Annotated in this window: 71 protein-coding genes and 1 CRISPR repeat array; of the genes, 49 read left to right on the top strand and 22 right to left on the bottom strand. The window is 42.4% G+C overall.

The genetic code is table 11. The features are described from left to right. Positions 1 to 279 precede the first annotated feature (279 nt). The 7 genes from cas1f to AAEY93_RS11985 all read left to right on the top strand — a co-directional run bounded on the left by cas1f (position 280) and on the right by AAEY93_RS11985 (position 13,673). Positions 280 to 1,320 carry a type I-F CRISPR-associated endonuclease Cas1f gene (gene cas1f / locus AAEY93_RS12015; protein ID WP_351077147.1) on the top strand — a complete coding sequence of 347 codons (1,041 nt, stop codon included), beginning with the start codon at positions 280 to 282 and terminating at the stop codon, positions 1,318 to 1,320. Beyond that, a complete protein-coding gene (gene cas3f, locus AAEY93_RS12010; protein ID WP_351077144.1) occupies positions 1,317 to 4,652 on the top strand; it encodes a type I-F CRISPR-associated helicase Cas3f in 3,336 nt (1,111 codons plus the stop codon). The genes cas1f and cas3f overlap by 4 nt, the downstream gene beginning before the upstream one ends. Continuing rightward, positions 4,645 to 6,186, top strand: a complete 1,542-nt coding sequence (locus AAEY93_RS12005) for a type I-F CRISPR-associated protein Csy1 (RefSeq protein WP_351077141.1) — start codon at positions 4,645 to 4,647, stop codon at positions 6,184 to 6,186. The genes cas3f and AAEY93_RS12005 overlap by 8 nt, the downstream gene beginning before the upstream one ends. Continuing rightward, on the top strand, positions 6,183 to 7,244 hold the full coding sequence (gene csy2, locus AAEY93_RS12000; protein ID WP_351077138.1) for a type I-F CRISPR-associated protein Csy2: 1,062 nt from the start codon (positions 6,183 to 6,185) through the stop codon (positions 7,242 to 7,244). The genes AAEY93_RS12005 and csy2 overlap by 4 nt, the downstream gene beginning before the upstream one ends. A gap of 11 nt (positions 7,245 to 7,255) precedes the next feature. Further along, positions 7,256 to 8,272: a type I-F CRISPR-associated protein Csy3 gene (gene csy3 / locus AAEY93_RS11995; RefSeq protein ID WP_351077135.1), complete on the top strand. Its 1,017-nt coding sequence runs from the start codon at positions 7,256 to 7,258 to the stop codon at positions 8,270 to 8,272. A 9-nt stretch (positions 8,273 to 8,281) separates the two neighbouring features. Then, complete coding sequence (gene cas6f, locus AAEY93_RS11990) at positions 8,282 to 8,920, top strand: type I-F CRISPR-associated endoribonuclease Cas6/Csy4 (protein WP_351077132.1); 639 nt, start codon at positions 8,282 to 8,284, stop codon at positions 8,918 to 8,920. Positions 8,921 to 9,048: 128 nt separating this feature from the next. Then, positions 9,049 to 11,835: direct repeats of the CRISPR family, unit length 28 nt; unit sequence GTTCACTGCCACACAGGCAGCTTAGAAA. A 221-nt stretch (positions 11,836 to 12,056) separates the two neighbouring features. Then, positions 12,057 to 13,673, top strand: coding sequence for a M28 family metallopeptidase (locus tag AAEY93_RS11985; protein ID WP_502959556.1), 1,617 nt, complete (start codon positions 12,057 to 12,059; stop codon positions 13,671 to 13,673). Positions 13,674 to 14,035: 362 nt separating this feature from the next. On the opposite strand, the gene AAEY93_RS11980 is transcribed toward AAEY93_RS11985, so the two are convergent. Together AAEY93_RS11980 and AAEY93_RS11975 are read right to left on the bottom strand one after the other, a co-directional pair. After that, positions 14,036 to 14,323 carry a hypothetical protein gene (locus AAEY93_RS11980; protein ID WP_101032264.1) on the bottom strand — a complete coding sequence of 96 codons (288 nt, stop codon included), beginning with the start codon at positions 14,321 to 14,323 and terminating at the stop codon, positions 14,036 to 14,038. Between the two features lie 791 nt (positions 14,324 to 15,114). Then, on the bottom strand, positions 15,115 to 16,206 hold the full coding sequence (locus AAEY93_RS11975; RefSeq protein ID WP_351077125.1) for a peptidase C39 family protein: 1,092 nt from the start codon (positions 16,204 to 16,206) through the stop codon (positions 15,115 to 15,117). 74 nt (positions 16,207 to 16,280) lie between these two features. Here AAEY93_RS11975 and AAEY93_RS11970 point away from each other — a divergent pair, with 74 nt between their 5' ends. Continuing rightward, positions 16,281 to 17,732: a RimK family ATP-grasp domain-containing protein gene (locus AAEY93_RS11970; RefSeq protein WP_124011876.1), complete on the top strand. Its 1,452-nt coding sequence runs from the start codon at positions 16,281 to 16,283 to the stop codon at positions 17,730 to 17,732. A gap of 99 nt (positions 17,733 to 17,831) precedes the next feature. Here the strand turns inward: AAEY93_RS11970 and dgcS are convergent, their stop codons facing one another. Next, positions 17,832 to 18,713, bottom strand: coding sequence for a diguanylate cyclase DgcS (dgcS, locus tag AAEY93_RS11965; protein WP_351077121.1), 882 nt, complete (start codon positions 18,711 to 18,713; stop codon positions 17,832 to 17,834). Positions 18,714 to 18,874: 161 nt separating this feature from the next. Here dgcS and AAEY93_RS11960 point away from each other — a divergent pair, with 161 nt between their 5' ends. The 5 genes from AAEY93_RS11960 (at position 18,875) to AAEY93_RS11940 (ending at position 26,951) form a co-directional block, all read left to right on the top strand. Next, positions 18,875 to 20,827, top strand: a complete 1,953-nt coding sequence (locus AAEY93_RS11960) for a monovalent cation:proton antiporter family protein (protein ID WP_351077118.1) — start codon at positions 18,875 to 18,877, stop codon at positions 20,825 to 20,827. Between the two features lie 657 nt (positions 20,828 to 21,484). Further along, positions 21,485 to 22,609 carry a HupE/UreJ family protein gene (locus AAEY93_RS11955; RefSeq protein ID WP_351077115.1) on the top strand — a complete coding sequence of 375 codons (1,125 nt, stop codon included), beginning with the start codon at positions 21,485 to 21,487 and terminating at the stop codon, positions 22,607 to 22,609. Between the two features lie 146 nt (positions 22,610 to 22,755). Continuing rightward, positions 22,756 to 23,046: a hypothetical protein gene (locus AAEY93_RS11950; RefSeq protein WP_124011872.1), complete on the top strand. Its 291-nt coding sequence runs from the start codon at positions 22,756 to 22,758 to the stop codon at positions 23,044 to 23,046. A gap of 243 nt (positions 23,047 to 23,289) precedes the next feature. Next, on the top strand, positions 23,290 to 26,505 hold the full coding sequence (locus AAEY93_RS11945) for a DEAD/DEAH box helicase (RefSeq protein ID WP_351077110.1): 3,216 nt from the start codon (positions 23,290 to 23,292) through the stop codon (positions 26,503 to 26,505). A 59-nt stretch (positions 26,506 to 26,564) separates the two neighbouring features. Beyond that, positions 26,565 to 26,951: a hypothetical protein gene (locus tag AAEY93_RS11940; RefSeq protein ID WP_351077107.1), complete on the top strand. Its 387-nt coding sequence runs from the start codon at positions 26,565 to 26,567 to the stop codon at positions 26,949 to 26,951. Positions 26,952 to 26,963: 12 nt separating this feature from the next. On the opposite strand, the gene AAEY93_RS11935 is transcribed toward AAEY93_RS11940, so the two are convergent. Continuing rightward, a complete protein-coding gene (locus AAEY93_RS11935) occupies positions 26,964 to 27,977 on the bottom strand; it encodes an oxidoreductase (RefSeq protein ID WP_124011869.1) in 1,014 nt (337 codons plus the stop codon). A 9-nt stretch (positions 27,978 to 27,986) separates the two neighbouring features. Beyond that, on the bottom strand, positions 27,987 to 28,601 hold the full coding sequence (locus tag AAEY93_RS11930; protein ID WP_351077104.1) for a LysE family translocator: 615 nt from the start codon (positions 28,599 to 28,601) through the stop codon (positions 27,987 to 27,989). A 380-nt stretch (positions 28,602 to 28,981) separates the two neighbouring features. Here AAEY93_RS11930 and AAEY93_RS11925 point away from each other — a divergent pair, with 380 nt between their 5' ends. After that, positions 28,982 to 29,479: a tRNA-uridine aminocarboxypropyltransferase gene (locus AAEY93_RS11925; protein ID WP_164839504.1), complete on the top strand. Its 498-nt coding sequence runs from the start codon at positions 28,982 to 28,984 to the stop codon at positions 29,477 to 29,479. Positions 29,480 to 30,012: 533 nt separating this feature from the next. On the opposite strand, the gene AAEY93_RS11920 is transcribed toward AAEY93_RS11925, so the two are convergent. From AAEY93_RS11920 to AAEY93_RS11895, 6 genes are all read right to left on the bottom strand, one after another. Then, the gene (locus AAEY93_RS11920) at positions 30,013 to 30,738 is read right to left on the bottom strand and encodes a DUF6445 family protein (protein ID WP_124011866.1); all 726 of its coding nucleotides are present in this window, start codon (positions 30,736 to 30,738) and stop codon (positions 30,013 to 30,015) included. Between the two features lie 5 nt (positions 30,739 to 30,743). Further along, positions 30,744 to 32,237: a tryptophan halogenase family protein gene (locus tag AAEY93_RS11915; RefSeq protein ID WP_124011865.1), complete on the bottom strand. Its 1,494-nt coding sequence runs from the start codon at positions 32,235 to 32,237 to the stop codon at positions 30,744 to 30,746. Positions 32,238 to 32,279: 42 nt separating this feature from the next. Next, positions 32,280 to 33,353 carry a cupin-like domain-containing protein gene (locus tag AAEY93_RS11910; protein ID WP_233768551.1) on the bottom strand — a complete coding sequence of 358 codons (1,074 nt, stop codon included), beginning with the start codon at positions 33,351 to 33,353 and terminating at the stop codon, positions 32,280 to 32,282. Positions 33,354 to 33,359: 6 nt separating this feature from the next. Further along, complete coding sequence (locus AAEY93_RS11905; protein WP_351077098.1) at positions 33,360 to 34,082, bottom strand: SapC family protein; 723 nt, start codon at positions 34,080 to 34,082, stop codon at positions 33,360 to 33,362. 129 nt (positions 34,083 to 34,211) lie between these two features. Continuing rightward, positions 34,212 to 35,807 (bottom strand): tryptophan halogenase family protein, encoded by a 1,596-nt coding sequence (locus AAEY93_RS11900; protein WP_124011863.1) that lies wholly within the window; start codon positions 35,805 to 35,807, stop codon positions 34,212 to 34,214. A gap of 405 nt (positions 35,808 to 36,212) precedes the next feature. After that, positions 36,213 to 39,149: a TonB-dependent receptor gene (locus AAEY93_RS11895; RefSeq protein WP_124011862.1), complete on the bottom strand. Its 2,937-nt coding sequence runs from the start codon at positions 39,147 to 39,149 to the stop codon at positions 36,213 to 36,215. 514 nt (positions 39,150 to 39,663) lie between these two features. On the opposite strand from AAEY93_RS11895, the gene AAEY93_RS11890 reads away from it, so the two are divergent. Next, positions 39,664 to 39,816 carry a hypothetical protein gene (locus tag AAEY93_RS11890; RefSeq protein WP_164839503.1) on the top strand — a complete coding sequence of 51 codons (153 nt, stop codon included), beginning with the start codon at positions 39,664 to 39,666 and terminating at the stop codon, positions 39,814 to 39,816. A gap of 9 nt (positions 39,817 to 39,825) precedes the next feature. On the opposite strand, the gene AAEY93_RS11885 is transcribed toward AAEY93_RS11890, so the two are convergent. The 3 genes from AAEY93_RS11885 to AAEY93_RS11875 all read right to left on the bottom strand — a co-directional run bounded on the left by AAEY93_RS11885 (position 39,826) and on the right by AAEY93_RS11875 (position 43,917). Continuing rightward, entirely contained in the window at positions 39,826 to 40,842 is a 1,017-nt protein-coding gene (locus AAEY93_RS11885; protein ID WP_124011861.1) for a LacI family DNA-binding transcriptional regulator, read from the bottom strand. Between the two features lie 317 nt (positions 40,843 to 41,159). Further along, complete coding sequence (locus tag AAEY93_RS11880; RefSeq protein ID WP_351077092.1) at positions 41,160 to 42,488, bottom strand: glycoside-pentoside-hexuronide (GPH):cation symporter; 1,329 nt, start codon at positions 42,486 to 42,488, stop codon at positions 41,160 to 41,162. Between the two features lie 97 nt (positions 42,489 to 42,585). Further along, positions 42,586 to 43,917, bottom strand: coding sequence for a GH1 family beta-glucosidase (locus tag AAEY93_RS11875; protein ID WP_124011859.1), 1,332 nt, complete (start codon positions 43,915 to 43,917; stop codon positions 42,586 to 42,588). 352 nt (positions 43,918 to 44,269) lie between these two features. Between AAEY93_RS11875 and AAEY93_RS11870 the strand changes: the two genes are divergently transcribed. The 6 genes from AAEY93_RS11870 (at position 44,270) to AAEY93_RS11845 (ending at position 52,097) form a co-directional block, all read left to right on the top strand. Further along, positions 44,270 to 45,577, top strand: coding sequence for a sugar MFS transporter (locus tag AAEY93_RS11870; protein WP_124011858.1), 1,308 nt, complete (start codon positions 44,270 to 44,272; stop codon positions 45,575 to 45,577). A 10-nt stretch (positions 45,578 to 45,587) separates the two neighbouring features. Further along, positions 45,588 to 48,227, top strand: a complete 2,640-nt coding sequence (locus AAEY93_RS11865) for a glycoside hydrolase family 3 protein (protein WP_351077088.1) — start codon at positions 45,588 to 45,590, stop codon at positions 48,225 to 48,227. A gap of 372 nt (positions 48,228 to 48,599) precedes the next feature. Then, positions 48,600 to 49,400 (top strand): 3'(2'),5'-bisphosphate nucleotidase CysQ, encoded by an 801-nt coding sequence (gene cysQ, locus AAEY93_RS11860; protein WP_351077085.1) that lies wholly within the window; start codon positions 48,600 to 48,602, stop codon positions 49,398 to 49,400. A gap of 73 nt (positions 49,401 to 49,473) precedes the next feature. Beyond that, the gene (gene mak, locus AAEY93_RS11855; RefSeq protein WP_351077082.1) at positions 49,474 to 50,379 is read left to right on the top strand and encodes a fructokinase; all 906 of its coding nucleotides are present in this window, start codon (positions 49,474 to 49,476) and stop codon (positions 50,377 to 50,379) included. A 171-nt stretch (positions 50,380 to 50,550) separates the two neighbouring features. Beyond that, positions 50,551 to 51,303 (top strand): ElyC/SanA/YdcF family protein, encoded by a 753-nt coding sequence (locus tag AAEY93_RS11850; RefSeq protein ID WP_351077079.1) that lies wholly within the window; start codon positions 50,551 to 50,553, stop codon positions 51,301 to 51,303. Positions 51,304 to 51,416: 113 nt separating this feature from the next. Beyond that, positions 51,417 to 52,097 (top strand): DUF2982 domain-containing protein, encoded by a 681-nt coding sequence (locus AAEY93_RS11845; protein WP_101032239.1) that lies wholly within the window; start codon positions 51,417 to 51,419, stop codon positions 52,095 to 52,097. Between the two features lie 290 nt (positions 52,098 to 52,387). On the opposite strand, the gene AAEY93_RS11840 is transcribed toward AAEY93_RS11845, so the two are convergent. From AAEY93_RS11840 to galE, 3 genes are all read right to left on the bottom strand, one after another. Beyond that, on the bottom strand, positions 52,388 to 52,735 hold the full coding sequence (locus AAEY93_RS11840; RefSeq protein ID WP_101032238.1) for a bactofilin family protein: 348 nt from the start codon (positions 52,733 to 52,735) through the stop codon (positions 52,388 to 52,390). 111 nt (positions 52,736 to 52,846) lie between these two features. After that, entirely contained in the window at positions 52,847 to 53,332 is a 486-nt protein-coding gene (gene napF / locus AAEY93_RS11835) for a ferredoxin-type protein NapF (protein ID WP_101032237.1), read from the bottom strand. A 68-nt stretch (positions 53,333 to 53,400) separates the two neighbouring features. Further along, a complete protein-coding gene (galE, locus tag AAEY93_RS11830; protein WP_351077073.1) occupies positions 53,401 to 54,423 on the bottom strand; it encodes a UDP-glucose 4-epimerase GalE in 1,023 nt (340 codons plus the stop codon). Positions 54,424 to 54,734: 311 nt separating this feature from the next. Between galE and phhA the strand changes: the two genes are divergently transcribed. The 7 genes from phhA (at position 54,735) to ompW (ending at position 61,229) form a co-directional block, all read left to right on the top strand. Beyond that, positions 54,735 to 55,532, top strand: coding sequence for a phenylalanine 4-monooxygenase (gene phhA / locus AAEY93_RS11825; RefSeq protein WP_351077070.1), 798 nt, complete (start codon positions 54,735 to 54,737; stop codon positions 55,530 to 55,532). An 83-nt stretch (positions 55,533 to 55,615) separates the two neighbouring features. After that, positions 55,616 to 55,951 (top strand): 4a-hydroxytetrahydrobiopterin dehydratase, encoded by a 336-nt coding sequence (locus AAEY93_RS11820; RefSeq protein WP_101032234.1) that lies wholly within the window; start codon positions 55,616 to 55,618, stop codon positions 55,949 to 55,951. 169 nt (positions 55,952 to 56,120) lie between these two features. Then, positions 56,121 to 57,659: a transcriptional regulator TyrR gene (gene tyrR / locus AAEY93_RS11815; RefSeq protein ID WP_101032233.1), complete on the top strand. Its 1,539-nt coding sequence runs from the start codon at positions 56,121 to 56,123 to the stop codon at positions 57,657 to 57,659. Between the two features lie 237 nt (positions 57,660 to 57,896). After that, a complete protein-coding gene (locus AAEY93_RS11810) occupies positions 57,897 to 58,883 on the top strand; it encodes a fumarylacetoacetate hydrolase family protein (protein WP_101032232.1) in 987 nt (328 codons plus the stop codon). 90 nt (positions 58,884 to 58,973) lie between these two features. Beyond that, positions 58,974 to 59,624 carry a maleylacetoacetate isomerase gene (gene maiA, locus AAEY93_RS11805; protein WP_101032231.1) on the top strand — a complete coding sequence of 217 codons (651 nt, stop codon included), beginning with the start codon at positions 58,974 to 58,976 and terminating at the stop codon, positions 59,622 to 59,624. Continuing rightward, on the top strand, positions 59,611 to 60,270 hold the full coding sequence (locus tag AAEY93_RS11800) for a nucleotidyltransferase family protein (protein ID WP_335686466.1): 660 nt from the start codon (positions 59,611 to 59,613) through the stop codon (positions 60,268 to 60,270). Before maiA ends, AAEY93_RS11800 begins: the two co-directional genes overlap by 14 nt. Before the next feature lie 311 nt (positions 60,271 to 60,581). Further along, complete coding sequence (gene ompW, locus AAEY93_RS11795; RefSeq protein WP_335686465.1) at positions 60,582 to 61,229, top strand: outer membrane protein OmpW; 648 nt, start codon at positions 60,582 to 60,584, stop codon at positions 61,227 to 61,229. Positions 61,230 to 61,350: 121 nt separating this feature from the next. Here ompW and AAEY93_RS11790 read toward each other — a convergent pair whose 3' ends face one another. Continuing rightward, positions 61,351 to 62,106, bottom strand: coding sequence for an SDR family NAD(P)-dependent oxidoreductase (locus AAEY93_RS11790; RefSeq protein ID WP_101034702.1), 756 nt, complete (start codon positions 62,104 to 62,106; stop codon positions 61,351 to 61,353). Positions 62,107 to 62,551: 445 nt separating this feature from the next. Between AAEY93_RS11790 and metA the strand changes: the two genes are divergently transcribed. From metA to AAEY93_RS11720, 14 genes are all read left to right on the top strand, one after another. Further along, entirely contained in the window at positions 62,552 to 63,496 is a 945-nt protein-coding gene (metA, locus tag AAEY93_RS11785; RefSeq protein ID WP_101032228.1) for a homoserine O-acetyltransferase MetA, read from the top strand. A 469-nt stretch (positions 63,497 to 63,965) separates the two neighbouring features. Next, the gene (locus tag AAEY93_RS11780) at positions 63,966 to 65,156 is read left to right on the top strand and encodes a thiolase family protein (protein ID WP_124011846.1); all 1,191 of its coding nucleotides are present in this window, start codon (positions 63,966 to 63,968) and stop codon (positions 65,154 to 65,156) included. A gap of 181 nt (positions 65,157 to 65,337) precedes the next feature. Next, positions 65,338 to 66,831, top strand: coding sequence for a CoA-acylating methylmalonate-semialdehyde dehydrogenase (locus AAEY93_RS11775; protein WP_124011845.1), 1,494 nt, complete (start codon positions 65,338 to 65,340; stop codon positions 66,829 to 66,831). A gap of 211 nt (positions 66,832 to 67,042) precedes the next feature. Then, entirely contained in the window at positions 67,043 to 68,200 is a 1,158-nt protein-coding gene (locus AAEY93_RS11770) for an acyl-CoA dehydrogenase family protein (protein ID WP_124011844.1), read from the top strand. A 74-nt stretch (positions 68,201 to 68,274) separates the two neighbouring features. Next, the gene (locus AAEY93_RS11765) at positions 68,275 to 69,057 is read left to right on the top strand and encodes an enoyl-CoA hydratase (protein ID WP_351077059.1); all 783 of its coding nucleotides are present in this window, start codon (positions 68,275 to 68,277) and stop codon (positions 69,055 to 69,057) included. After that, positions 69,057 to 70,175, top strand: coding sequence for an enoyl-CoA hydratase/isomerase family protein (locus AAEY93_RS11760; RefSeq protein WP_351077056.1), 1,119 nt, complete (start codon positions 69,057 to 69,059; stop codon positions 70,173 to 70,175). The genes AAEY93_RS11765 and AAEY93_RS11760 overlap by 1 nt, the downstream gene beginning before the upstream one ends. A gap of 14 nt (positions 70,176 to 70,189) precedes the next feature. Next, positions 70,190 to 71,089 (top strand): 3-hydroxyisobutyrate dehydrogenase, encoded by a 900-nt coding sequence (mmsB, locus tag AAEY93_RS11755; protein ID WP_101032222.1) that lies wholly within the window; start codon positions 70,190 to 70,192, stop codon positions 71,087 to 71,089. 12 nt (positions 71,090 to 71,101) lie between these two features. Beyond that, positions 71,102 to 71,860 carry an SDR family oxidoreductase gene (locus AAEY93_RS11750; RefSeq protein WP_101032221.1) on the top strand — a complete coding sequence of 253 codons (759 nt, stop codon included), beginning with the start codon at positions 71,102 to 71,104 and terminating at the stop codon, positions 71,858 to 71,860. A gap of 135 nt (positions 71,861 to 71,995) precedes the next feature. Further along, on the top strand, positions 71,996 to 72,202 hold the full coding sequence (locus AAEY93_RS11745; RefSeq protein WP_101034701.1) for a hypothetical protein: 207 nt from the start codon (positions 71,996 to 71,998) through the stop codon (positions 72,200 to 72,202). An 8-nt stretch (positions 72,203 to 72,210) separates the two neighbouring features. Next, on the top strand, positions 72,211 to 73,146 hold the full coding sequence (locus AAEY93_RS11740; protein ID WP_206191816.1) for a DMT family transporter: 936 nt from the start codon (positions 72,211 to 72,213) through the stop codon (positions 73,144 to 73,146). 38 nt (positions 73,147 to 73,184) lie between these two features. Beyond that, positions 73,185 to 74,108: a M14 family metallopeptidase gene (locus AAEY93_RS11735; RefSeq protein ID WP_124011842.1), complete on the top strand. Its 924-nt coding sequence runs from the start codon at positions 73,185 to 73,187 to the stop codon at positions 74,106 to 74,108. 629 nt (positions 74,109 to 74,737) lie between these two features. Next, a complete protein-coding gene (locus AAEY93_RS11730) occupies positions 74,738 to 76,330 on the top strand; it encodes an ABC-F family ATPase (RefSeq protein WP_101032219.1) in 1,593 nt (530 codons plus the stop codon). A 159-nt stretch (positions 76,331 to 76,489) separates the two neighbouring features. Beyond that, positions 76,490 to 76,855 (top strand): hypothetical protein, encoded by a 366-nt coding sequence (locus tag AAEY93_RS11725; RefSeq protein ID WP_164839502.1) that lies wholly within the window; start codon positions 76,490 to 76,492, stop codon positions 76,853 to 76,855. A 27-nt stretch (positions 76,856 to 76,882) separates the two neighbouring features. Then, entirely contained in the window at positions 76,883 to 77,710 is an 828-nt protein-coding gene (locus AAEY93_RS11720) for an alpha/beta fold hydrolase (protein ID WP_124011841.1), read from the top strand. 219 nt (positions 77,711 to 77,929) lie between these two features. Here the strand turns inward: AAEY93_RS11720 and AAEY93_RS11715 are convergent, their stop codons facing one another. The 4 genes from AAEY93_RS11715 to AAEY93_RS11700 all read right to left on the bottom strand — a co-directional run bounded on the left by AAEY93_RS11715 (position 77,930) and on the right by AAEY93_RS11700 (position 80,807). Next, positions 77,930 to 78,472, bottom strand: coding sequence for a DUF1415 domain-containing protein (locus tag AAEY93_RS11715; protein ID WP_124011840.1), 543 nt, complete (start codon positions 78,470 to 78,472; stop codon positions 77,930 to 77,932). A gap of 29 nt (positions 78,473 to 78,501) precedes the next feature. Next, positions 78,502 to 79,107, bottom strand: coding sequence for a LysE family translocator (locus tag AAEY93_RS11710; RefSeq protein WP_101032215.1), 606 nt, complete (start codon positions 79,105 to 79,107; stop codon positions 78,502 to 78,504). A gap of 267 nt (positions 79,108 to 79,374) precedes the next feature. Beyond that, complete coding sequence (locus AAEY93_RS11705) at positions 79,375 to 80,193, bottom strand: DUF2797 domain-containing protein (protein ID WP_101032214.1); 819 nt, start codon at positions 80,191 to 80,193, stop codon at positions 79,375 to 79,377. Positions 80,194 to 80,300: 107 nt separating this feature from the next. Continuing rightward, entirely contained in the window at positions 80,301 to 80,807 is a 507-nt protein-coding gene (locus AAEY93_RS11700) for a glycine cleavage system transcriptional repressor (RefSeq protein WP_124011839.1), read from the bottom strand. 252 nt (positions 80,808 to 81,059) lie between these two features. On the opposite strand from AAEY93_RS11700, the gene AAEY93_RS11695 reads away from it, so the two are divergent. The 7 genes from AAEY93_RS11695 to AAEY93_RS11665 form a co-directional block, all read left to right on the top strand. Further along, the gene (locus AAEY93_RS11695) at positions 81,060 to 83,315 is read left to right on the top strand and encodes an ABC transporter permease subunit (protein ID WP_124011838.1); all 2,256 of its coding nucleotides are present in this window, start codon (positions 81,060 to 81,062) and stop codon (positions 83,313 to 83,315) included. Between the two features lie 58 nt (positions 83,316 to 83,373). Further along, positions 83,374 to 85,035 (top strand): phosphate ABC transporter permease PstA, encoded by a 1,662-nt coding sequence (pstA, locus tag AAEY93_RS11690; RefSeq protein WP_124011837.1) that lies wholly within the window; start codon positions 83,374 to 83,376, stop codon positions 85,033 to 85,035. A 27-nt stretch (positions 85,036 to 85,062) separates the two neighbouring features. Next, positions 85,063 to 85,881: a phosphate ABC transporter ATP-binding protein PstB gene (gene pstB / locus AAEY93_RS11685; RefSeq protein WP_101032210.1), complete on the top strand. Its 819-nt coding sequence runs from the start codon at positions 85,063 to 85,065 to the stop codon at positions 85,879 to 85,881. A 49-nt stretch (positions 85,882 to 85,930) separates the two neighbouring features. Further along, positions 85,931 to 86,635, top strand: a complete 705-nt coding sequence (phoU, locus tag AAEY93_RS11680) for a phosphate signaling complex protein PhoU (protein WP_101032209.1) — start codon at positions 85,931 to 85,933, stop codon at positions 86,633 to 86,635. 144 nt (positions 86,636 to 86,779) lie between these two features. Then, positions 86,780 to 87,367 carry a DUF502 domain-containing protein gene (locus tag AAEY93_RS11675; RefSeq protein WP_124011836.1) on the top strand — a complete coding sequence of 196 codons (588 nt, stop codon included), beginning with the start codon at positions 86,780 to 86,782 and terminating at the stop codon, positions 87,365 to 87,367. 247 nt (positions 87,368 to 87,614) lie between these two features. Continuing rightward, positions 87,615 to 87,971, top strand: a complete 357-nt coding sequence (locus AAEY93_RS11670) for a YajD family HNH nuclease (protein WP_101034699.1) — start codon at positions 87,615 to 87,617, stop codon at positions 87,969 to 87,971. A gap of 489 nt (positions 87,972 to 88,460) precedes the next feature. Next, positions 88,461 to 88,625, top strand: a 165-nt coding sequence (locus AAEY93_RS11665; RefSeq protein ID WP_351077150.1) for a transposase, incomplete at its 3' end; no start/stop codon positions are given.

Below are 88,625 nucleotides of genomic sequence, written 5' to 3'. Positions count from 1 at the left end.
CAGTATTGTATTTTATCGTTTTTTGACATGATTGTTTTCCTAGATTTAGTTAGGAAATAATCATGTCACATTTGAAGGTTATTGGTATGTGCGGTTAATTGAGCGCTTACGGTACTCGTAAATCGAGATGACATAAAACCATGGCTTTTCAGTGGCTAAGCATATTTAAAACAACTTACATCTATAAAATGTAAAGTCACTTTACCTGTGTATTTTAACAGTAATGTGCAACCACACGTGGTACGGTTAAAGTAAAGGAATACACACAGGGAGCTGGTAATGGATGATTTTTCACCTTCAGATTTAAAAACAATTCTGCACTCAAAACGCGCCAACATGTACTACTTAGAGTATTGCCGAGTGATGCAAAAAGATGGCCGAGTGTTGTATCTCACCGAGGCAAAAAACGAAAACCAGTATTACAATATTCCCATCGCTAACACCACGGTATTATTGCTCGGCAATGGCACCTCTATCACCCAAGCAGCGGTCAGAATGCTCGCTCAAGCAGGCGTATTAATTGGTTTTGCTGGCGGCGGTGGCACACCGTTATACATGGGCAATGATATTGAATGGATGACACCACAAAGTGAATACCGCCCCACTGAATATGTGCAAGGTTGGTTATCATTTTGGTTTGACGACCATAAACGCTTACAAGCCGCAAAATACCTACAAACAGCCCGTATTAAGTACTTACAGCAAGTTTGGTCAAAAGATAAAGAGCTAAATACTGAAGGTTTTGTGTTTAGCGCACCAACTATTCAAACCGCGCTAGAACGATTTACACAACGCACCAATACTGCACAAAAGTCAGCAGAACTATTATTAACCGAAGCCCAACTTACCAAAGTGCTTTATAAATTTGCCGCCAATAACACCGGAATGGCAGACTTTAGTCGCCAGCATCAAACGGCGAAAAATAATGTCGACAAAGCCAATGACTTTTTAAACCACGGTAATTATCTAGCCTACGGCTTAGCGGCCTGCACTTTGTGGGTGTTGGGGATCCCCCATGGTTTTGCGGTAATGCACGGAAAAACCAGACGCGGCGCGTTAGTGTTCGATGTCGCTGACTTAATTAAAGACGCCATTGTATTGCCATGGGCTTTTGTCTGCGCCAAAGAAAATGCCACCGAACAAGAGTTTCGTCAGCAAGTACTGCAAAAATTTACCGACCATAAAGCCTTAGACTACTTATTTGATACCGTTAAAAATCTCGCACTTATGTCATTTACTGAGCCAAGTGATGCACTAATCGAAAATATTGTAGTAGACAATAAACTCGAACAGTCGCCAGAAGAAGGCGATGCATCATGATGGTCACGTTTGTGAGTCAATGTGAAAAAAATGCCCTTAAAAAGACTCGCCGAGTACTCGATGCCTTCGCCGATCGCATCGGTGATAACACCTGGCAAACCCTCATTACCGAAGACGGCTTACTTACGGTTAAAAAAATGCTGCGTCAAACCGCGAGCCGAAGCACTGCCGTAAGTTGCCATTGGATCCGCTCACGCTCAAGAGTACAGCTACTTTGGGTTGTGGGTAATAAATTGAAATTTAATCAACAAGGTTTGGTGCCAGTAAATAGTACGAGAAAAGAATTACTAAAAGAAACATCTTTTTTTAATAGTATTGATCAAATTTCATTATTTTCAGCCATTGCAGGTTTGTTCCATGATGTAGGAAAAGCAAACGCACTGTTTCAAAATAAACTGAATCCAGAGCTAACAGGTAAGTTTTATGAGCCATACCGTCATGAATGGGTCTCGCTAAGAATATTTCAGGCATTTGTCGGAAATCAAACAGACACGCAATGGTTACAATCTTTAGTTGATACAGATAATGGTACAGAAAAAGATGTTTTAGAAAAACTTACATCACTAAGGGATGGAATTGATGAAAATATTCTGAATCCTTTTGTGTTATTTCCACCAATCGCTAAGTTAGTTGCATGGTTGATAGTGTCTCACCACAAATTACCCCAATTTCCTCAAGGCGGTGATAATCCACCGTCATTTGAAAATATCAATGAATGGTTGAATCAAAACTTTGAAGCTTGCTGGAATTCACCACAATGTTTAGTTGATGATTGGCAAAAAAAAGATATCGAACAAAACTGGATATTCCCATACGGTACACCATTTTCGAGTGCCCATTGGCAAACACAAATTAGCATTTTAGCAAAGAAAGCTTTGCGTTGTGAGGCTATGTTTCAAAAAAGTTGGTTTGAACAACACTTTACTGCACACATATCACGTTTGGCTTTGATGTTATCCGACCATTATTATTCATCTCAAACCGAAACAACATCTGAATGGCAAGATCGAAATTACAAGGCTTATGCTAATACGGACAAAAATTCGAACGGACAAACCTATTTAAAGCAAAAACTAGATGAACATAATATTGCGGTAGGGATAAATGCGTATGAATTCTCTAGGTCTTTGCCTCGTTTGAAAGATGATTTACCCACATTAAAAGTAAATAAAGCACTAACAGCAAAAGTTCCTAGTAATTTCCAAGCCGATTACGGATGGCAAGATACGGCCTATAACTTAGCCAAATCAATTAAAGATGAGACAAAGAAGTATGGTTTCTTTGGCGTTTGTCAATCATCAACAGGAAAAGGAAAAACGCTCGGAAATACACGAATCATGTACGGACTTGCAGATGAAGGAAACTGTCGGTTTAGTATAGCGCTAGGTCTAAGAACATTAACATTACAAACAGCGGACGCACTTAAAGATAAACTAAACCTTGGCAATGATGAGCTTGCTTTGCTTATTGGTTCACAAGCGGTGAAAGACTTACATCAACAATCAAAAGATCCTGAGATTAGTGTTCAACAAAATCAAGGTAGTGAATCTGCTGAATCATTATTAAAAGATGAAATAACGCTAATTGAAGATTTGCCTGAGTACATAGGTGAGTGCGCTAAATGGTTTAAACATGATCCTAAAATACTAAAGCTTATTCAAGCGCCTGTATTAGTTAGTACGATTGATTACTTAATGCCTGCTAATGAAGGTATTCGCGGTGGGCGTCAAATAGCCCCTATGCTTAGATTACTTACATCTGATTTAGTACTTGATGAACCTGATGATTTTGGTCTAGATGATTTACCTGCATTATGCCGTTTAGTTAATTGGGCTGGCATGCTCGGCAGCCGAGTTCTTTTATCAACGGCTACAATATCACCATCACTAGCCAGTGCATTATTCTCCGCTTATCAAGCAGGTCGAAAACACTATACACAAGTTAATGGTGAACTTGGTGAAACCACTAAAGTATGTTGCGCATGGTTTGATGAATTTAAAAAAACTGAATCAGTACTTATATCAAATACTGATTCTTATGAAAATGAGCATAGTAATTTTATTGAAAAACGTATTAAAAATTTAGGAAAAAATAATGCGGTATTAAGAAAAGGAAAAATCGTTACTGTCGTCAAAAATGATGAACAAAAACCCAGTGAAAACATAGCGTCAGTCATTCATACATCGATACAAACTTTACATAAGCAACACAGTATTACCGTGTTAGATAAAAAAGTATCCATCGGTTTAGTACGTATGGCAAACATTGATCCATTGGTGCATATTTCTAAAATATTGTTAGAAAAAAATGCGCCTGAAAATACGATTATTCATTACTGCGTTTATCATAGTCAGTTTCCATTTTTACAGCGTTCAAAAATTGAAAAACAGTTAGATTGTGCATTATCACGACATAGTGAAAAAGAGTGGTTACAACAATCTGGCATTACTGAACGGATAAAAGAATATAATGAAACACATCATATTTTTGTTGTTTTAGCTACGGCTGTGGCTGAAGTTGGTCGCGATCATGATTATGATTGGGCAGTAGTTGAACCAAGCTCTATGCGCTCAATTATACAATTAGCTGGGCGTGTTCAACGGCATCGCAAACAAGTTCCTACTACTGAAAATATTCATGTTTTATCTAAAAATTTTAAGGGTATAAAAGGGCTTGATATAAGATTTGAAAAGCCAGGTTTTGAAACTAAAAAATTAAGTTATTCATCTGCTGATTTATGTGATCTTTTTCCAATGAATGAATTTGATGAAATTAGTGCCATAGCCAGAATTAAAGCGCCAACGTCACTCACACTAACAAAAGAGGCTTCACCACGTTTTAAATCATTTAATGAATTAGAACATCTAGCACAAACGATTCGACTTAAAGGAAGTAAAAACGAAAGAAATTATGCGGCACAATGGTGGGATAACAACGTTACATGGTGTGGTGAGTTACAGCGTTTACAACCATTCAGGCAATCAACCCCAAATGATGAATATAACCAGATGTTTACACGTACCGGGAAAGTTATTTGGCAAAAAAGAATAATTAAAACATCACCGATTGAATATGAAAATACTTCAGACATAGCAACTGAAATAGAAAATATTAAGTTTGGCGTAGGTAATTATATTTGGGGGGATTTTGACCTAAAAGAAAGCGTTAAAATTTTAGCTGTGCGAACAGGTGAAAGTGAGAATTTGGTTTTAAAAAAATTTACGAACTTATCACTTCGCCAACTAAATGAAAATTCGACTGAGCAGTGGCAGTGCCACCCTTCGCTTGGTTTATACAAAATATTGAAAAAGGATGCTTATAAAAATGATTAATGAGGATATTAAAAAAGTTCAGTCCGCGATTGAAAATTATATTGATGCTGTTGATGAACAGAAAATACAAGATAGAAACTTAGACAAACTTGTCAGTTTATTTAAGGATTTTTTCACAAATGGCTGCTTACAAGCTAAATCTATTTTTAAGCAGAATACTGATGTAAAAAACGGAGTCACTGACTTAAAAAAGAAGAAATCTGTAAAGGGCTCTTCTAAGCAAGAAAATATTGAATTCTATCGTTCACTTTCAAATGAATTAATAAGCTTGTTTAAACAACAATCAGTGCTCGTAGAGCAAGTTAAGTTGTATGAGCAATTGAAGCTTAAAGCTAAAGAAATTAGTCATTGGAATAAATATGAACAATGGTTAGGTTGGGCATTAGATTTTGGTGCCGAAAGTTATTTAGCCACTCATATTGCGAAATTAACACATTCAAGTAGTAAGGGGACATCATGTGATGTGCGTTACCATAACTCTTGCAATAAATATAGTTCTCAATACGTATTAACTGCAGAAAAGCCAATTTTAGATACGGCTTACCCAGATAATAAATATTCATCCATTTCTCAAATGTATAACATTGAGGTAGCCGAGCATTATATTGGGGATTTACTACGTGATGGTGCAGATATCTACCTGAGATGCTTTACTCAAAATAAAGAGTTATTGTCGTTTTGGTGTAAAACGTTTTCAAAACTAATTAAGAATGAAAATAAACAAAGTTACTTCCTTTCTAAACAAACTTACTTTCCAGTAGAAGATCATCAATATCACTTACTCTTACCATTAACATCATCTTCTTTAGTACATGCAATACATTTGAAGCATAAAACAATATGGGATGGTAAAATGGAATTAGATACAGTTCAAAGAGTAGCTAAATCCCAGAGAGGCAATAAAAAATACTCAGAAATAAATACATGTGCGTATTTAAATAAAGCGTACATTAATGTTACAGGTTCTAATCACTCTAACGCTTCCTCATTAAATGGTAAGCGGGGGGGGAGGATTTCATTATTGCCAACTATGCCTCCGCAATGGCAATCAATTATTCCTTCTTATGTTAATAAAACCGATGTTTTTGATCGTTCGTTGAGTTTGGTTTTAAAAAATGAAATGAATGACTTAAAAAAATACTTAGTATTAATCAAAAATAAATCGCTCAGTATAAGTGAACCAAAACGCAATGCAGCAGTAATAAATAAACTACGCGCGATAGCGGGTAACTTCTTTAATTATATTGATCAGATTAATTCACATACAGGCATAAAAAATTGGACAGTTGAAACTAATTTACCTATTGAACAACAGCTTTTATTTGAATATTTCAGAGAAGATGATAAGGCAACCATCGAAAAACAGAATAAAAAATGGATGAAAACACTTAGTAAAAGTTACGGCCGATGGTTAAATAATCAACTTAAAGACAAAGGTAAATTGTCATTAACCCCCATTCACGAAGCGGTGTGGGCAGATGCATTTTTAATTGAGTTGAGAGAGTTTGTTGCTACACAGGAGGTGACATTATGAGCCAATATCTAGTACTCAGTCATATACAAATACAAAATGCTAACTCAATTGCAGGGTTAACGTGGGGATTCCCTGCTATCACTCAGTTTTTAGGTTTTACTCATGCTTTAAATAGAAAAATATCAAACCAGTATGATGGCGAATATGATGTGGAATTAACAGGTTGTGGAGTGATATCTCACACTGTTCAAAACAAAGTATATCAACCGAAACAATTTTCTGATTTTGAGTTTATACAAAGTAAAAACCCACCTGTTTTGGCTAAACATAAAAATGCTTCACCTCCAATTATTGAGGAGGGGAAAATGAATTTGACCGTTAGCTTGGTTATTGAAATCGATAAGTCAGTAACACTAACGACAGAAAAATTAAAAGAGTTTGAACAAAAAATTGAAGACTTGTGTTATCAAATGCGTATCGCTGGAGGAACGGTATTAAACGTTAATAAAATAAAGGTTTTAGCTGCGAGCACCGAAAAACAGCACATTGACATGGTAAGGAAAATAAAAAACTTAACCATGGCTGGTTTTGTTTTATTAGATCGTAGCGAATATCTGCAACAACATTACAAAACACTAGTAAGCCGCCATAAAGAAAATGGTAATGCAAACAACGATCCACAACTTTTAGATGCATGGTTAGACTTTTCTGCACTTAAATATCAAGCAATACCCAAATTAACTAAAGATCACACTACACCAGATAAAAATACTGATGCTGACTGGGAATATGTTGCTAAACCTAATTCTGGTTACTTGGTTCCTCTTATGACGGGCTATAAAGCGATCAGTGAACTTTATGCGTCCAAGGAAGTGGATAATACTCGTGACGAATTAACCTCATCAAGATTTGTTGAAGCAATCCATTCTGTTGGTGAATGGAAAAGTATGCACAACACTCAAAAAATTACTGACATTATTTGGCGTTATAGACATGACGGACAATGGTACTTGTGTGTACAAAAAAATAATATCGCGTCAGGTGATTTAGATATAAATGAAAGCGGAATAGAACAAATTCAAACACTCAATTTAAATGAAGCACTTAACCTCTTTTAAGGATAAATAATATGACTATTTTTACAAAAATGCCTGCAGTGATCGCTTTTGATCGTAAATTAGAGCCTTCTGATGCCTTAATGTATTCAGGGAACTGGGAAAGTATAGCGTCTGATAATTCGTGGCAAGAAATTGAACTTTTTGACCGCCGTAACAGGGCTGTTCATAGTAACTTTTCACAAGAAGTTCTTGATGATGAAAATGAATTACAAAAAATGATGGCAAAGCCTAACCTTGCTTGGGGAGATGATGCTGCATTGAGTCATGAACACGACACATTAAAATTAAGTTTTACTTTACGTGTTGTAAGCGGTTTAAGCCGCCCGTCTGCATGTAACGATGTAGACTTTGAAGCTGCATATAAAGAAAAAATACACGTCTATGTTCAATCTAATATGGGTAATCTGTCTAGTCGTTATGCATATAATATTGCGAATGGTCGTTTTTTATGGCGTAACCGTGTTGGTGCACAAGAGATAAAAATTGTAGTGAACCACACAAGCTTGAATGAACCATTAATATTTGATGCCTATGATTATTCATTAAAGAATACGACCTCAGAAAATGCTGAATTAGTCAAATTGACGGAATTGATTAAATCAGGGTTTGAAAGTGACACACCTGTTTTATTGTCTATTCAAGCATATTCAAAGCTTGGTAATGGACAGCGAATTTGGCCATCGCAAGAAATGATTTTGAAAAAAGATGAAAAAAGTCGTCATCTATTCTCATTAAAAGTTAACGGTAAGGATGTGGCTGCAATGCATTGTGAAAAAATTGGCAATGCATTGCGTACTATTGATGATTGGTACCCTAGTTTTAACGAAACACAAAATCCTATTGCTATCGAAGCCTATGGCTCGGTCACACAGCGAGGTGTTGCGTATCGTTCGACAAAAAACGACTTCAAAAATTTATTGTTAAAATGGTTAAATTCAGATGATAGTGAAACTCTCAAAAAAGACGAACAGGACTTTGTTGTCGCCATGTTAATTCGTGGAGGTGTGTTTGGTGAAGGCGAAAGCTAAGGAAAGAAAATGAAATATTATCTCGATATAACCTTATTGCCAGAAGCCGACATTACTCTTGGTTTTATTTGGCAAAAGGTTTACCAACAAGTACATATTGCCTTGGTTGATAACAAAGTGGGGGGAAATGAATCAGCTATCGCCGTAAGTTTTCCGCGTTATGGTGAGCACGCATTTCTGTTAGGCAACCAATTAAGGTTACTTGCCAATGAAGAGTCGCAATTAACTAAGCTAAATATTGCAAAGTGGTTAAACCGTTTGGAAGATTATGTTCATATAAAGTCGATTAAGCCAGTCCCTGCTGAAGTGACATATACGGCTTTTGTTAGGCAGCATGTAAAAGGCGAAGCTCGAATAGAAAAAGACATGTTGAGTAAGGCTAAGCGTTGGGCTGAAAAATCAGGACAACCAATTGACACTTGTTTAGCTGAGCTTGAAAAAAGTAAACCCAAAGCAGTTAACTCATTACCTTTTATTTGGTTAGAAAGCCAAGAAACTAAGCAGCGTAATTTATTGGATAGTCGTAAATTTCCACTGTTTATCAAAAAGGTAGGACTTTTAGCTCAGCAAACTGGCGTGTTGAATTGTTACGGTTTAAGTGAAAATCATAATAATGAAGAAAAACTGGTCAGTATCCCTCAGTTTTAACCTTTATTTTTGCTCTTTAAAAATTAGAAACTAAAACAATAAGTTACAACCAGCGGTAAAAATTAGGTAAAAGTTTATATTTTACCTTAACAGCCTGTTGTAACTTATTTTTTGCGTGATATTCTACTGTTCACTGCCACACAGGCAGCTTAGAAACCACATTAGAAAACAATTGTTCAAAAATATGTGTTCACTGCCACACAGGCAGCTTAGAAATTCTTAATAACACGCTAGTATCTACCAGAGGTGTTCACTGCCACACAGGCAGCTTAGAAAAACTATAGTCCCAATTTGACTAAAATTAACCAGTTCACTGCCACACAGGCAGCTTAGAAATTTTTACGATGACCAATATCAAGTCGTTAAACGTTCACTGCCACACAGGCAGCTTAGAAACGCATAAGGGTCTGTCGCATGTGACATAGTACGTTCACTGCCACACAGGCAGCTTAGAAAAAGAAGTGTCAGTTTTACACTGTGATTGAGAAGTTCACTGCCACACAGGCAGCTTAGAAAATCGCTGACACCTGGCACATCGTAAATATTGAGTTCACTGCCACACAGGCAGCTTAGAAAGATTAAATTATTTGGTGCAAATTTTAAAACTCGTTCACTGCCACACAGGCAGCTTAGAAAGACATTAATCATCCAGGTGGCACGTCGTACGGGTTCACTGCCACACAGGCAGCTTAGAAAATCAAAATAAGCTGGCCATACGTCGCGAGTTTGTTCACTGCCACACAGGCAGCTTAGAAAGGGTTAAACGTCACCGAGACAGGTTTTCATAAGTTCACTGCCACACAGGCAGCTTAGAAATCACCAAAACAGTTAGCAGATTGATTAAATGTGTTCACTGCCACACAGGCAGCTTAGAAAGTTTGAAATGTACCTTCCGCACCAGTCACCAGGTTCACTGCCACACAGGCAGCTTAGAAAATCCAGCGATAGGCACAATTCGATACGTAAATGTTCACTGCCACACAGGCAGCTTAGAAACTTGGGACTTTTACCCTGATATGTCGGCGTCCGTTCACTGCCACACAGGCAGCTTAGAAAAATCGAATTTTATTAAAGAAGTCGAGGCATTAGTTCACTGCCACACAGGCAGCTTAGAAAGCATTTTTAAAACTGCAAATTCCACAATCAACGTTCACTGCCACACAGGCAGCTTAGAAATGATTTAATTACCGCGTGTAAAATATCAATATGTTCACTGCCACACAGGCAGCTTAGAAAGGCGACAATTCCGGGTTCCATTCCGCATTTATGTTCACTGCCACACAGGCAGCTTAGAAAAACAGATGAAAACGGCGAAGTTAAATTGCCCGGTTCACTGCCACACAGGCAGCTTAGAAAACTACCGTTTAAAATCGACAGCAACGTGTCAAGTTCACTGCCACACAGGCAGCTTAGAAAAGCGGCGGCGATAGGTGCTGCAACGTTGGTGCGTTCACTGCCACACAGGCAGCTTAGAAAGACTGTCGAAAATAAAAATCCTGAAAATTCGGGTTCACTGCCACACAGGCAGCTTAGAAAAGTGACAAGCATTTGAATTTGCGACTTTGCATGTTCACTGCCACACAGGCAGCTTAGAAATCAAGCGACAAGTCAGGATGGTACTGCATTTAGTTCACTGCCACACAGGCAGCTTAGAAACATCTGATGAAAATGTGCCGTGTAGTCAATTTGTTCACTGCCACACAGGCAGCTTAGAAAGGGTTTGGCGTGATCTGTGATGGCTATTTGGTGTTCACTGCCACACAGGCAGCTTAGAAACATCACTTCGTTTAGAACGTGCTAAGGCTGTCGTTCACTGCCACACAGGCAGCTTAGAAAATTGATAATCATAAATCAATATTGATCCCTGAGTTCACTGCCACACAGGCAGCTTAGAAAATTTTACAACTGACCAAAGCCGCCAGTTTTTTGTTCACTGCCACACAGGCAGCTTAGAAAAGTTTGCATCTAGTGTAATAGCCATTAGCACTGTTCACTGCCACACAGGCAGCTTAGAAAGCTTCGACGGTCGCACCCGCAATTTTTGCAATGTTCACTGCCACACAGGCAGCTTAGAAATCAAGCGACAAGTCAGGATGGTACTGTGTTTAGTTCACTGCCACACAGGCAGCTTAGAAAAGCCCAAAGGCTTCCTCCATGTCAGCCACTGGGTTCACTGCCACACAGGCAGCTTAGAAAAAAAAAAGGCGACCGAAGCCGCCTACATGATAGTTCACTGCCACACAGGCAGCTTAGAAAAATGGCATGTAAACGTGCAACCATATCTTGTGGTTCACTGCCACACAGGCAGCTTAGAAAACTGGCGCACTAAAAAAACTAATTATTTCCGTGTTCACTGCCACACAGGCAGCTTAGAAAAAACAGCGCCATAAGCCCTGCATCGCGTTTATGTTCACTGCCACACAGGCAGCTTAGAAAATTCCAAAAACGCAAACCGATAGACCAGTTTAGTTCACTGCCACACAGGCAGCTTAGAAATGCGACTAACTGCCCTTAAAACCATGAAACGTGTTCACTGCCACACAGGCAGCTTAGAAATTCCCAAACTAATGCGGTATTCATAACTGTTTGTTCACTGCCACACAGGCAGCTTAGAAAGTCAATGACATTGGCATTATTGTAGGTAAAATGTTCACTGCCACACAGGCAGCTTAGAAATAACCCAGTGACTAAGTCCGGACCTACGCGGGTTCACTGCCACACAGGCAGCTTAGAAAATTCAAGGTGGTGGCTTGGGTACTGAGCCAAGGTTCACTGCCACACAGGCAGCTTAGAAAAACAAAGAAGCGCTTAACTGCTTTACCCAGTAGTTCACTGCCACACAGGCAGCTTAGAAAACAAGACCGAGTCTTGAACTTCACCGACTTGCGTTCACTGCCACACAGGCAGCTTAGAAGTTTTGTGGTAAAGCCTTGGCCTTGCAGGTTGTGTCCACTGTCGCACAGGCAGCTTAATAGTGCGCGACAAGATAAAGCTCACAAACAGGTATGGGCTAGTTCGGTGAATCTTTATAGCCGCGAAGCGTCCTAGCAGGACGCAGTCCGCTCTAGCAGCGAAGCGATCCTAGCCGCGAAGCGTTCGCTTTTTATCACGCAGCGAGTGCTTTTTTGCTGCTACAATGATTTTTCTCAATACTCAACAGGGGACGTTGTCCGTGAATACTTTTCGTTTATTGGCCGTGTTTGGTGTTTTTTTGTTGCCAAGCGTGAATGCTGCGCCATTTCAATTTGATCAAAAAACCTATCGTCAAGATGTGCAAACCCTCGCCAGCGATAAATTTGAAGGTCGTGGGCCCTTGTCACATGGTGAGAAGTTGACGGTGGAGTATGTAGAGCATGCATACAAGGCCATGGGTCTTAAGCCGGGCTTTGGTGACAGTTACCGTCAAGCTGTGCCGATGGCAAAAATTACTGCTGACCAAACCATGCAGTTTAACATTGGCGATTTGGTTTTTAATAATGGCACTGATTTCACCGCGCGCACTGAGCAAGTTTTGCCTCAAGTTGCGTTAGATAATAGCGACGTGGTGTTTGTTGGTTACGGCATTAATGCCCCTGAATATCAGTGGAATGATTACGCTAACATTGATGTAAAAGGCAAAACCGTCATTGTGCTAGTGAATGATCCTGGTTTTGCTACGCAAGATCCTGACATTTTTAAAGGTAATGCCATGACCTATTATGGTCGTTGGACTTACAAATACGAAGAAGCGGCAAGGCAGGGGGCTAAAGCGGTATTTATTGTCCACGAAACTGCACCCGCCGCTTACGGTTGGAATGTGGTCGAAAACAGCAATACCAATACCAAGTTCACATTAGTCGATAATAATAAAAATCAATCACATATTGGCGTGATGGGTTGGGTTCAACATAATGTCGCCCAAAAAGTGTTTAACGCTGCGGGGCTTGATTTTGATAAGCTAAAACTGACTGCAGCCAACGCTGGATTTAAGTCTATTCCGCTCAAGCTTAACGCTAATTTAGCGGTAAAAAATACTATCGAATTAGCCACATCCTATAACGTAGCGGGGCTATTACCTGGCACCAGCCAAGCCGATGAATGGTTGGTGATGCATGCGCATTGGGATCACTTGGGTAAAACAGTTCAAGATGGCCAGACTCGCATTTATAACGGTGCGGTCGACAATGCCTCTGGTGTCGCAGGCGTGTTACAACTTGCTCGTCATTTTAAAGAGCAAAGCAAAGCGCCAAAACGATCTATTTTATTTGCTGCGTTTACCGCCGAAGAAACCGGTCTTATTGGCGCGCAATACTTTGCTGCCAATCCGCCGGTGCCAACTAAGCAATTAGTGGCGTTTTTAAACATTGATGGCATGAATGTCGATAAAGGCGTGGATTATATTTTGCGTTATGGCCAAGGCGTATCGCAGTTAGAAACCTATCTAGATAATGCTGCCAAAGCACAAGGTCGCACGGTTAAAGCCGATCCTCGGCCGCAAAATGGCTTGATGTTCCGTTCAGATCACTTCGCCTTAGCTCAGCAAGGTGTGCCTGGGTTGATGTTTATGAGTTTAGGCGATACCGATCCAGATTATATTGCCCATAAATACCATCAAGCTGCAGACGACTATGATGCCAATTGGGATCTGGGTGGGGTTGAGCAAGACTTAGCCTTAATAAGTGATATTATTGCACAGCTAGCCAATAACAATGACTGGCCAAAATGGCTCGAAGAGTCAGACTTTAAAAAACGTCGCGCTCAAGACGGTAAATAGTCGCAATATTATTTGATAAAAAGAGGAGGCGAAAGCCTCCTTTTTTGAGCCATTAAATCTATTATTTGAACAGTCCAAAGCGTCAGTTAATGATGCTATAGGACAATAAATTTAGCGCATTTTATCTCTTGTCTTTGGACTCCAAGGTGTTAGCTCTAAAGCGCTTTAAATGACGATTTGCATTAGCCAAAGCATGCCAATCTGGTCGTTACTAACGCGGTCAGTAACAGCAGGGGGAAATGTCGTTATTTTCTGTCAATATGGCGAAAATGAGGTTTTTTTGCTGTCAGATGAAGGGCGAAAAATACAGTTTACACTGCCCCCACTGATCAGCCCCCACTTATCCTGAATAATAACTCCCCCTATATGACATCCTCAGCTCTCGATTTGGTTTTTGCTTCTATAGCTGAACCACGTACGGTGATTTCTAATAAACGGTCTGTACCTTTACACCTTTTAGCTAATGGTAATAATTGAGATTTAAAATCATTATTATCAATTAAGTTTTCCATCGCACTTAACGAGATTTCATACTCACCACAGTTTTCATTTGAGCATAAATAATGCCGTTTGTTTTCATGGTCCGTTTTCATGTAATTTGAATCCGAATGACAAAGGTAACAACTGTCAGAAAATTGATTATTATTCACAAATTATCCTTAGGTATAACGTTGTAGTATTTGTGCTGTTTGCAAGGCACAAATCGCTTGTTGGACTTGACCGACGCCTAGTCTAAATTAATGGGTCTGCTTTATGGCTTATGCAATGGGAAACTGGCGTTTTTTGATGCTGGATCTGGGCTACAGAACAGATTTGGATCAATAGATATCGTGTAGTGGGTCGGTTTTTCATTGAAATTCCTTTTCATCATATATTGCTATCATACATCTTTGAGTCTAGCGGATCCAATGAGGGGTAAATTCTATTGAATTTTGGCTATACGCCACGGCTTAGTTTATCAGATTATTGAACTAAGCCCGATAAAGTCGACCACTTAAGTTATTGTTAACATTGTCATTAACTAATTATGTTATTGATTTAATTGTATTATTTTTTAATGTATTTGCATTTTATCTGTTGTGGCAAGTCAAAGCTATCTTAAATATTATCAATACATTCACGATTAGTTGGTTTGGATAATCTCGATAAATGGTATTTACCGCTCATTTTACAACATTTCATGCCCCCGTATGCTCTAAGACTTTCAGGCTTTATAATAAGATAAGCCAAAGCCGTCTAAATTTGCAGTCAAATGCTGGATTAATCCCCATGGCGACCTTTTCGCTATGATTGTGAATATGGCTTTGAAAAATGTAGCCGGGCGACTTATCGTGGCTAATTTTTTTATCAAGAGTAAAGAGGGAACAGGCGCTAGTTTCCTCTTGGTCTGGTGTGGGCGAAGTGCCATGCCGTTAGTGGCCGCAGGCTATAAATCACCGCGCTAGGATGCGGACTTAACCACTAAACACGACACTTGTTTCTGCTTGCCATACTGCATCACCTGCGCCAGCTCAGATTGACTAATCGGTACATAAGCCGCATTAATGGCGTCTTTTTGCGCTTCAACAAACGGGTCATGGATAAACATAAACTGCTCGTTATAGCCGCTCAATACCACCCAGTGGGGGCCTTTTTCACCATTGAATCGATAAGTACTTATCATTAATAACACCCCATAGCCGCTGTCTATCCAGTGGCGAAGTTGTGCCAGTGTCGGCGATGCGTCATGTATTTCAATGTCTTGCTCTGACAATTGCTGACAAAAGTCGTCATGCACAATGGTGATAACGGCTTTTTTATTACTGTCACGAACACTATCAATAAACGGCACCGACGTTGATTGGCTGTACATCTCAATCTGTAATCCGCGTTTAATGGCCGCTAAGGCTAAACCATGAACACTGCAACCGCCATGACCGCTGGTCATAAAAATAGTGGTGGCTTCGCGCCAGATGCTCAGCTCATCAACTCGACTTGGATTATATTGTGGCTTTACGGCACTCATGGCCATCATTAAACAAGCCGCGCCACAAGTAAATGGCGTGGTTTGTACGTACAAAGGAATTTTGATAACTTTGCTTGGCCCTGGTGGGTCTAAGCGTTTGTGCATGCGCACACCATCAGCTAAGCCGTCATAATAATGCACTAAGGTTTTTAGCACCTTATAGCCCATTTTCAGATAAAGATTTTTGGCCGCTATATTGTCGTTTCGCACTTCTAGGCGTAATGTAATGAAGCCTCGCTCGATGACAGTGTGTTCACATTGTGTGACCAGCTCAAAGGCAATGTTGCGGCCTCTAAACTCGGCAGTAACGGCAATAGAATAAAGTCGAGCTAGTCGCGTGCCACGATGAAACAACACGAGTGCATAGCCTGCAAGTGTGCCGTCTATGTCGGCCACTAATAAGCTGTCTAGTGGCGAATTAACAAAGCGTTTCATCTGCCGAGAACTGATTTTATCGCCGCTAAAAGCATTGTGTTCGATATGGTTAAGTTGAGGTAAATCGCTGGGGATAGCTTGACGAAGCAGCATGAGTCGGCTCGAGTTGGCAAACATGATAGTGGGTTAATTTTCGCGCTAAACCGCACAAGAGGCAATAGATATTTATGGCTCAGTTTTTAATTGTCACCGACGATGTTAATGATTGGCGTCCCTATTTACCCAGTGACAATATGGTCACGGTTCATGATTATTTAGAAATGGGGGCATTTTCAGATAAGAGTGCCATGCAAGTGATTAACTTGTGCCGCAGTTATGATTATTTAAGCACGGGCTATTACTGCTCGCTAATGGCTGAAGCTCGCGGTCACAGAGTGATCCCTAGGGTAATGACCATTAATGATTTATCTCAGGACCGTTTTTTTAGTTTACCGCAAGTCGGTTTAGATAAACTGTCAGATACGCTGAACGAAATCACCATGAAGCTGTATTTTGGTTATTGCGATAATCCGTCACTTGATAAGCTTGCCCGTAAAATTTTTGAACGTTTTACCGTTCCCGTATTACAAGTACGTTTATTAAAAATGGCGGGTAAATGGCAAGTGGATGCGATTGAGCCTGCTGCATTTCAAGATTTAACCGAGCCAGAACAAGATTTATTTGCTAAGTACCTCGAAGTGTTTTCACAAAAAGTGTGGCGTTTACCGAAACCGTCAAAGCGCTATCGTTATGAAATTGCCATGTTGGTGGATGAACATGAGAAAATGCCGCCATCAGATAAAGCGGCACTGAAACTCTTTACTAAGTCGGCTAATCGTATTGGTATGGATTTAGTCCAAATTAGTTCTCATGATCTCGCTCGGCTAAGCGAGTTTGATGGCTTATTTATCCGTTCAACCACTAATATCAGTAATTTTACATACCGGTTTGCTAAGGCGGCAGAGCAGCTGGGGCTAGTGGTAATGGACGATCCTGAATCCATTATGAAGTGTACTAATAAGGTGTTTTTAACTGAGCTATTAAACAAACATAAAGTGCCTGTACCCAAAAGTTTAATCTTTAAAGCATCAGATAAAAACTGGGCAGAAAATGTCATTAGCACCATAGGATTGCCTATTGTGCTTAAAGTACCCGATGGCGCATTTTCGCTCGGGGTGGTTAAAGTTAACGACCGTGAAACCTTGCTTGAACAAGCAGCGATAATCTTTGAGCACAGTGCGCTAATTTTAGCGCAAGCGTTTATGCCAACCGATTATGATTGGCGGATTGGGGTGTTAAATCGTCAACCTATTTACGCCTGTCGTTATTTTATGAGCCGCGGTCATTGGCAGATATATCAACATCACCAGAGTGGCCGTGTCAGCAGTGGTGATTTTGACTGTATCGATTTAAAAATGGTGCCGCAAAATATTGTCGATGCCGCAGTCAAAGCGTCTAATTTAATTGGTGCGGGATTGTATGGCGTCGATTTAAAAGAAATTGACGGTAAAGCTTATGTGATTGAAGTGAACGACAATCCCAGTATTGATCATGGGGTAGAGGATTTGTTTTTAGGTGATTTAGTTTACGATCGGGTGATGACGGAATTTTTAAGGCGTATTCAGCTTCGAGGGATGTAATTAAGATAAAGTGATCAACCAAGAAGCCCCTAAAGAAGGGCTTTTTTTTCGGCAATTAGTTGTCAGTATGGCGTGGGGATAAGGTAGCGCTAATTAGCGCTAATTAGCGCTAATTCGGAAGCAGTTTCTGCCAGCGGCTTTTGCGCAATACATTGCTTTATCGGCGCGCTCATATATATTTTCTGCATGTTGCTGCGGTAACGACTCCGCAATGCCTAAACTGCACTGAATGTTATATTCGGTGAGCTCAGAATGTCTCGGCATCATATCAATAATACGTTGGCATACTATTGCCGCCGCATTAACATCCCCTTGGGTAATAATTACAAATTCGTCACCGCCAATTCTAAAGGCTTGGTCAGTATTACGAATGGCTTGATTAATTAACGCAGCAAAACCCACTAATACGTAGTCACCCACTTTATGGCCATATGCATCGTTAAGTTGTTTAAATTTATCTAAATCTAATACAATTAATGACACTTTACCTTGTTGGCGATTAGCTCGTGCTAATGCGATGTCGATAGCTTGGCGATAATAATAACGATTACCTAGGTCTGTTAGTGCGTCAAACATGGCTTGATTAGACATGCTTTGATACTTCAACGCATTATTCAACGGTTGAATTAATATACTCTCTAGTTGTCCCAAGGTTTTCTTTTGCGACGAACTCAGTGGCGCAGACAATTGATACGCTATAGTAAAGGTATCTTGGTTATCGTTGATAGTACGTTTCAATTCAATACCGTAGTGACGTCCCCAAACAAATTTCTGTTTATCTAGGATCAACTGCAGTCCTTTAACCGGCAAATATTGTCCTAGGATCTTGCCAAAACAGGCAAAAACTGTCCGAGGATCTAAACTTCCATGTAGTTGTTGAATCACTTGAACAAGGTCTAACTCAGGCTCTATATTCAAGTAAGCGTCTGAACGGTACCAGTAATCATCAGGATATAATTCTGCTGCTATTGAAAAATCCATTGTATTTCTTCCAGTACGTTACAACTAATTACCGTATTGTTAGCAATAATCGTGCCTATGAAAATTTTTCTATAGTTATTAGTTGGTTGTTGTTTTATTGTAGGGCTAACAAAATGTTCAACCCCCTTTCGACAGTTTTTTGACGAGGAGCCAAAGCCAGAATGGAACACAGCATTTTTATCCATATTTTGTCGATGCTTGTGATTGCGATTGTGGCGATTGCATTGTTACGTCGACTGGGTTTACCCGCCATTTTAGCTTATTTGCTAACCGGAGTGGTCAGTGGTCCCAGTGGTTTTCATTGGTTTACTCAGTTACAAATGCAGTCCGTAGCAGAGTTAGGCGTAGTGCTACTCATGTTCACCCTTGGACTGGAGTTTTCTGTCCCCAGGTTGTGGGCGATGCGCCGAACGGTTTTTGGTTTGGGTAGCACCCAAATGCTGGTAACGGCTTTTGTTGCGGGCGGTATTGCCATGTTAGTTGGGCAAAACTTAGTGGCAGCGGTAGTCATTGGCTCTGCCATTGCCTTGTCGTCAACGGCCATTGTGTTGAAGTTGCTTAATGAACAAAACTGGTTAAGGCGCAGGCACGGTGAACTTTCAGTCAGTGTGTTGTTATTTCAAGACTTAGCTGTGGTGCCACTATTGATTTTAATGCCGTTATTAGCCAATGGCGGTACCCAAATGAGCTTCAATAGTATCGCATGGGGATTGCTCACCGGTATTTTGGCCTTTTTAGGCTTGATGTCATTCGGTAAATGGATATTGCCACGAATTTTTGACGAAGTGGCACGTTCACGCTCAAATGAGTTATTTGTGTTATCAACCTTAGTTGTGGCCTTGGTGACAGGTGCTTTTACGCAATGGCTTGGATTATCGATGGCATTAGGGGCGTTTATTGCAGGTATGTTACTTGGCGAAAGCCAATATCGACGCCAGTTAGAAGCCGACATTAGGCCATTTCGTGATTTATTAATGGGTTTATTTTTTATCTCTATCGGCATGCTGCTGGATTTCAATCTGGTGATGCAATATTGGTGGCAAGTGATATTGATTTTGGTCGGTGTGGTGTTGAGCAAAATATTGATTATCTATGGACTACTAAGGCTAGTGGGTGAAAATGTTAAAATTGCCCTTAGTACCGCCATTAGTTTAGGTCAAGTAGGTGAGTTTAGTTTTGTGCTACTGGCATTGGCGGTAAATTATCAATTGCTCGACACTGAAGTGAGCACTGTGTTAGTGGCCGTGGCGGTGATTTCTATGTCGATGGCACCTTGGCTGATCCGCCATAGCGTTGATATTGCCAAAAAGGTCAGCGGTAATAAGCAGCCATCTAAACAAGACCCGATAGAGATTGTATTGCCTCATTCTGATGAAAGTGATGTGGTACTGATTTTAGGTTATGGCCGCGTAGGACAAACGATTGCCCGCTTTTTGAAAACTGAAGCTGTGCCTTACATGGTGCTTGATTTAGATCCCACCCGGGTCTCTGAAGCCAGAGCGGCAGGTGAAAATATTCATTTTGGTGATGCCTGCAAAATGGCACTATTGAAAAAAATAGGCATACGACAAGCCAGTTTAGTGGTGGTGACATTTTGTGAGCCAAGGCAGTCTGAAGAGTGTTTAGCGGTGGCGCGTAAGCTTGCTCCCGATGTAAAAATATTGGTGCGCACTCGTGATGATGCAAACTTACATGAGCTTAAAGAAGCTGGTGCAACCCAAGTTATCCCAGAGTCACTTGAAGGAAGTTTGATGCTGGTTTCACAGGTGCTGTACAAATGTGGCGTACCATTACCGCGAATAATTAAACGCTTAGAATCTGAGCGTCGTAACCATTATCAATATTTACACGGTTTCTTTTCTGGCACAGAAACCGATTTCACCTTGGATTTACTCCATGCAGTGTCGCTGGCATCTGGAGCCAGTGCGGTCGGTAAAACCGTTGCCGATATTCCATGGCAAGCCTTGGATGTTGAACTTCGTGCCGTGCGGCGTAAAGGGGAGGAGATCGATCCTCCACCACCGGATTGGATAATAAGGCGTAACGATATTTTAATGCTGGTGGGTAAACCACGCAGTATCGAAAAAGCCGAAGAGTATTTGCTACAGGGATAGCTAACCTCATCTTGGGATAATCAGTGGTTATCAAACAATCCTTTGTCCTGCTAGCGGTCCTGCTAGCGGTCCTGCTAGCGGTCCTGCTAACTGTGTTGCATTGACTTGCTTGATTGACAGTAGACCCGCTATTGATGCAGCGACTCACTACCTGAATACGCCTTGTTAGCAAAACAAATAGCAAGTTTGATATTGCAGATTTGAATCAATTTATTGTTGTCGATTTACCCCATCACTTATAGCGAGTTGAGGTTAGTTATTCATTGGTTTTACCTGCAGTACGATAGAGATAAACACCATACTTCAATGTAATGGTGTTTTTTTATCATATTCATCGAGAACACCCGCTGTTCGACACTCAGTGGCGTATGAGTCGTTCACTTTGTTTAAGTGGCTCCAATGTGCTAGTTGCTGCGCCTAGTGATAGCACAAAACACCTGGCATTTGAGCAGACAACATAGTATCTAAAGGTTGATGTACAGCCCAAAAAATTACTTTACTTGGCCAAAATAAACTGGCAGGTAGCACGTCAAGTCAATAAGAGAATACGTTTAGAGCAGGCTAAGGCATTGTTGAGTCGCACTAAAAATGCTAAAAAGTGAGTTCCAGTCAGTCGCAATCTCTCTGTCAACAATGTAGCAAGTTAAGGATAAAGTAGTGAAGGTATTCACCCGATTTTTTTCTATGTTTAAAGGCTGTTTATTATTGTTATTGTTGCTGCTCAGTCATGGCTGTTTAGCCCATCAAATGAGCACCAGTTATTTGTCTGTCGACTTGGATAAGCAAGGGCAAATTAAGGGTGCTTGGCAAGTACGTTTGTTTGACATTAACCAAGTTGTCCCTATTGATGATAATCAAGATGGTGAACTTACTTTGGCAGAGTTACAAGCTCATCAGGTGGCGATAATTGATTATTTACAATCATCTTTAGCGATCAGTCGACAACAAGATTGCCCGCTTAGCTTTGACCCAATGGAACAAATTGTTCAGCACGCTAGCGAAGACTATCTGCTGGGATCATTTCAGGCTGAGTGCGATAGCCTTGGTGTGTTAACCATTAATTATCAAGCTTTTTTTAACATAGATACCGATCATAACGTTATCACCACCATTGGGGCGCCCGATCATCAATACGCTCGAGTGATCAGCAAGGATAACCCGATAATATTGATTAACTTAGGCGAAAGTCAGGCCAGTGATACCTTTGCTGAATATGTTTATCAAGGCGTTATTCATATCTGGAAAGGCACGGATCATGTTTTATTTTTACTGGCGTTATTGTTAACTTGCGTATTGGTCCGTGAACAGCGAGAATGGCATTCTATTGATAATCCAAAGCAAATATTTAAAGACACCGCATGGATTATCACTGCCTTTACCTTAGCCCATTCGGTCACATTGACGGCAACTGCACTGGGTATATTGAATTTTAGTAGCCATTGGGTTGAACTTGGCATTGCATTATCAGTGCTATTTGCGGCACTAAATAATGTTTGGCCAATAGTATTGCGCTTAGGGTGGATAACGTTTGTTTTTGGCTTATTGCACGGCATGGGGTTTGCTGGAGTATTAGGTGAACTTGGGCTGCCTGAAAATCAAAAACTATTGGCTATTTTAGCCTTTAATGTCGGCGTAGAAATAGGTCAGTTGGCCATTTTGGCTTTGGTGCTGCCCTTGTTAATCTTTGTTCGCCACACACTCTGGTATAGAAACTGGGGCATGCAGCTTGGATCGGTTGCGATCGGCATTATGGCCATACAATGGTCCGTTGAACGCTTTTAGGAGGCATGAATTTTTTATAGCCACCTTCAAACGGGAGCTACTATTTTAGCGTGATTGATCCAATGAGATTGTTGAACGTATTACGATGTACAAACAGAGGCGTCATAATGATTGTGATTACTTGGGTTATTTTATCATTGATAATAATGAGTTTTTTTGTATATAAATTGAATGTTATTACCCAAAATATTTGCCAATATATTCAACATCACTATCCTGAAGAGTATGCACATTGTGATCAAATGAGCAGCAAAATGGACCCAGTGCACAAGGACACTCAAATTCAGCTGATGGAGTCTTTTCATTCCGGTAACGTGTTGTTGCTGCAAGATCCCGCTTTGGAGCAGTTAAGACAACAATTATCTCGCTCAAAAATTTTGTTTGTACTCTCGCCTTTTCTATTAATGATAGTGATGACCATAGTCACCTATGGATGACACTCATCTGATAAGGGTAAACTTTTTTCTGTTTAATCTCGTATCAAAAGCACTTTTCAACCTTTGTTGTGCTTTGGCGAAGCCTTAGCTGCGCAATTGCAATAATATAATCAATTTGAGCAAGATTTATGTTCAATAGTTCAGCAAACCCTAGATATTGCGCGCTTTCTCCCATAGAATGACAAGTTAACTTTTTTATCAGCAGCCACGGTTTATTTTGCTGCGGTTTTATTAGGTATATTGATGTCGGCGAAACTGTTTAATCTCCCCATTAAGCTTTCATTAGAGATGATTGCGAAACTGTTTTCGGCCACGCAAATTCAAAAAGCTCAAAACTATTTGATCCAAGGCCGAGTGCTCGAAGTGACTGCTAGCAGTGATAACCATGACATTGAAGCTTATGTTGAAGGATCTGCTGCAGAACCGTATCGGCAAGAAATTACCCTTGTGAATGTTAATCACAAGATTGTGATGCGATCTCATTGTACTTGTCCTGTCAGAACCAACTGTAAACATGTTGCCGCGGCGATGCTGGCACTGGTTGATAAAAAACCGGTTGAAGAGCAACGTATTAACCAATGGCTGCGCCAACTTGACGAGCAAAAAACAGTTGCTGAGTTTGATGATGACGATCAAGAAGACAAAGACCGCATTATCTATGTGTTGTCCAGTGATCCTCACGGTATTTTTGTTGAATTTAAACGCAGTAAATTAAATAAAAAAGGTCAATATAATAAAGGCGGTAAGCTGGCTCTGACCGATATCCGTTATAGTATTCCGTGGTGGATTGATCCTGAAGATAAACAAATTATTAGCTTGTTGTTGTCGTCAAATAACCATGGTTCTAAAATTTACATCGAAGGCGAAATTTCATTTTTAGCGGTCACGAAAATGCTCGCTGCCGAAGTGTGTTTTTGGGAAGAAAATCGTACTCCATTGACGTGGGCTAAATCCATTACGCCAGAGTTTATTTGGTGCGAACTTGATAAAAAACACACCCAAATGCAAATGCGCATGCCTGGGTTGGATAACTGGGAATTTATTGCTACCGAGCCACCATTGTATGTTGAATTAGACTATCTGCGCTTAGGCAAAATAGACACTGATTTACCGATTAAAAAGTTGAGTTTGCTGCAACATATGCCGCCAGTTCCTCTTGCTCAAGTGGATGCCATTAGCCATAAAATGCTACAGCACTTTTCACCTAAAACGGTACCAGTGCCAAGTGAAATTGATTTTTGTGAGATTACTGAACCTCTGAATACTCGCTTAACCTTTACTCGTGAGTTTTTTAGCAGTAGTCAGATTATGCAACCGGTTATTCGGGTTGATCATTGTTACGGTGACATAATCTTTAATGCCTCAACTAAACCTGAACGTATTAGTCTAGTTAAAAAAAATCAGGTGCAATATCAAGTGCATCGGCATGTAGATCAAGAGTTAACCGCGCTGCAGTCATTAACTGATATCGGCTTGATTACCCTTGAACCTGATCCTGTGCTGGCCAGTTCACAGCAACCCTATTATGTCAGTGTTGGCTTACTACCTGAGTCAATCTTCGAATGGTCTGAGTTAACCAGTGATGGTTTTGATGCATTAAGTGCATTAGGCATGGAGATTCAGTTTGATGATGACTTTGACTTACAAATCACCGATGCGCAGTTAGATGTCGACTTAGTCGACGATGATGAGTCAGGGTGGTTTTCATTATCACTCAGCGCCGATATCGATGGTCAAAGTGTGCCGTTATTGGCCTTAGTGGCTCGTTGGTTGCAACAAAATGGTGAGCCAGCCGATGATGATGAATTAATTTTACCCGGCCCGAATGGCGGATTTATTAAAATTAAAGCCAAAACCATTAAGCCACTGATCAGCATTATCCAAGAACTATTTCATCGTCATTCTGGCGATGTTATCGCGATACCACGTAACCGTGCCCATATTTTGAATGATTTATCGGCCAGCGATGTACGGTTACTTAATGGCGAGCGAGTGCGCAATTTAGCCACTAAACTGGCAGAGTTTAAAGGGGTGATCCCGATTGCGTTACCCGATGGCTTAAATGCGACGTTACGTGATTATCAAAAGCAGGGTTATGATTGGTTGTGTTTTCTTAAAGAATATCAATTAGGTGGTATTTTGGCCGATGACATGGGCTTAGGCAAAACGGTTCAAGCTTTGGCTTTTTTACTTAAAGCTAAGCAAGAGGCCACCGAGCATCGCACCAGTTTAATTGTTTGTCCCACTAGCTTAGTCGGCAACTGGTTAAAAGAAGCCAATAAATTTGCTCCGTCGTTGAATGTGGTGGTGATCCACGGTAACAAACGCCAGCCATTATTAGATCACATTAGCGAGTTTGATGTGGTGGTAACTACGTATCCATTAATGCTGCGTGATGAATCCATTTACAGTGAATATGTGTTCGACCATATTATTTTGGACGAAGCACAACAGATTAAAAATGCTCAAGCCAAAGTCAGCCAAGTCATTAAAACCCTTAGAGGCCGCTTCCGTTTATGTTTGTCAGGCACGCCGCTTGAAAACCATTTAGGCGAATTGAAGTCATTGATGGATTTTTGTCTGCCAGGCTTATTAGGGCAGCACACCTACTTTAATAAACAGTTCCGTGGCCCGATTGAAAAGCAAGCCGATGTTGAGAAATCAGTGCTTCTGAGTAAACGTATTGCGCCGTTTATGCTGCGCCGTACAAAAAAAGAAGTGGTATCAGAATTACCCGAAAAAACCGTGATAATTCAAACCTTGGAACTGGAAAAAGACCAACGTAATTTGTACGAGTCTATCCGCTTAGTGATGGAGAAAAAGCTGCGTGAGTTGTTTGCCAAAAAAGGCGTATCAAGCAGTCATATTGAGTTTTTAGATGCTTTGCTGAAGTTACGTCAGGCCTGCTGCGATCCCCGTTTAGTTAAACTTGAACAAGCGCAACAAGTCAAAGATAACGCTAAAATGACGTGGTTAATACAAACCCTACCAGAAATGATTGAAGAGGGTCGTAAAATTCTTATCTTCAGTCAATTTACCGGCATGTTAGCGCTCATTGAAGATGAGTTAAAACGATTGTCCATTAGTTATAGCAAATTGACCGGCCAAACTCGTGATCGCCAAACCCAAATTGATGCGTTTCAAGAGGGTGATAACACGGTGTTTTTAATCAGTTTAAAAGCCGGCGGAACCGGGTTGAATTTAACCGCTGCCGATACCGTGATCCACTTCGATCCTTGGTGGAACCCCGCTGCTGAAAGACAAGCCACCGATCGCGCTCATCGTATTGGTCAGGTAAATCCGGTGTTTGTTTATAAACTGATTGCCCAAGGCACAGTGGAAGAAAAAATCCAGGAAATGCAGCAGCACAAACAAGGTTTAGCTGACAGTATTTTATCCGATGGCACTCAAGGTCCATGGCAAGGTAATGCCGACGATTTAATGGCTCTATTAAGCTAGTTTGCTGCTATTGAGTCTATGCTAATTGTATAAGTTTAAGGCTTGATGAGGTAACGCTATTGCCGCCAGTATACTTTAAGCGAGGCTCATCAGCGCCAAGACAACGGCGCTCAAATCACACAACACCTGCTCAGCATATGACGTATTTTGAGCAAGTGTTTGCCGAGCTTCGGCGTCACCCTGAAAAGATAGCCATTGTTAGGTACAATATTGCTCAGTTTCAAGCACAGCCATATCTGAAAAAAGGTCTGCACACGGCAATTGATCGTTTATTGTTGGTGTTTGAAGACGATAACGACATCGAACTCTTGTATCGCCAAGTGATGAGTGATGATAATATTGCGCTGCGAGTAAGACGCTACCCGCTGATTTTTAAGGGGATTATTAAAATTAATGCCGACAGTGTCGCCGGCAGTAATGTCGATGCTGATCTCATTAAAGATTAATCGTCTTTCGCGTTAACTCAAGGCTAATTCGGTCACCATCACCCGCGCGGCAAATTCACCGGGTCCGGCCAAAATAGCGCGACCAACGGCAACAAGATCAACTTGTTTTGTGGCGAGTATGGTCTCAATATAATCAACCGTTTCAATACCGCCTACGCCAATGACGGCAGCTGAGGTTTTGCCTTTAAGCGGCGCGGCATCGTCAACTAAAAAACCTTCGCCACGTTTATCTTTAGGCCGATTCCAACCACCAATTCCCGATGATACATTCAAAATTTCAACCCCAGCACCCACTAACCACTGAGCGACTTGACCCATATCCGTATGGGATAATCCACCTGGATAGCCATCTTGACCAGGGATCCGCGTCATCACAGCCAATCTTGGCGTGGCTTGTTTTATTGCGCGGACAATTTCTAGCAAAATTCGAGTTCGGTTTTCAAGGCTACCACCATATTGATCATCACGTTGATTGGTCAATGGCGATAACCACTGATTAATGCCGTAGCCATGGGCACAATGAATTTCGACTAAATCAAAACCCGCTTTATCGGCACGAATAGCGGCACTCACAAAGTCTTGCTGCCATTGTGCTATGTCATCGAGTGTCATTGCTCTTGGTGTCGGCAATACGCGGTCATAGGCTGGCACTGTAATGCCTGAAGGGCCCATCACATCTGAGCTAATTCCTGCACTGTCTTTACCGCCACAATGGGTAATTTGTAGACCTGTTGTCGCGCCTGCATGGTGTAACGCGCTAGCGATGATGCTAAGTCCCGCAATGCAGGCATCATCATGAGCGCCTAATTGATTCGATTCACTGCGACCAGCAAGATTGACGTGGCTGTATTCAACCATCACCAGCCCAGCACCCGATTGGGCTAGGTTTTGATAATGAGTTAGGGTTTGCTCGGTGGCCAAGCCATTATTGTCTGCGGTTTGCGATGCCATTGGTGGCACCACAACACGGTTTTTTAAGGTTAATCCATTGATTAACGTCAATGGGGCAAAGCGTAGCGCGGTCATTGCAACATCCTATATATTTATGGCTATCAATATGCCAGCAATCAACATAATACTGCCTGCAGTACGATTCATTATCGTTGCCGCCTTAGGGGAGGTAAATACCTGTTTTGCACTTGATGCCAAATAAGCATAAGTGAGATTAACTGAACCAAAAGAGAGGGCTGCAATGGTTAGTATGATAATGACATCGGTAAAGTCTACTTGGTTCATCGGCACAAAAGCAGGGAAAAAACTGACATAAAATATCAATGCTTTAGGGTTGCCTAAGGCGATTATAATACCGGTTAATAAATTTTTGGCCAGATTGACTTTCGGCGCGGCGGCTAATTGCACGCCGTTTGCTGTAGTGCGCAACATGCTGACCCCAAGCCAGCATAAATACAGCGCACTGGCGTATTTTATCAGCTCGAACGCTGGCCCCATAGCGTGAGCAATCGCCGATAAACCAAACAGTGCTAACAGGATATACAGAAAATCTCCGAGCAGCACCCCAAAGGTCATCGCAGCCCCATGTGTAAACCCATTTGAGAATGAGCGCGACACCACCGCAAAAACCGCCGGACCGGGGACCATCGCTAAAATGAGCATGGTGAAAAATAGCCCGATAACTTGCTGGAATATCATTAACTCACTTCAACTTGGGTTAAGGGATGGGATTATATCCTAAATTGTTGCTTTTAAGGTACTAAAGCTAAGGTCACAATGGAACCTTGTGCTGACGGTATACATCTAACGTTAAGATATAGGCTAAAAGCGAAGCAAAAGGCCTAGATGCTAGGACGCTGCGCGGCTAGAGGCTATAAAATCTTAGCAGCGAAGCTGTCACTAGAACCTAGCAAACCGAAGGTCGCTCTAGCCGCTATAGGCGCTCTATTCCTAGGGATCTATCCTGTCGACATGCTCAATACTGCCTTTCGAGGTCGTTTGGGTATCGTTATCGTTATCGTTTTTGCATGAGTGTGTTACATTTCTGGCTTAGATCATTGTGTGGATTAAGTATTGTTGTGAATATCATTTTGTTGACCCATCCTCGAGAAGTGTTGCGAGCCAATAATACTGGGCAGTTGGTAACAAAAGTGCTGGGCGAACGTGTTCGTGTGGTTGAGTGGCATCGTAAACAGCCAGATGCTGCATTATTGAGTGCGATAGAAGCCGGTAAAGTGGGCTTAGTGTTTCCAAGTGCTGACACATTGGCTAATGTTGAGGTACCTTCGCGGGTAGATCAGCCGTTACATCAACCGTCATATGAGTATTTAGTCATCATTGATGCAACATGGCAAGAAGCGCGCAAGATGTTTAATCAAAGCCCTTATTTAAAAGCACTCGCTAAAGTGTCCTTGGTGGGCACGTCCAAGTCGATATATCCGTTAAGACGCAATCAAATTGAAGGCGGATTATGTACTGCTGAATGTGTCATACATATACTGACTGAGTCGAAAAACCTAACTGAAGCACATCAGCTTAGTCAGTTATTGATGACATTTATTGGCGCTAATCCCTAATGGCACGAGCAACCCCTAAATCAATGGCAAATAAAATTCAGTGGTAAATCTTCGCAATATTGAGTGCCGTTTAACTTCGACATAATAAAAACGCTCACTAACAATAAAAATGGCGCTGGGTATATTTAGTCCTGTTGGCGCTAACGGTTAACTCGCATTAATCGCCTTTGCCCAGAGTTAGCCATTATCGCCTTCGCAAATGCAACTCAGAGTCAAAAATCAACTTGAGTCGATCCCGCCGCTCAGCCAACAATGTAACCGCGCCGTTTGCCACTTTATGTTCCAGCGTCCAAAATCCGGCTTTCAATATTTAGCTTTCAACATCCAGCTTTCAACATCCAGCTTTCAACGTCCAAAATGGTGATGGCGATTTATATCACGCTCATTTAAATGAAATTATTTTGCGAGATGATGCGTTAACCGCTCCACAAAACACCATAAAATGAGTCACAGCAAGTCAATACTACGCCGCCAGCGGGATAAAGAACTGTTTGATAACAGGACATTATTCCAAATATTATTCTGCGCTGAGGTTATGCAAACTGAATAAAAATATTGGCGGTGAGTCGCCCTGAACTGGGGTTAGCATCTATGTCGGTGAGTGGATTAACCAAGGTTGAATGAAGCAAATTGCCGGGGTAAATAACTAAGCGATTAGGGCGATATTCTATTTGATGATACAAGCGGTAATGCTCATCGCTGGCAACAAAGTAACTGGGTGTTGTTTGTGTTTTAGCATCTAGAAAAGGTTGCGCTTTGGTAAAATAATGGTCGATGTTTTCCGCGGTGATCCGCTCATAATCGGTCAAATTATGCTTAAAAAACCCCGTGTCGCCATGTGGGCCATCATTAAGATAATGTAAAATGGCGAAGTAATGCGGGCTTGGGGTGTCAAAATGGGGCAAGCATTGCAGCGGTGCTAGGGTTTGTGGCTGTGTATCGATGAGTGAATAGACGCACTGTTGCGGCTTTAAACGTAACTGAGTTGGAATGTGATAAACATCATAAATCAACTGAAACACCGCATTGATAACGTCGATGACATATTGCCTTGGCAACGATGTGCGTTGCCCTGGATAATACGAGCCTTGATCTTGATTAAATTGGCTATCGTTGATAGCAATATCAACCAGCTTGGAGATGTCTCCTGCAAAGTTATCAATCACTATCACCGGCGTTTGTTGTTGGCCAATAAAATGCACTTGTGGTGCAATATTATTGACCTCAACGATCGGCTTTGAGGCTTCAGATGCTGACATCCGCTCTAGCCTTGCATCGCCGTCGATTTACAGTAATGCTGCACAAAGTCATGATGGGCAGGTAAGGTATCGACTTTACGTTTCACCGTGGCTTTGATGCTGTTTAAAAAGCTAGCCAATTCCGCGTCTTCCATCATGTCGACAATCGGATGATATTCTTTAGGCTGTAAACCTTGGCCCATCATCACTTGGATCCACGAGCTCTCACCAAAGAGTTCGTTACCGTATTTGTAGACTTTACCAGACTGGCTAAACATGTCGATACGATGTTGTAATGAGGCTGGGATCGGCATGTTTTTGCAATAACGCCAAAAACGGCTGTCTTCACGGTCGGTCACTTTATAGTGCAGAATAATAAAGTCGCGAATGTTGTCGATTTCAATCTTGGTTTGTTGGTTAAATTCATCTACGTCAGCTTGAATAACCCCATGAGACGGAAACAGCTGCAATAAGCGCACTATGCTGCGTTGGATCATATGAATGCTGGTGGATTCTAACGGCTCTAAAAATCCGGCTGATAAGCCAACTGCAATACAGTTTTTATTCCAATGCTGACGACGAGTGCCGGTTTTGAATTTAATCACCCGAGGTTGATTGATAGGCTTACCTTCAATATTGTTGAGTAACAATTCGGTGGCATCGGCGTCAGAGATATATTTGCTGCAAAATACTAAGCCATTACCGGTACGAGTTTGCAACGGAATGCGCCACTGCCAGCCAGACTCTCGGGCAATGGAACGTGTGTAAGGGATCGGTTTTTGCACCGCCTCTGTTTGGACTGCAATCGCACTGTCGCACGGGAGCCAATGGCTCCAATCTTCAAAGCCAGTATTTAAGGTTTGCTCGATTAATAAGGCTTTAAAACCGGTGCAATCGATAAATAAATCACCTTCGATGAGCTCGCCATTTTCAAGTTGTAATGCGCGAATATTACCGCTGTCTTCATGCTGCAACACATCGGCAATTTTGCCTTCAATACGGGTCATGCCATGATGCTCTGCAAATTTTCGCAGAAACTTAGCGTAAAGGCTCGCATCCATATGGTAGGCATGGTTGTAATCTTGGTTTGGTAGCACCGCAAAACGGCCCTCACGAGCGGCTAAATGTTCAGTGCAATAGTCACCAATCTCGCTGACGATGTTTTTTTGTTGACCTTTAAGCCAAAAGTGTTGAAAACCACAGGCCCAGCAGTCTTTGCCTAAAAAACCAAATGAGTGCAAATAGTCTTTATTGACGTCATGCCAGTTTTCAAATTGAATCCCGAGTTTAAAGGTGGCGTTGGTGGCGGCCATCACATCTTGCTCTTTTAATCCCAGTAAGCGATGAAACACGTGCAGAGTGGGAATGGTGGCTTCGCCCACACCGACAGTGCCAATTTCATCGGATTCGACTAAGACAATATCAAGGTTTTTGCCCAATAGTTTGCTAAAGGCGGCCGCGGCCATCCAACCTGCTGTACCACCACCGGCTATGACCACTTTTTTAACTGATTTATTCATCTTGGGCATCCTGTTTAATGTCTTAGTCTCTTGCATTTAGCATTATCGTTTTAATTTGTTAATTAAGTCTGCGCGTAATTTACGGGCGTTTAGTTCATCTAATGGCTTGGTTAACATGCCTTTAGCATTGTCTGGAATGTGGCTGTCATCAACATCGTCATGATCGAAAATGTAATGCTCAAACAGTGCTTTCCATGCTTGGCGTTGTGCTTTCGGTAATGAGCGCAGGCTTAACATGCTGTGGAGCAGGGCATTGTTCGGTCGCCCTAAATGGCCCGGTGTGTCGCGCCACCAATGGGTAATGAGTACGTTAAAGTCTTCAACGCCACGGACATGGTGCCACCACATACTGGGGATAAACAGCACATCACCAGGACTCAGTTCAGCGGTAAAGGATGCCGCAAGTGCCTGCTTAAATTTTGGGAAACGCGCAAAGTCAGGGGCGGCAAAATCGACCATGCTGATGTCTTGTCCGCCAGGGGCGAACTCCATTGGCCCAACATATAAATTACTGATTTGCTCGGGCGGAAATAAGGTAAAGGTGCGTTTTCCGACAGCGTTACAAGCCAGGTTGAGGGGGAAGTCAAAATGCGCGGCAACTTTGGTTTGGTTGCCAAGCCAAATACTGGTTAATGCTTGTGTGGGCGATAAATCTAAACTGTTTTGTTCACCAAGCCCAGGCAAACATTGGTGAATGTCAGTTGAGCCCATGTAAATTCCAGCAGGTGCTTTACTCGCATTCTCTTGTTGTATGCGACTTAATAATTGGTTGAAATCAAGGCGGCCCGCTTGGTAATTAAAGCCATTAACTTGCTGATTATAAAACACTCGCCCATGTTGATCTTGGGGTAAATAATACGCGGTAACGGCTGATCCCTGATAAAATTGACGCAGATAATCCATCGCTTTATCAGCAGACTCAAGACCTGCTTGCACTAAAGGCCAGTGACGGCATAAGCCTTTAAACACCATAGGTGTATCTGCATGTTCAATATGAGCCAGTACGTTATCTAAGGTCCAATCGCTAACGCTGTCGACAGTTTGTATCGAGTCAGTTTGTTTAAGATCCGGTAGCGCTGGCTCAGATCGAGTTGGATCAGCGTTGGGCATCACCATAATCAATTAACCTTGGGCGTTTTTAAGGTTAAGAAGCTCGCGAACTTTACTGTGTGAAGCTAATGTCATGTAAATGGCTTGCAAGTAACCTTGCTGGTGTAATGTGCCCAGTGTTTCAGCTGATAATCCGGCTAGGGTATTTTCATTAATGGTATAAAAGCCAATCATTTGATGTTTTTGGCCATTATCTAATTCGATGTCTAAGGTGAAAGATTCGAGCAACTCATGTTGAATTAAGATATCGATAAAGCGATTACTGTCGATGATCCCGTGGTGAATAGCTTCAAGCATTTCACCCATTTCATCTAATAGTGGTGTGTTACCGCCATAGGGTAAAAACAACGCTTCACCTTCGGTTCGGCCAACTCTTGGGTGCTCTACATCGAGGTGAATAACGCGTTGCTGACGTTCAATGCCATCTTCTTGTACGGTTTGTTGGCCAATCAAAAACGGCTGGCGGCGAACGCCAAGGGGGATATACGATGCATTCCAACCAGCGTCAGATAAAAACAGATTCTCATCCTGCTGAAAACCAAACAATGCCACAGAGTAAAACTGGCCAGTTGCCGCGTCCTTATGGAAAAAAATAGGATAATGAGCTTGAACGCTGCGAAATTCTTGTGGAAAGGTCACGCTGTACCAAAGGTTGTCGCCTAATGCGGCAGAGCGGTTGGTGATAACCTTTAGATCTTTATGATCGATACTGTTAAGTAATACATGTTGGCTCATATTGATGTCCTATCTTATTCGTTCAAATACATTGTGTTGTTATGATTATTGTAGGTGATCTATAGTTCTAGTGGTTTTCAATGCTAACCGCTTTAATACTAGCAGCCCAGCTTGCTCAGCTAAAGTGTATTACAGTTTAGGAAACCCGTATTGGGCCACTTTTTCCAGTAAAGCGCGATTGCTGGGTAAGCTTTTACTTAATGCTTGAGTGCGTTGCTGGTTGTCGTTAAAAAGTTGCTGTGCCAGTTGTTGCATTGACGGTTTAACATGAGTGGGTAACTGAGTTTGAAAACCCATGCCATACAAGACATATTGAAAACTGGCGGCCGGAAATAAAGCTTCTTTATAACTAATATCATACTGGCTTGGTACTTGGTAGCGCCATAATTCAAGTTTGGCTTGTAAACTGTCGGGTATCGATTGGTTATCGCGATGGTCGCGCCAATAGCCATCAACTTCACGTTGGCTTATTACATAATGCAGTTTCAAAAAGTCGATGATTTGTTGCCAGTGTAATTGGTAGCGATCGTTCACCCTTGCTGCGATGGTATCCATCACTTGACGGTTGGGGGGTAATTGCTGCGCTAAGGTTGAGGCTGTCCATTCAATTAACGCCAATGCTGAGGCTTCTAATGGTTCAATAAACCCTGCTGCCATGCCAATGGCAATACAATTGTTTTGCCAACACTTGGCTCGATAACCGGGATTGAAGGATAATTTACGCGGTTGAAGTTTATCGATAGTGGCTGCGTCCCCCAAATAGGTAAACAGTGTTCTCTCGGCGTCAGCGTCATTGGTATGGCTTGATGAATACACATACCCCACGCCTTTGCGTGTAGGTAGGCCTATGTCCCAAATCCAACCGTTTTGTTGCGCGGTTGAATGAGTACAAGACGCTATAGGACTGCCATCTCCTGAATAAGGTACTTGTACCGCAAGGGCGGTGTCATTAAATAATACCGCTTTTTGGCATAAAAACGGCACGTGTAAATGCTCACCCAACAACAGTGACTTAGTGCCACTGCAGTCGATAAATAATTGACCACTAATCTCGCCATTTTCTAGGGTGACCAGTTTGGCGATATCACCATTATCATGGTTAACAATATGACTGACATGATCGCGAATATGGCTTATCCCAAGTTTTTGGGTGCAATGTTCGGTCAACAGTTGGCTGAATTTTCCGGCATTAAGATGGTAGCCATAATTATTTTGAAAATGATACTGCGCCGATGAAATGGATTTTGGCGCTAACCCCAGTTGAGTTAGAACCTCTTGACTACTGACGGCTTCGGCAAAGCTGACTTGGTCTGCATGGGACAACCAAAATGGACATAAGTCGAGCTCTTGATGGCCGTGGGGTAAGCTAAAGGGATGCAAGTAACTGTCTGATTGAGCTGGATTACCTACTTGGGCGTTATGGCTAGCAGGATCACGGCGCCAATGAATAAATCGTGAACCTTGTTTAAAGCTGGCGTCGCAACGACGAATAAACTCGTTTTCATCGATGCCAATTTTACTCAAGGTTGAACGCATCGAAGGCCAAGTGCCTTCACCAACACCGATTGTGGCGACGTCGGGAGATTCTATTAAGGTAATGTTGAGCTTGGGCGAGTGGGCTAGGACACCATTATCAACATTATGCTCAGCAGCCAGTAATCCAGCGGTTATCCAACCGGCTGTACCGCCTCCAACAATGACTATTTCGGTGATTGCGTTTTGCATAATCTCTACCTACGCCTTTGGCACTATCGTTATTAATATTGTTGTTATTATTATCGTTATTTGTGTTGCAGATTTTATGATGTTCAAGTCATATCATAAGTAGAATTCAATAAAATGTAACCACTTTCAAGTATTGGTTTTTCAATCTCTGCTCAAAAGCTTGTTGAGAGCTTAGGCTGAAATAAAAATAGTAACGTCCTTGTTACTTAAGGTGTTGCAATAAAAAGAGGTGACAAAGTCTGTGCACCTCAATGACCTAAAAATAAAACGTTTTAACATTTTCCGCCTAACGCCAAGGGTATTAGGCGGAATGTCTTTTAGCGCGATGCTCTTTAGCTAAATGTCCCTTAGCTAAATACGACTTAGCGCAATATCACTAAGCTCAATGTTACTAACGTTATGGGCTTAGAAAGTATAACGAGCGCCTAAGCTATAACGTGCGCCGGTTTCGGTTAGGTTTAACACTTGCTCGCCAGCACGTCCGTGAACACGGGTGTACTCTTCAGTAATGTTAAGTCCCTCGAAGAACACGGTTAAGCCTTCTACAGATTCGATGTCGTAGCTAACAGACAAATCGATTTGTGAGTAGGCTTCAGTGTACTTAGGGTTAGCCCCCGTATCTTGACTACGCGAGTTTAAGAACTCGTCACGCCAGTTGTACGCCACACGTGCTTGGAAACCATAGTTTTCGTACACTAGTACGGCGTTAGCGGTATCACTGATGCCGATGATTGCAGATTGATCTGCTAATGAGTAATTGTTGTATGCCTCGTCACTATCAACCAAGGTATAGTTAGCAATTACACCAAAACCAGTTTCACCAAAGAAGTGCTGTACTGCTAATTCCCAACCATCAATCACTGACTTACGTGAGCTGTTGGATGGGGTGTCGACGTTAAAGCTTAATAATTCATCATTATTAGCCGCACTGCCACTGATGGTTTGATTGGCAACATCTACGGCGGCATTATCAGCAAAGTTATTGAAAATATAGTCACGAACTTCGCCTGCTTCGGTTGTACCCGTTGCTGCTACTGCTGCTTTATATAAATCACCTGATGCAGGGTTATAAATGCCGTTAGTGCTTTTAACGATGCCATTGCTGATGAAGTTTTCAGTATCTTTGCGGAAATAACCCACAGACACATAGCTTGATGGGGCGTAATACCACTCTGCTGAGAAGTCGATATTTTGCGACTCTAACGGCAGTAATGTTGGATTACCCGCTGAAGCACCACCATTAGTACGGTTAGCGAGCGTGGCTAATACAGTACCACCTTGAATGTCAGTGTAATTAGGGCGACCAATCGTTTCGCTGTAAGCCGCACGTAGCATCACATCTTCTACCACTTCAATATTGAAGTTGAAACTTGGCAGAATGTAGTCGTAATCACCTGATTTAGTTTCAAATACTTGCTCACCAGTAGGTGTTAATGCAATTTCAGTTTCGGCAATCCAATCTGCGCCATCATAGCCCGCTACTGCAGCTGTTGAGGTAACGTCAGTTTGCTCATAACGTAAGCCAAAATGCACGTCATACGGCATGCCGGCAATTTCGTTATCGTAGTTGTACTGTAGGTAAACGGCTTGTGATTCTTCTTCCGTAAAACGGTCAGTTTCAGCCGCATAATTAGTTGATGGACAGAAGCCATTTCCACAGTCACCACTTACCGAAGAGGCATAATTTGCTGCCGCGAAGTCACGAACAGAATGAAAGTCCCACATGAAAATGGTATTTAAAATATCGAAGTTACCATCAGTAAGCGAGAAATCACCGCCTGTGGCATCAAATTTGTCTTGAATCGTATCTGCTGGGAACCAAGCGTCTTCAAAGTCACCCGCCGATCCCACGCCCCCCCAATCGTTACGTTGCACGTTAACGGATTTAGAGTGATTATTGACATTGGTCAACTCAATACCAAAGTCAATGCTACCCACGTCGTCAAAGATATATTCACCGTCAAACTGATATTGATCAATTTCAGACTTATTACGCTCGTTAGTGAACACCGAACCGGTAAGAAGCATATCTGCAGGGGTGACGGCATTACCACCACCAACTGCCAGGATAGGTAAATCACCACTAAAGTCAGTAGCTGCACTCGTACGCACAAAAGCTGCGGTACTTAAGCTGTTACTTGAACCGTAAAGATTATTAGGTTTATTTTCAGCCGTTGAGTTGTGCGCATCGAATGTCAGTTTTAAGCTATCTGTCGCTTGCCACTCAATGTTAAAACCTAATGATCCACTTTCGTTACGTACGCCATAATCGCCTGCTGCCATTGATAAGTCAGCAGGTGCGTCATAAGTTTCAGAATAAATGAGTGGTGATGCAATCGGGCCATCACTCCACACGTTTTCAGATGGTACAAAGTTAAACCAAGCTGATACGTCGTTAGATTGGGTGTCGATATCGTTACGCATGTAGGTGTAATCTAAACTCGCGACGATGGTATCAATGGGGCTGTACTGTAAGACTAACTGGCCATTAGTTCGAGTACGTTGCTGTTCTTCAAAACGATAAATGGTGGTTTGTGGTACTGAGTAAATGTCGTCATCACCAGGGCGATTAACTTGGGTGTCGTCTTTTGCAACGCCGCCCCATTCACTGTTGTCTGTCGTACCGGGAAAGCTGCGCCAGCCTGTACCGACTTGCGCTTGCTGGTTACCACTTTCACGTTCTTGATAACTGGCCGATAGCGAAATACCAAATTTATCATCAGCAAACGTGTTTGAGTATAAACCTGATAACTCAGGAGTAACTGAGCCATTATCTGTTGATTGATCATCAACCGCTTTTACACCAAATGAGGCTTTTAACCCCGGCGAACTAAATGGCTTGTGGGTTAAAATATTGATAGTTGAACCAATACCACCGGTTGAGTTTGACGCTAAGCTGGTTTTATAAACTTCAACACCGCTGATACTTTCTGATGCAATGTTAGCAAAGTCAAATGAACGCGAGCCAGTGGTAACAGGCATTTGACGACCATTGAGGGTGATCAAATTATAGTCAGGGCCAAAACCACGCACCGTGACTTTACTGCCTTCACCGTTTTCACGATCAATCGACACCCCAGTGATACGCTGTAACGATTCAGCTAAGTTGGTGTCAGGAAACTTACCAATATCTTCTGCAGAAATAGAGTCTACGACTCCATTTGAAGAACGTTTGACATCCATTGATTTAATTAAACTGCCACGAATACCTGTGACCTGTAACACTTCTATGTTTTCTTCACTGGCTTCATCAGCAGCATAGGCCGGTAGCATACTGCTAACACCAAGCACTAGCGATAAACTGGTAGCAAGCTTGGTTTTGGTAAATGTTGTTGTTTTCATCTAGGAAATCCCCATTGACTAGATTCTACTTCTCTCAATATTGCGGGTTAGGCGCAAGTCGTTTTTTTAATTCTCTATCCACGCGGTAATCATTATTTATAAATAGTTGTGTTATAAAACTGCTAATGTAAGCGCTTACATAAAACTAGTGCAAAACGTGACCGCCGTCAACAAAAACAAGTTTTAATTATTACATTTCGTTAACTTCTGTGTAAGGTTTTTTATTAATATTATTTTTAATTGTTGTTTGTAAACAGTTTAATTTTTATTAAAATACGCACGCAAAAATGTAAGCGCTTTCTTTTGTTAAGCGATTTGTGAATGAAATTAGTAATAAGTTATCTGATAAATCACAAGATCAGCAGCACATTTTGTAAACTACATTCTATCGAAGGGATGCTGGCACAGGGGTGGTGGTTAATCATGCTTGAAACAGATTGAGCTTATGATATCAATCTGTTTCATTATCAGAATAGCTTAGAGTGGCTCAAGTTTTTCAATTTATGGCGCATTAATGCAACGCAAAAGAAGAACGCTTGAGTCGCTACATGAGCAGATAGTAAATACGATTGGTAAGATGGCGGATCAACTTGAAAAGGTATCAGCAACATTGACATTAAGGGCATTACAACCCTTGATAGCAGCGCATATTGTCGACAGCTCTTGAAAATGAAAGTTAATTATCGTGGTTTGTTGAAATCGCTTTAGCCGAATCACGGATAAATAACTCAGGTTGAAACGAGCTCTCAACCGTGACGTCTTTATCGTTATACACTTGCTGTAATACCCAACGAGCAGCCATTTTACCCATTTCATGGATTGGGTTATTAACGGTCGATAGCTTAGGTGAGATGTATTGTGGAAATGGAATATTATCGTAGCCGATAAATGAAATATCGTCCGGTACGCGCAAACCTCGCTCTAAACACACCGATATTGCCCCAGAGGCCATTTGATCGCTAGCACATACCACCGCAGTGATGGGTTTATTGCGTGACAGTAAATATTCCATTGCATCACTACCGCCAAATTCGCGGAAGTTACCTTCAAAGCACAATTCTGGGTCGAATGGTACTTGGTATTCTTGCAGGGCTCGTTTATGCCCTTTAAGACGATCTCTGGCATCGAGTTTGTATAATGGCCCAGAAATATAGGCGACATCTTTATGCCCAAGCGACAGGATATATTGAGTCGCCATATAACCACCAAGTTCATTTTCTAAATAAACACAACGCTCTTTAATTGATTCAATATAGCGGTTAATAAAGACCACTGGCGTTGATGCTTTGCTTAGCTTAATCAGGTACTCATCAGATACGGCTTCAATGTCTAAAATCAACGCATCACAGCCGCGACTTAATAAAAACTCAACCGCTTCTTTTTCTTGTTTTTCATCACTGTGACCGGCGGCAATAATGACATGTTTATTGGCAGTGCGAAGGGCTGTTTCGATTTCTGTCATCATTGGGCCATAATAAGGGCCATCAAGTTGTGACACTAACACTCCGACACTATTGGAACAGTTTGAGGCTAATGATTGGGCAATAGTGTTTGGGCGATAGCCCAGCGCCGCCATTGCATCGAGTACTTTTTGCTTCGTTTTATCACTGACTTTGGTGTTGTCGTTCATCACTCTGGACACTGTCGCCAGAGACACACCTGCCATCACGGATACATCGTAAATTGTTGCCATATTATTGTATTTATACCAATCAAATTAAATATTTAGTCAGATCAGAGCCGCTCAAGCATTTAAATTCAAGGCACATTGATATAAAAATGGTTATGCCGTTTTACATCAATGCAACACAGAAATGGAATACTTAAGTGCCTCCCGTAGGGCGGGTTTTAGCGTGCTTTATGCTGCGCTGAACGCTTTCGCCAGAGCGCGAGTATGACGTCAATCGTTCTCCTTGCTGACAGCGCTTTGAGTTTCCGCTAATGAGCAAATATTTAATACGATTGGTATCCAGCCAGCTTGGATCACATGGTTCCAAGACTAACATGCTTTTATTTCGCTTCTCTATTTAATTCTAAGTGAATTTGGTCCACTTTTTGATTATCTAAGGTGTACCAACGCATGACAAAAGCCACCAGTAATGAACCAATAGCAGGGTAAATGGTGAATGATAATAATATCCCTTGTTGGGTATGCTCTGTTTGGATAACATCAGCCTGATAACCATAACCAGCCAGTAACCAACCCGCGGCAGCGCCACCAATAGCGACCCCAAGTTTGATAAAGAAAATCACCGATGAATAAATCATCCCAGTAATACGCACGCCGTTTTTATATTGACCGTAATCGACTACATCAGCCATTTTGGCCCAGAGTAACGGGGTAGCCATGTTGAAGGTAAACCCCCACACAATAAACATCGCAAAAGCTAACACCACTTGGTCACTTGCAACAAAGTAGCTGATGACACACATTGCTGCCGCGATCAGCTGCAAGGTGATGTAGGCTTTTACTTTACAAAAACGCTTCGCTAACGGCTCAGCCAAAATGCAGCCAAAAATGTTACCGACCATTCCAAGGGTAATAAACAGTGTGATGGAATCTGGCATATTTAAGAAATATTTAACGTAGTAAATCGCTAAACTGGTGCGCAATACCATTCCTGATAATAAGCATACTGCCGCTATGGCTAACACACGCCATTGGTCATTCTGGAGCATGTCAGTAAAGTCTTTTTTAAAGCTTGATTGCTGATCAACGGGCGGATGTAGGCGTTCTTTGGTGCCCCAAAAGCAGACCAAAAACATCGCTACCCCCAAAATACTCATGGCAGCTATGGTCAGTTGGTAGCCTTTTGCTTGATCGCCTTTACCTAAAAACTCCACCAATGGCAAGGTTAGGCCAGACACCAATAATCCGCCCAGCATCGCAAACACAAAACGATATGATTGCACTGATACCCGTTCTTTAGGGTCGGCAGTCAATACCCCGCCTAAGGCACAGTAAGGAATGTTAATGGCGGTATAAACCATCATTAATGCCGTGTAGGTCACGAAGGCATAAATCATTTTGCCATCTTCAGACAAATCTGGGGTGGTAAAGGCAAGTACGCTGATTATTCCAAAGGGCAGGGCAAACCATAATAGGTAGGGTCTAAATTTTCCCCAACGAGTATGGGTTCGGTCAGTTAATGCACCCATTAATGGATCGGTAATGGCATCAATTAAGCGAACGGCTAAAAACATGGTGCCAACAAATGCAGGTGAAATACCGAAAATATCGGTGTAGAAAAAGGTTAAAAATAGCATTACCGTTTGGAATACAATGTTACTGGCGGTGTCCCCAAGTCCGTAGGCTACTTTTTCTCTTATACTGATCATACATGCCTCAATTATTATTTTATATTTTAAAATGATGCAACTGTTTGAATAAGATTAAGTCATTTAGATAACGACTTAATCTCCATTTTATGTTTAGTTATTTTCTTGCGCTAATAAAGTCTCGATATGCGTGTGCACTGGTTTTTAAGGTGCGCTGTTGGTTAGCATAATCGACATAGACAATACCGAAGCGTTTTAAATAACCTTCTGCCCACTCAAAATTATCCATCAAACTCCAAGCAAAGTAGCCCACAACATTAACACCTTGTTCAATGGCCTTGTTTACTGCATTTAAGTGGGCGTCATAATATTTGACTCTGTCAACATCATCTACCTTGCCATCTAGCAGTTTATCGTTCATTGCCGCACCATTTTCAGTAATGTATATCGGTGGTAATGGATAAAGCGCATGTAATGAGGTTAGCAAATCAGTAAAGGCTTGCGGATAAATTTCCCAGCCCATATCGGTTTTAGGTTTGCCAACCATGTCTACTTGGCTAAAGCCATTTTCCGCATCGGCTTTATAAACCGCGCGGGTATAGAAGTTAATCCCTAAAAAATCGATGGGTTGGGCGATAATATCAAAATCACCGTCTTCAATAATGGGTACATCTTCTGCGGCAAAATCATTGATGATGTCTGGGTAGCACCGGTCAAATAACGGTTTTATGTACCATTGATTAAAGTATTGGTCGGCTTTGTCGGCGGCTTGTACGTCTGCAACGCTGTCGGTTGCGCTATAACAAGGGGTAAAGTTAAGCACAATACCATTTTGGCTAGTTGGGCTGTTTTTTTGCAGTACCTTCATGGCTAGGCCATGTGCCAGTAATAAATGATGCGCCGATTGGCGACCATAAGCCTTTTTCGCTAATCCAGGTGCATGAACGCCAATTTCATAGCCTAAGTAAGAGCTGCAAAAAGGTTCGTTAAAGGTGGCATAGGAATACACTCTGTCACCGAACGCTTGAGTGATTTTGTCGGCGTAGTCCGCAAACTGATAGGCCGTTTGACGATTTAACCAACCACCATTATCTTCAATATGTTGCGGTAAATCCCAGTGATATAAGGTGACAAAAGGTTTAATACCGCGACGGATTAATTCATCAAGTAAGTCGGTATAAAACTGAACACCTTGTGGGTTAAGGCTGCCATCTTGGTGCATAACCCGAGGCCAGGAAATTGATAAACGGTAGGCATCAACCCCTAATGATTCAATTAAATCAATGTCTTCACGCCATAATTTAACGTGCTCGCAAGCTTGCTCACCGTTAGAGTTATCACGAATTTTACCTTTAGTGGCACAAAATGTATCCCATATACAAGGGAGGCGTGATGCCACTGCGCCTTCAATTTGAAAAGAAGCAGTCGCCACACCAAAGGTGAACGCTTTTGAATGCATTTTGGAATCGGCTGGTAACATAATTTTCATATATTTATTCACTTAGTATTGATTAATTTTGTCTATTTTTATTAATAACGTATTAGGTTGAAACACCCCGAGAAAAGCCATTGTGACGTGTTAACTACACAGTAAAAATTATGCTCTAGCGTTTAAAAATCGTTGACATCAGTTATCGATATGTTAAAAATGAAAGCGCTTACATTGAGATTAGTGATTAATTATCCAAAGGTCAATAATTGATTCGGCTAATTATTATCAATGAACCAAATGCAACATTGTCGGTGTTGACCTGACGATATGGAGATTATTTTTGGTGATATTGTCACTGACGTAAGGTACTGCAACCCAACATAACGATTAACAACAATAAGGGAATGTCATGGCGACTTCGCAGCTTCAATCAGAATTAACTCAGATTAATTCAACCCATCAGCAGGGGAACTTTCGCTTTGCGTTAGTGGCGTTAACATCGTTATTTTTTATGTGGGGCTTTCTAACCTGCCTCAATGACATTTTAATCCCTTACTTAAAAAATATGTTTGACCTTAATTACACCCAAGCGATGCTGGTGCAGTTTTGCTTTTTTGGGGCCTACTTTATTGTGTCGATCCCGGCGGGTGCGCTAGTGGGTAAGATTGGTTATCAGAAAGGTATTATTACCGGATTAATTATTGCCTGTATTGGCTGTTTACTGTTTTACCCATCGGCTAGTTATGGCTCTTACAATATGTTCTTGTTTGCTTTTTTTGTATTAGCATCAGGTATTACTATTTTGCAAGTGTCAGCCAATCCTTATGTCAGTGCGTTAGGCCCTGCTGAAACGGCATCATCTCGGTTAACGTTAACCCAAGCATTTAATTCATTAGGCACTACCGTTGCGCCATTTTTCGGTAGTTGGTTAATTTTGTCGACGGTGGAGCACGACGATAAAATCACAGAAGTTGGCGAAGTGATTGGCCAGCTATCTGTTCAGCAACAAGCCAGTGCAGTACAAACGCCTTATCTTATTTTAGCGGGTGCGTTGTTTGTATTGGCATTCATTTTTATTTTGCTAAAACTGCCTTTACTGGGTAAACGAGACACTCAGTCTAGTGCAGCAGTCAAAGGCAGCGCATGGCAATATCCACATCTGGTATTGGGTGCGGTAGGTATTTTTGTTTATGTTGGTGCTGAGGTCGGTATTGGCAGTTTTTTGATCAGTTTTTTAACTCAAGATCATATTGGCGGGGTGTCTGAATCGCAGGCAGCACATTATATTGCTTACTACTTTGGTGGTGCGATGGTAGGGCGCTTTATTGGCGCTGCTGTGATGCAAAAAATTAAAGCGGGTAAGGTGCTAGCGTTTAACGCGGTATGTGCTTGTATTTTGGTTGCTGCAGCCATGTTAAGTGCTGGCACCGTTGCCATGTGGGCGTTATTGCTAGTCGGATTATGCAACTCAATTATGTTCCCCACTATTTTCAGCTTAGCGTTACATGATTTAAAACAACACACTAGCCAAGGTTCGGGCATTTTATGCTTAGCCATTGTGGGTGGCGCGGTATTGCCGTTATTTCAAGGTATGTTAGCGGACAGTATTGGCATTCAATTAGCGTTTATTGTGCCTCTTTTATGTTACGGCTTTATTGGTTATTACGGGTTGATAGGGTGTGATGCAAAACGCCCCGTGTCAACAGAAATGGCGTAAGGGAAATACAATGAAACAGACTCAATTACAGCGTGTCTCGATAGCCATAACGTCGACAAAAACCAGCTTGATTGCCTTAGGTATTTTGTTTAGCCTCAGCGGGTGCAACGACAGTCAACCCACAAATAAGCTTGCTACAGAAGCCGCTGTTATTAATGTTACCGCTGAGAACACCGCATCAAAGTCATTAGCTATTTGGCCTCAATTAACCCCAGCCATAGCAAAAGATCCAGCATTAGAAGCCAATATTGATGCATTAGTGGCCAAGATGACGCTTGAACAAAAAGTGGCCCAGATGATCCAGCCAGAGATCCGTGATATTACCGTTGAAGATATGCGTAAATATGGTTTTGGATCATATCTTAATGGTGGCGGTGCTTATCCTAATAATGACAAGCACGCGACTCCAGCAGATTGGATTGCGTTAGCTGAATCATTTTATCAAGCATCAATTGATGACAGCGTCGACGGCATTAATATTCCAACCATGTGGGGCACCGATGCCGTACACGGTCATAACAATGTTATTGGCGCGACCTTATTTCCGCATAATATTGGTTTGGGCGCCGCCAATAACCCTAAATTAATTGAAAAAATTGCTGCGATTACAGCCAAAGAAGTCATGGTAACGGGGATTGATTGGGTATTTGCTCCCACCGTTGCGGTGGTGCGTGACGATCGCTGGGGCCGGACTTACGAAGGTTATTCTGAGGACCCACAGATTGTAAAAACCTATGCTTATGCCATTGTCGAAGGCCTACAAGGCTCAGTGAAAGGCGATTTTTTATCTGATCAACATGTTATTTCAACGGTAAAACACTTTTTAGGTGATGGCGGAACTGAAAAAGGCATAGACCAGGGCGAAAACCTGGCCAGTGAACAAGACTTATATGACATACATGCACAAGGCTATGTGGGTGGACTCAATGCTGGATCACAAAGTGTTATGGCATCATTTAATAGCTGGCATGGGGTTAAAAATCATGGCAATAAATATCTATTAACAGATGTACTTAAAGATAAATTAAATTTCGATGGTTTTGTGGTAGGTGATTGGAACGGTCACGGACAAGTTGCAGGCTGTACTAATGAGTCTTGTGCGCAAGCCGTCAATGCTGGGTTAGACATCTTTATGGTGCCAACTGCAGCTTGGAAACCATTATATGAAAATACTATCGCCCAAGTTAACCGCGGCGAGATTAGTCAAGCGCGGATAGACGATGCGGTAAGCCGTATTTTGCGAGTCAAGTTTCGTGCGGGTTTGTTTGAAAAACCTAGCCCTGTCAATCGTCCGTTATCGGGTAAAACAGAATTAATTGGTCAAGCAAGTCACCGTGAAGTAGCTCGCCAAGCGGTACGAGAATCATTAGTGCTGCTTAAAAATAATCAATCATTATTGCCGCTAAAGCCGAACGTTAAGGTGTTGGTTGCAGGTGATGCTGCGGATAATATCGGTAAACAATCCGGTGGCTGGACCATTACGTGGCAGGGCACTGATAACCAAAATAGTGACTTTCCTGGTGCTACGTCAATTTACGCTGGTATTGATAAATTGGTGACTCAAGCTGGTGGTAAAGCCACATTGAGTGTTGCCGGTGAATTTGACCCGCAGCAAAAACCTGATGTTGCAATAGTGGTGTTTGGAGAAGAGCCCTATGCAGAAGGTAACGGCGATATTGATAACGTAGAATATCAGCGTGGCGATAAGCGCGATTTGGCTTTATTGAAAAAGCTCAAAGCACAGGGGATCCCGGTGGTATCAGTATTTATCAGCGGTCGCCCAATGTGGGTTAACCCTGAATTTAACCAGTCAGATGCGTTTGTTGCCGCGTGGCTTCCAGGATCTGAAGGCCAAGGCATAGCAGACGTGTTGTTCACTAAGCCAGATGGAAGTGTTGCTTATGATTTTGTCGGTAAATTGTCATTCTCATGGCCATCTTCGCCACAGCAAACTCAAGTTAACGTGCCATTAGCGCAAGATAACAGCGCCCAAGCCCAAGCTGACTATCAACCGCTTATTCCTTACGGCTATGGGTTAACCTATCAGTCAGCGTCAACCGATGCGGTAACCTTAGATCAGTTATCAGAAGATAATTTTTCAGCCACTCAAACACTTGAAGACTTAGCTTTATTTGAACGCGCAGTGAAATCTCCTTGGTCAATGTACATAGCAACCAATAATGAGCGACAGGGCTTATCAAGCAGCGTGGCAAACAATAGTGCACTGAATATCCGTACTATGGATCGCGTAGTGCAAGAAGATGCACGCTTAGTCTCTTTTAATGGTAGTGAACAAGGGACTGTTGGTTTAATCAGTAATTTCCCGCGCGACTTTAGAGCCTACAGCAAAGGTCATTCAGCGTTATCACTGAGCATTAAAGTGCTGCAACCAGTACAAAAGCCGTTGTGGTTAGGGTTGGCGTGTGAAGGTGATTGCCGTCAACAAGTGGATATTGCCAAGCTGGTCAATACTAAATTAGGCGAATGGCAAGCCATCAGTGTATCGCTCAATTGTTTCGCTGGTGAGCCAATGGATTTTGCTAAACTTGTGTCGCCTTTTTATCTGGCCACGGAAGCGAAAGTTGAATTAAGCTTTAGCGATGTTGTCATCCAAGCCAAGCAAGGCGGCAATACCATTCAATGCCAGTAAAATATTTAATATTAAGGGGTTAGGGGTATTTTATTACTGATAAGCCTAGCTAATCATAATTAGAATGAAGGTGATAATAGCGCTTTAATATTGACTGGCGAATGCGAGACGATGACATAACGATATCTAGCGGTTGAATACAAATACAAAAATGGACTGTATTGCTTGAGTGTGACGTTGCTTGGCTTAGTATCTAACGGAGTTAATATACAGTTACTCAACAATCATACTTAGTTGTTGAAAACCGGTGCTTAGTTATTTTTGATTGAAGTGCAATCAAATGGTTATCAATCTATGATGTTAATAATGGCATAATGTCGTATCGATAGTGTGTTGATCTCTAACGTGATATGAATTTGATAAGGAATTGATTTGTCTAACATTGTATTTTCAAAAACAGACTTACAGCAAATAGTAACTCTCGCCAAACAAGCCGGCGAAGCCATTATGCAGGTTTATGCTCAAACTGATTTACAGATTGAAGTTAAACAAGATGATAGCCCGGTTACCGCGGCTGACATCGCTAGCCACAATGTGATTGTTGCCGGCCTTAAACAGCATTTTGCAGATATTGCTGTGATGAGTGAAGAAGATGCTGATATTAGTTGGGCAGAACGACAAACCTGGCAAACCTATTGGTTGATTGATCCACTGGATGGCACTAAAGAGTTTATTAAACGCAATGGTGAATTTACTGTCAATATTGCGCTGATCCACCAGGGACAAGCGATAGTCGGCGTAGTTTATGCGCCAGTATTAGGTAAATGTTATAGCGGCATTGTTGGCCAAGGTGCTTGGCTTGAGCATAACGGGCAGTTATCGATATTAGATATTCATGACCGAGCAGTGCAATCGCCACCTATTGTAGTTGGAAGTCGCTCTCACGTTAGCCCAGATGTTGCCGCTTATTTACAGACTATTGGCGAACACCAAATGTTAAGCGTCGGCAGTTCATTGAAATTTTGTATGGTGGCCGAAGGCCAAGCCGATGTTTATCCGAGACTAGGCCTAACCAGTGAATGGGATACTGCAGCAGCGCAAGCGGTATTGGAAAGTGCGGGTGGACGGGTTGTTGAATATCCGGCACTAACACCACTGCAATATAACCAGAAAGAAAATATTTTAAATCCGTATTTTATTGCCGCATCATCGGCATGGTTTGCCCGCAAGTAGTTGGAATCGTTTTCAGCCTTTGTTGGTCAAATATGGAATCCCAATTAATAATCAGCAAATGGAGTGACAAGTTATGATGCGCATGGGCGTCGATCTCGGTGGTACCAAAATTGAAATAGTGGCGTTAGCCGAAGATGGTGCTGAAATTTTCAGGAAGCGCATTTCTACTCCCAAAAACTACCCTGGAACCATTGAAGCCATTGTGAGTTTAGTTGCCGATGCTGAATCGGCCACAGGACAAATCGGTTCTGTAGGTGTTGGGATCCCAGGGGTCGTGTCACCGTTTACCGGCTTGGTAAAAAACTCAAATTCAACCTGGATTAACGGTCATCCTTTAGACAAAGACTTAAGTGAATTGCTGCACCGCGAAGTGCGTGTTGCCAATGATGCAAACTGTTTTGCGGTATCAGAAGCGGTTGACGGCGCTGCCGCCGGTAAAGGTGTTATTTTTGGTGGCATTATCGGTACAGGTTGTGGTGCAGGCATTGCCATTAACGGCCGTGTACATGGCGGTGGTAATGGCATTGGCGGCGAATGGGGACATAATCCTCTACCTTGGATGACGGCCGATGAGTTTAATACCACCAGCTGTTTTTGTGGCAATCGCGATTGTATCGAAACCTTTATTTCGGGTACTGGCTTTGTGCGTGATTTTCGCGCCGTAGGCGGTGAAGCAACCAGTGGCATTCAAATTTCTGAAATGATGCAACAGGGTGATCCATTGGCAACAGCTGCATTTGAGCGTTATATCGATCGCCTAGCGCGTTCACTCGCGCATGTGATTAATATGATGGACCCAGACATGATTGTACTCGGTGGCGGCGTCTCTAATATCGATGCCATTTATACCGAACTACCTAAAGTGTTACCCAAATATGTTGTTGGCCGTGAATGCGGAACCCAAGTCGTTAAGAATAAATTTGGTGCTTCTTCAGGCGTTCGCGGTGCAGCATGGCTGTGGGGCAAAGACCAGACGTAGCTTCAGTTCATTTCTGTGAGAACGAGTCTTAATTCATATCATTGAGCGTTAATCTGCTCCTTATACCAAACGGCACTTAACAAGTGCCGTTTTTGTTTACTCTATATGGTTTGTATTCGAAGCTGATAACGATAAACTAGCCGCAGTGTTAATTGATCAAGTGATATACCGATGTTTTGGCTTAAAAAAATCTTATCGCAATTAGTGATGCCGATCCCCTTTAGCATAATGTTACTTGTTATTGCTGCCATCTTGTGGCGAACCCAACGGGCCACGCTACTGCGATTTGGCCGAGTCGCCTTGATCACCTCTATATTGGTGCTAGCATTAACAAGCCAATCTCAAGTGAGTTATTTTTTAGCGGATTCATTAGAATCACAGTATCAAGTTAATCATCAACCGATTACTGGCACTTGTGTTGTGATGGTATTGGGATCGGGTAATCGTGAGCAATATGGCCATACCGCAGTACAGCAACTATCGTCGACGGCACTGGCTCGATTAACCGAAGGCATTCGTCAGTTTGGTCTCGGTCAACATTGTACCTTAGTTGTCAGTGGTTGGAGTGGTGGAAACCAGCCCACAGCCCATGCGACGATTATGGCACAAGCCGCAGAAGAATTAGGGATCCCAACAGCCAATATAGTCGTATTTAATCAACCTAAAGATACCATTGAAGAAGCTTATGCACTTAAGAATATTGTTGGCTATAGACCGTTTAGGTTAGTGACGTCGGCTACGCATATGCCTAGATCTATGCAAATATTTACCTCACTGGATATGCAACCACAGCCTGCGCCCAGTGACTTTATTGCTAGGCAAAGTTATTGGTGGCGCTTAGGTGCAGATCAGTTATTAGCATCTCAAAAAGCTATCCATGAATATGTCGGCATGTTGTGGTTGCAGATCAAAGAGATAAGCTAATTCACATAATTAAAAACTATTAGGCACAAACCTATTAGCCATAAAACCTATTAGTCATAAAACCTATTAGTCATAAAATAGACTTCTATCACAATTAGTTTAAAGGAGAAATCGTGGTCACTGACGAGTTATTAATCAGCCCTTTTATTAAACGTAATGGTATTACACTCACCGTTGTTGGGGCGGTGAGTTTAGTAACTAGCTTAATTATTTTTATCGGGTTTAAAGGCTTTTTTGTGCCCGGTATGCTGTGCTTTGCCTTGGGTTCAGTTGCGCTGGTTTTAGGTGTCTCCAAAGTGTACCAGCCAGCCGTCAGTTTTAAGCTAACCACAGCAGGCGTAGCATTTTTTCATCGCCGCGGACAAGTGTTTATTGAATGGCACAATATTCAACGGCTTGATAATGTGAGAGTAAATCAAAACATGGAGTTAATTGAACTGCCTTATATTGGCGTCAAGCTTAAACACATTAATCCCGTTTTAGATTGTATTTCACTGCGCTTGGCCACCGGATTACTGACCGAGCAGCGGCCACTATTAATGACAGCGGCCACCCAGGATGAAGACTTACAAAGTTTAGAAGGCTATTTAGGTGCTGAGTTCACTCCGTTAGTGGTTAACGGTGAACGTTATCGTGGGGTACTGGCTATGTTTGGCCATCGTTGTCAAACGTTGAATGAACAGTTGGGTTACCATGTGTATTTATCGATTGATAGTTTAGACCGAGACCCTAAAGAATTTGTGGCGTTGTTGCGTCAATGGCAACAACAAGCTCAAACCAGTGATGATGAATAGGCATTGGTTTGGGCGTAAAGTGATGAACTGGAAAGATTTTTATCAAAAATATGTTATTGGGTTACAAGGGCAACTGACTAAGTTCACTTCATCAAACGAAGTTTATCGTGGATGGTTAATATTGTGCCAGCTCATTAACGGGCAGGCAGCTTAACTATCGGTAATTCACCACATTATCGATGGCCTCTTTGGATAAACCATCGCAAGTTAGCTGACATAATATTGATAACCGTTGGCCCTATTATTGTGCAAGTTAAAGCTGCAGGTAAAATGCCTGCCGAAGCCACTCATTAGGCGGTTGTGAGAGGATCGCGGTGACGATAACCTAAAAACTGACCAACATCTAAAATTTCAATGTTTTCACAATATGCATCACCTTCAAAAATACCTTGATCATGAAGCGTTATTTTTTTACAGCGTGCCTTGCCAGTTAATTGCCCAGCAATCATCAACTCGCGACATAAGACATCACCATCGACGGTGCCGCTCGGTTCAATGGTCACATTGCCTTGTGCTTTGATATCGCCACTGACATGGCCCGCAATGAGTACATCCCCACTGAAAATGAGTTTACCGGTTAAATGGCATTCTTGGGCGATAAAGCTTAGTGAGTTAGCAGGTTTTTTTTGACCAAACATCTTAGTGCTCTTATGTCTACGTTGAGAGGGTAATATAGCGCTAAAGGCTAATGAACAAAACCAAAATCGCTGACCGAATACTTAATATCTTTCTACGCTTTGGGAGAAAAATTAGCTTGGGTGGCCGATAATTATCGCATCCGCAGGGCAAGGGGACACGCAAGCACCGCAACCGTTACAGGCGTCAGTATCTATAACGGGTTTAGGCACTTGTCCTACCGCCATGATAAAGCTAATTGCGCGCGGATCGCAGGCATCCTTACAGCTCTGGCACCAGACGCCTTCATAGGTTAAGCAATTCTCTTTTATGCTGGCGGTAATTGACCAAGGTAAGGATTGAGCGCGTTCAAACACTGGCTCTGGACATGCATCAACACATTTCTGGCAAAACGTGCATTCACCAAGGCTAAAATCTATTTCAGGAAAGCCACCATCGCCTTGTTTGATAATACTTGTTTCGCATGCGGTAATGCATTTATCGCAGCGGGTACAATTGTCGGTAAACAGTTGGTCTGTTTTTATCCAAGGCGGACGGATAACATTGGTTTTTCTGCGACTAAATAGATTCCGACGACTTTGATCGATGCTTTGACTCATTATTATCCCAATTAGACCGAAACGGACTTGCTGCAGCCAATATTAGCATTAACTGCAGCAAAAAATTGTTAAGTGCTTGGCAATTTATAACCTTCAGGATTAGTTGATTGCCACTTCCAACTGCTATTGGCCATGTCCTCTACTGAGTGGCTTGCTCGCCAGTTAAGCTCTGTAGCGGCAAAACTAGGGTCTGCATAGCAGGCTGCAATATCACCTGGACGGCGAGGACTGATTTGATAAGCAATGGTTTTACCACAGGCTTTCTCAAACGCCTTGACCATGTCTAATACACTGTAGCCTATGCCTGTACCGAGATTATAAGTCACTAATCCAGGTTTGGTTTGCAGCTTTTTCAATGCTTGTAAGTGACCCATAGCTAAATCAACAACATGGATATAATCACGCACGCCGGTGCCATCTGGAGTATTGTAGTCATCGCCAAAGACGCTTAATTTTTCACGTTTACCAACAGCAACCTGAGCAATAAAGGGCATTAAGTTGTTAGGGATATCGTTAGGATCTTCACCAATCAGGCCACTTTCGTGAGCGCCAACAGGATTGAAGTAACGTAAACGGGCGATATTCCAACTGTTATCCGAGTTGTGTAAGTCAGCTAAAATATATTCAACCATTAGTTTAGATTGGCCGTAAGGGTTGGTTGCGCCTGTTGGGAAGTCTTCTTTTATGGGCAGGCTAGCAGGGTCGCCGTAAACCGTGGCCGATGAGCTAAAGACTAAGTTCTTAACGTTATTTTCTGCCATCACTTGGCATAAGATGATGGTGCCAGTAACGTTATTTTCGTAATACTTCAACGGTTTTTCTACTGACTCACCGACGGCTTTTAATCCCGCAAAATGAATGACAGACTCAATACTGTGGTCAGCAAAAACTTTTTGCAGTAAGGCTTTGTTTAAAATATCACCTTGATAAAACGTGACATCTTTACCCGTAATAGTATGAACACGGGCTAAGGCTTCAACACTTGAATTTGATAAATTATCAACAATAATTACTTCCTGTCCGGCATTTAATAGCTCTACTACTGTGTGAGTACCAATATAGCCAGCGCCACCGGTTACTAAAATTGCCATAGATAAATCGTCCTGTGAATTAATGAGTCAAGTTCAATGGTTATTGTAAATTATCACAGTTCAATAGCCATTTAAATTATAGCCGTCATGTTGAAATCATTACGGGTCGGCTTATAAACCGTATGACAGCTTGTCCCTATCAGTGTTGGATAATTAAGCAATCATCATATAAAACACCCTTTAATCGTGCCTGTACCCATTTGTTTACATTTCAAGCAACATATCCCAGCGACAAAAAACGGTGAGGGAGTTAACAAAACGTTAACCATGGCACACTATGTCATAACTGAAGTTGACGTAAAGTGGAGCTTATGAGTACAGCAACAAACTATATTGCACATCAACCTGATGCCCAGGGTTACATAGATTATTCAGAACATGAGAATCAATTATGGCAACAATTGTATCAACGCCAAGTGGCCAATATGCCGGGCAAAGCCTGTCATGCTTACCTACAAGGGTTAGATGCATTAGGCATGTCTATTGATCGTATTCCACAGTTACCTGAAATCGATAAAGTGTTAATAGACGCCACGGGCTGGAAAACGGCAGCCGTGCCCGCATTAATTCCATTTGGACGTTTCTTTGAATTATTGGCCAATAAAGAATTTCCGGTAGCAACGTTTATTCGTAGCAAAGAAGAGTTTGATTATTTACAAGAACCCGATGTTTTTCATGAGATATTTGGTCATTGCCCATTATTAACCAACCCATCATTTGCTCATTTCTCACATATGTATGGTCAATTAGGGCTTGCTGCGTCAAAAGAAGAAAGGGTCTTTTTAGCACGATTATATTGGTTCACTATTGAGTTTGGTTTGGTTCAAGCGAAAAATGAGCCATTAGCCATCTATGGTGGCGGTATTTTAAGTTCACCAGGAGAAACCCTGTATGCGCTAAGTGATGCACCAGAACGTAAACCTTTTGATCTACTGGATGTATTACGCACACCCTATCGTATAGATATTATGCAGCCTATTTATTACGTGATTGAAAATATTGACTACCTTGATGAAGTTGCGCGTATGGATATTATGGCAATGGTAACCAAAGCGCGACAATTAGGCATGTTTGAGCCTAAGTTTGCCCCTAAAGTGAAAGCAAGCTAATGATTAACTGCAGCTGAGGTAAGCATCATTTGACTCGTCAGCCTGCAAGCAAGATAACCATTTAATTAAGCCAAGGAGTGTAAATGAACGCATTAACTGAGATGAAATGTGAAGCATGCCAAGCGGATGCACCTAAAGTGACCGAGGCTGAATTAGCTGAGCTTATCGGTATGATCCCCGATTGGGGCGTGGAAGTTCGTGACGGTATTATGCAGTTGGAGCGGGTATATAAATTCAAAAACTTTAAATTGGCCATGGCCTTTACCAATAAATTGGCCGATTTAGCGGAGGCTGAATTTCACCACCCTGGGATCTTAACTGAATGGGGTAAAGTCACGGTGACCTGGTGGTCACATTCTATTAAAGGGCTCCATAAGAATGATTTTATTATGGCAGCCAAGAGCGACCAGTTGCTGTAGATTAATGACGATCACCATCGATTTCAGTATATTACGTTAACGTAATATGCTGAAATAATTGCTCTGTTACAATTCTGCTGTAAACTTCACTTGCCACCGAAGCCATATCCCTCTAACGTTATGCCAAATTTCCGAAACAAACCTTTAATAAATAGGGAATCGTTACATTATGCGTTTGGAAGTCAGCTGTATTGATCGCGTGGGTTTAGCGAAAGACATCCTCGTCGTGCTTGAAAATCACGGCATTAACTTAATGGCTATTGATGCCAGTAATCGGGGTTTCTTATTTCTGCAATTTGCTGAGATTAGTTTTGAAACACTACGCGAGTTAATGCCGCAAATCCGCAAGGTTGAAAGTGTAAATGATGTTCGTACTGTGTCATTTATGCCATCAGAGCAAGAGCATTACGCTCTAAAAACCTTACTTAAAACCTTACCTGATTCAGTCTTTTCAACCGATGCTAAAGGTCGGATCCGCATTGCCAATGAGTCAGCGTTATTGACGCTCGGTATGGGTGAACATGAGGTAGTGGGTGAGTCACTTAATCATTGGGTACAAGGGTTTAACGTTGCCCGTTGGATGAGCGAAACGCCGGTATTGGCTCAGGCGACTCGAGTGCAAATTAATGGCAGTGAATATCTAGCCGAAATGCTGCCAATTTTCTTGCCTGATGATAATGATAAAACGATTTTAGCCGGTGCGGTTATCTCGCTGAAATCGCCAGCCCGAGTGGGTAAACAGTTTAATGCACTGCAAAACCAGACTACTGGGTTTGATAACGTATTAGCCGTTAGTGACAAAATGAAAGAGATACTCAAGCAAGCTAAACGGATGGCGCAACTAGATGCCCCCTTGCTGATCACCGGTGAAACCGGCACGGGTAAAGAGCTAATGGCTCGTGCTAGTCATGATGCCAGCATGCGCCGCGAACATCCCTTTATTGCCATTAATTGTGCCGCGCTGCCTGATAGCGTTGCAGAAGAAGAATTATTTGGCTTTGTCAGTAATGGCACTGTCGTTAAACGCGGTCTATTTGAAGAAGCCAAAGGCGGGACTGTGTTTCTTGATGAAATTGCTGAGATGTCCAAAGCGGCGCAAGTCAAATTACTGCGTTTATTGCAAGACGGAACCTTTAGGAGGATTGGCGGTGATGAAGAAGTGCGCGCTGATGTGCGGATTATCTGTTCAACCCAAAAACATTTAGCTGAACTTTGCCAAACCGGCGAATTTCGAGAAGATTTATATTATCGTATTCATGTACTCAGTTATCACATGCCATCACTGCGTGAGCGCCGTGTGGACGTGATCCCGTTAACTGAAATGTTTCTAGAACATTATAGTCAGCAGTTATCGAGTCCCTTAAGGCGTATTTCGGCAAGCTGTCGTGATTACCTGTTTACCTACGCGTGGCCGGGTAATGTGCGTCAGTTGAAAAATGCGATTTTTAGAGCGGTGTCGATGTGGGACGGTTCAACTGAATTGACGGTCGAGCAGCTTAAATTACCATCCTATGCTGAAGGTTTTGGTTACTTCGATGAGGAATTTGAAGGCACCCTAGACCAAGCCATGAAAGAATACGAAGCAGGTTTATTGCGTCGGTTATACCCTGCGTACCCAAGTACACGTCAATTAGCAAAAAAACTGGGGGTATCGCATACCGCCATTGCCAATAAATTACGCGACTACAGTATTAGTAAAAAAAAGTAATGTAACGATTTAATGCCAACTATTTTGATGGCATTTTAGTCAACTTAACGCTGTAAATCAGTGTTTTCGATTATTTTATATTAAAGTAACCAATAATTTACAAATATCCATTAATGCCAGCAAAATGTGATTTAGCATACGCTATAGGCTTTTTTGCTGTGATGGGTTATTTGTATGATCAAATTGAGCGTGTAGTGTGGATTATCCGCCACGTTCATCCAGTATTTAGGAGCCATAATGAAACTTGCAAGTTATCACAACGGACGTCGCGACGGCCAATTGATGTTAGTCAGTAGAGATTTAACCAAAGCGGTCGCTGTACCTGCTATTGCCCATACAATGCAGCAATTACTTGATGCTTGGGATTTATTGTATCCACAATTAAATGAACTCTATGAAGCGCTTAACGATGGCCAAATGGACAATGCAGCCGATTTTGATGAAGCACGTTGTTTATCTCCGTTACCTCGTGCATACCAGTGGGCCGATGGTAGTGCCTATGTGAATCACGTTGAACTGGTGCGTAAAGCACGTGGCGCTGAAATGCCAGCATCATTTTGGACGGATCCTTTAGTCTATCAAGGCGGTTCAGACTGTTTCATTGCCCCTAAAGCCAATATCGAAGTGACAAGTGAAGAGTATGGAATTGATTTTGAATCAGAAATCGCCATCATCACCGATGATGTTGCCATGGGTGTTAGCAGCGAAAATGCCACTAAACACATCAAATTATTGATGTTAGTCAACGACGTATCGCTGCGCAACTTGATCCCCGGCGAGTTAGGTAAAGGGTTTGGTTTTTTCCAATCTAAGCCATCAAGTGCATTTTCGCCGATTGCTATTACCCCTGATGAATTAGCTGATAAATGGCAAGACAGTAAAGTACATTTACCATTAGTCACCCACTTAAATGGTGAATTGTTTGGCCGACCCAATGCCGGTGTTGATATGACCTTTAACTTTAGTCAGTTAGTGGAACACGTGGCTAAAACGCGTCCATTAGGTAGCGGGGCTATTATTGGTTCTGGCACCATTTCAAATTATGATCGCAGTGCGGGTTCAAGCTGTTTGGCGGAAAAGCGTATGCTTGAGATTATTGCCGATGGTAAAGCATCAACACCCTTTATGCACTTTGGCGACAGCGTTTGTATTGAAATGTTTGATGATAACGGTGTGAGTATTTTTGGCTCTATTGATCAAAAAGTGGTTGAGTACAAAGCCTAAGATTATTGCAGTGATGTAAATCGACATAAAAAGGCAATAGCGATAAATCGTTATTGCCTTTTTTAATAATAAAACAACAGGGATATTGACATGAAACTCTACGGCTATTGGCGTTCAAGTGCGGCTTATCGGGTGCGGATTGCGTTAAATTTAAAACAGTTAACGGCAGAGCATATTTCGGTGCATTTAGTGAATAATGGCGGTGAACAAAACTCTGCAATATATCATCAACTCAATCCGCAGCATTTAGTGCCGGTATTGGTTGATAACGGTGAGCAAGGTGAACTGACATTGTCACAATCACTGGCCATTATCGAGTTTCTTGAAGACAAGTATCCGCAACATCGCTTGCTTCCAACCAATATTGAAGATCGTGCCATTGTGCGCAGTATGGCCCAAGCGATTGCATGTGAAATTCACCCTTTAGATAACTTGCGAGTATTACAATATTTAGTCAATGAAATGGGCGTGTCAGAAGCCGATAAAATGCGCTGGTATCATCATTGGATCCACCTTGGTTTTACTGCGTTAGAAGTGCAACTAAGCCACCACTGCGGACGTTTCTGTTTTGGTGATACGCCTTCACTGGCCGATATTTGTCTGATCCCACAAGTATATAATGCCAAGCGCTTTAATCTTGACCTTGCAGCATATCCAAATATTGTCAGCATTTGGGATGAGTGCCAACAATTAGCGGCCTTTGCTGATGCAGCACCAGAGCAACAGCATGATGCCAGCTAGTCAGCGAACGTTACATCCATTGAAGCCAGATGACTTAGCTGGGCAGTTATCGACATGGTTGCTAGATGATGCTCAGCGTCTGCATGCCTTGCACATTTGCCGTGCGGTGTTACAACCACTTTATATTACAGATTGGTATATCGCTGCAGGCTTTGTGCGTAATTTGGTATGGGATAAATTACACAAGTTTAAGCCGCAGCCGTTAAATGATATTGATGTTATATATTGGTGTGATATCAATGTGTCAGTGGAGCGAGACCGCGCCATTGAAGACGAACTTAGGCAGCGAGCAGATTTACCCTGGTCAGTTAAAAATCAAGCCAGAATGCATGCCAAACATGGCGATCCTGCTTATTCCTCGTGCCTTGACGCTATGTCTTATTGGCCTGAAAAACAAACTGCTGTGGGTGTTAAGTTAGTCAATGTTAATGTCGATAACACCACAGCGTTAACCCTAAGCTCGTCTTCTATTTCAATCAATGAGCATGAGATAAGCGTGGATGCTGTTTTTGGATTAGAAGGTCTTTTTGCACTCACGTTATGTGCCAATCCCAAGCGTGATATTAGTGTTTTTGAATCCAGAATAGTTCAAAAAAACTGGCTAACCCAATACCCTAAGTTAACGAAGCTCAACGAGGGGAAATAGCTGTTAGATACCATTTAATATCACGATCTGAGCTTAACGATTAAGTTATCTTCAGCCACGGCTATTTATTACTCAACAACCCCCTTTCTTGCCTCGCACTTTTCCTTAATATGAGATTTAGATGCAGATCCACCTTGTGAAACTTGTGATCCAAATCAAGTGTATTTAAACAAAGCACTACTACTTTAGAGGTATTATGTTTTTACTGATCTAGATCAATGTTATTCATCAATGACTTAGGTAGGTTGACTGCGAATGTTGAGGATGCAATTGATTTGCATCCGGTTGTCATTACCAAGGAGTGTTAAAAAATGAATAAGAAAATTACCCTAAGTTTAGTTGCCGTTTCTTTATTAACTGCTGGTTTATCATTTGGCGCCGCAGCCCATCAAGCCGGTGACATTATTGTTCGGGCTGGTGTGGCGATGGTAGCCCCTAATGAGTCGAGCCCTGTCGTGGCCGATATTGCTGAATTTGGTGTTGATAGTGATGTGCAGTTAGGGCTAAATTTTGGTTATATGTTAACTGATAATGTTGGTATTGAATTATTGGCCGCATCGCCTTTTAGCCACGATGTGTCACTGGGTGAATTAGGTAAAATAGCTGACTCGAAGCAATTGCCTCCGACACTGGTAGCACAATATTACTTTGGTGATCCACAATCAGCCTTGCGTCCTTATATTGGTTTAGGGGTTAACTTTACTAATTTCTATGACAATGAATTTACTCAAGAAGCGAAAGATCTTGGTTTAAATAATTTAAGTTTATCTAACTCTTGGGGCTTGGCAGGTCAAGTTGGACTTGATTATCAAATTGACAAAAGATGGTTAGTTAATGCGTCCGTGTGGTATGCACAAATCTCAACCGACGTGAGCTTTGATTTAGGCGCGGATCATGTGGTAGTGGAGACCGATATTGATCCATGGGTTTATATGATAAGTGTGGGTTATACTTATTAAGCGACAGTAAAAAAATAAGCAAAAGTAAGCAAGATAAGTGAAGCTAAAGCAAGTTAAGTGAAGCTAAAAAAAGAGTATAAAAAAACAGGAACTAATATGTTCCTGTTTCTATTGGTATGACTTACTTGGTTTTTTTACGCGGTTTCCAATGACGGGTATTATAAATATATTCAGGTAATAATCGATTCATCCACGCAACAACACGCCAACGTTTAGTGACATATACTCGCCGTTTACCTTTTTTAAGGGCGGTTAATATTTGTTTGGCAACCTTGTCTATCGGCGACAATAAAAATGCAGTGTTGAGTAACATAGCCTTGTCAAATAACCCTAATTGAATATCGCTGATGGTAATGGGCAATTTCAATCGTTGCGCATGCATGCACAAACCTTGTAGATAATTAACCGCAAACGCTTTAGATGCATGGTAAGCCACATTTGGTCCACCGCGCTGGCCGGCAATAGAGTTAATAGCGGCGAGTTGACCATAACCTTGTTGGCACATTAATTTAAAAATACAGTTACTGATGGCGGCAAATCCTCTGACATTCACATCAATAATATGTTGTTCAATCGGCCAAGGTAGCGTGGCATCGTAGTGATTCACACCCGTATTCACTATCACTAGATGAGCGCCATTGTGTTGCTCCCATGCCGTGGTGAGCTGCTCAATTAACCGTTCAGGTTGGCCAATACTTAAAGGGTATACAGTCACTTCCCCAGGTAAGGTTTGGCAAAATTCAGTTAGCTGATCAGCTTCTGGTACAAAAAGTACTAGGGATACGTTTTGTTCAGATAGCTGCCGTGCAAGCGCTTGGCTTAATTGCGAACTGGCACCAATAATCATTGCTGTCGCGGTAGACGTCGTTGTCAACATAGTAAACATCATCGTAATATGGTGCCTTATAATAGGAATATCAGTTATTGATAACAAGCAGGAAAATTTTTCGACTAAGACGTGTAGACTTCTAGACATCCTTGTGTATGATAAAAGCTGTTAACCGTGAGCGCTTGGTACTCACGGCCATGATAGGGTAGTCGAGCATGCTACAAGCCTTATAGACAGGTAGATCATTATTTTTTTAACATAATGTGACGATGATAATGCAGATGTTTGGGCGGTTTTTTAGGCAAAAATTTATATCGGTTTTGTGATCTCAATCGGTAATAAATGCAGGGTTAAATACGTTAATTATGTCTGCACATTCTATGTAAGTCGGTTAAGCGACGATATGATCGTTACGACAAGCTCATTGTTAAGTAAGATGCTTATGGTTACAAACGCAAGATAATTTGTTTAATCCACACAAAAGGTAACAAGTATGCCGGTTCGAATTCCAGATAACCTGCCAGCGGCAAGTATTTTAGAGTCAGAAAATATCTTTGTGATGTCAGAAACCCGTGCAGCCAATCAGGACATTCGTCCAATGCGGGTATTAATCTTGAATTTAATGCCTAATAAAATCGAAACAGAAACCCAACTATTACGTTTACTGGGTAACACACCATTGCAGGTTGGGGTTGATTTATTACGCATTCATGATAAAGAATCGAAGCACACTTCAGTGGACCACATGAATACTTTTTATCGTGATTTTGAAGACATCAGACATAACAATTACGATGGCTTGATTATTACGGGCGCGCCGCTAGGGCAAATTGATTTTAAAGATGTTGAATATTGGGACCATATTCGCGAGATTATTGATTGGTCTCAACAACATGTGACATCAGTATTATTTCTGTGTTGGGCTGCTCATGCTGGTTTTTATCATCTATATGATTTGCACCGTCGGTTATTAGCGAACAAACGTACAGGGGTATTTAATCATCGCCGAACCAGCGACCCGCATCCATTATTACGTGGTTTTGATGATGAATTTTTTGCGCCGCATTCACGATTTGCTGAAATGGACATCGAACAAGTTCGCCAACATCCTGATTTAGAAGTGTTGGCAGAATCTGATGAAGCTGGGGCCTATATTGTGCTCAGTCGCGATAACCATAATGTGTTTGTTATGGGCCATCCTGAGTATCAAAAAGACACGTTAAACGAAGAATATGTCCGCGATGTGGGCCAGGGACTTAACCCTGATATTCCCAAAAATTATTACCGTCAAGATGATCCCAATCAAGATCCTATTGTCCGTTGGCATAGCCATGGCAGTTTATTAGTCAGTAATTGGCTTAACTATTACGTTTATCAGTTAACGCCTTATGATTTATCAGACATGAATGCCAAAACGCCATGGGAAAATAAAAAATAACCTAGTGATATATTGATCAACTAACTAACCAATTTACTTAACCTTAACTCGGGTTTGAAGATGGGGTTACTTACATTGGGGCTATTACGCGATAACGTGTAGTAGCCTTTTGTTTCTCTGACATTCAGATAATTGTGACTCGAGTGAATGTCGATTTTGGCTGAAGTTCGATGACTAAAAGCCTACCGAGCTCCATTTCTTCCGGTAGACTTACCTTATAGATATACCTCATAGACTAAAGTTTAATTCAGTTATCCTCAGTAACACCTATAGCTAATAACGCTATTACAAACAGTTAATTAGTTATCAATTCCGATCTGTTTTTATCAAGTGTAAATCTTCAATGACAACTCAGTGAGATTAACATCACAGTTTAGACCATTTTTTACTTGCTTTACGTTCGCGTCAACGTCAGAGTGATATTCATATTATTGATGTTAATTTTTACGCGCAGTAAATTGGAGTGGTTATGAGTACAGAGCAAACAGGTCAAGATATCGTTATTGTTGCTGCGAAGCGTACACCAATGGGTGGGTTTCAAGGGGCGTTATCTGAAGTGGCATCTCCGGTATTAGCTGCTACCGCGATTAAAGGCTTATTAGCCCAAACGGGTGTGAGTGACAATAGCGTCGACGAAGTATTAATGGGTTGTGTATTACCAGCAGGTCTTGGACAGGCGCCCGCTCGCCAAGCCACTCTGGGGGCTGGTTTACCTTTTAGCGTAGGCGCAACTACGGTCAATAAAGTCTGTGGTTCAGGCATGAAAGCGGTCATGTTAGCCCACGATTTAATTAAAGCGGGTAGCAATAATGTGGTTATTGCGGGAGGCATGGAAAACATGAGCCAGGCACCATACTTACTCGACAAAGCGCGCAGTGGGATGCGTATGGGCCACGGTAAAGTCATCGACCACATGTTTTTAGACGGTCTTGAAGATGCTTACACTGGCGGCGCTATGGGCACGTTTGCGCAAAAAACGGCCGACGACTTTGGCTTAACTCGCCAACAAATGGACGCGTTTGCCTTGGCTTCACTAGAAAAAGCCAATCGTGCGATTCAGTCAGGCGCATTTAAAGACGAAGTGGTACCCGTTCATATCAGCACTCGCCGCGGCGATGTCACCGTTGATACTGACGAGCAGCCCGGTAACGCGCGGCCAGAAAAAATCCCAACACTGCGTGCCGCTTTTACCAAAGACGGCACCATCACCGCAGCCAATTCAAGTTCAATATCAGATGGCGCAGCAGCATTAATGTTGATGACCCGAGACAAAGCACAACAACTTGGCTTAAACGTATTAGCCACCATCAAAGGCCACACCACTCATTCACAAGAACCATCAATGTTTACCACCGCACCTGTAGGCGCGATGCAAAAATTGTTCGAAAAAGTGCAGTGGAATAAAGGCGATGTCGATTTATATGAAATCAACGAAGCTTTTGCCATGGTGAGCATGTTAGCGATTTCAGAACTAGGCTTAGATGCCAACAAAGTCAACGTTAATGGCGGTGCCTGTGCGTTAGGCCATCCTATTGGTTGTTCTGGTGCGCGTTTATTAGTCACACTGATTTATGCCTTAAAAGCTCGTGGCTTAAAACGTGGTGTGGCATCGTTATGCATTGGTGGCGGTGAAGCCACCGCCATGGCTATAGAAGTGTAAAAATCAACATTAGCTAAGCTCAACAAGGCATTAGTTCAACAACACTACCGCACAGGTAGAAGCAAACGCAGCCACATTAAATGTGATACTGACAACCATAATAATCCGCATTACCTGTGCAGTAACTCAATACGAGTGATGTTATTCACTCACAAGATATTCAAGGATCGAGGAAAGCAACATGATCACACAAGTTAAGCATTATATTGATGGCGAATTCACTCATGGTTGCGGCGATCGCAATATTGACGTCACCAACCCAGCCAACAATACGGTTATCGCAAAAATTAACTGCGCTACTACTGCCGAAGTAGAGCAGGCCATTCACAGTGCCAAAGAAGCGTTTAAAACCTGGAAAGAAGTCCCCGTGTCTGAACGTGCGCGGGTCATGTTGCGTTACCAACATTTACTTAAAGAACATCACGACGAATTGGCGACGATTTTGGCTCAAGAGACAGGTAAAACCTTTGAAGATGCTAAAGGTGATGTATGGCGCGGTATTGAAGTGGCCGAACATGCTTGTGGTGTTGCAACATTAATGATGGGCGAAACCGTTGAAAACGTCGCCCGTAATATCGATACCTATAGCTACACTCAACCCTTGGGTGTATGCGCCGGTATTACCCCGTTTAACTTTCCCGCAATGATCCCGTTATGGATGTTCCCGTTATCGATTGCTTGTGGTAATACCTTTATTTTAAAACCATCTGAACAAGATCCTATGACGCCACAACGTTTAGTGGAATTGTTTGTTGAAGCTGGTGCGCCAAAAGGCGTATTACAACTTATCCATGGCGACAAGACAGCAGTCGACATTTTGCTAAGAGACCCAGTCATTAAAGCGATTTCGTTTGTGGGCTCAGTGGGGGTTGGCCAATATATTTATAAAACCGGTACTGACAACCTAAAACGCGTGCAAGCCTTCGCGGGGGCTAAAAACCACTGCGTGATCATGCCTGATGCGAACAAGCAGCAAGTGATCAATAACATGGTTGGCGCCTCTGTTGGCGCAGCTGGTCAGCGTTGTATGGCGATTTCAGTAGCGATTTTTGTCGGTAAAGCCAAAGAGTGGATCCCAGAATTAAAACAAGCGTTAGCCAAGGTCCGTCCGGGTTTATGGGATGACAAAGACGCAGCCTATGGCCCTGTCATTAGCCCAGCAGCTAAAGTACGGGTGCTGAAATTAATTGCCCAAGGTAAAGCCGAAGGCGCTGAATGTTTACTCGATGGTAGTGACTTTACGGTTGCAGGGTATGAGTCAGGTAACTGGGTTGGCCCAACCATGTTTACCAATGTCACCACCGACATGAGCATTTACAAAGAAGAAATATTTGGCCCCGTCCTGTGTTGTATGGAAGCCGAAAATTTAGACGATGCTATCGAGCTGGTGAACAATAGCCCTTATGGCAATGGTACCTCAATCTTTACCGCCTCGGGCGGCGCGGCCCGTAAATATCAACACGAAATTGAAGTTGGCCAAGTGGGCATTAACGTGCCAATTCCAGTGCCATTACCCTTCTTTTCATTTACCGGTTGGAAAGGCAGTTTCTATGGTGATCAACACGCTTATGGCAAACAAGCTGTGCGTTTTTGCACCGAAACTAAAACCATTACCTCGCGCTGGTTTGATGCAGAAGCCGTTAGCGGCCCTAACATGAGCATTGATCTCAAATAAGCTCCACTGGGGTTAGTATCCATTTGTCGCGATAGTTTATTGATTTATCGCGGCAACATTTATCTGCCAACACAACAAGACAATGTTGACTCGCGCCATTTTATGATGGTGTAGCAAGACCAGACACTATAATGGTTAAGCAGCTTAAGCTGCAGGCGGGCAAAAGATCAAATGACCCAAGAGTCATCCAAGACAATAACAGGAGTCCAGCATGGATTTTAATTTAAATGAAGATCAGCGTCAGTTTGCTGATTTAGCCCGTCAATTTGCCGCAGAACAACTCGCGCCATTCGCCGCCAAGTGGGACGAAGAGCATCATTTTCCTAAAGACGTGATTCAAAAAGCCGGCGAGCTAGGGTTTTGTTCATTGTATTCGCCTGAATCTGAAGGTGGCATGGGCTTATCTCGCTTAGACGCCTCGATTATTTTTGAAGAATTAGCCCATGGCTGTACCACCACTACGGCGATGTTAACCATTCATAATATGGCCACTTGGATGGTCACTACTTGGGGCACTGAAACCCTACGTCAACAGTGGTCTGAAGGCTTAACTACCGGACAATTATTGGCTTCATACTGTTTAACTGAGTCTGGCGCTGGCAGTGATGCTGCATCACTGCAAACTAAAGCCGTGCGTGACGGTGATGATTACCTGATCACAGGATCGAAAATGTTTATTTCAGGCGCCGGAGAAACCGAGCTTTTGGTGGTGATGTGCCGCACTGGTGAGCCAGGCCCTAAAGGCATTTCAGCCATTGCGGTACCAGCTGATGCCGCTGGAGTAACCTATGGTAAAGCAGAAGATAAAATGGGCTGGAACGCTCAGCCAACAAAAATGATAAGTTTTGAAAACGTACGTGTGCCAGCGGCCAATTTACTCGGTGAAGAAGGCCAAGGCTTTACGTTTGCGATGAAAGGCTTAGACGGCGGACGGATTAACATTGCCACCTGTTCAATTGGTACCGCTCAAGCGGCATTAACCCACGCCACCCAATACATGAATGAGCGTAAACAGTTTGGTAAGCCATTAGCGGCTTTTCAAGCATTGCAGTTTAAACTTGCAGATATGGCGACTGAACTGGTTGCTGCGCGTCAAATGGTGCGTTTAGCGGCATTTAAATTAGATACCCAAGACCCTGAAGCCAGCGCCTATTGTGCCATGGCAAAACGCTTTGCCACCGATGTCGGTTTTCAAGTATGTGACAGTGCGTTGCAAATTCATGGTGGTTACGGTTACATCCGCGAATATCCATTAGAACGTCATTTCCGCGATGTACGCGTGCACCAAATTTTAGAGGGCACCAATGAGATAATGCGCTTAATTATTGCCCGTCGTTTGTTAGCCAGCGATGCTCATCCTATCCTGTAACAAACAGGTTCACTACTGACTATTCTACAACTGAATGATCCACAACTGATTTTCTAGCATAAGGACATAAGGTTATGACTACACAACCCGATATTCTTGAACATATTATAGGCCACACGGCTATTTTGACCCTGAATAATCCGCCAGCCAATACTTGGACCGCTGACAGTTTACAAGCGCTGAAACACACAGTGCTTAAGCTAAACCAAAACAAAACTATTTATGCTTTGGTGATCACAGGTCAAGGGGATAAATTTTTTTCAGCAGGTGCAGATTTAAATTTGTTTGCCGACGGCGATAAAGTCAATGCAGCTTCCATGGCGGAACATTTTGGTGAAGCGTTTGAAGCCTTAAGTGCGTTTCGCGGTGTGTCGATTGCTGCCATTAATGGTTTTGCCATTAGCGGTGGATTAGAAGTGGCGTTAGCTTGCGACTTACGTATCGCTGAAGCGCAAGCGAAAATGGCATTGCCTGAAGCATCAGTAGGATTATCGCCTTGCGCCGGTGGAACCCAAAACTTAACCGCATTAGTTGGCGAAGGTTGGGCTAAGCGGATGATTTTGTGTGGTGAACTTATTGATGCCACTAAAGCAGAGAAAATCGGTTTAGTTGAAGAAATGGTCGAAAAAGGTCAAGCATTGAATGCCGCTGTTGCTCTGGCAGCTAAAGTAGCTAGACAGTCACCTTGCAGTGTTAACGTATGTAAACCTCTTATTCAAGCTGGGCGCACAATGGCGCGTACACAAGCGCTGCCGCTTGAGCGTGAGCGGTTTATTGGTTTATTTGATACTGAAGATCAAACTGAAGGTGTGAATGCCTTTTTTCAAAAACGCACCCCAAAATGGAAGAACGGCTAATGACTCAAGATGTAATATTTCAAACATTAGGGACGCTATCAGGCCAATCAATTGGTGTGGTCACGCTCAATATCGAAAAAGCGCTTAATGCATTGAATCTCGACATGTTGCAAGCCATGCAAGCGCAGCTAACTCAGTGGCAGCAGGACGATAGTATTGCTTGTGTGGTAATGGATGGTGCAGGCGACAAAGCCTTCTGCGCGGGGGGGGATGTGCGAGCGATTTATCATGCTGCAGTGGCAAACCCGAATAACTTGACCGCAGAAGCCGGTGATTTTTTTACCCAAGAATATCAGCTTGATTATTTACTGCATCAATTCGGTAAACCCGTATTGGTGTGGGGCGACGGTATTGTGATGGGCGGCGGGTTAGGATTAATGACGGGTGGAAGTCATCGAGTTGTCACTGAACGCAGCCGTATTGCGATGCCAGAAGTCACCATTGGGCTATACCCTGATGTAGGCGCTAGCTACTTTTTAAATCGTATGCCGGGTAAAACTGGGCTGTTTTTGGGCTTAACGGCTTACAACATGGGGGCAGCAGATGCGCTGTATGTTGGCTTGGGTAATCATTATCTTAATAGCGATGAAAAAGAGCCATTTTTCGATGCCATGGCTGAACTGGCTTGGAGTCAAGATAGTGAGCAGAATCATCACTTATTGAGTGACTTGCTCACTGGCATGACTCAGCCGCATTTAGCATCGCTGCCAACCAGTGCTTTGCAACAATTTCAAAGCCAAATCGATTTATTAATGGCCGGTGACATTCTTGATGTACATCACCAATTATCAACCCTAAATACTGAACTTGATTGGCTTAAACGAGCACAAAAAACCGCATTAGCTGGCAGCCCGATTAGTTGGCATTTAATTTTTGCTCAGGCAGCATTGGGTACCGATCTTAGCTTGGCAGAATGCTTTAAATGGGAGTTAGGCGTGAGCGTTAATTGTTGCTCCATGGGTGATTTTTGCGAAGGCATTCGAGCATTATTGATAGATAAAGACCGAAGCCCACAATGGTTGTTTACTGATGTAGAGGCTGTGGACGCAAACAAGATTGCCCAGTTAGTTGCATCGCCTTGGGCTGCAGATAAACACCCATTAGCAAGCTTTAATTAAAAAGGATGAGCAATATGGCAACAGTAGCATTTATTGGTTTAGGTAACATGGGCGGCCCAATGGCGGCCAACTTAGTTAAAGCCGGCTTAACCGTTAAGGTGTTTGACTTAAATCCGGCGGCAGTAGAAGCCTTAACTGCACAAGGTGCATTAAGCGCCAAAACGGCGTGTGGTGCAGCGGCATCGGCCGATTTTGTGATTACCATGCTACCTGCAGGTAAGCATGTGCGCAGTTTGTATTTAGGTGATGACAACAATAAAGGCCTACTAGAGGTGGTGTCAAAACAGGCATTATTAATTGATTGCTCTACCATCGATGCCGATAGTGCCCGTTTAGTGGGTGCTAAAGCCGCCGAGAAAGGGATTGAGTTTATGGATGCACCAGTCTCTGGCGGCACGGCAGGCGCTGCAGCAGGCACCTTAACCTTTATCTGTGGCGGGACTGACCAAGCTTATCAACAAGCGCAAACGGTGTTGACGGTTATGGGCGGCAATATTTTCCATGCTGGCGCGGTAGGGGCAGGTCAAATTGCCAAAATTTGTAATAACATGCTGTTGTCTGTGTTAATGGTCGGTACCAGTGAGTCATTACAATTAGGTTTGGATAATGGCTTAGATCCTAAAGTGCTATCTGATATCATGAAAGTCAGCAGTGGCGGTAACTGGACCTTAGAAAAGTATAATCCATGCCCTGATGTGATGGAAAACGTACCGTCGTCTAACGATTATCAAGGTGGCTTTATGGTTGACTTGATGGTCAAAGATTTAGGCTTGTCGCAAGAAGCGGCAGTCGCCTCTAATTCAAGCACACCAATGAGTTCTCTGGCTCGTAGCTTATATGTTAATCATGCTCGTCAAGGCCATGGTCGTCGCGATTTTTCGAGTATTTTTGAACAATTTTCAAAGAAAAAATAAAGGATTCAGTTGATGGAATTAAAAGATAAGGTTGTCGTCATTACTGGCGGAGCAGGTGGACTAGGTCTGGCAATGGCGCACGATTTAGCTGCTCGAGGGGCTAAATTGGCGCTTATCGATGTTGATCAAACCAAGCTTGAAGAAGCCTGTGCTGATTTAGGTTCAACAACTGAAGTACAAGGCTACGCCTTAGACATTACTGATGAAGAAGATGTCGTCGCTGGCTTTAAATATATTGTTGAAGATTTTGGTCAAGTGAATGTGTTAATTAACAACGCCGGTATTTTACGTGACGGGTTAATGGTCAAAGCCAAAGAAGGCAAAGTGATCGACCGCATGTCGTATCAGCAATTTCAATCGGTGATCAACGTAAACTTAACCGGCACTTTTTTGTGTGGTCGCGAAGCGGCTGCAGCCATGATTGAAACGGGCCAAGCTGGGGTGATCATTAATATTTCTAGCTTAGCTAAATCCGGTAATATGGGGCAGTCTAATTATTCGGCGTCTAAAGCGGGCGTAGCAGCCATGTCCGTAGGCTGGGCCAAAGAACTCGCGCGCTATAACATTCGCAGTGCCGCCGTTGCCCCAGGTGTTATTGCTACTGAAATGACCGCCGCCATGAAACCAGAAGCGTTAGAACGCCTTGAAAAAATGGTTCCAGTTGGCCGTTTAGGTCAGCCAGAAGAAATTGCTTCAACGGTGCGTTTTATCATTGAAAATGATTATGTGAATGGCCGAGTGTTCGAAATTGATGGTGGTATTCGTTTATAAGCGATGATATCTGCTTTAAGTTTGTTATGATGCTGTCACGCCAAGCTAATACTATTCGTATTAGCTTGGCGTTATTTTTTCACTCTTTAGGGATGCTATTACGTGGCCAAATTAGAATTTCTGATCAAAAAAATCATGTTAATTGTTGGAGTGCTAGGGGTGATAATCATCTATGGCGGTTTTTTGTATTTATTCTTTTCCGATCGTTCAACGGCTGCTTTACCGTGGTTTTTACTTATCTCACCTTGGATTTGCGTCTACTTTGGTTTAACACATGTGCAGCAAGTGGCTGTAATACAATGGTTTGTCAATAAATTCACCTTTAAAAACAACGCTAAGTAGCCCCGTTTATGTCTGCTCTATCAGCGTTTTTATCGCGGTTTTCTATTCCCCTGTATACCATGATAGCCTTGGTTGCATTTGCGGCTAACTCAGTATTGTGCCGCATGGCGTTATCATCGACCCAGCAAACAACGCCATTAATTGACCCAAGCAGTTTTACGGCCATTCGTTTGACCACAGGTGCCTTGGTGTTGTGGTTATTAATGTTATTGCGACCAAGTAAAACCGACACTAATAACTCCACTCGCCGAGGTAGCTTGTTTGCTGCGGGATTACTGTTTATCTATGCTGTGGCGTTTTCATACGCTTATGTACTGCTCGACACCGCTACTGGTGCGTTGATTTTGTTTGCCGCAGTGCAAATTAGCATGATGGTCATCAGCCATATTCAAGGTCAACGACTGACGTTACTCGAGTTCATTGGGGCATTATTGGCTTTTGCTGGCTTTGGCTATTTAGTGTTACCTGGGGTTAGTGCTCCCTCACTCACCGGCTTAGTGTTAATGGCCATCAGTGGCTGTGCATGGGGGGGCTACACTTTATTGGGTAAACAGTCTCGCCAACCGCTATTCGACACTGGATATAATTTTATTCGGACCTTGCCGTTGGTTATGGTGATGATAGGCGCAGTATGGTTGCTGTCCGTGTTTGCCGTTACCGAACCAATGAGCCACTTCATATTATCACCATTAGGGATCCTACTGGCCATCTTGTCAGGCGGGGCGGCATCCGGTGTCGGGTATGCATTATGGTATCAAGCATTACGTGGGTTAACATCAACCCATGCCGCGGTATTACAGCTGACCGTTCCCGTCATTGCAGCCTTAGGTGGCGTGTTGTTTTTAGGTGAAACGATCAGTATTCATCTTAGTATCTCAGCCTGCATCATTTTTTTAGGCATAGCATTAGTCATTTTAGCTAAGCCAAAACAAATCAAAATTTAATAGATTAACTCAATAAAACAAACGATTAACGAGGTTATATGAGCAATTCAACAGCGTATCCTATTGGTACTCCAGGGCAAAAGTGGACCGATGCTGACAAAAGCCAATGGTTAGCACAAGTGACGATAAAACGTTCATATCAAGATGAAGTGGTGAGTAAATTAACCCCGCTGGCCGCTCAGTTTGAACAAGTACAATACGGCGCGTTATCTTATGATGCCGACAAATACCCACTGTTTGCGTTTAAATCTCAGCAGTGGGATAGCAATAAAAAAACCATTCTCGTGACGGGTGGTGTGCATGGATATGAAACCAGCGGTGTACAAGGTGCGATTCAATTCTTAGCCACGAAAGCACAACACTATGCTCAATATTTCAATGTAGTCGTAGCGCCTTGCATCAGTCCTTGGGGTTATGAAACTATTAATCGTTGGAATCCTAAAGCCATCGACCCTAATCGTTCTTTTTATCCTAATAGCCCAGCAGAAGAGTCTGCTGCACTGATGGCATTTGTCGCAACACTGGGCGATATTTATGCGCATATTGACCTACATGAAACTACCGATACTGACGAGCTGGAGTTCAGACCGGTATTATCTGCTCGCGATGGTGTTGAATACGACAAAGGTATTATTCCTGACGGTTTCTACCTTGTAGGTGACAGTGACAACCCAACACCCGCATTTCAAAAAGCGGTTATCGACTCGGTCTTAAAAGTGACTCATATTGCTCCAGCAGATGATAAAAACCAACTTATCGAAGTGCCGATTGAACAATTTGGGGTGGTTAACTATCCGGTTAAAAAACTCAGTTTATGCGCCGGCATTACAGTCAATCACTTTAACACCACCACCGAAGTCTATCCCGATAGCCCACTTGTCACCGTTCAAGAATGTAACGACGCTCAAGTCGCTGCCATCATTGGTGGATTGGATTATATTGTTGGTTATTTGAAGCTTTAAAAACGATGGCAAGCGATGACAAGCGATGACAAGCGGTCAAAGCCTAGAGACTAGGGCGGACTGCGTCCTGCTAGATCGCTGCGCTGCTATAAAAGCGGAGAAGAGCGGGATGACAAGCGATAGCCGGCGATGACAATCGATGACAAGCTGGCAGTGCCTAGAGATTAGGGCGGACTTCTTCCTGCTAGAGTCGTTTCGCTGTGCTGTTTGCTTTTATAGCATCTAGCCGCGCAGCGTCCTAGCAGCGCAGCGCTCTAGGCTGTTTGTTTTATTGCGTCCTGCTAGGGTCGCTTCGCTGCTAAGATTTTATAGCATCTAGCCGCGCAGCGTCCTAGCAGTGCAGCGCTCTAGGCTCTTGCTATAGATTTTATAGCCTCTAGGCTGTTGAAGCTTTTACCGTCAACGCCGGGTTAGTGTTTGCTTTTGTGTTGTTATCGATATCGGTCCATTTTAGGTTGATAAATAGCCCGAAAATCCTTACAATATTGCGCTTCGTATTTACCTCGGCTTTGCCGTATGCCAGTTTCAATATCATTTTTTGCTTGCTTGGGTCGTCTAGACGTCAACTCAAACGATTACACGATAATTTGATATGGGCTTTAACACACAACACGATTTGGAATTTCATTTTGATTACAACAGCTAACATCACGATGCAGTTTGGCGCAAAGCCACTGTTTGAAAACCTATCAGTTAAATTTGGTGGCGGTAATCGCTACGGTTTAATTGGCGCGAATGGTTGTGGTAAATCCACCTTTATGAAAATCCTTGCCGGTGATTTAGAGCCTTCAAGCGGTAACGTCTCGATAGATGTTAACGAGCGCATGGGTAAATTAAACCAAGACCAGTTTGCTTACGAAAGTTTTTCAGTCATTGATACTGTGATCATGGGCCACAGAGAGTTGTGGAAAGTGAAGCAAGAGCGTGACCGTATTTATTCTTTACCTGAAATGAGTGAAGAAGACGGTATCAAAGTGTCTGAGCTTGAGATGGAATTTGCTGAGATGGATGGGTATACCTCGGACGCTCGTGCAGGCGATTTATTGCTTGGTGTGGGTATTGCCACTGAGCAACATTTTGGGTTAATGAGCGAAATCGCTCCTGGTTTCAAATTGCGGGTGTTATTGGCGCAAGCATTATTCTCAAATCCAGATTTATTGTTACTTGACGAACCGACCAACAACTTGGACATCGATACTATTCGCTGGTTACAAGACATGTTGAACCAACGTAACAGCACCATGATTATTATTTCCCATGACCGTTACTTTTTAAACTCAGTGTGTACCCACATGGCTGACTTAGATTACGGTGAACTGCGAGTGTTCCCTGGTAACTACGACGAATACATGATGGCTGCACAGCAATCACGTGAACGTTTAATGAATGACAACGCGAAGAAAAAAGCGCAAATTGCTGAATTACAAACCTTCGTAGCACGCTTCTCGGCTAACGCATCGAAAGCGAAACAAGCCACATCACGCGCTAAGCAAATTGATAAAATTAAACTTGATGACATTAAAGCATCAAGTCGCGTCAACCCCTTTATTCGTTTCGAGCAAGACAAGAAATTGTTTCGAAATGCACTGGTCGTCGAAAATTTAACTAAAGGTTACGACAAACCCTTATTTAGCAAACTGAACTTAATGGTTGAAGTGGGTGAACGTATTGCTATTTTGGGTCAGAACGGTATTGGTAAAACCACCTTACTACGTACTTTAGTGCACGATATTCCACAAGACGAAGGGACTATTAATTGGTCTGAAAATGCCAATCTTGGTTACTACGCCCAGGATCATGAAGCTGATTTTACTAATGACATGACTTTATTTGAATGGATGAGTCAATGGCGTAAAGAAAACGATGACGATCAATCTGTTCGCGGTATTTTAGGCCGTATGTTGTTTGGCGCAGATGACATTAAAAAATCCGTTAAAGTGTTGTCCGGTGGTGAAAAAGGCCGTATGTATTTCGGTAAACTTATCATGCAAAAAGCCAATATTTTGTTACTCGATGAACCAACCAACCACATGGATATGGAATCAATCGAGTCATTAAATAATGCGCTTGAAAAGTACGAAGGCACATTGATTTTCGTCTCCCATGACCGTGCATTTGTATCATCATTGGCCACACGTATTATTGAAATCACCGACAAGGGTATTAATGATTTCAAAGGCACTTACGACGAGTTATTGGCGAGTAAAGGTATCGACGCTTAATTGTGGTTTTATAGCCAGTATCGTTTATAGCCAATACTAACGAATTAACATCATTAGCCCTGAACAAATGTTCGGGGCTTTTTGTTTTTATTTACCTGCCTAAGTCATATACTCTAGTGTTATAAATCAATGGTATTACCCAGCACAGGCATCTATTTTATGAGCATCACCCTCGAACAAGCCGCATCAACCTTGAATGAACTCAAATGTCGTACTAATTTTAATATTAAGAATGTTACCGAATACATGCTCCCTGAGTTAAAAGAACCGGTTTATTTGCATGTGGAAGGACAAACGCCATTACTGATTATCCGTCCGGCATTTGAAATTTTTTCGACAGAATTGGCGACCATAGATGGCGTACACGCAAAATATGATTATTACCATAATGCGCAAATGACCCGATTTCCAACCCGTCGAAACAAAGGCTTAAATGAAATTCACTATGGTCTAGCATTTCGGTTTGATACCACAGATGCAGTTATTCTATTTATCAATAGACTGATTGAAATTGTAAAAGGATAAGTTGACTCATTAGGAGCGCGATAGGCCATGACAGAGCAATTTAATATTAATCAGTTTAATTGTTCCATTAGCGGTATGGGACAGACCCTTATTTGGGCCCATGGCTCAACCGGCAGCATTCAAAGTGAAGATGCGATTGGTTTATATGCCTGGCATCGATTTCCCAAAAAGTTACAGCTTATTCGTTATGACGCCGTTGGTCATGGCTTGTCTTCAGCCGGTAAGTGCGTTGAAGACTATTTATGGCCAGAACTGGCGAATGACATGATAAGCATCGCCACGCATTTAAGCGCGCCATCAGAGCTTATTTTAGGCGGTCAATCAATGGGCAGTGTCACGAGCTTATATGCTGCATTGAAGTATCCAGAAAAAGTAAAAGGATTGATCCTGATGAACCCGCCCACAGCATGGGATGCACGGGCGGCACAAGTGGATATTTACCCTAAAATGGCCAAAGCAGCGCGTATTTTTGGCGGTAAAGGGTTAGCCAGGATAAACGCCAAACATTGGGGAAAAATGCTACCAAGTTGGCTGATTAATGGCCACGAACACAGTGTGCTGGGCACGTTAGACGGATTAAAATTGATGACACGTCAAACGCTTGACCGACTGTTTCGCGCAGCCGCCCTCAATGATCTGCCAAATAAACAACACATTGCCACATTGACTATGCCAACCCTGATTTTAGCCTGGGAGGGTGATAAGGCTCACCCCATTGAGACCGCCATTGAGTTGCATAAAATATTACCACATTCGACGTTACACATTGCTCACTCGATAGATGATGTCAATGAATGGCCAAAATTGATCAGTGAATTTTGTCTCAATAACGACAACAATGGGAAAGAACGATAAGAACCTAGATGTTAAATAGCTTCGCTACTAGAGGCTAGAACGCTTCGCTGCTAGAGGCTAGAAAAGCGGAAAGATTGAATGGACCTAGATGCTAGATCGTTTCATCTAGCTGTTACTTGCTTGTATAGTAGCGCAGCGATCTAGCAGGACGAAGTCCGCTCTAGCCTCTAGGCTTTAATTGCTTGTCACCCCAGCATCGCTCTTACCCGAGTACCAAGGCTACTTGGTGCAGTTTTGCAATAAGGCCACAAAAAAATCGCTGCCTTTACGCTCTGCAAAAGCAATATTCCGCTCAGGAATGGATTCGGGGTCGGTATAACTTGCTAACGCTATTTCCATACTGGCTTCACGGATAATATGCAGGCAAGGGTAGGGAGAACGATTGGTAAAATTAGCCGGACTGTCTTGGGGTTCACCTTCAAAGCAATAGTCTGGGTGAAAACTGGCGAGTTGGTAAATGCCTTCATAACCTTGCTCAATCAATTCATCATTTGCATAATCGACTATGTCTAAATAAGGGTAGAAACCTTCAAACCCACGAGGCAGAATAAACAGTGTGGTTTCAGTTTGAGGATGATTGTCCAAGTATTGGCATTCTTGTATTAACGCATTAAGCACTTTTGCTACTTTAGTTTCTTCAATGGCAACATAACGAATGCTGGCACGTTCCACCTCTCGACGGGCAAACGGGCAAATGTTGTATTTCATAATGACATCTTTCACCCATTTTTCAGTGTGAGTGAGGCATTCATGTGGTTCCATTACGTAACCTTTTAACCCTATTTAATGGTTCAGTGAGTTGTGGGTGGCAACATCATTGGGATAATCGATGCTACTAATAATAAAGCCATTGTGACATTAAAAATACGTTGTTGGCGCTCATTTTTAAGTAGCCGTTTTAGCGCCACCCCAAATCCAAGCCAGACAATTGCACAGGGAAATGCCACACACAAAAATACGCTGGCAATGGTAATCACTTGGCCATTGAGCTCTTGCTGCACTGAGGTAAATGTTGCAATGGCGCCGACAGCCATGATCCAACCTTTTGGATTCACCCATTGAAACGCAGCCGCTTGCAAAAAACTAAACGGTTTACTCACCGGTTTGCCTTCCATTTTACTGCTGCTATTGGCAATGAGCCATGATAGGTAAAGTAGGTAGCTGATACCAATCACTTTAATCACAATATGGATGAAGGGATAAGCTTTAAATATTGCGCTTAATCCAAGCCCGACGGCCAATATCATGGTCGGAAAACCTAAGCTTATACCCATTAAGTGAGGAATACTTCGCTTAATACCAAAGTTCACTCCAGAGGTCATTAACATAATGTTGTTCGGGCCAGGAGTAATGCCGGCAGAAAAAGCAAATAACGCAATGGCGAATACTAACTCCATGAAAGGGTCTCTGTAGTGGATTAATAAGCTATTTTGATAAGTCGAATTCTAGGGGAAATGAATGATTCACCATAATGATTTTTTTAACGCTTGCTTAAATATATCGTTTTAATATTAACACAACGGCTATTTATTCATTAAGCTGTTGTTATAAGTTAAGTAAATTATTAGTGACTCAGTGTAATCGTAGATCGTTACTATCAAGCAACAAGGCCAGAGTTTCTCTCTGAGCTCGTTACTTGAGCATTTCGATAATAACCAGGTAGGTTAATAACTGACATCTACTTCGTAAGATGAAAATTTACGGATATTAATCACCCCTGTATCAAAAATAAGATATTGGCCTTTAATGCCTTGTAAAATACCGCTAACTTCAGCAATTTTATCGAAATTATGCGACTTTACTTTAACTGGGAATTGCGTGATCGGATAACTTATGGCCTGAATATTAGCGTCTAGGCGTTCAATGACAATATCTTGATGTTCGGCCGCGAGGGCTTGCAGTTTATCTTCAATTAACGGGATAAGCTGCGCAGCTTGTTCTACCAAATCGACATCATCATTATGACCTTTTAGCATCGCTTGCCAATGGGTTTTATCATTAATGAATTTTGCCAGTTCAACTTCAATTAAGCCCGACATTTTACGGGTAGACACTTTAAAAATAGGTAAGCCTTGAGTCGCGCCTTGATCTATCCAACGGGTTGGGATTTGAGTATGGCGGGTAATACCTACTTTAATGCCTGAAGTATTAGACAAATAGACATAATGTGGCACAAAGCAATTTGACATGCCCCATTCTGGTTCGCGGCAAGTGCCTTGATCAAAGTGGCATGTTTCTGGTTTCATTATACACAGGTCGCAACTGGCCAGTTTTGTCATGCATACATAACAATGGCCCTGAGAATAACTTTTCTTGGTTTTTTTACCGCAGTTGCTGCAAAAAATATTACCCGTATGAGTCATGGTTAATGACTTACCAATAAGCGGGTTAAGCGCTAAACGCGCTTCTCCGACAGGTAAATGATACTCCACCTCATGATCATCATTGAGGTGGGTTTTTAGTTTTGATAGCGTTCCAAACATGGTTAATCCATTTATCGTCATTATTATGTGGCAGTTTAGCAGATGATGAAAACGGATTTTAGCCTTAATTTGCCTCGTTTGTTTTTGCCTTAAACGTTAAATTCAACTTATGCTAATTTACTGAGCTTATCTAATACAACATCATCACCCATTTCATAAAGTGATGCCGTGATTTGCTCCTCTTGAGCGGGGTCGGTTAAGCCAAATGCCATTGTCGCTCTAAATAACGCAATGCCTGTGTGGCTGGCCGTTTCGTATTGGCTACTAAACTGTTCAATGTTTACGCCTAACGCATTCATTTTATTAGAGATGTGCAACACAATCCCGGGGCGATCGTATGCGATTAAGTTGTAATACAGATGCTTAATCGGTTTCGTGCTTAAGGTGGTTTTAGCAAAGGTTAAGGCTAAGCCGTCAATGCATTCTAAGGCGTCAACTAATGCATCCCATTTTAGTGCTGGGACTTCTAATTGTAATATCGCGGCAAAAACGCCGTCTATATGGCGCATTTCCGAGTCTAGCCAGTTGCCATTATGTCGGCTTACTACATTGGCTATTTGTTCTACTAAGCCTTTTCTATCAGGTGCTTGAAGAGTAATAATATAACGCATCATTCGATATTTCTCCTATAAATAATGTCTGTAACACAACTGTCATCTTTACGTCATATAATCTCAGCCACTTAAGGTTGTGTTATGTTTTTATTGCTGTCTTACAACAGGTTTACTGTTGTGTTACTACAATTTATTTAGAGACTAATGGATAACTAATAGACAGTTATTTAGTCATAAATATTTATTGTTAGCATAGTAGACTGCACAATCAAAGCGCTAATTATGGCATCGATTAATTATTAGAGGTTCTTAATGGAAAGTCAGGTCAATCAACCTGGTTCTGCTGAAAAAAGTCTACTCGTTGATAGACATGCAACCCGCAGAGCATTTAAGGATAAAGCAGCTGAGATTGGGGTAACCATCGGTGGCACCTTAGTGTTTGTCACTTTGTTATTAATATTTTTCTATTTGCTGTATGTCATCAAGCCCATTTTTGATGGTGCAGATATAGAACCTGTTACGAGTGTCAGCTATCAACATGCTGATGCTAAAACCTTAATGGTCGGCAGTGATGAACAAAACGAAGTGCTATATCGGGTGACCAAATTGGGTACTGTTGATTTTTATTCAGCCGCGAGCGGTGAATTAATTTCGTCTTTTACTCCTAAACTTCCTCAAGGTGCAACGGTAACTAGCAGTACCAAATCAAGTCCAAGCGAGCAACGCTTCGCATTAGGGCTAAGCAACGGTCAAGTGATTGTTGTCGGGATTGAGTTTGGTTTGACCTACCCAGACAATCAACGTCTGATTACCCCTTCTTTACGTTATCCAATGGGGGAAGCGCCATTAACCATTAATCGCGATGGTGCTGTGTATAATCTGGTGTTTGATTATAGCGATAGTCGCATGAGCTTTGCTTATCAAGACAAAAATGGTGCTTGGAAGCTAAATCGCCAAGAAGGCGAAGAAAACATGATGACTGAAGAAGTTGAATGGTCATCGGTTGAAGTCTTTATTGAAGATGCGCCAAACGATGTCGTATCAGTATTAATGACTCCAGATCATCGTCAGCTTATTTTGAGCGCGAATAACAAACTATTTATTTACAACACTCGTAATGCACACTCTGTAGAGTTGCTTCAAGTCGTTGATGTAAAAAAAGTTAATGCTGATGTTAAGCAAGTGAATTTGCTTGCGGGTGCCAGCTCGATTTTAGTCAGTTATGACAGTGGCATTGTGAGTCAGTACTTCCAAGTAAATAGCGAAAAAGGGCGTTTATATGAGCAAATTCGTGAGTTTGATGATATTGCTCCAGTGAGTGTTATGGCGACAGAGTTTTATCGTAAAAGCTTTGCAGTCTTAAGCCCTGAAGGTGAGTTAACCCTGCTTTATACTACCAGTGAACGAGAGTTATTCGACGAGAAGTTTCAGTTAACTAACCCTGGGGAAATGAGCTTTAGCCCGCGTTCAAATGCCTTGGTGATTGAAGCCGATAACAAACTTAACCTTTTCTCTGTTGAAAACAGCCACCCAGAAATATCATGGAGCGCGCTGTGGGAGAAAGTGTGGTACGAAAGTTACCCTGAACCACAATATGTATGGCAATCGACGTCTGGTTCTGACGACTTTGAGGCTAAGTTAAGTTTAATGCCGTTAGCATTTGGTACCATGAAAGCCGCTTTTTACGCCATGTTGTTTGCGGCGCCATTAGCGATTGCCGGTGCCATTTATACCGCTTACTTTATGACGCCAAAAGTCCGCAACGTGGTAAAGCCTACCATTGAAATTATGGAGGCATTACCCACGGTTATTTTGGGTTTCTTGGCAGGATTATGGCTAGCGCCACTGATTGAAGATAACTTACCCGGCATAGTGGTGTTGTTGTTGTCAATGCCCATATCAATACTCATCACAGCATTTGCTTGGAGTAAATTGCCACAAACGTGGAAGCATCGCCTACCAGAAACATATCAAGAACTGATGTTATTGCCAGTGATTATATTTGTCGGTTGGTTCTCATTTACGATTAGCCCTGTCATTGAAGTGGCATTATTTGACGGTAATACTCGCCAGTTTATTACCAACGATTTAGGCATCACCTTTGACCAACGTAATGCGCTTGTTGTGGGGATTGCCATGGGTTTTGCGGTTATTCCAACAATATTTTCGATTGCTGAAGATGCTATTTTCTCCGTACCACGTCATTTGTCAAACGGCAGTTTGGCATTGGGTGCAACAAACTGGCAAACCCTGACCAAGGTGGTATTGCTTACCGCCAGTCCGGGTATTTTCTCGGCCATCATGATGGGCTTAGGCCGTGCAGTGGGTGAAACCATGATTGTGTTAATGGCAACCGGTAATACCGCAATCCTTGAGTGGAGTGTGTTTGAGGGTATGCGTACCTTAGCGGCAAACATTGCCGTAGAAATGCCGGAGTCGGCCATTGGCAGTACGCATTACCGTGTATTGTTCTTAGCCGCCTTTGTATTGTTCGTGTTCACCTTCTTCTTTAATACCATTGCAGAAGTTGTTCGCCAACGTTTACGCGAACGTTATAGCTCACTGTAAGGAAAGATGATGACTCAATTAATGATTATTTCGCCAATCGCCTTGAGAGGTTTGTGTAATGGGTAAGTGGTTTAAATCAGGTTCACCGTGGATTTGGATGACCGGTGGTGCCGTTAGTATCAGTTTAATTGCCGTTCTAGGCTTATTACTGTTAATTGCGTGGCGTGGCTTGAGTTACTTCTGGCCTGCTGATGTTTACCAATGGCAACTTGAAAACAATAATGGCGTTAAAAGCACCCTTATTGGTGAAATTTATAACCGCGAAGAAGTGCCTACGGAACGGTTAATTTCAGCAGGTCATAAATTTACCAAGCACCCTGGTGAGTTTGTGACGCGTTACTTGGTTAAAACAGGTAACCGTGAGTTTGTGGGATTAGATTTTCGTTGGATTTTAGCAACAGATATCGTTAGCCGTTCAATGCCTGCAGATGTTGCTAAGCTTGAGCGCACACAAAATGGTAATTTTTACGGTTACCCCGTTGCGGTTATTGAAGACGGTAAGCGTTTAGCGCTCAATGATGAAGCTGCGATTGAAACGTCATTGATGGGTCATATAGATCGTGCGGTTGCAATTGCTGATGAAGCATTAGCGTTGCAAAAAAGTGACATTGGCTCAATTAATTATCAAATGGAGCGTCTACGTTTAAAAGAGCGTGGTTATGAGCTAGAGGGTGAATTAACTGATGAGCTTAAAGCTGAGGTGGAAGCGCAAGTTGAACAGCTTCACCAAAACTACTTAGTCCTTGAAAAAGACTTGTTTGCCTTACGCGCTAAAGCCGCCCGCGATTCTGTTGTCGTCAAAGATATGCGTGGCGTTGAAGTCACCTTGCAACTGGACTCTATTTTAGACGTCAGCTATGTCAATCACATGAGCTTGCTCAGTAAAGTTGGCCACTGGTTTGTTGGTATTGGCCGCTTTGTCAGTGACGATCCCCGCGAAGCCAATACTGAGGGTGGGGTGTTCCCCGCTATTTTTGGTACCGTTTTTATGGTGATGCTAATGGCGGTTATTGTAACGCCATTTGGAGTCATTGCCGCGATTTACCTTCATGAATATGCTAAGAAAGGCCCTATTACCAAGCTGATCCGCATTGCGGTTATCAATTTGGCCGGTGTACCGTCAATTGTTTACGGTGTCTTTGGTTTAGGCTTCTTTGTCTACATGATGGGTGGCTCAATTGACCAATTATTTTTTCCAGAAGCATTGCCTTCACCAACATTTGGCTCTCCAGGGGTACTTTGGTCTGCATTGACCTTAGCTATTTTAACCTTGCCAGTGGTGATTGTATCAACTGAAGAAGGCTTAAGCCGGATTCCAAGTGCGGTTCGTCAAGGCAGTTTGGCTTTAGGTGCCACCAAAGCCGAAACCTTATGGCGTATTGTCATCCCAATGGCGAGCCCAGCGATTATGACTGGTTTGATTTTAGCTGTAGCACGTGCTGCCGGTGAAGTGGCGCCGTTAATGTTGGTTGGTGTGGTAAAATTAGCGCCAACATTACCGATTGATATGAATTTCCCGTTTGTGCATTTAGAACGTAAGTTTATGCACTTAGGTTTCCATATTTACGATGTAGGCTTCCAAAGCCCTAACGTTGAGGCTGCACGTCCCTTAGTGTATGCAACTTCGTTCTTATTAGTATCTGTAATTGTTGCCCTTAATTTAACCGCTATTAGCGTGCGCAACCATTTACGTGAAAAATTCCGTTCGCTAGAACATTAATTAGCGATATCCTGAGGAAAGATAAAAATGATTTCAATTGATAGTTCAGCAATGCAAACAGAAGCCGTTGATTTAGTTAACTTACCGGCACAGGATACCGCCCTTGAGATCCGTAATCTTGATTTACGTTACGGTGATAAACAAGCATTATTTGATGTCTCGATGAAGATCCCTAAAAAACAAGTTACCGCATTTATTGGCCCAAGTGGCTGTGGTAAATCAACTCTTTTGCGTTGTATTAACCGTATGAATGATTTGGTTGATAGTTGCAAAATTGACGGTGAAATCTTGCTTTATGGTCAAAATATTTATGATAAGAAAGTCGATGTAGCAGCATTACGTCGTAACGTAGGTATGGTCTTTCAGCGTCCTAATCCGTTTCCTAAGTCAATCTATGAAAACGTGGTCTATGGCTTACGTTTACAAGGATTGAGTAACCGTCGTGAATTAGATGAAGCGGCTGAACGTTCATTGCGTGGCGCAGCTATTTGGGACGAAGTGAAAGACCGTCTACACGACAATGCATTCGGATTATCGGGTGGTCAGCAACAACGTCTAGTGATTGCACGTGCCATAGCCATTGAGCCAGAAGTCTTATTACTCGATGAGCCAACGTCGGCGCTGGATCCAATGTCAACCTTAATTATTGAAGAGTTGATTACAGAATTAAAGGAAAAATATACCGTTGTTATTGTGACACATAACATGCAACAAGCAGCACGGGTGTCAGATCAAACGGCCTTTATGTACATGGGCGAATTGGTTGAATATGCTAATACTAATACCATTTTCACGACCCCCAAAAAGCGTAAAACTGAAGATTATATTACCGGCCGTTACGGTTGATCTTTGTTAAAAAAGCTTTTAATTAACAGATATAAATTAGGTGGGTATCATGGAAAAAATGAATTTAAGTAAACATATATCAGGCCAGTTTAATGCCGAACTTGATGACATTCGGAATCGGGTATTGGCTATGGGCGGTTTAGTTGAACGCCAGCTTGAACAAGCATTGGATGCGTTAGCAACGCTTGACTCAGAATTAGCTCAACAGGTGATCGAAGGCGATCACAAAGTCAATGGTATGGAAGTCGCTATTGATGAAGAGTGCACTCGTATTATTGCAAAACGCCAACCAGCCGCCAGTGATTTGCGTTTAATCATTGCCATTTCGAAAACCATTACTGATCTGGAGCGTATAGGTGATGCTTGTGTACGTATCGCCAAAGCGGCGGTAGAAAAGCGCGCTAACAGTCAACAACCCCTATTGGTCAGTATTGAAAACATGGGCCGTCACGCCACCCGCATGTTGCACTCAACCTTAGATGCATTAGCACGTATGGATGCCGATGAAGCGTTTGAGTTGCATAAACAAGATGCGAAAATAGACAAAGAGTATGAAGGTATCATCCGTCAATTAATGACTTATATGATGGAAGACCCTCGCTCAATCCCTGATGTGTTAGACGTATTATGGGCTGCGCGTGCGGTTGAGCGTGTAGGTGACCGTTGTAAGAATATTTGTGAATACGTGATTTACTATGTTAAAGGCAAAGACGTTCGTCATATTTCTTATGAAGAAATGGAAAAAGAACTATAAAAGATAACGGCTTTTAAAACGCCCTAATTTGTACTGTTTATTTAATAAACAGCCCAAATTAGGGCGTTTTTGTTTAGGGGTTTTGATGGATATTTGTTATCTTTGCTGGCTAGCTAATTTGCTCTATTGTTGAAGAATCTTTTTATGAAAAACACCCTTGCTCGTGGTTTAACTAATTTATTGCCTATGGTGCTGTCCATTTGGCTATTTTGGTCATTGTTCATCTCACTCGATGGCTTAGGTAAATTATTGCTCAATATTGTGGGGGTAGAATCTGTTTTTGTTGGTGCCGGTTTTTGTTTGGTCGCAAGTTTAGTGTTTATTGCCGGACTGCTATTTTCAGTTAGCCCCATTGCGTGGGTGTATGGTTGGATTGAAAGCCAACTGATGAAGTTTCCACTGTTTAAATCTGTCTACGGTAGTATTCGCGACATCGCGAGTTTGATGAATCGTGACGGTCAGCCGAAAACTCAAAAAACTGTATTAGTCAAACAAGCTAACGGCGGCTTTGTCGTCGGGTTTATCATGAGCGAATCGGTACCACAGCCACTTGCTGATGCGTTACCTGAAGGTGATTGGGTGCCAGTATTATTTCAATTAAGTTACCAAGTGGCAGGCGTGACCAGTTTAGTTAAACGCCAAGACTTAATTATCGTTGATTGGTCCTTCGAAGATGCCATGCGCTTTAATTTAACCGCCGGCATAACCAACAGTAATGTTGCCAAGAACTAGGTAAAGCGGGTAACCGCCGGTAGTTGCGATAAAAGCTGACAACAGTCGATAACAGCGAATGCTGCGCCTACGGAAAAAAAGCGATGAAAGACTCGGTGCGAGAGCGAACTGGCAGCTAGGTTTAAGCGTTGCTATTGTTAATCTGTACCATTAGCAGAATAATCGTAAAATAAGATCGACCAAACAATTGCCCAAAGCGATAACAGTGATTATCCTTGAGGTAATTCTTTATATGAGTGATAAATCAATGTCGGCCAACGAAAGTAAATTAGATAAAGTATTAGCTGAAGCTAGGGATTATAAAGCCTCTCGTGAGAAAGGGTATCGAGAACAAGCGCTTAAGTTATACCCTTGGGTATGCGGTCGCTGCACTCGCGAATTCACCCATAAAAATTTATCTGAGTTAACGGTTCATCATCGCGATCACAACCACGATAATAATCCATCAGATGGGACGAACTGGGAGTTATTGTGCCTGTATTGTCACGACAATGAACATTCGCGTTTTGAAGAGCTGATCCGTTACGGCAGTACTAAAGAATCCAAACAAGACGCTGCTACGTTCAATCCATTTGCAGATTTAAAAGCAATGATGAAGAAGTAGAGCTGAGACGGTAGAAGCGGTAAGAACGATGACAAGCGGTAACAAGCGGTAACAAGCGATGACAAGCGATGACAAGCGAGAAACCGCCTAGGAGCTAGGACGCTGCGCTGCGAGAGGCTATACAAGCAAAGTCAAAAGCTGGCTAGATTGATGAAAATCGATAACGGGCGATAAACAGCCTAGGAGCGAGTTCGCTACGCGGCGAGATGCTATACAGGCAAAGTCAAAAGCTGGATAGATTGATGAAAATCGATAACGGGCGAGAAACAGCCTAGAAGCTAGTCCGCTTTGCGGCGAGATGCTATACAGGCAAAGTCAAAAGCTAGGACGCTTTGCTGCGAGATACTATAAATTCGAAAGACAGAAGGCTAGAGGCTGATTCCGCCGTGGTAATACTTCTGAGCAGGGATCAGCTGGTTATTGTGGCTTAATGAATCTGTACACCGATTGAGGTAAACTTCCCTTAAGATAAAACGGTGTAAAAAAGTAATGAAAACTCAACCAACTTACTCAACAGAATTTAAAATAGATGCTGCAAACCTCGTTATTAAACAAGGTTACACTACGAGTGAAGCTTCCAAGGCTACAGGGGCAGGTCCAACAGCGATTAGACGTTGGGTGACTCAACTTAGACAAGAATTTGAAGGTATTACC

This window comes from Shewanella sp. CAL98-MNA-CIBAN-0140 (genome assembly GCF_040309905.1).
Lineage (GTDB): Bacteria > Pseudomonadota > Gammaproteobacteria > Enterobacterales > Shewanellaceae > Shewanella > Shewanella psychromarinicola.
Note: the sequence above shows the minus strand (reverse complement) of the source record. Positions and strands in the feature narration are given on the sequence as shown.

Excerpts from the sequence above, each read along its gene's own strand:
- cas1f (WP_351077147.1), top strand. The coding sequence starts at position 280 with ATGGATGATTTTTCACCTTCAGATTTAAAAACAATTCTGCACTCAAAA.
- cas3f (WP_351077144.1), top strand. The coding sequence starts at position 1,317 with ATGATGGTCACGTTTGTGAGTCAATGTGAAAAAAATGCCCTTAAAAAG.
- AAEY93_RS12005 (WP_351077141.1), top strand. The coding sequence starts at position 4,645 with ATGATTAATGAGGATATTAAAAAAGTTCAGTCCGCGATTGAAAATTAT.
- csy2 (WP_351077138.1), top strand. The coding sequence starts at position 6,183 with ATGAGCCAATATCTAGTACTCAGTCATATACAAATACAAAATGCTAAC.
- csy3 (WP_351077135.1), top strand. The coding sequence starts at position 7,256 with ATGACTATTTTTACAAAAATGCCTGCAGTGATCGCTTTTGATCGTAAA.
- cas6f (WP_351077132.1), top strand. The coding sequence starts at position 8,282 with ATGAAATATTATCTCGATATAACCTTATTGCCAGAAGCCGACATTACT.
- AAEY93_RS11985 (WP_502959556.1), top strand. The coding sequence starts at position 12,057 with ATGATTTTTCTCAATACTCAACAGGGGACGTTGTCCGTGAATACTTTT.
- AAEY93_RS11975 (WP_351077125.1), bottom strand. The coding sequence starts at position 16,206 with ATGCTGCTTCGTCAAGCTATCCCCAGCGATTTACCTCAACTTAACCAT.
- AAEY93_RS11970 (WP_124011876.1), top strand. The coding sequence starts at position 16,281 with ATGGCTCAGTTTTTAATTGTCACCGACGATGTTAATGATTGGCGTCCC.
- dgcS (WP_351077121.1), bottom strand. The coding sequence starts at position 18,713 with ATGGATTTTTCAATAGCAGCAGAATTATATCCTGATGATTACTGGTAC.
- AAEY93_RS11960 (WP_351077118.1), top strand. The coding sequence starts at position 18,875 with ATGGAACACAGCATTTTTATCCATATTTTGTCGATGCTTGTGATTGCG.
- AAEY93_RS11950 (WP_124011872.1), top strand. The coding sequence starts at position 22,756 with ATGAGTTTTTTTGTATATAAATTGAATGTTATTACCCAAAATATTTGC.
- AAEY93_RS11945 (WP_351077110.1), top strand. The coding sequence starts at position 23,290 with ATGTCGGCGAAACTGTTTAATCTCCCCATTAAGCTTTCATTAGAGATG.
- AAEY93_RS11935 (WP_124011869.1), bottom strand. The coding sequence starts at position 27,977 with ATGACCGCGCTACGCTTTGCCCCATTGACGTTAATCAATGGATTAACC.
- AAEY93_RS11930 (WP_351077104.1), bottom strand. The coding sequence starts at position 28,601 with ATGATATTCCAGCAAGTTATCGGGCTATTTTTCACCATGCTCATTTTA.
- AAEY93_RS11920 (WP_124011866.1), bottom strand. The coding sequence starts at position 30,738 with ATGTCAGCATCTGAAGCCTCAAAGCCGATCGTTGAGGTCAATAATATT.
- AAEY93_RS11915 (WP_124011865.1), bottom strand. The coding sequence starts at position 32,237 with ATGAATAAATCAGTTAAAAAAGTGGTCATAGCCGGTGGTGGTACAGCA.
- AAEY93_RS11910 (WP_233768551.1), bottom strand. The coding sequence starts at position 33,353 with ATGGTGATGCCCAACGCTGATCCAACTCGATCTGAGCCAGCGCTACCG.
- AAEY93_RS11905 (WP_351077098.1), bottom strand. The coding sequence starts at position 34,082 with ATGAGCCAACATGTATTACTTAACAGTATCGATCATAAAGATCTAAAG.
- AAEY93_RS11900 (WP_124011863.1), bottom strand. The coding sequence starts at position 35,807 with ATGCAAAACGCAATCACCGAAATAGTCATTGTTGGAGGCGGTACAGCC.
- AAEY93_RS11895 (WP_124011862.1), bottom strand. The coding sequence starts at position 39,149 with ATGAAAACAACAACATTTACCAAAACCAAGCTTGCTACCAGTTTATCG.
- AAEY93_RS11890 (WP_164839503.1), top strand. The coding sequence starts at position 39,664 with ATGCAACGCAAAAGAAGAACGCTTGAGTCGCTACATGAGCAGATAGTA.
- AAEY93_RS11885 (WP_124011861.1), bottom strand. The coding sequence starts at position 40,842 with ATGGCAACAATTTACGATGTATCCGTGATGGCAGGTGTGTCTCTGGCG.
- AAEY93_RS11880 (WP_351077092.1), bottom strand. The coding sequence starts at position 42,488 with ATGATCAGTATAAGAGAAAAAGTAGCCTACGGACTTGGGGACACCGCC.
- AAEY93_RS11875 (WP_124011859.1), bottom strand. The coding sequence starts at position 43,917 with ATGAAAATTATGTTACCAGCCGATTCCAAAATGCATTCAAAAGCGTTC.
- AAEY93_RS11870 (WP_124011858.1), top strand. The coding sequence starts at position 44,270 with ATGGCGACTTCGCAGCTTCAATCAGAATTAACTCAGATTAATTCAACC.
- AAEY93_RS11865 (WP_351077088.1), top strand. The coding sequence starts at position 45,588 with ATGAAACAGACTCAATTACAGCGTGTCTCGATAGCCATAACGTCGACA.
- mak (WP_351077082.1), top strand. The coding sequence starts at position 49,474 with ATGATGCGCATGGGCGTCGATCTCGGTGGTACCAAAATTGAAATAGTG.
- AAEY93_RS11850 (WP_351077079.1), top strand. The coding sequence starts at position 50,551 with ATGTTTTGGCTTAAAAAAATCTTATCGCAATTAGTGATGCCGATCCCC.
- AAEY93_RS11840 (WP_101032238.1), bottom strand. The coding sequence starts at position 52,735 with ATGTTTGGTCAAAAAAAACCTGCTAACTCACTAAGCTTTATCGCCCAA.
- napF (WP_101032237.1), bottom strand. The coding sequence starts at position 53,332 with ATGAGTCAAAGCATCGATCAAAGTCGTCGGAATCTATTTAGTCGCAGA.
- galE (WP_351077073.1), bottom strand. The coding sequence starts at position 54,423 with ATGGCAATTTTAGTAACCGGTGGCGCTGGCTATATTGGTACTCACACA.
- phhA (WP_351077070.1), top strand. The coding sequence starts at position 54,735 with ATGAGTACAGCAACAAACTATATTGCACATCAACCTGATGCCCAGGGT.
- AAEY93_RS11820 (WP_101032234.1), top strand. The coding sequence starts at position 55,616 with ATGAACGCATTAACTGAGATGAAATGTGAAGCATGCCAAGCGGATGCA.
- tyrR (WP_101032233.1), top strand. The coding sequence starts at position 56,121 with ATGCGTTTGGAAGTCAGCTGTATTGATCGCGTGGGTTTAGCGAAAGAC.
- AAEY93_RS11810 (WP_101032232.1), top strand. The coding sequence starts at position 57,897 with ATGAAACTTGCAAGTTATCACAACGGACGTCGCGACGGCCAATTGATG.
- maiA (WP_101032231.1), top strand. The coding sequence starts at position 58,974 with ATGAAACTCTACGGCTATTGGCGTTCAAGTGCGGCTTATCGGGTGCGG.
- AAEY93_RS11800 (WP_335686466.1), top strand. The coding sequence starts at position 59,611 with ATGATGCCAGCTAGTCAGCGAACGTTACATCCATTGAAGCCAGATGAC.
- ompW (WP_335686465.1), top strand. The coding sequence starts at position 60,582 with ATGAATAAGAAAATTACCCTAAGTTTAGTTGCCGTTTCTTTATTAACT.
- AAEY93_RS11790 (WP_101034702.1), bottom strand. The coding sequence starts at position 62,106 with ATGTTGACAACGACGTCTACCGCGACAGCAATGATTATTGGTGCCAGT.
- metA (WP_101032228.1), top strand. The coding sequence starts at position 62,552 with ATGCCGGTTCGAATTCCAGATAACCTGCCAGCGGCAAGTATTTTAGAG.
- AAEY93_RS11780 (WP_124011846.1), top strand. The coding sequence starts at position 63,966 with ATGAGTACAGAGCAAACAGGTCAAGATATCGTTATTGTTGCTGCGAAG.
- AAEY93_RS11775 (WP_124011845.1), top strand. The coding sequence starts at position 65,338 with ATGATCACACAAGTTAAGCATTATATTGATGGCGAATTCACTCATGGT.
- AAEY93_RS11770 (WP_124011844.1), top strand. The coding sequence starts at position 67,043 with ATGGATTTTAATTTAAATGAAGATCAGCGTCAGTTTGCTGATTTAGCC.
- AAEY93_RS11765 (WP_351077059.1), top strand. The coding sequence starts at position 68,275 with ATGACTACACAACCCGATATTCTTGAACATATTATAGGCCACACGGCT.
- AAEY93_RS11760 (WP_351077056.1), top strand. The coding sequence starts at position 69,057 with ATGACTCAAGATGTAATATTTCAAACATTAGGGACGCTATCAGGCCAA.
- mmsB (WP_101032222.1), top strand. The coding sequence starts at position 70,190 with ATGGCAACAGTAGCATTTATTGGTTTAGGTAACATGGGCGGCCCAATG.
- AAEY93_RS11750 (WP_101032221.1), top strand. The coding sequence starts at position 71,102 with ATGGAATTAAAAGATAAGGTTGTCGTCATTACTGGCGGAGCAGGTGGA.
- AAEY93_RS11745 (WP_101034701.1), top strand. The coding sequence starts at position 71,996 with ATGTTAATTGTTGGAGTGCTAGGGGTGATAATCATCTATGGCGGTTTT.
- AAEY93_RS11740 (WP_206191816.1), top strand. The coding sequence starts at position 72,211 with ATGTCTGCTCTATCAGCGTTTTTATCGCGGTTTTCTATTCCCCTGTAT.
- AAEY93_RS11735 (WP_124011842.1), top strand. The coding sequence starts at position 73,185 with ATGAGCAATTCAACAGCGTATCCTATTGGTACTCCAGGGCAAAAGTGG.
- AAEY93_RS11725 (WP_164839502.1), top strand. The coding sequence starts at position 76,490 with ATGAGCATCACCCTCGAACAAGCCGCATCAACCTTGAATGAACTCAAA.
- AAEY93_RS11720 (WP_124011841.1), top strand. The coding sequence starts at position 76,883 with ATGACAGAGCAATTTAATATTAATCAGTTTAATTGTTCCATTAGCGGT.
- AAEY93_RS11715 (WP_124011840.1), bottom strand. The coding sequence starts at position 78,472 with ATGGAACCACATGAATGCCTCACTCACACTGAAAAATGGGTGAAAGAT.
- AAEY93_RS11710 (WP_101032215.1), bottom strand. The coding sequence starts at position 79,107 with ATGGAGTTAGTATTCGCCATTGCGTTATTTGCTTTTTCTGCCGGCATT.
- AAEY93_RS11705 (WP_101032214.1), bottom strand. The coding sequence starts at position 80,193 with ATGTTTGGAACGCTATCAAAACTAAAAACCCACCTCAATGATGATCAT.
- AAEY93_RS11700 (WP_124011839.1), bottom strand. The coding sequence starts at position 80,807 with ATGATGCGTTATATTATTACTCTTCAAGCACCTGATAGAAAAGGCTTA.
- AAEY93_RS11695 (WP_124011838.1), top strand. The coding sequence starts at position 81,060 with ATGGAAAGTCAGGTCAATCAACCTGGTTCTGCTGAAAAAAGTCTACTC.
- pstA (WP_124011837.1), top strand. The coding sequence starts at position 83,374 with ATGGGTAAGTGGTTTAAATCAGGTTCACCGTGGATTTGGATGACCGGT.
- pstB (WP_101032210.1), top strand. The coding sequence starts at position 85,063 with ATGATTTCAATTGATAGTTCAGCAATGCAAACAGAAGCCGTTGATTTA.
- phoU (WP_101032209.1), top strand. The coding sequence starts at position 85,931 with ATGGAAAAAATGAATTTAAGTAAACATATATCAGGCCAGTTTAATGCC.
- AAEY93_RS11675 (WP_124011836.1), top strand. The coding sequence starts at position 86,780 with ATGAAAAACACCCTTGCTCGTGGTTTAACTAATTTATTGCCTATGGTG.
- AAEY93_RS11670 (WP_101034699.1), top strand. The coding sequence starts at position 87,615 with ATGTCGGCCAACGAAAGTAAATTAGATAAAGTATTAGCTGAAGCTAGG.